Origin of the sequence: Pleionea sp. CnH1-48 (assembly GCF_024124665.1) — a bacterium.
Classification (GTDB): Bacteria; Pseudomonadota; Gammaproteobacteria; order Enterobacterales; family Kangiellaceae; genus JAMXSB01.
This window is the reverse complement of record NZ_JAMXSB010000012.1, coordinates 57,672-173,014: the sequence shown is the minus strand read 5'-3', so window position 1 is coordinate 173,014 and position 115,343 is coordinate 57,672. Positions and strand designations below refer to the sequence as shown.

The following is a 115,343-nucleotide window of genomic DNA, read 5'->3' as shown; positions in this document are numbered from 1 at the left end:
CGCTCAGGCCATCATAATGGAAGAAAGCTGTGTTGATTGCCATAACTCTCATCCGGACAGCCCAAAAAAAGATTGGCAGGTAGGAGATGTTCGAGGGGTGTTAGATATCAGCTTCCCATTGTCAGTTAAAGGGAGTCAGGTTCAAGATATGGCCGAGAAGGCCTATATAATTTTCAGCCTCCTTTCTCTGGTGAGTTTTGCATTGCTGATACTGACCATTGTAAAGATTCGGTCAATACCATTAACAATAGAAAAAGAACTTGAGAGTCGAACGCGAACTCTCAAAAAAGAATCTCGAATGGATTTCCTCACAAAGATCCCCAATCGACGTGCCTTTGATGAATTCCTAAATATTGCCTGGATAGATGAGAGTCATCAAGACAAGGTGCTTTCTCTTATTATTCTAGATATCGATAATTTCAAGGGCGTTAATGACAATCATGGACATGATATCGGTGACGAATGTTTAGTTGAAGTAGCCAGAATTTTGAAGCAGTCAATTCGGTCTTCTGAGGACTACATTGCTCGTTATGGCGGAGAAGAGTTCGCTATTGTATTAAGTCACCTTGGAAAACAAGGGGCTCTTGATATGGCTGAGCGTTTAAGAGTTGCCATAGAACAGCACACTTTCAGTAACATAAACTTGAGCCTTACGGTCAGTCAGGGTGTTGCTTCCTGCGAGTCTTTTGGTGAAATATGCGATATCAAAGAGTTTATCAAAAAGGCTGATGAAGCTCTCTATTCTGCGAAACAGTCAGGAAAGAATAAAGTTGTCTATATGATGGAAAGCTAGTGCTTTTTATAGAATATGAAAATTACTTTTTATAACAATAGCTGTCGAAGACCTTGGTGTAATATGCCGTAATATTTTTCTGATTTCTCCTTTTTTATACTTTTCCTTGCTAGAGAAAACAACACAACTGGAACAAAAGTGTTGCTCAAGCACATCACTAAATCATTCGTTAAAGGAGAAACATTATGGCTTATCAATATTCTGTTACTGTTAATAATCAGGCGAGTACCTCTGCATACTTAATGGTGTATCAGGATGATCCTACAGCATGGGACCCGAATGCACTGTCTCTTGCCTGGTTTTCTAAGTACTCTAATCCCAGCCCTACTTCTAAGGTGAAGTTTACCTGGACCGTTGATTGGGGATTCTCTTGGGCAGAAACCGGTGAGTTGAAACCCGGTATTTCATTTCAGGCTTCAGAAACTTACTCACCGACGCCAGAAAAAAATAAAGTAACACTGGACTACAACAAAGCGTATTTTTTTGATGACTACTCTCAAGGCGTTGATAAAAACCGCTTCTACCTGGAAGAAACCGGAAGAATTCCTGTTAACTCACAAGCTTCTGTCGGTATGACCATGTCGGGTAGTACCGTATATGCAACCCAGGCTAAACCCAATCAAAATCTTACCTTCTCCCCGCGTCCTTCGTATTACCTTGCTTATGGGAACTATGAAGAAGGAGAAGTGATCGATGTGAGTACCATTAATAATCCGCTTAAGCTTGAGTTTCCTGTTGGTGTGTATGCGCTAACAACAACCTTAAATGCTGATAATTCATGGGAGGCTCCTATTACTCTTGCAGAAGCAAATGCTTTGAAGTCGCGTCGAGTGAAAGCGGCCTGATCATTAACTAAAGGAATAGCTGGTAGCTTCGATATTACTTGAGGCTGCCAGATTCTAAGGAGTTTGTTGTGTACTCTGCTCTTATGACTGGAAGTGTTGTTGCATTTGCCGGGCAAACGGACCCCGTATCAAAAGATGCCAACAACATCTGGAAGAACTCATGCTGCACTTCGAAAGACGCAGCGGCTGCTAAGCGTAATGATGAGGTGCCCCTTAATATTTTGGAAGCAGAAGGATGGATGCTTTGTGATGGCAGAGCGTTAAGCCCTCACAGTTACCCCGAGCTATTTGCTGTTCTGGGATACCTCTATGGCCGTAAAGACGATGACTTTCTTATTCCTGATTACCGAGGGTTATTTTTGCGAGGTGTTGATGCTGGCTCTGGCATGGATCCTGACGCGGCAAAACGCATGGCTCCAACTGGAGAAGGTGTGGCAGAGGGGATCGGCTCTTATCAATGTGATGCACTGGAGTCTCATACCCATACCTATAAGTCAGTCACACTATCGGCTACATCAAATTCCGGTAATGCGGCTGGGCAGGCATCATCCGATGAACAAACGGGTATTCCTACTGATCCCGCCAAAAGCAGCAGTGAAACCCGTCCTAGAAATATTGCAGTTAATTACATTATTAAATATCGCTGAATAAGGAGAGGATAATGAAAGTAATACTACGGAGTTCATTGATTAGTTGTTGCCTTGTTTTGCTTGTTGTTACTGGGTGTTCGCACCAAAGTGTAAAGTCGGTTAGCGAGTTAGGCGATCCGGCTTGTTACATTACTGAAGCTTCCTTTAATCACATTCTGCTGCGCCATTGCTCTGTAGGTGGTGGAAGCCAACTATTAGCTGAGTACTGTACTCGTGAGGGTATGCAACGATTATGCGGGATGATTCAACATGCTCCCAATAAAGTCCGAAGTGTTCAATCCGATGGCCGTGTTCGCTACGACGCAAACCTGGGTGTGGCTATCGGCACTCATGGAGAGTTATGTGGTCGGCTAATTATTGAGAGTACTCGAAGTGGCAATGTGATTACGGAGTTTCCCGAAAACACTGGTGCTCCAGGAAGCTGTCGTCGTACGGCTTACAAAACAAAGGTATCAGAGAAGGATTAGCTTCTGTAATAAAAGTATATCTGAAAACGTGATAAAGGAGGCATTACCTGAACAACACTACGAGAGAAGCGTTAAACTGAAGACGAGTGGTAATTCGTATTAACTATACCCAAAGGAGAGGAAACATGAAAATACTATCGATCAAACCCGAAGCAAAGGATCAGGATGGTGAAGAGTTTACTATTGGCATTCCTTGTGCTTTAAGCAAAAACTTCTTATCCGATGTGCCATCGGTTGTTGCGGTCAGTTATTTGTCAGTAACCCCAGAGAAAGAGCAGCCTTGGGTGACAGAGATTTATGACGAAAGTAATAATCGCAACAAAGTGGATGGCACATTAAAGTTGTTTTTCTCAGCGGCTTACCAAGGTACTGAATATCTGGAGAAGCTTCAAAAGGCCGTATTAGTTGTTTCTTTGGATGGCAACAATGATGATGAAGACTGGGTATTCATTGATAAAGGCATCGTATTTACCAACTGGGTTAATCATAATGTTTTTGAAATCACTACAGAGCTGAGTGATTCACGTAAACAACTCACCATTACGGTTTTTCATGTAGGAGATACAGGCTCTACTAAGAAGAAGGCAAATTATGTCGATATAGGTTTTCGTTATGTGGCAGCATGTGAAGATAAGAAGAAAAAAACGACAACCGTTCATGTGTCACAAGACCCAAGTATTGGCGTTAGTCGAGGTAAAGGTGGTTAGCCTTATATTATGCAACGCTGGGCATTGTTGTGTTGTTTCATCAGATCAATAAATAAAGTATCACTGCATAAGTTGTCAAACCAGGTAAGATTAAACCAACGAACACCAATGCCCTTCTCCAAGGCTCGCTCTACCTGAAGCGTTGCCGAAGTATTTTCTTGCAGTACAGACAAAACAAGAGCAGAAGTATAAAACAGCTCTCCATTGTCGGGCGATAATTGGCGCGCTTCATCAAGCGCTTTTACGGCTGCTGTTGGGTTTTTAGTATGCACATAAGCTTGAGCGGTTTCTAAAAGAGACTTAAAGTCAGGGGAATTCTCCCGCAATTTGATCACTTGCTGATAATATTTTCTTGCCTCAGTCGTTTGCCCATTGAGCCAAAGCACATCGGCTAGATTTAATGTCCATGTTGAGTGGTTGGGGTTGAGCTTAACAGCTTGTTGTGCAAACTTAAGAGCTTCAAGAGCCTCTCCATTGATTAGATAAGCCAAACTAAGGTTATTTAAGTCAATACTTTGTGGATTATCTTCAATAAGCTTTTTGTATAGAGGGATCGCTTTTTTTGTATTGCCTTCAAATAGTTCGATAGAAGCAAGAAACTGGTTACTAAAATAATCTTCTGGCGTTAGTTTAAGAATTTTCATCAAGTTGTTTTTTGCTAGAAGAATATCCCCGCTAAACCAGTAAGTCAGAGATAAGTTATAAAGCATTAAAGTGCTGGTTCTTAATTGAAGAGCTTTTTGGTAACTCTCTATGGCTTTGCTATATTGACTTGTACTGAAGTAAAGATAAGACTCAAGCTCACGTGTTCTAAGCTCCGATGCACCTTGCTGCTTAACTCTAGTGATCCAGCGTTCGGCTTGCTTGTATTGATTTCGAGACACTGCTAGCCAAAAATAGTTGGTTGCTCCATGATGACTCAAACGATATGATGAAGGAGAGTTTGTTAAAATGAATTCTAGGTTCTCTAAGTAACTTTCCTCTTGAGTTTGCTCATAAAGATTAAGAGCAAGCTCTCGATATAATGTATAAGCGGGATAAAAGTGAGGCTCTTTATCAATAAGACTTGATAGATGCTTTAATGTTTCTTGATTATAAGATCCATCAATACGAACGGACTGGTAAAGTTGAATGTAACTTTCATAGTTTTTTGGATCATTCATTCCAGTCCTTGCAATAGTATTCGAAATCTCAGGAAATAGAGTTGATATTTTTTGTTGGCTAATAAGGTAAATATCAGAGATATTTTGAAATGGCATCATCCAGTCAATTTGAGAGATAACTTTTCCATTGTTATCGGCTCTTGAAAATACGACGTCACATTGCACACCATGACAGTCTACTCTGGTGGTTAGTATATCGCTGGCCCCTGTCGCTTTGGCGACCGTTGGCAGACCACTTCCTGCGCTATTAGATTCATCATACCCAACTAAATCCAGTTGTAGAGCATTGATGGCATAGTTTCTTAATGCTGAGTCTATTGTTGAACGTACTAGATAGTTCTGTTCGGGGTAGCTATCGTCCGTATTAGTCACATGAGGGGGTAGTATCACCAAGTTGCGACTTGAGTCTTGAGGCTGTAGAAAAAACGAAAAAGTAATAATAAGCGCAGCGAGAGCCACGAGTATGATCGATAATATTTTTATAACTCGATTTTTAATATGACTTTTGTCTGATAAATCGTTTACTGGTTTAGTAAAAGGCTGTGTTTCCTGGCTGAGTATTTCTCGCTGCTGCTCGAGCACTAATAGTTGCTTTAAGCTATCAGAAACTACCTGAGCGCTTTGAGGTCGCTGTTCTTTTTTATGAGAAAGCAACTGAACAATCAGAAGTATAAGAGGCTTAGGCATTTCCTCTGTTAGATGGTTTGGCTCTATTTTTTCATTGTTTAGGATGCGCTCGGACGTTTTTTGAGGAGAGAGGTTGCCAAATGGATGTTGACCGGTAAGAAGTTGAAACGCTATGACTCCAAAAGAAAATAAGTCACTTGCTTTGGTGTGATTATTTTCCATAATCACTTCGGGGGCCATATAAGCCAGGCTCCCGTAGTTTGAGTCGGCTGACTCATCAGCCCGAATAAGCTGGGCAATACCGAAGTCTGCAATTTTAATCTGGTTGTTGTAGTCAACTAAAATATTCGATGGCTTCAAGTCACAGTGAATGACATCTTGGCTATGAGCAGCTGATAAACCAAGGGATAACTGATAAAGCCATTGCAGCTTTTGCTCAAGGCTGATATGACGCTCTTTAATAACTTTGTCTAAAGTAATGCCCTCTACATACTCCATGACAATAGATACATTGCTCTCTTCTTCGAGAATATTATGTACTTGAACAACGTTGGGGTGGTTTATTTTTGCCAACAATCTTGCTTCATGAATGATGTTGCTCGGAGAACACTCTTTATGTAGTTTTTTAAGGGCGACATCACGTTGCAGTTTGTTATCTTTTGCTAAGTAAACTTTCCCCATACCTCCCCGGCCTAGCTCTTTGATAATAGGATAGTCATTTGGTAGCGCGCTGTTAGCTTGATCGGTCATCTGGTATCCATACTATTCATTTGACACTCCAGAGTGCGGCCTTTAAATAACTGAAACTTTGCAGGACCGAAACGTATCTTCCCTCGAGTTCTTTCAATAATATCTTCAGAGCTTTTTATATTACTTAATATTTCTTTAAATTGTTTTCTGGCACGATGGATTTGGATATTTAAATGAGACTGGCTAAGCCCTAAGTCTTTTTCCAATTGTTCCGTATAAATCCAGCCTTGAGTGTCGCTATCAAAACCCTTCAGGGCATCTTTATAACGGCTTCTTACCAGTGTGAGAGTCAGGTAATGATGGGTTCTTACTTCTAAGTCAATATCATCCACAGGTGTTTGTAATTTTAAGTGAGCAACTTCCTCGTCTTGGCTTAAATTAAAAACAAAGTTGATGTCATTAATAGAGTATTGTTGTTCCGAAAGCTGCAAGGTTGGTTGTGTTGTTGTGTCAGTATGGAATTGCCACGGTTTATTTTTAAGTAAAATAACATCACCGTTATCCAGTGGATAAGAGTTGTTGCCGTTGATATCTTCAAGCAACCAAATTCCTTTTTGTGCGTGGTAATACACAACCTTTTCACATTCTTGATTGGATGGCAGAAGGTTGTAGTCTTTGATACTGATCGGAGTCGATGTGTGGTCTAATGGAATAAGGATGTTTTCGGGTTGGCTCAAGTCTTTCACTTGATAGCTTTGTTCTTGGTGCTGAGAAAAAAACAATTGATCGCCAATAGCCAACGAGTAAGCTTGATTAGGAACAAGCTTCTTGTTGTTTAGGTAGGTGCCATTTTTGCTAATATCACGTATAAGCCAGGTATTCCCACTCCATTCAATGACTGCATGAAACTTTGAAATATCGGGCTCTGAAATTAAAGTGTTAACGGAATGCTCCAAACGCCCAAAAGTGTGATGTGAATTAAGATAACACTTCGAATGATCGGTCAGGCATAAAAGATAAGCCATATTTATCTCTCTTTGTAATCCACATATCAAGTCACTGAATAATTATTCTAATGTCAGCTATAAGCTTATTCAAATGGATTCAAAGGCATATCAAACAGAGATGATGGCAGTGTTCTAAGATGCATTATTTAGAACGTTTAATAAGGCAGATTTAAAAGAGAGTGCTGTCCGTGCTTACAAAAGGCAAAGAAAGCAGCAAAGGCTATCGATGGAAAATATGAGGAGCTTTAGCCTTGTCGGATAAGAATAAACAAAGGCCACTTATATTAAGTGGCCTTATGGGATAAATTTAAGACTCAACTTTATCCAGATGAATATCCATTTGAGGGAATGGAATCGAAATATTTTCTGCGTCAAAACGCAGTTTTACTTTTTCGTGTGTATCGAAAAATACGTTCCAGTAGTCTGCAGCATTGACCCAAGGACGAACGACAAAATTCACTGAAGAATCGGCCAGTTCAGAAACAGCTACAACATAAGCTGGATCTTTTAGGATGCGCTCATCTTCTTCCAAGATAGACTCAAGCACTTCTTTAGCCTTTTTAATGTCGTCACCGTATCCAATACCAAAAACCATATCAACACGACGAGTAGGCTTAGCAGAGTAGTTAGTAATGACGTCGCCGTAGATTTTTCCATTCGGTACAATCATTTCTTTGTTGTCGGGAGTTCTCAACTGAGTAGAGAAAATAGTAATTTTTTCTACAATACCAGCAATACCTGCTACCTCAACAAAATCACCAGATGTGAAGGGGCGGAACACAATCAGCATGACGCCAGAAGCAAAGTTTTGTAACGAGCTTTGCAGAGACAAACCAATAGCCAAACCTGCAGCACCGATTAATGCGACCAGAGAGGTTGTATCGACACCCAGCTGACCGATAGCGGCAATAATGACGAACAACATCAATAAGCTGCCGATAATACCCGAGATAAAGTCAATGAGAATGTCATCGGTTTTGGCTTTCTTCATGACCTTAATGAGCACTTTGGTGATGGCTTTAACAACCATTTTTCCTATCACAAAGATAAGAATCGCCATAATGACCTTAATACCATAAGGAATGACGTACATATCGATGAGGCTCTGGAGTTTATCGGGTGACAGGTCAATATCTGCCGGGTTGAGGTTTGCAGTATTAAGCATAGTGGCTCCTTAATATTGTTATTTTTGTTTCCCTGAAGGGAGCAAATATTCTGTTTGGGCTAATTCTACCCTTATGCTCATTGAGCTAAAAGGGCCTTTGTGTGAAATTGTTTAGAAGTATAGGTAATAAACTCGATAATACGCACACAAACCAGCAGAAAGATACACTTATGGCTATTCACGCTAATTTCCTACATAGCAAAGGGCTGATCGCCAATAGATCTTGAGCTTTAACTCGTTAAACTTCTGGTTTTAAAAGGAATTGATACATAATCAGGAATAATGAACTTATCTCACAGTTTTTCACGAGCAGGGGTTGGAATCCATGCTCCCTTAATTACGATAGAAACTCACTTATCAAACGGTTTGCCCTGTTTTGCTATGGTGGGTATGGCCGAGGCGGCGGTGCGAGAGAGTAAAGATCGAGTTCGCAGTGCTTTGATGAATGCTAATCTGGAATTTCCGACGCGTCGTATTACCGTTAATCTCGCACCTGCGGATCTGCCAAAAGAAGGTTGTCGCTTTGACCTACCTATTGCACTGGGTATTTTGGCGGCATCAGGGCAGCTGCCTATGCAGCAGCTTCAGGGCTACGAATTTGTTGGGGAATTGGCGCTATCCGGTGAGTTAAGGCCGATTCGTGGCGTACTGCCTGCCGCACTGGCGGCGAAAAAATCCGACCGAGTACTGGTTGTGCCTGCGGCCAATGCTGAAGAGGCGTCACTGGCTGGAGGAAAGCAATTAGTGGCTCATCATATCCTGGATGTGGTTGCTCACCTTTGTGGCCAGCAGGCATTGCCGCTAAATGAACATCAAAATCGCCAGGTTGTTTCGTCATTACCTCACGACCTAAAGGATGTAAAAGGCCAACATGCGGCCAAAAGAGCATTAGAACTGGCGGCAGGAGGTTCTCATAATCTGTTGTTTATCGGCCCGCCGGGTACTGGCAAGACCATGCTTGCCAGTCGACTGAGTGGGTTGCTGCCCGAGTTGAATGATGAAGAGGCGGTAGAAGTCGCCGCAATTGCGTCGGTGTCAGGTAACGAAGTGGCGGCACGAAACTGGAAAGTAAGGCCGTTTCGTGTACCCCACCATACCGCATCGGCTGTTGCTCTTATTGGCGGTGGCAGCATTCCTCGCCCTGGCGAAGTGTCTTTGTCTCATCGTGGAGTTCTGTTTTTAGATGAACTTCCTGAGTTTGATCGTAAGGTCTTGGAGGTGTTACGTGAGCCGCTGGAGTCAGGATATGTGACCATCTCGCGAGCGGCGAGGCAAGCTGAATACCCTGCTCAATTTCAGCTTATTGCGGCGATGAACCCCTGCCCTTGTGGACACTTTGGCAATGCGCGCGGGCAATGTCGTTGTTCTTCAGAGCAGATCCGTCGTTACCTGCTTAAACTGTCTGGGCCTTTTCTGGATCGAATTGATATGCACATAGAAGTTCCTCTCATTGCTAAAGAGGACTTTATGCGAACTACCGACCAAGATGCAGAGAGTTCTTCAGCTGTTCGTCTGCGCGTTGAGGCTGCTCACCAAATACAATATCAGCGACAGGGAAAATTGAACGCTACTTTATCGGCGGCAGAGCTAGAAAAGCACATTCACATAGAACCAAGAGCCAATCAGTTTGTTCTTGAAGCAATGGAAAAGTTGGGGCTTTCTGCACGAGCGTATCACCGCATTTTGCGAGTATCTCGGACGATTGCTGATCTTCGACAGGAAGAGATGGTCACTATGGAAGCGGTAGCCGAGGCGGCGAATTATCGAAAGATAGAGCGATTACTTGAGCAAGCTTAATTTATTGCGCCCCAAAAGAGCGGATGAATTCTAATAAAGAACACTAAAAGCGTTAAATTTGAAGCAACTTAAGTAAAACGGCGTGTTTGCGCTAATTAACAGGCTTAACTCATTGTAATTGATACTGTTATCTAACTTAAAAAAGTCTCCTCTAATCCACAGATAGCGCTCCGAGTCTGGTTATCAAAAAGTTTTGTTTTGTCTTACTTGAGGATTATTAACTTTAGACCATAATCTAAAAGACTTAATCGAAAACTAAACCGAGATGGCTTGTCATGAAAATGAGCTTTAATCAACGTGTCTGGCTTGGTTTCGGCATCATCATTTTGTTGCTGTCCGTATCCAGTGCTCTATCCCTGTTTAACCTAAGTGATATTGGAAACTCTACAGAACGAGTTAACAGCGAAGCTGTGCCGATTCTTAAGCAAAGTAATCAGGTTCAGATCAGCTTGTTAAAACAGGCAAAACTCAGCGCCTCTGGATATAACGTTAACACTTTGAGTGAAATTAAGAATTATCAAAGCGAATTTGATAGTGCAGAAAAAGTATTTCGCGAGCAATTTTCTGTATTGAGTCAGACCATCAATGTATTACCCTCGATGAAAAAGTATGGAGAAACGGCGAGTACCCACTACGAGGACTACATTAAAGCTGTTTCTACTATGTTTACTGCCAAAATTAAGCTGCTAGAAGCAGAGAACAGTGCCAATGAAGAGTTGAGAGAGTTAAGTAATCTGATTGATGATGCTGGCGCTCTGTTGCTCGATATTTCTTACTATGAGTCCGATGAGCATGCAAAAACTATTGAGCTGGTAGCTGGCGAAGCCGGAAGGATTGATGGTCAACTTATAGGTCTTTATAACTCGCTTAAAGAAATTAATGGTAAAAAAAACAGCGAAGAGTTAGCAACCTCTGGAGAAGATATTCAGTATGCCTTCAGCGATATGCAAACGCGGGTAGATTATATTGGTAATCTGTTAAACGATATTGATACGGGTGGTTTGTGGAAGGATTTTTTGGCCAAGTTGGATGAGCTGAAAAAAAGAACGGCTTCGGAGAATGGTTTAGTTTCCTTCAAATTACTTCAACTTCAAAAAGTGGATGAAGCTCGACAACAGCTTGATGCATCGGAGAAAAGTGTTAAAGGCGTTGTGAGTGACTTTGATGCCCTGTTGGTAGAAGCCGACAATCTTTTCAATGAAAAGCAAAGTGAAGTTCAAGAAGCGGTAAGTCTGGGTACCAAAACCAGTCTTGTTGCCTGGATCGTACTTATTGTTCTCGCATCACAAAACTTCAATTCGATGCGCTTATCCATCAAGAAGAAAATGTCTGACCTAGCGAAATTGAACTCGACGGGAGAGTCTCTGGCGGCAATACAAGAAAAGAACAAAGCGCTCGAAGAAGTGATGGCTGCAATGCACGAGCAAATAGGCGTCGGTCAAGGCTCCGTTTATCTTATGAATGAGCAAGATCACTTAGAGCTTAAAGCTTACTACCCTCCTAAAACAATTGATCCAGATAGTCATCCAAAAGTATTTGAGGTTGGTGAAGGGATTCTTGGTCATGCTGCACAAGACCAGAAGATTATTTTTGCGCCGAGTACTGCAAAAGATGACCGCTTTGTTACTAGAGAAAACAAGGAAGTCGCTGATAGGACACTCTTGTGTGTTCCTCTGGTTGATAAAGACGTCTTGGTAGGCGTAATGAATTTCTCTGGTGATATTGGTCAGGTAAAGTTCGAAGATAGCGATTATGAATATGCCTCTTCTATTGCTCGATTATTGGTGACCAATATCAAAAACATCCGGATGCGCGAAGTCATTGAAGAGCAAAACAGAACACTGGAACAAAAGGTTCAAGAACGCACCAAAGAATTAAGACAAAAGAATGAAGATATCGCCATCATGATGGCTAATCTTCACCAAGGGTTATTTACAATTCAGGACGGAGGGATTATCCATCCTGAGTACTCGGCTTATTTATCTAAGATATTTGAGACTGAAAAAATTGCCAATAGAAACTATCAAGACCTATTGCTAACCAATACGGATCTCGGAGCTGACAGTTTAGATCAAATAGCAACAGCGGTTGATGCTGTCGTAGGCATGGATGAGATGATGTTTGATTGTAACTCTCATTTGCTGGTTAACGAAATGGTGAAAACCATGCCTGATGGAAGAGAAAAAATATTAGAGATGGACTGGGTTCCGATTGTTAATAAAGAAACCGACGAAGTTGAAAAGCTAATGGTTTCGGTAAGAGATGTCACTGAGCTAAAAGCCTTGCAAAAAGAAGCCGAGGCTCAAAAGCAAGAGCTTGAAATCATCGGCCAGGTGCTGTCTCTAGAGCAAGATAAGTTTATTGACTTCCTAAATACTTCATTTGACTTTGTTAAGCAGTGTCGTGAGTTAATTGCCACCAACGAAGAGAAAAACCTCGAGGTCGTTGCTTCTTTGTTTAGAAATATGCACACAGTAAAAGGTAATGCCAGAACATTTGGCTTTAATCAAATCACAGATTCCGTTCATCAGGTAGAACATACTTATGATGAGTTAAGAAAATTTGATGAAAAAACCTGGGAACAAGAAGATCTATTAAAAGAACTGGCTTATGCCGAAGAAGACATCAAACGTTATCAGATGATTGCCGAAACCAAGCTAGGCTTGAATGTTGATGACAGTCAGGGCGCATCGAGCTATGCGATCAGCAAAGATAAGGCGCTTACCCTAATTAAAGAAATCGAAGACATTGAGGTTGTGGATGCTAGCGCTCAGATTAAACGCTGGATAGCTACGGTTTGCGAAGCGCTCATTTCCACTCAGGCGAGACCCATCAGTTACGTTATTGGCGATGTAATTAAATCGGTTGAGTCACTGGCGGATGACCTTAATAAACCCAGACCTGAAATATCGGTAAATGATGGCAGTGTATTTGTGCTGAACGACATCCACAGTACGCTTAATAGTATTTTTATGCATATTTTTAGAAATGCTATGGACCACGGTATCGAGGGCGCAGAAGAGCGTGTTGGGCAAAGTAAAAGCGAGCAAGGACATATCTATTTAAACACTCGAATGCTCGAAGACTTTATTGAGTTCGAAATTTATGATGATGGCCGGGGGTTAGCTTTAGATAAAATTTATCAAAGCGGAGTCGATAAAGGATTATTATCGAAGGATGCACCAAGGCCTTCAGCAGAAGAAATCGCGAGCCTCATCTTTTCATCCGGATTTTCTACCGCAGAAGCGGTGACTAACATCTCAGGCCGGGGTGTCGGAATGGATGCGGTCAAACAGTTCCTGGAGCGAGATGGCGGCAATATTGAGATTCACTTAGATGATGGTGAGGCACAGGCTTCGTTTCGTAATTTTAGAACACTGATTCGTTTAAACAGAAAATATTCGTTGACGCTACCCGACATTAAAGATGCGTAGAGGAGGCTTAAGCCAGAGCATGTAGGTCATTTTAAGCTATTGGATTAATTGATTTTCCTGCTGCTAAAAGTCGCCATGCAAACTTTATGAAATGAGCTATATTCAATACAGCAGGGAGTAGTTTTTGTTGCCTACTCAACCAATGACCCAGCAGTCATTGAACGATAACATTCTGTTTTTGAAAGGATTGGGCTATATGGAGCTTTTTCCTCTTCAATAATGGAGAGAATAAAACGAAGTCTTGAATATTACTACTCATTCGACTTCATATCTAAATCATTGCTAGCGAGTACAAATGAATATCATTGCAATCTTATTGTCGTTGATCGGTGGGATCGTCATTGGAGGCTTGTTTAGCCATTTTCACTATAGAAAGAAAGAAAATGAGCTGACCCAACAGAATAACGAAACCGAAGAAAGAATGCGCTCTATGGTGGATGTCTCTGAGCTGGAAGATGTTAGGAATAACCTTGAGCAGCAAATCAGTGAGTTTCAGGCATCACTCGATGAATCTCATCGTGATCATCAGGCCAGGATTTCTGCATTTGAGACAGAAAAGCAGCAACTTCAAGAAGAGTTACAGTCGCGAATGGCTTCTCTGGAAAACAGCCAGCAAGAGAAGTCCGATGATCTCTACCAAAATTTGTCAAAAGTAAAAGTCCAGCTCGAAGAGTTGGCGCAAGTGATGCTCACTTTTGAGCGCATTCATGAGTCCTTGACTGAACTTATGGATCACAATCAGGCCATGAGCGACCAGAATGGGCAGTTTTTTAACATCGTAAAGCAAATTGTTATTTTGGCGCTGAATGCTGCCATTGAAGCGGCACGAGCAGGAGAATTTGGACGCGGGTTTGCGGTGGTGGCCGATGAAGTGAGAGCACTGGCTTTGCGCTCTCAGGAGTTGAGTAAAAGTTATCGAGAAAACTTGTATAAGAATGACCTGTTAACCACATCGACATTCCAAGATATTCAAGCCAGTGGAAAAATGGTAATCACCGAGCTGGCAACAGTGCAAAGCCAGGTCGACAGCTGTATTAGCCGATTACAAAGTGAGTCTTTCTAATGTTATTGATTGACGCACTGGATGGAATGTTTAAACGCAGTATTGAGTCTTGTCTGGGAGACAGTTTGCCCGATGGGGGCTGGTACATAAGTCCGATACAAAATACGGACGGCGTAGAAGTGAACGAAGCGATTTTTTTGACTATTTGCTCTCATCAGTTTCGAATATTTCTGACCTTACATTTTGATGTCGAAAAGTGCACATCTTTCTATCGTAAGGCATTAAAAATATCAGCAGAAGATGTGAGTGATCAGTCCGTTTATGACTTTTTGTATGAGGTTGGAAACAGCATTTGCGGTGTGCTCAAAAGAGACTTGGGTACTAGTATTCCTGCACTGGGAATGTCGACACCTAATTTACTATCGCAAGGGTGTTTTGATTTTATCAGCGTATTTGATGTTGTTAAAAGTGGCAACTACAGTGTTGAGGTCGATAGTGATTTTGTGCTTTATGCCGGCTACTTTTATTGTCGCAGTGATGATGTCGAAATCGAAGTAGTCGAGCAAAGTGTTGATGATGTAGAAAGCGGTGAGCTTGAGTTTTTCTAAAATGTTTAATTCTTATAGGTAGCTGTGATGGAATCAGAGAACGAAATAAAAAGTAAGATTTTGGTTTTTGAAAGCGATGCAAGTGCCGAGGGTAAAATTAAGAGCTTTTGCGAAGAGCATTCAATTATCACCCTGAAAGCCAGTAAAAAAGATCCTATGAATATACTAAAAACGAACACGGATCTCGGTGGTATTATTGTTTCTGATGAGTTTGAGTCGGACGGTTTGAACGGCAATGAGTTTGCAAAAAAAATTCACGAAAGTCGTCCTGAACTTCCTATTTTTATGCGCCTCAGTGATGTTAGTGCTCCATTGGAAAAGTCAGCAATTGATTTTGACCATCACATTGCCAGTCAATTTAATATCGATCGTCTAGATGCTTTAAAAGACAGTATCGATAATCACTTGTTCACTATTTATTATCCAATGCCACTGGTTCGAGTATTACAAGAACTTTCGTTAGACGCCATTCACGCCAGCGTTAAAGATTGCGAGATTCATTGCGATGCACCTTACCTTGTCAAAGATCAATTGATCTATGGCGAGCTGTTTAGTCTTATCCCACTAGAAAGTAACTGGTATCGTGGCTATATGATGTTACAAACTACCGAAAGTGAGATTTCTAGTTTGATAGAACATGGAAAAACTTCACTGCATGAAGATCAAAATAATTTTCGCTATGTGAGTTCATTATTAAGTGAGGTGACCAACCTTGTTTGGGGGGGATTGAAGAATCGCTTCAAGATGGATACTGATGACTCTCATGTGTTATCACGTACTCAAGTGCCTATATCAGTCAACCATTCACACAAATTTATCAGCTTTGGAACCAACGAGCCCCAGCTATGTATTCATTTTCGGCTGACCGATAAAAATGGGGTTTGTCCAAGTATCGATTTGTACCAGAAGCTGATTTTTAACCTGAGTTATTACCCTGAGAACTTCCTTGATTGTGATACCAAAACCGAGGAGTTGATTGACTCTGGTGAATTAGAATTCTTTTAATATTGTTAGATAAGAAGGTTTGGAGAAAAAAATGGCTCAAATTCTAGTTGTTGATGATTCTGCTACTGTCAGAAACGAAGTCAGTCAGTTTTTACAAAGTAATGGATTTGCTGTGGCGACCGCTGTAGATGGCAAAGATGGATTAGACAAAATGCGCGCTGATCCTGCCGTAAAGCTGGTTATTTCTGATGTTAATATGCCGAATATTGATGGCCTGACGATGGTGGAAAAAATCCGTAATGAACTAGGCAATAAAACGGTTAACATCATTATGCTAACCACAGAGAGTGATCCACGTATGAAAGAACGTGGTAAAGCTGCCGGAGTTAAAGGCTGGATTGTGAAGCCTTTCAAAGGTGAAGCCGTCGTGGGAAGTATCAAGAAACTAGTCGGTTAATGTTATAGAGTGATGGGGTGACTCCCCATTCTCTTATTAAATGGATTTTGTAAGCTGCCGCCTACAATAAACGGTGGTGGCTTAGACGTTTTTTTATGCATGGAGGTTAGACCTCATTAAATGTTTTAGAATTTTCTGGATATCTCTATTTAAGATACTAATATTTAAATTGTAGCTAAAACTCAAATGAATAAATATCTTTGTCGGCTATTTTTACAAAGCTGGCATTCTTGGTGGTTACTTAATACTAACGTATTGATTTATATGTCAATTATTAATATGGCATACATTTTGCTTTTCTGGGTTGTTCGTTATTAAAGCGAGCAGTAAACTAACAAACAGGATAGCTGTATTAAGGAGTTCACTATGTTTCCGGGAAAACCTGGGAAATACAATCTAAAAGTCGCTACATGGCTTCCACGAGTCAAAGTCAGCGTCTTTAAAAGTTCGGTCCAGCAAACCAACGAGTGGCGTGTTCGCTGCGCTGGTGTTGTTCTTGATCCTGGCAAAATTCTGCAACAGGGTCACTGGGAAGGTCCAATTTCATAACCTTTTCAGATAAAGCTCCGCTTTATGAGAAAAAATGTCAATTTTATTTACAATTATCTCTCTCCAGGTTGGAGAGAGATAATTGATACCTAACTTCCTTCATTTCTTTATAATATCCCCTCAAATTTTATCCTTTACTCATATAATGTGGCATTGGAGCAATGCAGTCGGTATTTTCCCAGTTAAGGCAAATATCCATTTATATTTGTTTATCAATTAGTTAGAGATTATTTAGTGGCAACGTATCAGCTTAATGAACGCCAACAACAGGCGGTTACCTCTATATCTTCCCCGATGCTGGTGTTGGCGGGTGCCGGAAGTGGGAAAACCAGTGTAATAACAACCAAGATAGTTCACTTGATTACTGAATGCGGCTATAAAGCGTCTCAAATAGCGGCAGTGACTTTTACCAACAAAGCCGCTCGAGAAATGAAAGAACGAGTTACTCGTTTGCTCGGTGGTGGTCAGGCCCGTGGACTGACGGTTTCGACCTTCCACAATCTAGGGCTCAATATTATTCGCCGCGAATACAAAGCGCTGGGTTTTAAAAGTAACTTTACTATCTTTGATGATCAGGACACCCTGGCTTTATTAAGGGAGCTCTGTAATCGAAGCAGTGAAGCCGACAAAACGGAACTCATGGCGATTCAACAGCGCATTTCTTATTGGAAGAACGAACTGAAGTCGCCTGAGCAAGCCATTGCGGCAGCGACGGATCAAGATGATCTCATGCGAGCTCATGTTTTTGAGCGTTACGATCGCAGCATGCGAGCTTACAACGCGGTCGATTTTGATGACTTGATTCGTTATCCGGTTCTTCTATTTCAAAATAATGAAGAGATACTGCAGCGTTGGCGCAATAAAATTCGTTATTTGTTGGTTGATGAGTATCAAGACACGAATACCTGTCAGTATTCTCTGGTTAAATTAATATGCGGAAAATTTGGCTTATTTACGGTTGTTGGAGACGATGATCAGTCCATTTACTCATGGCGAGGTGCGCAGCCAGAGAATCTGGTGTTACTTAAACAAGATTACCCCGCACTGCAAATCGTTAAGTTAGAACAAAACTATCGTTCGTTTGGTCGCATTTTAAAATCGGCCAATGTGCTGATTGAAAACAACCCTCATGTTTTTGAAAAAACGCTCTGGTCAGAAAAACAATACGGTGAACCGATTCGTGTATTAGTGGCAAAAAATGATACCGAAGAAGCCAGTCGAGTGGTGCATGAAATTTTGGCTCATAAATTAAAACACGCGACTAAATATAAAGATTATGCGGTGTTGTATCGAGGTAACCATCAGGCTCGATTTATAGAAAAAGCATTTATCGATAAACAAGTACCCTACAAAGTCAGTGGCAGTACGTCATTTTTCTCTCGTGCAGAAGTCAAAGACATTATGGCTTACCTAAGGTTGTTGGTTAATGAAGATGACGATAACGCTTTTTTGCGTATTGTGAATGTGCCGCGCCGTGAAATCGGCCCAACAACGTTAGAGAAGCTAGGACGCTATGCTCTGGAACGACAGATTAGTTTGTACGAAGCCTGCTTCGAGTTAGGGCTGGAACAAGAGTTATCGGGCAAGGGCTTACAAGCTGTTCAGCGATTCTCTCTTTTGATCTCTAAAGCCAGCGATAACGCCAAACGTGGTGACGCCATGGCGGTTATTCACGAACTTATCGCACATATTGGCTATCACGGCTGGTTATTTGATAGCTCCAGTAGTCCGAAGGCTGCGGAATATCGCTGGGCCAATGTGCAACAGCTATTAAGCTGGATTGAGATGGGACTGGAAGACAACCACGATGCAGAGGAACCATTGCTCGCAACGGTTAATAAATTGATCTTACGCGAGATGCTTGATCGTAACGAAGAAGAAGAAGATGGCAACGAAGTTCAATTAATGACGTTACACGCATCAAAAGGTCTTGAGTTTCCTCATGTTTATTTAGTGGGTGTTGAAGAAGAGATATTACCCCATAGCACCAGCATTGAAGAAGATAATATCGAAGAAGAACGTCGTCTTGCTTATGTCGGTATTACGCGAGCTCAAGAAACGCTGACCATGACCTACGCGCGTCAACGTAAACGCTATGGCGAAATGCAGCTAACTGAGCCGAGTCGCTTTTTGCTGGAGTTACCTCAGGAAGATTTATGCTGGGAAGAAGATCAGCAGCCAATGAGCGAATCAGAACGGCAGGAGAAAGGACGCAAAAACATAGCCATGCTAAAGAATATGTTGTCCTGATTCTGTGATAAAAAAGCTGCAAGGTTGATTCCTTGCAGCTTTTTCAATTTACTTCTGTTCAAAGAAAAAGGGCTGGCGTTTTGCTGGGTGATTGCCTTCTTGATTCATGGTGTTGGAATCAAATAAGCGACCATTGACCATCACTTTATCCAGCGACTCGGTGTGGCGAATGTTATCCAGTGGATTGTTATTGAGGATAACCAGATCTGCCAGCTTTCCGACTTCGAGCGACCCAATTTCTTTTTCCATTCCCAAATACTTTGCTCCATCTATAGTGGCTGCTTGCAACACTTTATGGGGAGGCATGCCTCCCTGAGCAAACATCCACATTTCCCAATGGGAGCCTAATCCTTCTCGTTGTCCATGAGCTCCCATGTTTACACCAACACCAAGACTTTGTAATTTGGCAGCAACGGCAGCAGCTTTGAAATGATTGTAGTCTTCTTCGGGAGCCATACGTCTACGAACAGAGCGAGGTTGCAAAATAAAGTCAGGAACATATTTGCTGAGTAATGGATGCTTCCATACTTCATCGTGCTGATACCAATAGTGTTCTCCCCATATACCACCATAAGCGACCACGAGAGTGGGGGTATAGGCTACTTGTGTTTGAGACCATAGTTGCTCGATATCATCATAAATTTCGGCGACTGGAATCGCATGCTCAATACCTGTATGTCCATCAATGATCATAGTGAGGTTATGCTGCAGCAAGGAGCCACCTTCGGGAACCACTAGCATATTGTGCTGGCGTGCGGCAGACAGAATCTGCTGGCGCTGATTACGTCGTGGCTGGTTGTAGCTTTTTACCGAAAAGGCACCGACCGACTTAAGGCGTTTTAAGTGGTTTTCGGCATCTTGATAAGAATCAACATGCGCGGTGAAGGATGCATCGGCGCCATACAGTATGGTGCCTGTGCTATAAATTCTAGGCGCAACAATCGCACCGGCTTTGGCGAGTTCACTGGCCGAAAAAATGGTTGAGGTGTCGTTAGATGGATCATGAATCGTCGTCACACCAAAAGCCAGTGTGGCGTAGTTCTGCCAATTTTGTTGTGGCGTAATTTCGCTGATGCCTTGAGCGCCATGCCAATGCACATCCACCAAACCAGGAATAATGGTTTTGCCTGACAGGTTCAGCCGTTGGGCGCCTCCAGGTATATCGAAACTGCCGCTTGGCCCAATAGCTTTGATGCGATTGGCTTCAATGAGCACATCGCCTTTGGTGATGACTTCATCCCCTTTCATGGTAATGATGGTTGCATTTAATAAAGCGATTTGACCGCGCGGTTGAGCCGATGGGGCTGTAAATGCCAATGATGTTACTTTCGGCTCAGCAAATTTTGTCTCACTGGTAAAGTTTGGTGGCAATGTTTGCGTAAACAGTTGAGCGCCTTGCGACCAGTAGAGTTGTTGGCTGTCTTTGGTCCAACTGAGGTTTTCTCCTGCAAAGGTGCTGAGTTTATAGATCGGCAAGCTACTCTTTTTGCGATCGACTTTAATGCTTTGCCCCGATTCCGCATAAGGCATGATGTAAACCTGAAAATACTCAACGAATGCAACCCATTTTCCATCAGGGGATATTCTAAACTCCGTCGCATGAGGTGTATTCAGTCGTTCTTTGGGTTGGCTGCCATTGAGTTTAACTTCAACCAAGGTTTGTAAACTTTTGTCTTTTTCTTGACGTGTTCGTGTCACAAAAATGGTGTCATTTTGATGGCCAAAATGGGGCTTTATGCCTTTCTTGGTAACCAGTTTTACTTCTTTTCCCTTATGAGTCATCTGATAGATTCCAGGGTTAAGAGAATGCTTGGGCGTTGTTAGGTAGCCGCCTTTAATTTTGCGATAAACAATGGTTTTGCCATCCGGAGAAAACTGAGGCTCTAGATACAAGCCGGGTTGTGGTGTCAGCTTCTTACCCTTGCCACCGGAGGCTCTGACCTTGTAAATGTGTCCTTGTTCTTTGTCATTCCAGCTACTGTAAACCAGCCATTTGCCGTCACGAGAAAAAGCTGGGTAAAACTCAAAGTGGTTGTTTTGTCGAGTGATGCGCTTGGGTTTTCCGTTGGGCAGCTTGCGGCTATAAAGATGGCCTAATGCTTGAAAAACCACTTGTTTACCGTTGGGAGAAACGGTAACCCAGCGCAGCATGTTAACAGCAAAGTTATCTTCGAATACCGGGGTGGAGTAACGCGCTGCGGCTCGAATTTCTCGTTGGTCTTTAACGCGGAATGGAATGGTTTTGACGGCTAAGGTTTGTGTGTTTAAACGTTTAATTTTTCCTCCTGCCCAAAACACCAGATCACGACTGTCCGGTGTCCAGGCCAGTGTTGGATACACGCCATGAATGGCCCAGGTTTCTTGCATGTCTCTGTCGAGCTGTTGGTAGACCGGATGTGTTTCACCCGTGGTAAGGTCTTTTAGAAATATGCTGGACTGATTGCGGATACGGCGGATAAAGGCCATTTTCTTTCCATCTGGAGAAGGCGTTGGTCTGACTGCGCCCCCGGCTCCACTGATAAAAGCCTCTATGTCTCCGCTGTTGCGGTCAATAGAAAAAATTTCGTAAATCTGTTGGTTGGAATCCTTGCTGTACTCAAAGATAGGGCCTGGCGTTGAATCACGGCTAAAGTAGAGTGTTTTTCCATCGGCCGAAAAAGCTGGTTCGCCCAAATCTTTCTGCTGATTGGGGCGTTTGTTTAACTGCACGCCTTTGCCACCAGCTATGTGATACATCCAGATTTCTCCTGCACCCAGAGAACGGCGTGCTGTAAAATGCTTCCGTGCAGCAATGTAACGACTGTCTGGTGACCATGCTGGGCTGTTTAACAGGCGAAAAGATTCTTTGGTAAGCTGATGTTTTTGGCTGCCATCGGCTTTCATTAACCAGATGTTGTCACCGCCGCCAGCATCGGATGTGTAAGCTATCCATTGTCCGTCAGGGCTAAAGCGTGGTTGCATATCCCAACTCATGCCACTGGTTATCGAGCGGGCAGTACCGCCAGCAATGGGCATGGTGTAAAGGTCACCGAGTAAGTCGAAAATCAAGGTTTTGCCATCGGGGCTGACATCCAGATTCATCCAGGTACCTTCATCGACATCGATATCAATAAATTCTTTGTTTCCGGGCGGTGTATTGACGTCCCATTTGGATTCTTTGGCTCCTGGCGCAGCTTCTGAAGCAAAGATGATGCCGCTTGAAAACGCTGAAACTACCACTAAGGTTATGATTTTTAGCAGTTTTATCTTCATTTAGATGACTTTTCTTATTATTAAGGGTGGATAATTCTATAGTAAGAGTAAGACGTCAGAAGTTCAAACACGGCGAGAGCCGTCAACAAGACTTTTATAGCTAAAAATTGTACCTAATTTCATATATTTGCTAGGATTTCTTAATAAAACGATTAAAATAAACTGGCTAACTTATCAGCGAAAATGTAAGAGAGACTTTATGAAGTGGCTCGAGTCATTATTTAATAAAGATAATAAACGTATTGGCTTACGACTTGAGAGTGATCACTTCCACTACTGCTATGTGAATAGTGATGCCACCAAGCCTACCATTCAGGATATTGGTCAGGTACCGATTGGCGAAGAGGGCCTTGAAGAATCCCTCAAAAAAGTGGTGGCTGATATTGGGGCTCGTAATGCCAGTGCCTATTGGGTGCTCCCCACGACTCAATACCAGATAATGACGCTCAATCGCCCTGCCGTACCCGATGAAGAAATGAAAGAAGCCTTACGCTGGCAGTTAAAAGAGCAAATTGATTTCCCTATCGAAGAAGCGGTCATTGATTTCTTTGATTATCCCGTGAATACCAGTCAGCCCAAGATATATTCTGTTGTAGCGCATCGTTCGTTGATCGAAAAAATTATCCACCTCAGTGAGGCTGCTGATCTCACCCTAACTGCAATCGATATTGATGAACTATCTTGCAAAAACTTGCTATTACCTCAACTGAGTGAGGGACAAAACACCGCTTTTATTGGTGAACAGTCTCGTGGGGTTAGCCTTAATTGCTTTGTTGGTAATGACTTGGCGTTTTCCCGATTGTTGGCGGGTACTTATTTTCCTCATAAAAGTGAAGAAGAAGATGAGTTGTCATTTGATGTTGATTTAGGCCAGTCGGATGTGTCGGATCGCTTGTTGTTAGAGATACAGCGAACGCTCGACTACTACGAGAGCCAGATAGCAAGACAGCCTGTGACGCGATTACTGATTCCAGATTTAGGCGCAGCAACAGAGGCTATCACTCAATTACTCAATGATAATCTGGATTCTCAGGTAGAAGTGATTCAGCTAGAAAATCTATGTCAGTGGGACGAAAAGATAACCGCTGAAGGTATTTGTCGCAGGCTTTCTCTTTGCGGTAGTGTTTTTCGTAACGAAGGGGTTGATCGTGCAGCAAGTTAATTTATATCAAGCAGAGTTCAGGCCTAAGAAAGTTGTTTTAGGTTTTGGCCAGTTGATAATGGCTATCGCTGCTGTTGTTATTTTGTATGTATTGTTGGGGATGCTATTACAGTCTAACACCAATAAGCTGGCGCAAAGATTAGCAGAGCAAGAGCAAATGCTAGCGCCGCTTCGCCTTCAAATCAAAGAACTTGAATTGGTTGTTGCTAATAAGCCCGACGCTGGTCATGTTGATAAACAAATCAAGTCAATAAAATCCGAAATTCAAAAGAAGTCTTCTGCCATTTCTACATTAAGAACCAGTGACCTGTCAGCGAGCGGTGGTTTCAGTCAGTTGTTAACAGAGTTAGCAGCTCCTAAAAGCAGCAGTATTTGGTTTACAGGGATTCGGGTTAACAACAATATTTTGAATTTGCAAGGGCAAACGGTTGATCCTGAGACCATCACTACCTGGATTGAGTCTCCTGCTTTTAAAGGTTCATTGAGCCGACGTTTTTCGGGGATCAATATCGAGAAAAACGTTAACAATGATCGCGTATTCGACTTTGAATTAATAGATGGGGTTTCAGTTGTCAATGAGTGATGAAGATAAAAAGGGCTTTGCCACTGTTATTGATAAGTACGAAGGTCTTGAGACTCGGCAACGATTTATCGCGTTGGGTCTGGTGGCGGTCGTTCTATTAGTTATCTTTGACCTTTTTTGGTTTGCACCACAAGAAAAGAAAACCAAAAGCTTACAGCGTCAAATTGATGTTCTGGAGAATGAACGCTCAGAGCTGACAGAGAAATCAACTGCACTACAAAATGCATTAGCCGACGATGGAACTGGAACAAAACGACGAGAGCTAGATAACCTCAAAAAGAGCGTATCAGATCTAGATAAGCAGTTATCAAATTATGCTCAGCTTGTGACACCAAGGCAAATGCCAGAAGTACTAAGAAATTTTTTCAATAGCAGTGCCAAGTTGAAATTAATTCGATTAAAGAAGCTCGCTGTAGAAGATGCGTTTGTAAGCAGTGATCCAGAATCTGCCACAAGTAATAGTTTCTTTAAGCATCCATTTGAAGTGGAGCTAAAAGGACAATACTTTGATTTGCTTGATGCGCTTAAGCAATTAGAGAATATGAACATCAAGATATATTGGCAAAACCTGGAGTATCAGGTTGAGCAGCATCCACAGGCGAAGATAAAAATGGTGATTTATACCTATAGTTACGATCGAGATTGGATAGGGGCTTGATGATGAAATGGTTATTGACTCTATTGATGATTGTCGCGATGAGTATCGGTGCGCAGACGCCCGTATCGGACCCCACTCGCCCTCTGGTTTATACCGGACAGCGTGGCCAGGCAAGTCCCGCAGCGAAACAGGTTGTCGAAAAGAGAAATCAGCTGCAAGCCATTATTACCGAAGATAAAAAAATAAAGTATGCCATCATTGATTCAAAAACCGTTAATAGAGGAAGTCTTATTAATGGCTATCGTGTTGACTCAATTAGCCAAAAGAAAGTCGTGCTACGCAGAGGCGATGACGTTAAGGTGTTGCGTATGGTACCTAGTGTGAAATCTATAAATAAAAAAGGTAACAACTCAAATGGATAAACTTAAATGCTTATTCGGAATCGCATGCGTTGTATGCCTCGTGTCTTGTAGTACAACTCAAAGTTCTTCAAGCCAAGAAAAAAATACAACGCATTCATCCATCGTTGATGAAACCTTCGAGCAAAAAGCCAGTGATGCTACTAGCACAAGTGACAATGATTCCTTACCGGCTTCAAACGATATTTTGAATTCGTTGTTACCTCCTATTTCTTTTGATACGCCAGCGGCCAGCGAAACGCGATTTGATGTACAAGCCGATGCGCTACCTCTTAATGCTTTTTTGATGGGGTTGGTAGATGGTACCGATTACAATATGGTCGTTGATCCTTCTCTTGTTGATCCGGTTACGCTGCATTTAAAAAATGTGACTATTTCGGAGGTTCTTAATTTAATTCAGCACACACAAGATATTGATGTACGCAAGCAAGGCAATATCTTTTATGTTGGTACTTCGGAGATTCAAACTGCTGTCTATCCCTTGAACTACTTAAACCTAAAACGTTCGGGTACTTCACGAACCAATGTGAGTTCTGGACAAATTCTTCAAGGAAACTCCTCGAATCAGAATAATCAAAACAGCTCTAATGATAACGGTAACAATAATCAGCAAGGCGGTAGTAGCGGTGATATCGTCACATTAAACTCAACAAGCATCGAAACAGAAACAGAAGCCGATCTTTGGGTTGAGCTACAAAATACCTTAACTGCTATTGTAGAGCAGGAACCAGGCAGCTTTGTTATGGTCAGTCCGCAAACAGGCATTGTTGTAGTAAAAGCTTTACCCAAACTTCAGCGCCAGGTTGCAGAATATCTTGGTGTCGCCCAGTCAAACTTACAGCGGCAAGTCATATTAGAAGCTAAGATATTGGAAGTGACACTCAATGATGGTTTTCAGGCGGGGATTAACTGGCAGCAAATTTACACCAATGGTGCTGGCAATCAATTGACCGTTGGCAACTTAGGTCAGGTATTACAAGTTGCTGACTCTGCAAACCCTCTGAATGGCATTTTCAATTTAGGTTTTCAAACACAAGATGGCGATCCTGATCCTTTTTCGGCAACCATTCAGTTGCTCGAAGAGCAAGGTAATGTACAAGTGCTGTCGAGCCCCAGAGTATCGACAATCAATAATCAAAAGGCTGTGATTAAAGTGGGAACTGACGAGTTTTTTGTTACTGATGTGTCTACAACAACGGTAACAGGACTTAATAATGCAACCACGCCGAATGTGACACTGACACCTTTCTTTTCTGGAATTGCTCTGGATGTGACTCCTCATATCAGTGCGCAAGGTGAGATCATCTTACATGTCCATCCTTCGGTTAGTGACATTCAAGATCAAACTAAGGTGGTTACTGTTGGTGCTGATGAGTTTGCTTTTCCATTGGCATTGAGCAGTGTTCGAGAATCTGACTCTATTGTTAAAACTCGAAGTGGCGATGTGGTCGTTATTGGTGGTTTGATGCAAAATAAAATTGAAGAAGTTGATGCTGGAACACCTGGTTTACGATCAATTCCTATTCTTGGAAATTTGTTTAATCAAAAACGGCAAAGCCACAAAAAGAGCGAGCTGGTTATCTTGTTAAAGGCCACGGTTATCGGTTTGGAAGATTGGTCAAAGCAGGTTAAAGAATACGAAAACCGATTCCGAAGTCTGGGTCAATAGGTGCGTTGTCATCATGTATCTGTATCACTTTGGTTTTCGTAAGCTTCCCTTCTCGTTAACTCCAGATACCGATCTGTTTTGCGCCTTGCCTGTTTATCAGGAAGCTCTCAATACATTAAACTTCGCCTTATCGACAGGCGAAGCCTTTTGCAAAGTGACCGGAGAAGTCGGCTCTGGTAAGACTCTATTGTGTCGCCTTCTGCTGAACAAAATCAGTGAGCAGCGTACTGTTGCTTATATCCCTAATCCTGTCTTAAAACCCAAAGAGCTAAAGTTAGCTCTGGCTCACGAATTAAATATGAGAGTTAAGGGCGATGTTGGAGAAGAGCTGCTAATTCCAAAACTACAGAAGAAGCTCATTGATGAGTTCAAAAAACGAGGCCCTGTTATTTTGGTCATTGATGAAGCTCAAGCCATGCCAGATGAAACACTAGAAACTCTCAGGCTGTTTGCTAACTTGGAGACAGAACAGGCTAAGCTACTGCAAATTGTGCTATTGGGTCAGCCCGAGCTTAATGAGAAACTTGCTCAGGAGCACTTACGGCAACTTCGTCAACGTATTGTTTTTTCATATCACTTGAAACCCTTGAACCGAAAACAGATACGACAATATGTTCAGCATAGAGTTGCTCATGTCACTACAGGTAATGGTGTTGTCTTTTCCCATTTAGCTTTGCGAGCTATCAGTTACTTTAGTCGAGGAGTGCCACGACTGGTCAACATTCTAAGTCATAAATCATTGATGCTTGCTTTTGGTAAAGGCGAGCATCGTATTGGTTTGAAACATATATTAGTGGCAACCAAAGATACCGATGACACTAGCAAGAACTTTGAAAAAGCAAAGCACATTATGTCGCTTTTATTGCTGATGCTATTTAGTAGTACCGCCGTTGCATGGTGGATAGCGCCATGAGTGTTGTTAATCAAATGCTGAAAGATTTGGATAAGCAGCATCCTTCTAACGCGGCTTTAAAAATGGATGCCGTTCCGACAGAAGAGTCTGGTGGATTAAGTAAAAAGACCTTTTTAGTCATTCTTCTTGGATTAGTTGGGGTTGTTCTTCTGGTATTATTTTACCTGGATTTGAATACGAAAGAAATTAAGCCCATAAATACTCAATCAATGGTCACAGCCACCATCGATGAAAATGCTTCTAAACCATTGACTGAAACTAGCGAAAGTAATGACCAAGAAAATATATTGGTTAAAACGGAAGTCAGCCATAAACCTGTGGTTCAGCTTTCTGAGCAAAAAAATCAGCAAAAAAGTAAACAAGAAACTGTCGGCGAAGAGATTGTAAAGGTTAGCAAAGCGACAGTGAGTCTAAGCCAAGAAGCAACAACAACTGAAGAACCCGTTGCATCTATCGCTCAAAAAACAAAGCCCCAATCAGTTTCACCCAATCTGGAAAAAGCAAAGCCTTCAATAAACAACGCCGTTGTTAATGTTAAGAGCCAAGAGTCGCTAAGCTCAGCACCTCTTGCGAAAGAAGTGAAGTCACTGTCTGTGCAAGAACTTAAAAAACAAAAGTTAGATGATATTAAACGCTTGATGCTTATTGACAGCGCCAGAGCAGTAGGTGATATGCAACAGTTGTTAACTTTATATCCCGATTATCATCAAGCTAGAGAAACCTACGCACTCTATTTAATATCACAGTCGCAACAAGATAAGGCGCTGATTGAGCTCGAGACGGGTGTGCGCAAATATCCTGATAATGTTACTTATCGCATGCTACTAGCACGGCTTTATGTCGCGAAGAAACAGTGGTCGCAAGTTCAACAAGTTCTTGCTGAGCCAGCATCTTCTCGTGTACCGGATGATTTTTTGATACTTAAAGCGGTTGCAAGTCAGCAGCTTACTGAACACGAACAAGCGGTTAGTCTTTATAGTCGCTTACTGACACGAGAGCAGCAGCGAGGTGAGTGGTGGATTGGTATTGCTATTTCGTTAGAGGCCTTAAAGCGTCATCAAGAGGCATACAAAGCTTACCATCAGGCATTAAGAGACAGTCGCTTAAGTTCATCTCAGAAACGTTTTGCTCAACAAAAACTGGTTCGTTTAAAGGTTAGCACTAATGCTTAGAAAAAAGATTCGTCTAGGAGATCTGCTGGTTGAAGGCGGTGTTATTACCGAAGAGCAGTTATTGGATGCTCTGAAGCAACAAAAATCAACTGGGCAGCGCTTAGGCTCCATGCTAGTTAACTTGGGCTATGTGGGAGAAGAGCAGCTACTAACCTTTCTTGCTCAACAGTTAGAAATAGAATATTTAGATCTACCTAATTTTAAAATTAATCAGTCAGTAGTTGGACGTTTGTCTGAGATTCAAGCTCGTAGATTTAGAACGCTCGTCGTAGATGAGTTTGGCGATAAGTATCATATCGTCATGGCCGATCCAACAGATTTGAATCGTTATGATCAGATCCAAAATATTTTACAAAAAGAACTCAAAGTATCGGTAGCCAAAGAATCGGATATTCTAAGAAATATTGATTTACTTTACCGCAAAACCAGCGAAATCAGTTCACTGGCCGAAGAGCTTGAAGATGAGTTAGGAACCGAAGAGTTCGAGTTACCTGGACTCGGAGAAACAACCGACACAGACGAAGCTCCTGTTGCTAAGCTATTGCAAAGTATCTTTGAAGAAGCCGTGCAGCTGCAAGCCTCCGATGTGCATATTGAACCCGATGAAAGCGTGTTGCGGATCCGTTTGCGAGTCGATGGCTCTCTGCAAGAACAGGTAATGAAAGAAAAGCGCATCGTACCTGCGCTGGTATTGCGCTTGAAGCTGATGTGCGGGTTAGATATTTCTGAAAAACGCAAACCACAAGATGGTCGTTTTAACATTAAAGTGCGTGGTCATGATGTTGATGTGCGTTTGTCGACAATGCCTGTGCAACATGGTGAGTCGGTGGTCATGCGTTTACTCGATCAAACCAGTGGTATTATGCGTTTGGATGAGCTGGGGATGACCCCCGATATCTTACAACAGTTTCGGCAACTGTTACGCTCGCAACATGGTATGGTTGTAGTGACGGGACCAACAGGCTCAGGTAAAACAACGACCCTTTACTCCGCACTGGCAGAATTAAATACGCCGGAAAAGAAAATCATAACCATTGAAGATCCTGTTGAGTATCAGTTATCGCGAGTCAATCAAGTTCAGGTAAATACCAAAATAGGTTTGAGTTTTTCTGCCGTTCTGCGTTCTGTGTTACGTCAAGATCCCGATATTGTTCTTATTGGTGAGATGCGTGATCAAGAAACGGCAGAAATTGGTTTACGAGCTGCGATGACAGGGCACCTGGTACTCTCTACCTTGCACACCAATGATTCTATATCCAGCGCTTTGCGAATGGTTGATATGGGCGCACAATCTTACCTGGTTGCCAGCGCCTTAAGAGGAGTAGTTGCGCAACGTTTGGTTAAGCGTGTATGTACTTTTTGTTCTGAAGAACATGAAGTCTCTTCTAACGATAAAGTTTGGCTGCAATCGATGGTTAAAGATACTGTGTCTAGTGCGGTATTTAAGCGAGGTGTTGGTTGTGTTCAGTGCAACCAGTCGGGCTATCGTGGTCGTATAGCGATTCACGAAATGCTGATTCTTGATGACAATATGTTAAGTGCACTCCGACGTAATGATCCCGATGACTTCAGTCGTTATGCGAAAAGTTCGAAACACTATCAGTCGTTACAAGAAAGCGTTATTCGTCTGGCAGTTAAAGGCTTGACCTCTCTATCTGAGGTTTATCGCATCGCAGAAACGATTGAAGATAGCGTGTTACCAACACCGGTAGAGGATGAGTAAGTTCGATGCCATTTTTTCAGTACAAAGCAAGAAACGCCAGTGGTGAGGCAGTTACCGGAACCTACGATACGACCAGTAGAGAAGCGTTGGCAGAGCGATTAATATCACAACAATTGATCCCTGTAGAAATCAAAGAAGTGGCAGAAAGAGCTGAGATCTTTGATTTGTCGTTGGCGTTTAAAGCCTTTCGAAATAGAACATTAAAGACCGAAGATCTGGTCATGTTTTCGCGCCAGATGTATAGCCTTATTAAAGCAGGCGTGCCACTGAATCGAGCACTGAATGGTATTATTGAGTCGACTCATAATCCTCTGCTGAAAGAAACGCTTAGAGACATTGTTGACAGTCTTACAGCGGGTAACGATCTGGCGACATCACTGTCCCAGCATCCCAAAATATTTAACTCCTTATATGTGAGCTTGATTCATGTTGGCGAAAACTCAGGCCAGTTAGAAGAAGCCTTTCGGCAGGTTGCTCATTATCTGGAAACAGAAGAAGTCAATCGCAATCGAATTAAGTCGGCTACCCGTTACCCGATTATTGTTGTCATTGTTTTGCTCGTCGCATTTTCCTTTATTACGGTTTATGTCATTCCACAATTGAGTGCACTGTTTAAGCATTTAAAAGGTGATGAGTTGCCTATCTTTACTCGCATCTTGATTGGTACGTCCGATTTTGTTGTGAATTATTGGTTCGTTATTATTCTGGTTGTGGTCGCTATTGCTCTGGGGATCTACTCCTATATTCAAACCGATAATGGTCGCCTGTTCTGGGATGAGAAGAAACTGAAAACCCCGGTGTTTGGCAGCATCATTTATCGATCACTATTGATCCGTTTTTCGCGTAGTTTTGCCATGATGTCTCGTGCTGGTGTTGCTGTGACCAACACCTTGGGAGTGGTCGCTCATGTGGTTGATAATAAGTTTGTTGGTAACCGCATTCTTGATATGAAGAACGGCGTAGAACGTGGCGAAAATATTACAACAACAGCGCGTCGTAGCGAAATGTTTTCGCCTCTGGTGATGCAGATGCTTGCGGTAGGTGAAGATACTGGCCAAGTGGATGATATGTTAGACGAGGTGGCTGATTTCTATGAGCGAGAAGTCGACTATGATTTAAAGAAGCTGTCTGACTATATAGAACCTTTTTTAATTTTATTAGTGGGCGGAATGGTTACTGTGCTTGCATTAGGCGTTTTTATGCCCGTATGGGAGCTCGCTGGTGGCCGTTGATGCATGGCTATGAGAGCACAGATCCCCGCTATTTATAGTTGGTCACTCATATTGGTTGGGTTTAGCGCTGGTATTGTGTTCAGTGTCTTTAAAGGTGATGAAGACGAGCCTAAAGCGATCTACAAAGATATGGTCGCGATGAGTACTCGAGCACTTCAGGAGGGTGTGATCTTTGCGCATCTGAAGTATCACTCTACGGGAAGCCGACAAAAACAGTTAGATGTTTTTTCATTGGATGGCCAGGGGCTCGACTTTAATGATCAGGGGTATCCTGTTGGTTTTGAGCATACACAAGAAAGTATCCATCGGGCGGTGACTAAGCGAGATTGCAGGCAGTTGTGGCAGTATTTACAGGGGCCTTTTCGCCCGACAATCATGCCAGAGTCTGATGCGAGTTTTCGCGCTTTAACAAAAGACGGCCTATGCATTTATCAGTCTTTGGTGGTCGAAAGCCACCAAATTGTCTATAACCCGAGAAAAGGTAACGTTTATCTGAAAGTAGACTATTAGTTTCTCTATTGTGCTTGAATAAGCACAATGGGTTAAATCGAAGTTATTCACGAATGTACAGTGAATGTTCACTAACCAGAAAGCCCTTTAGAAGATAGATTATCGCCAGTTTGTTGAAGTGTTCAGTTGGTAAGAGCTTCATAAATTGTTGATAATAAACATGAATAAAACTTACTAAGACTATGAAATATCAGATTATTTCGTAATTATGTTTGGTTTTTGTTCGTTTTTTTGCTAGCTTCTATAGTGAGGAAAGTTATTTAGGGGGAGTGGACTCCTGTGTGTGAAAGAGTATTTTGTTGTTTGTAATTTAAAAAGTACCGGAGGAGTCATGAAAGCAAAATCTGCAGGTTTTACCCTGATTGAGTTAATCGTAGTTATTACCATTATTGGTATTTTGGCTGCTGTAGCTGCACCTAAGTTTATCGATGTGCAATCTGATGCACGTGAGTCAGTATTACGTGGTGTTGAAGCTTCTATGCGTAGTGCGGCCAGTCTTATTTATGCCAAAGCCCTAATCCAGGGTGTTGAAGGTGCTGCTGGTCAAACGGTCACAGTTGATGGCTCATCTGTCAATGTTGAGTTCGGATACCCAGAAACTGAAGCCATTGTTGGCCAGTTGGATATCTCGAGTAATGACTTAGTTTCAACCGCTGCCTCAGGCATTGTTGGATATAATCTGGATGGTGTGGCTGGCCCAGATGCAAACTGTCGTGTTGCATACACTGAGCCTGCTGCCGCTGGTAATACTCCAACTGTGACTGTGACTGCAACTGCATGCTAATTGCTTGGCAATGATTATTGCCAGAAGATATCAAAGGCCGCCTTCTATGGCGGCCTTTACGTTGATGGAACTGCTGATAGTGATTGTTATCATTGGCATCCTATCCATTGTTGTTGCTCCCCGCTTTTCAAGCTCATCTGAATTTTCAGGGCGAGCTGCCGCCTCCGAGCTAGTTAGCCATCTCCGTTATGCACAGCAGCTGGCTATGAACAATACAGCAAAATCCGTTCGTGTGATTATTGGCAGTCAATCAGTCAGTATTGAACAAAACCTTTCCCCTATCCTTTCTCCGCAAGGTGATAGCTACCCTCACTCTTTTGCTGATCAAGGGGTCACCTTTTCGCCGACGGCAACCTTGACCTTTAATAGCAGTGGTGAAGTGTCTGCTGCTACCACCATTGCTGTGACACCTTCTGCGGGCCAACAGGTCTGTATCGAGAGTACTGGTTATGCCTGGTTGTGTGATGTCTAGTCGACGTTCTTTGGGATTTACCCTGGTCGAAGTAGTGGTTGCCATTGCTGCGTTTGCTGTTGCCTTTTCATTTTTGATTACCGTGTTTTTTCCTGCCAATCGGGCCAGCGTTGATCCTTTGTTAGAAATGCGATCAGCAGAACTGGCGCAATCATACCTTGAAGAAATACTCGGTAAGCGCTTCGATGAAAACAATACACTTGGTTCAACATTACGTTGTGGATCAACAGGAGCTCCTGCTTGTAGCGGCTCGATGGCTCCGGACGCCGGTGAGACTCGAGCGACCTATGATGATGTTGATGATTACAATGATTTTGATGGCTTGCCCGATATTCCTCTTGATGTGTTTGGCAACGTAAGAACTGAGTACTTAAACTATCGAGTATTGGTTACGGTAAATTATGCTGGCGCAGAAATTGGTGTAGCCAATGGCGACGCTAAACGTATTCAGGTAACCGTAATTTCTCCTATCGGAAACACCATTCGGGTGACGGCTTATCGAGGTAATTTTTGATGAGCAGGCAGACTTTATTTAATGGTTTTACTTTGATAGAAATGATCATAGTGATCATCATTGTTGGCATTGTGTCTGTGTCCATTACGCGTTTTTATGTGTCCAGTATGGAAGCTTATATTTCTACTGAAGTACGCAATGATATGACAACCAGCGCGCGTCTCGCATTAGAAAGAATGGGACGAGATGTTCGTGAGGCTATGCCCAATAGTTTGAGAGTGAATACTGGCTCGGGTTCAACCTGCTTGGAGTTTGTGCCGACGGTTGGAGCAACTTATTACATTGATCTGCCTATATCGAGTGCGGCGACATCAATGAGAGCAATCGATGATGTAAGGCCGAGCACTGCAACGGATCTTTACGCCATGGTTATGCCGTTGAATCAGAGCGAAGTGTATAATACGGCGGCGGGCTTCAGTGCTCTTGTTGCTTCTATTGGAAATACTTCTCCCGTGACTGCCAATGTGATGCAGGTAAACTTTGCTGCATCGAGCCAGTTTGTTCGTGAGTCTGCACAGCAACGTTTGTTTTTTGTTCGTCAGCCAGTGAGCTATTGTGTCGTCGGAAATGATCTGATTCGTTATACTAACTATGGATTCCAAATAACTCAGCCGACGTCTTTAACTGGAGGAGCTCGTTTAACTACCGATGTGTTATTAAACGATGGTGGTTCAGCTGTCATTCCTTTTGTTTATTCTCCGGGCACACTGAATCGAGCTGGTTTGCTAGAAATCAATCTACATCTGTCGGGACGAGATGAATCCATATCATTAAAACATGAGGTGCACGTGCGCAATGTACCCTAAATCGTCGCGACTCATTCAACAACAAGGCTTCAGTATGTTAACGGTGCTGTTTATACTGGTATTGTTGGGAGTTTTAGCCGTTGCTATGGTTCGATTAAACCAATCAAGTAATGTGTCTGTCGCGCAAGAAGTGCTATCCATTCGAGCTTTCTTTGCTGCAGAGAGTGGAGCACAGTCAGCAGCGTCGGAGATTTTTCCTATCAGTGGTGCAGGGAGTTGCTCTAATCGTACAATCAATTTTACTACGGCGGGGCTTACTGGATGCCGAGCTCAACTTACTTGTAGCAGTTTTACGGTAGACTCTGAAGTTTACTATCGTATTACCAGTGTCGGTTCTTGTGCTATAGGAACTGAATATGAAGCCAGTCGAACGCTACAGACGCTATTAAAAGAAATTTAAAGATCAGTTAGTTAACTAGAGCAAATCCAGCTTCGCCTTTAGATTACTCAGAGCGTTGTGATCGACATCCGACATATTGATCTCACCGACTCTTGAGCCTAACAATATGGCAAGTTCTGGAATTGAAAGTTTAGACAGCTTTTCTTGAACTTGAAGATCTACAAAAGAAGCTTGCAGTTGTAGTTGACGTTGCTTCTCAGCCTCTTGAGCATTCAGCTCTGCCTCTCTTTCTCGATTTTCCATTTCGACTTTTTCGGCTTCCTTATAGGCGATAGCGCGTTTCTTTTCTTCCATCACTTTTAAGCGAGCTTCTTTAGTTTTTATAACTTCGAGCTTCTGTGTTTTAAGTTCTGCTTCTGCTTTTTCTTTGTCCAAACGCTTCGCTTCCAACTTTGCATCTTGCTGTTTAAGCGTTAATTTGTCGCGCTCAATTTGTTTAAGTTCATTGAGCAACTCTGTTAGCTCTTTGTACATTTTGAAGACCTTTTTGCGCAGAATATCCAAACCGAAGTTATTGCAAAATTCTTCGGCATTGGTAATAAATCTGAGTTCATTAACAAGAGGATTCAGGAGTTTTTTATCAATAGCTTTCTTGGCTTTCATTGCCTTGATGGTATTGATGACTTTGTAGTGAGTACTCGAGAACCATTCTAGTTGACCGACATCATCATCTTTTAACTTAAAGTCAGAAAGAATGTGTGTGACTTGATCCAATGTAAAGTCATCGGCTCGTGTTTTTTCTCGCAGCTCGGCAATGGCCAAACGTAAATCATCTTGCTGCTTATAGGTTTTTAACCACCAGGAGAATCCCTGCTTGGGATCTTCTTTAAGCTGCGAAGACAAATAACTTAGGTGTTTTTTGCCTTGTTTTAGGCCCTGCAAAAAACGTTTTTTGATTGGAGCTTCAGTTTCGCCAGTGTCATTGTCGGACTGTTCTGGTTCTTTAGGCTTGGACGCTTTTTTCTCACTGGTGGAAACTGTTTTCTTGCTCTTTTCTTTCGGCTCGACTTTTGTGCGAGGTTTTATCTCTGAGGCTTCTTGAGAATCTTCCGTATCTGACAATAGGTCATCAACGAAAGGATTGGCCTTGTCTGACTCTTCGGCTTCTTCTTTGGGTTTGAACACCGCAGGTTTGGTTTTGGGCTCTCCTTCATTCGGAGCCTGTTCACTCTTAGGTGCTATAGCTTCTTCTGATTCTTTTGGTGTTGTCGCTTCTGCTGATTCAATGTTTTCAGCTGGTTCTGGCTCCGTTGGCTCGTTGGTCGCGTCAGATTCTGAAACTGGCTCTGGTTCTGCCGAAATCGCAGTTTCTACTGTCTTGGTCTCGGCGTCTTCTTTTGATATTGATTCAGTTGCTTCTTTGGCATCATCTGCTTTTTGCGTTTCCGAGGCAGGCTCGCTGTCTTGCGTTTCTTGAGAAGTTGCTTCGGTGGCTTGTTGCTTATCAGGCTCTGAGACAGGATCTGGCTCCGCCAAGGCCGCAGCTTCTACTGTTTCTGCCTCAGTGTCTTCTGCTGATATCGACTCAGCGGCTTCATTGGTTTCGTCAATCTCTTGCGGCTCTGGTTTAGGTTCGCTGTCTTGTGTTTTCCGCGAGACTTCTTCGGCAGTTTGTTGATCGTCAGACTCTGATATTGACTCTGGTTCAGCCAAGGCAGCCGCTTCTACAGTTTCTGTCTCGGTGTCTTCTGACGATGTCGATTCCGCTGCCTCATCGGCGCTTTGCGAGCCTGATTCAGCTAGCTCGTTGGCTTCGTTAGCATTTTGCGGTTCTGGATCAGGTTCGCTAGCTTGCGTTTCCTGAGAGACCTCTTCGACAGTTTGTTGATCATCAGACTCCGAAAAGGGCTCTAGCTCCGCCGAGGCAGTATCTTCTACCGCCTCTGATTCAGTGTCTTCCGACAATATTGGCTCAGCAGCTTCGTTAGTTTCGTCAGTATCTTGTGGTTCTGGAGCAGGTTCGCTAGCTTGCGTTTCCTGAGAAACTTCTTCGATAGTTTGTTGATCATCAGATTTCGAAACGGGCTCTGGTTCAGTCAAGGCCGCAGCTTCTACTGTCTCAGTCTCGGTGTCTTCTGGCGATGTTGATTCCGCCGCCTCATCGGTCACGTCAGCGCTTTCAGGTTCTGAGTCAGATTCTCTAGCTTGTGTTTCCTGAGAGACCTCTTCGACAGTTTGTTGATCATCAGATTCTGAAACGGGCTCTGGCTCCGCCGAGGCTGCATCTTCAACTGCCTCTGTTTTAGTGTCTTCCGACGATAATGACTCAGATGTCTCGTTGGTTTCGTCAGCACTTTGCGGTTCTAGAGCTGGTTCGCTGTCTTGTGTTTCTTGAGAGGTATCTTCGATAGTTTGTTGATCGTCAGACTCTGAGATTGACTCTGGTTCAGTCAAGGCCGCAGCTTCTACTGTCTCAGTCTCTTCTGACGATGTTGACTCCGCTGTCTCATCGATCACGTCGGTGTTTTGAGGTTCTGATTCAGGTTCGCTGTCTTGCGTTTCCTGAGAGATATTTTCGGCAGTTTGTTGGTCGTCAGACTTTGAAGCTGGCTCTGATTCAGAGAATTCTGCCGTTTCTTCCTCTGAGAAGGCTTCTTCAGTATCAGATTTTGGCTCGCTCTCATCTGCTGAAGCTAATTCTGTGTGCTCAGCTGCGTCATCAGGCTCGACTTCATCATCAGGGTGTTCTGTAGTTGCTGATTCTTGAGCGGTATCTGGTTCCGCTAATGCTGCGGCTTCTTCGATCTCAGGTTCAGGCTCACTTTCTTCAGTTGATGCCGACTCTGTGCTTTCTACAGGGTCATCAGACTCAACGTCTGACTCGCTCATTTCAGTATCGAGCTCAGCTTCATCATTGGTATGTTCTGCGGTTTCTGATTCCTGCGTGGTATCTGCTTCTGCTAGCGCTGCGGCTTCCTCAACTTCAGGCTCACTTTCTTCAGTTGATGCCGATTCTGTGCTTTCTTCAAGGCCATCAGACTCAACGTCTGACTCGCTCACTTCAGTATCGAGTTCAGCTTCATCGGCGTGTTCTGTAGTCGCTGATTCTTGAGTGGTATCTGGTTCTGCTAGCGCTGTGGCTTCCTCGAGCTCAGATCCTGATTCGTTCTCATCTGTTGATGCTGACTCAGTGTCTTCTGCAATGTCATCAGATTCAATATTTGATTCGCTCTCAGTATCGAGCTCAGCTTCATCATTGGCATGTTCTGCGGTTTCTGATTCCTGCGTGGTATCTGCTTCTGATAGCGTTGCGGCTTCTTCGGCCCCAGATTCTGGTTCGCTCTCTTCTGTTGATGCTGATTCTGACTCGGTGCTTTTTTCCGCGACTTGGTTATCTTCTGAGCTTTCGTCTTCTGAATCTTCATCTTCGAGCTCATTGCCGTCGGATGTTATTGAAGATTTTGCTTTCTTTTTATCATCGCTGATTTCGTCTGATTGCATTGCAGCAGAGGATGACTCGTCGCTTGCTTCTTCATCGGCTTCACTAGATACAGAAGGCGGCTCTTCATCGGATGGTGATATGGCTCCCTTTTCTTCACTATGTGAGGATTCTTGGGAGTCTGCAGCTTTATTTTTATCTTTATGATGAGGCTTTGAGGTGTCAGAGTCCTGTTCGCTAGAGTCTACCGACTTTGCGTCATTTGATGCGCTGTTGTCATGCTCATTGTCTAGCGGATGCTCTGACATAAAGTACCGTAAGTTAAGGATCTTTCGTAGTTTGATTCTTATAGTTAGTCGCGATTGTGTCAAGTGCTAGCACGCTAAATATTAGGACCAGTACCATACCAAAAAGGGGTAGATTCACGAGCGCTAAACCCGATAGGCCGCCAATGATTGCACCATAGATCTCGATGGCCGCAAAGTGCCTGCCCATAATGCTCATTAATTGTGATTCAAAGCGCTCGGCAGAGAGCTGAGAAAGTTGTGATTCTATTAAATGAGGTACGTTGAACGCATGGAGGCATTGTTCCAGCCAGGGGGCCAAAGAACGGAAGAATGCTTCGCTTTGGCAATGAGCTTTTAGTGACGAAGACACTTGATCAATACTTGAAATTATTGGTGATGGACTATCAGTAGTTGATGCCGGATCTGCATGTTCTAATAAATGTTGCTCCAGTTGGTTTAGTAGCAGAGGCAGTGATTGCTGCATGACGGATTTCAGCAGTATTTCGAGCTTTTCTGATAGCCATTGGCTGCCTTGAGTGGATTCCATATATTGGGTCATATCGGATATCAATTGTGATAGCGCAGTGGCAATGGACAGGCGAAATTCGTTGCTGGCTAATAGTCGAAACAGCAGCTCTTTGAAGTCTTGTTGATCAATATCTGAACTCCAGTGCAGAAATTTTACAAAGCTGCGTTTAATACCTTGCTGGTTTTCGATGTGCTCTGTTAGCGAGCGATCAATAGCCTGGGCAATTTCTGGTACTTCTTCTGCTACGCGGTTAATGACTTTATCAATCGTGGGATGATGAGGAGAATCGGGTAAGAAGTCGTTCAGCCATTCGTGAATCGTGTTGCCTGGCAGGTTTTGATGGTGACTGAAGTGTTGCAACAGTTTGAGTAATTGCGGACGTAGAACAAGGTCCATTCGTCTTTGGAACTCAGGCTGTGCGATGTAGCCATTGATGGTCGCGAACAGTTGGCGGATCTGTTCTGGATCTTGTAGGCGTTTTTTGCCGCTATCGGCCAAATAATCGATAAGGAGTGGAATGAACTGCTGCTTCTGAATATACCCTAGGAGGTAGTCGCTATTAAAAAAAGTCTGCTGAATTTGCTGGCCCGCTTTTTGAGCTAAGGGCTTTTGATATTTGGGCAGTAATCCCTGATTGCCAAATGCCGTCTTTTCTCGTGGATGAAAGAGCATTTTAATCGCTAGCCAATTAGTGAAAAAGCCAATACTCGCTGTCATCAACACAACAAGAGCTGCGTAAGTCAGTGGATGTGGCTGTGTGTAATAAAGCAAGCCGAAGGTGGCTGTGAACACAGGCAATAGAACCATCAGGGCCGATTTTATCTTATACAAAAAAATGTCCTTTTTAGGGGCAAAATTAAATCTCTGCGAAATTTGCGCCATATTGCTAAGTTATTTAAAATCAATGAGTTATAATCTCTCAGGGTATTGGGTTTTAGTGAATAGATGCAAAATGTGTCGAATTGAACCATTATCTGAGCAAGGTTGAGCACTTCGATGGGGTTATGGGGTGTTAGTCAATATCCTGATACTTCAAGTTATCGTCTAGCAGGTGACTTGTTTTTTATGAGCAGCTTTTGAGCGTTTTAATATGATTGAAAATAAAGAGATTATTCAGTTAGCGGAGAAGTTCTGTAACAGCATTCCGTTTAATTTACACATTGGTTTGCATTTTAGTCGTCTCGATGTGGAAGCCTGCGAAGTCAACTTTGATTTTAAGCCCGAACTGGTTGGTAATTTTGTGCAGGGAATTTTGCATGGCGGGGTTATCTCTTCGGCGATGGATGTGGCTGGTGGAGCCATGGCTGCGATGGGTGTTTTGCAACGTAATCAAAATGCGTCTCTTGAAGAATTACAAGAACGCTTTGCTAAGCTCGGGACCATCGATTTACGCGTCGATTTTTTGCGCCCTGGGCGCGGCAAATCCTTTGTTGCCTCAGCAACTGTTTTGCGTAGTGGCAATAAAGTGTCGGTGACTCGTATGGAGTTACATAACGAAGAAAATGTATTGATCGCGGTGGGAACCGGCACCTATTTGGTTGGATAACTGATTGTGAGTGACGCAAAAAAGAAAGGTTATTGGGCAGCTATTTTTGCCTATCTATGGTGGGGACTCATCCCCATCTATTTTAAATTGCTTACTGAAGTGAATGCGATGGAGATCCTCGCTCATCGTGTTGCCTGGTGTGTGCCGACGGTTCTCGTGATTATGTGGTTGTTGAGACGACCCGTTGCTATCAAAGAGATATGGCAAAATAAAAAGCTGCGTTGGGCTTTAGTTGCCAGTACTTTGCTGGTCTCGAATAACTGGTTTATTTTTACCTGGGCTGTGGTCAATGATCAGGTCTTAGCGACGAGTCTTGGGTATTTTATTAATCCACTGTTTTCTGTCGTATTGGGTGTGGCCTTTCTGGGCGAGAGGATGTCGCGCCTACAATGGATCGCTGTGGCAATCGCAACCTTGGGTGTGTTAAATCAAGTGGTTTATCTTGGTACTTTGCCGTGGATCTCTTTGGCATTGGCCTTCACGTTTGGTCTTTATGGGTTGATTAGAAAACAAACACCAGTGGATGCCCTTAATGGATTACTGGTAGAAACCATGATTGCTATGCCCGTTGCTCTTGGTTTTATTGGGTTTCTTTTCTGGGCTGGACAGGGTGCTTTTATGCAGCAGTCAGCTGCAATTGATTGGACTTTGATTGCTGGCGGATTGGTGACGGCTGTTCCCTTGATATTGTTTGCTTATGGAGCCCGGTTGATACCGCTTTATGCCATTGGCTTTCTTCAGTTTATTGCACCGACAATGACCTTTATTTTGGCCGTTGTAGTGTATCAGGAGCCTTTTGGTTGGCAGCAGGCGATTACTTTTGGATTGATATGGCTGGCGTTGGTTTTATATTTGATCGACAGTGTGATTAAGCGAGCGCAAAAAACGATCATTGAGGATGTGAAGGCGTCAATAAAATCGAGCGAATCGGCGTGATGTGTTCACCGATTCGCTCTGAGCGAGATTAGAAGTTGTAACGTAACCCTAATGTGAAGCTACGTCCTGCTCGTGGTGCCAAATCTTTCAAGAAAGATGAATGATCACGAGCTTCTTCGTCTAGCAGGTTTTGTCCACGGAAAAACACCAGATAGTCGCTGGAGTCATCAACGATTTGATAAGCAACTTCTAGATCGAGCATATCAAAGCCATCGGTAGCTAACTCATTTTGTCCAGTGTGTTCCTGCATTTCATGAGATACCCAACTAAGATCTGCTGTAACAGCATCATAGTCGTAGCTTAAAGAAACGCCGTATTTAAGAGCAGGAATACGTGGTAAGTAAGGACCAGAGTCTAATTCTGCTTCGATAAAGTCGGCCATCAAACCAAGGCTTAAGCCATAACCATTGTTAACCAGTGGGACATCTACCTGAACTTCGACACCGCTGATGCGCGCGTCATCTTGTTGGTAACGAATAACGGGCAGCTCTTCTTCGATGTCTACTACTTGCCCGTTGAAATCGGTCACTTGTCCGGTGTTCTCTTCGACTGCACCGTAGATAAAGTCATCAAACTGATTCCAATATAGGTTTACTTCCCCTGAAATACCGCCGCTGTTAAAGCGGTAGGAAATATCAAAGTTATTGGATGTTTCTTTATCCAGATTAGGGTTTCCGATCTCAAAGGTTTGTGTGGCTGCGTGCTCACCAAATGAATACAGTTCTTCAATGCTAGCCATACGATCTGCAAGAGAGTAGTTAAACGCCAGTTTATCGTCACCCAGATTGATAACAGTACCCGCAGACAGGCCAAGTAATGTTTCGTCGGCACTGGTGAATCCTACTGCATCTGATTCTCGACGCTCTAAGCGTGCACCTAGCTCGATCTTGTATTGATCATAGTATTTTTCTTCAATAATGAAGATAGCTTGAGTTGAGGTATTTGAAGGTGGTACGAACGCTTCTTCACCAATGGCAGAAAAATCACGGTCAGTGATTTGAACTCCAAACAATCCACGCCATCCTGCAATTGAGCCATGATTCATATAAGAGCGAAGTTCATAAGCTTCATTAGAGAACTGGGTTCCGATTTCATCACCCTCTAACTCTTGGTGCTCATAGTCAGTGTAAGAAGCGCCGACAAACCACTCGTCAATGTTGGCAAAGGGAGAAGTTAAACCTAGCTGAAGATCCCAGCGTGTATGCTCCATATCGATGCGAACGCCTGCTTCTTCTTCGTGATCATCATGATCGTCGTCGTGATCATCATCGTGGTCGTCGTCATGATCTTCTTCATGGTGGTGGTGACCAGGTACGCCATAATTCTTATCAATCGCGTTGACTGCAAGACCAAAGTAACCCCAGTTTCTGATCCAGGTAGCGCCGATAGTTGCGCCTTTTGCTTCTGAATCACTGTTTTCCAGAATGCCAGCTACTTCTTCTTCATCACCATGATCGTCGTCGTGATCATCATCATGGTCGTCGTCATCATGATCATCATGCCCTTCTGCTTCGTGCAGTCGACGAGATTCGGCGAATCCTGGGATGCTGACAATTCCGAAATCATTGTAAAAAGCATCTAAGTGCCATGTGAACTGGCTGTCTCCACCGTCCAAGGCAATCACTAAGGAGCGTTCATCTGTAGCAGAGTCACCCAATCGAACTTCCGCACCACCAGTTAGCCCATCGGCACCGTCTGGGTTAATACGATTGTCGACGACGTTCACAACCCCACCGATGGCACCAGAGCCGTACATGAGAGAAGCTGGTCCTTTAATGACTTCAACCTGTGTGGCCAGTAGAGGTTCTACTGAGTCATCGTGGTCGGCACTATTTGTTGAAGCGTCTTGAACATTCATCTGGTTGTTGGCGATCTGCACTCGGCTACCACCCATACCTCGAATAACTGGTCGAGATACAAATGGACCAAAGCTAGACATGCTGATACCTGGCTCGTTTTTAAGGATATCGCCAAGAGTTGTCGAGCGCTTCATAACCAGCTCATCGCCACCAATGACAATGGCAGGTGTGGCCATATCAAGTTTTGTATGCTCCAGTGGGTTTGCACGGATGACTAACTTGTTTGCTTCATTAGAATCTAAAGTAAACACGGTAGCTTTTTGGCTGTTACCAGTCACTTTAATGGATTCATGGAAGTGCCCGGCCAGACCCGCTTCGATATCAAGGATGTAGTTTCCTTCTGGTAGGTCAAGAGTAAAACGACCTTGAGCATCGGTGCTGACTTTAATGTCGGTTCCGCGAACCTTGATTTCTGCTTCAGATATTGGACGCTGATTTGATGTATGAATGATGCCCGAAAAGTTAGCTGAAAATGCAGAGGTTGACAGCAATGTGGCACAAACTAAAACTGATTTTGTTATCTTAAACATGTTCTTTTCTCAATAAATAAAACCATGCAAATGCTCTGGCAATTGCAAAATAAAACTAAAAGTACAGTGGATCGAAAACTCATCGATTTGACACTGTGAAAAAACTATCGCTTTAAAAGTAAACTTTACAAACGGATAGCAACAGACAGGCCCAAGATTGAGCTGCTGATGACTTAAGGATTTTAATTAAGAGAAAGAAGGAGGTGCGCGCGAGCGGAAGTAAAGAGGTTGTAAGGATTCTGGTTGTGAGAAATAACTGGTCTGGACAGATGAGTTCTGCTGACTAACACAGAGCTTAACGTGAGTGATATCGTTGGAACTGTCTTCAGGTTGAAGCAGTTGAGCAATACACCACTCATGCTCACTGGTGTTGTGAGACTCGTCGTACTCGTGCTGAGCAACAGCCACCTGACCAATGACCAAAACGGCCAGAAGCAAGAGTTGTATAGCTATGTTGCGATAGTTAGACCACATAACGAGAGCCAGTTAATGTACCAAGCCCATAATTTTGCCACTGAAATATGATCCCTTCAAGACGTTATAGTTGTGAAATTGTCGACAAAGGTTTCTCTACCTATTTGGCATTTTCGTCCTAGAATTAAATTATGGGTGTTGCAAAAAGGTTGTAAAAAGATGCTCGCTATTCCTGTGGTAGAAATAAAAAGTGGCCAATGCGTCCACTCCATGAACCATCGCTCTAAGTCCCGAGGCGATCACGACCCTATGGAAACCTTCCAGCGGTTTTACGATGACGGGGCCCGCGTGATTCAAATTGTGGATGCCGATGCTTTGCGTAACCGACAGCCTGAGCACCTGGGATTGGTCGAAAAGGCAAAAAAACGTTTTCCGGATCTAAAGTTGCAAATAACCGGTGGCGTGAATACGGCAGAAGACATTCTGGTCTGGCTGGATGCTGGAGCCGACTGGATTACTGTGGGAGGACGCCTGGCTAAGCAACTTGAGCATCTAGAAATGATTCTGGTGGAATTTCAGAGAAAGATCGTGGTGGCACTGGATGTTCGCGAGCACCTGTGGCAACAAGGTTATTGCCCTGCGAGAGAAATGACGGTGCAAGAGTGGATCCAGCTGCTGGAAGAAGAAGACGTCGTTGCTTTAATGTTTACGGAGATCCCTGAGACGGGGCGAGTCAATGGGCATAACTTAATAGCGGCCAGTGAGTTGGCTGCCAAGGTGCAATTGCCCGTCATTGCCCATGGTGGCGTTAATGATAAGCAGGACTTGGCAAACCTGAGCCAGCCGTTGTATCAGAAACTTTATGGAGTGACCCTGGGTAAGCCTATGTATCAAGGGGCTTTTTCTTATTCTGAGGTGAACACGGCGCTTGCGCATTAGGGCCTGTTCATCGTCGCTTTGCTGAACTTTGGCCCTGATTAGTCATGAATGGATGATAATTTCAGTTTGGGATTTACCAGGAGTGCGGTAAGGCTTTGTTAATAACGATCAGCCCATCTTCCATGGATATATAGCTACCCGTTCGTAGATCTTTAAGAATTCTTGCCACCATTTCTCGAGAGGCTCCCACTCGACTGGCAATGTTTTGCTGAGTGAGCTTTTCGCGAATAATCATTCGGCCATTGTCTTCTTCTGCCATATTGAGAAATGTCACAACGATACGGCGATAAACATCCATTAATCCGAGTTTTCTAATGGTTTCTGTTGCTTCTCTAAGGCGAGTGACCAAGTTATGCATCAACTTCATCGAAAACTGAGGGTATTGCTGCATACAGGTGCGAAAGTCCTGATCATTCAAAATACCAACCCGCGTATCTTCCATGGTAAGCACCGATGCGGTTCTGGGGATACCTTCAATCAAACCCAGTTCACCAAAAAATTCTCCCGGACCGTGAATGTTTACAACAATTTCCTTGCCTGAATCATCATCAAGATATACCTTAACTCGACCATCGAGGATAAAGTACATACTATGAGACGCGTCGCCTTCGACGACAACTTGAGTTTTCTTGGGAAATTGGCGGTAGTGTAAGTGCTCACTAATAGCCTTGATTAGTTCATCATCGAAATCTTTAAAGATGGGGAATTCATTTAGTTCCATGTAATATCTACTCAAGTTTTTTATTAGGCTCATTATGTTAACTTTAATCGACTATGCGGGAATATCAATAGGAGACCCTTTGTCCGTCGATTGTGCAAGTGTGAATAGTACCAAACAATATGTAATGGTAATTAATATTATAGATTCATACTTACTAGATAGGGTAGCTTTGTTGCCCTGGTTAATAGACGGAAGCTTGTACACAATTTGTACTGAGGGTTAATGCCGGTAATACATGCGGTATCAATGGTTTTTATTAATAATTTGTCTTTTCATTAATTCGGCGCAGGGAGCGGCTAATAGCTCGAAGCACCGTAGTGGAGGGACATCAATCTATTTCACCGAGCTTGGTCCTTTACGACATAAGGCTGAGGCAGGTGATCCTAATGCTCTTTTTTTATTGGGCAACCTTTACCTGTCGCCTCCAAAAAATACCTCCGTCCGTCAAAACCTAAAGAAAGCCGCTGATTACTACTTTCAGGCCGCGTTACGTGAACATGCGGGCGCTCAGTATAACCTTGCTGTTTTGTATTATCGTGGTAGCGGTATAAAAGAGAGCAAAATGATGGCAACCGTGTGGTTTCGTTTGGCTGCCAATAATGGAAGCCCTGTCGCCAAGAATATTAAGCGTAATGCACTTAAAGCTCTGTCGGATATTGATGGCAAACTGTCATCGCCAGAGTTGGAGGATGTGGCTCTCTGGTTAGGTAAATATCAGACCATGATTGATAAAAAAGATTACCGTATGGCGCGTTTGCCAGACTTATAAAATATTCTAGAGCCTTCCCTTCTCATTAAACTCTTCTTGTTTAGTCTTTGTCTTGATTTCCACTCTATCGCGTTTAATTATCGCTTATGTGAATAATTACTGCTAAGACATTATCGAACAATTAATAACCGCTTGAGGGATTTTGAGAAGAGTGTGGCATTACTTTACGCACACTCGGTAGAAGCACTTTGGGTTTTGCAGCTTTGTTTAAGTCAGGTAGCTCCACTCTGCCTAACCGATTAAAGATGGAGCGAGTAGCGCCTAGTAACCCGTTAACTTATAAACTCTGTGAGTATGGTTAAAGCCTTTAAACTGGTGCTCTTCTTCGTTGGAAAAATCGTAGCTGTCTCTGGCCTGAGCATATACTGGATAGCTGACTTTTATTTCACCTGGTTGGCACAGACCCTGAATACGACTGGTAAGATTCACACCACTGCCTACTGCTCTAAAGACGATCAGTTCGTTGGAACCGAAGTTACCTAAAGTCACATAGGATTGGTGAATACCAATACGCAATGACAGATGTTGTTCCAGTCCTGTTTGTCGCCATTTTTCTGCCAGCTCACCAATGGCTTTGTTCATCTCTGTCGCCAATGAGATGGCTTTAAGTGCCTGAGTCGGTTTGTCGAGGTGCTCAAGTGCACCAAATAAAACCACCAGACCATCACCGAGTACTTCGTTGAGAAGACCATTGTGGTTATCGGTCAACTTGCCCATTTCACCCAAGAACTCATTTAAAATGTCGGTTACGGTTTCGGGCTCGAAGCGATCAGAGAATTCGGTGAAACCCACCAGATCGGCAAAGAGTACCGTGATACAGCGACGCTCTGGCTGGATGCTTTCTTGCTGTTCTGAGGCCATGATTTTTTCCACCAGCTGGCGCGGGAAGTAACGGCCAAGGCGGTTTAAGGTTTGCTCCATGACTTTGAGCTGAGCTCTTTCTTGCTGCGACTCAAAGACTTCTCGCAACATCAGCAAGGTTTTAACTCGGGCGACGAGAATTTTTCGATCAACGGGTTTGCTGATGTAGTCGTTAGCTCCTGCGGAAAAGCCAGTACTGATGTCTTCTGGTTGAGTTTTTGCCGACAGTAACAGGATTGGTAACTCTACCTGAGTGTAGTGCTCACGGATTTTTTCTGTTGCTTCAAACCCAGACATCCGTGGCATCATGACATCCATAATGATCAGATCGAAAGTGTTTCTGCGTAATATTTCTAATGCATCAAGACCGTCAACGGCTTCACTCACCTGGTATTGTTGCATGGATAAGAAGTCGTTAAGCACTTGGCGATTGAGCGGGTCGTCATCGACGATTAATATCTTGGTGTGTTCGCTACCTAGCAGCTGAAGATTTCTTGCTCGTGGCTCCAGATTGAGGGACTGATGTTTAAGCAGTGGGAAGCTTTCGCTTTCGGCATCTGGTGCTTTTTCGCTGGTCGATTCTTCTTGTTCTGCCTTCGGTAGGGTAAAGTAAAATGAAGAGCCTTGAGAGGGTTTGGATTTTAGCCAGATACGCCCATCTTGTAATTCAACCAGCTGTCGTGACACTGCTAACCCTAAACCTGTCCCGCTTTTAAGATGCAGAGAACTGGTTTCTAGCTGCTCAAATGGTTTGAATATGACGCTTTGCTTATCTTTGGGTATGCCTGCGCCGTTATCTTTAACACAGATCTCAACTTCTGTATCAAGAATACGCGCCGTTAGTTCGACGGTGCCGCTGGTTTGCGTGTATTTAATGGCGTTGCCCATCAAATTATAAAGCACCTGACGCAGTCGGTTTTCGTCTGCATATACATGAGGTAAAAAGCGTGGAAGAGAATTAATTAACTCCAGCTTCTTTTCTTCAGCCAGTGGCAACAGTAAGTTGATGACAACTTTCGCAGCGACACGTAAGTCTACCGGGCGACGATTGAGTAATAAGCCTTGGTGGCGTAGCTTTTTAAAATCGAGTATTTCATCGACCTGATGGGCCAGACGCTTACCACTGTCGATGATCAAACTCAGATGGTTAAGAGTTTTATCGTTTAAGGGGCCTGCAATGCCTTCTCGTAATGATTCGGCAACGCCAATGATGCCATTTAGAGGCGTTCGAAGCTCATGAGAGGTATTGGCCAGAAACTCATCTTTTAGCTTATCGATGCGTTTAAGGTGAGCATTAATATCTTGCTGTTCTTTCAGTTTGCGAGAATGACGGAAGACCGCCGCACTGACCAAAGAGACAAATAAGAATAGATACAGCGAGTAAGCCCACCAGGTTGCCCAAACAGGCGGTGTGATGGTTAATTGGAGTCGATACTGATCATCAAACCAGAAGCCGTCGCTATTGGATGAGCGCAGTTCAAAAGTGTAATTGCCGGGCGCCAGATTGCCGTACTGGATCTGGTTTTCTCCCGTCAGGTATTGCCACTGCTTATCTTCTGGTAATAAACGGTAAGAATATTGAATGCGTTGTGGCAGTCGCAAATCCAGTGCGCTGAATTGAAACAGCAGGTTATTTTTGTCGAACTCTAAATCGAGCTGGGTGATCTTTTCCCAGTTTTTATCAAATAGAGGTTCATGATTAATACTGATCTGAGTGATAAACAACGGCGGTTTATATTGGCTAAAAGTAATGCCCGAAGGTTTTATCACAGCGACGCCGGACACGCTGCCAAAATAAAGCAGGCCATTGGTGGATTTTAATATGGCATTGCCATTGAATTCGTCGGCCGGTAGTCCATCGAGGGTGGTAAAGTTTTTAAACTGATTGTTAATGGGATCAAAACGACTGAGGCCACGGTTGGTACTTAACCAGATGTAGCCTGATGCATCGCTAGTGATGGCGTAGATGGTATTGTTGGGGAGTCCATCAGATTCGTAATAGGAACGAAATTCGAAGCGCCCATTTAAACGGTCTTCGTTCTTTAACAGGTTGAGCCCTTTGTAAGTACCTATCCACAGGTTGCCGCTGTCATCCTGAAAAATCGAGCGCACGGTGTTATCACTTAAAGAGCTCTCTTGATCTGGTTGATGAGGAAACGATAGGGACTGGCGGAACTCTGGATCGTAACGTTGAATACCATTGTCTCTGGTGCCAAACCACATAATGCCCTGATCATCTTGTAGCATGGTATGTTTGGCCGATATACCCAGCTCTGTTATCTCAGCGGCAAAACGAAAGTCTTCTAGCATTTCTCCGGTGGTGCTGTCGAGCATGGCCAGCCCTTCTTCCGTAGCCACCCAAATATTATTCATTCTGTCGTGAGTGACTAATAAAATGCGTTCGAGACTGAATGCGCGATTGGAGGAAGTGATCGCCGTTCGTTGAAACAGCTCTACCTCTCCACTGTCGATACTCGGGTCCAGTCGTGCCACCTGCCCTTGCTGATTGCCGAACCAGACTTTGTTATTTGCATCCACTGCCAGTGTGGTAATACGACTACCTACTTCGATCTGATCTTTGTCGTGAAATTGCCGGTAGTGTTTGAATTCGCCAGTTGTTGGATTGTAGCGATCGATGCCATTGAGCGTGGCAAACCAGATAATGCCCTGGTTATCTTGATCGATTCCATTAACGTAGTTATGAGCGAGACTGTTGTCGTCAAAAGGTAAATGTTGCAGTCGTGAGAAGTTCTGGAAGTGAGGTGTGGTTTTATTGATACCGCCCCCTGCTGTACCAATCCAGATCTGTCCGCTTCTATCTTCCAGCAACGACCAGACATCATTGATAGATAAACTATGAATATCGGCGGTATTGTTTTTGAAGTGCAAGAAGGTGCGGCTGGCTTTAGGCTTGAGGTTTAGGCCTCCCCTTTCGGTTCCTACCCAGAGGTTACCCAGGCTATCTCGCAGAATTTTGGTGACATGATTACTGCTCAGGTCGGCGTTGTCTTTATCATAGTGTTCAAAGGTACGGCCATTGGCCAGTAAATGATACAAACCGTTGCGCTGAGTGCCAATCCACAGACTGTTGTCTACATCTAAGTATAGAGACTCGATTCCTGTAGGAGCCGACTCAGATTCAAAGCGAGTAAAAATCAGGTGTTCTATATTAAAGTGACTAAGGGTGTTTTTGGTGGCGACATAAAGATCGGAATCACCGTCACTGGTGATGGCGGTAATGGTGCCTTCTGGGATGGACTGACTATCCAGTGGATTACCATAGTACTGGATGAATGAGTCGGTTTCTGGAATGTATTGGTTCAGGCTATTAAAGGTTCCAACCCAGAGGCGATCAGACTTATCTATGTAGAGGGCGGTAACATTATTGTGGCTGAGTGATTCAAAGTTTTCGATAGAGTTTTCGTAACGTTTGAATTTTCCTGTTTTGGGATTCAGGCGATTTAGGCCGCCACTTTCTGTTCCAATCCAGATCATGCCGTCTTTGTCTTCTACCAAAGCCGTGATGACATTATTGGATAAGGTGGTGGGATCTTTACGTTCGTGAGTAAAACTTATGAAGTCGTAGCCGTCGTATTTGTGCAACCCTTCGTAAGTGCCGATCCAGACAAAGCCATGCTGATCCTGCAATAGGGCGGTAATATTATTTTGCGGCAACCCATCGGCGCTGGTGATTCGGTTAAAGCTGAGTTCTGCTGTTGTTGCAAAAGCCGATGTATTGATCAGTATGAATGCCCCACAGAATAATAATGTGAGATATTTAAGGGCAAAACATTGCAGGCGCTGAGATAAGTCGCGCAATAATAAATTCATTCAAAGGCTTAATTGTAATAACGTTATGCTGATTATAAGTTTAACTCAAGATACCATGAAAACTATTTTTACAGCGATTCTTGGTAATCATACTGATTGTTGATTAACAACACAAAATGAAATGAAACTTCGGTACTCATTTTAGACCATTATTTTTACATTCGGAGTAAGTGGATGTCTCAGCTGCCTCAGGGGCCTAGCCAAATTCGGTCATTAGATGCTGTCCCTAACGCCCCCGCTCGCTATGAGCCGATTGGATTTATTCTGCGTTTGGCAAAAGCGCTGCATACCTACGGCGTTCCTGCTTATGAGTTAGAAAAAACCATGACCGCTTGTGCTCATCAGCTGGGATTTGGGTTGCAATGTCTATCGCTGCCTACCAGCATTACTATGACTCTGATGCAAAAAGGCGGTGAAACACAGACCTATGTTATTCGGGTAGCACCTGGAGAAATTAATCTAGACCGCCTCACTCGAGTCAGCCGGATCGCACATAAAGTGATGCGTGGCGCAATGACACCGCAAAAAGGCGCAACTGCCTTGCAAAAGATCAATGCCAGTCGGCCAGTGTATTCTCGCTGGATGGTGATTATGGGATTCATTCTGGTTTCGGCATCGGTTGCCAGAGTGTTTGGCGGCGGTTGGTTTGAAATTATTGGCGCAGCCAGTTCGGGTCTGGCGCTGGGGATATTGGTGCTTTCCTCTATGTCGGTGAGTTTGTTGGCGCATTTGCTACCCGCAACAGCGGCGCTCACATGCACCTTGGTAGCTTATGCGACTGGATACTTTTTGCCAGGTACTCAAGTGTATATCAGCATTGTGTCAGGGTTGATCATTTTGTTGCCTGGACTGACTCTAACCATTGCCATGACAGAACTGGCGACTCAAAACTTGATGTCTGGAACGGCTCGCCTGTTTGGTGCTGGTACCGTATTTATTTTGATGGCCTTTGGAATGGCTATTGGTAATCAGATTGGTAAGGGCTGGCCTGATACAACAATGGCCATGCCCATTATGAATTTGCCACTATGGACTGAGTGGCTGGCGGTGATTGTTGGATCTATTTCGCTGGTTATTTTGTTTCAGGCGCGAATAAAAGACACTGGCTGGGTCATTTTAGGCGGGCTAGTCGCTTTTGCGACAGTCAAATACGCTAGCGTTCTTGTTAGTAATGCATTGGCTGCTTTTTTAGGTGCGATTGCCGTTGGCGCCTGTGCTAATTTGGTCAGTCGCTTTAAAGGCATTCCCGGTGCGGTAGTCGTGGTTCCTGGGTTTATTATGCTAGTTCCGGGGTCGGTCGGCTTTAAAAGCCTGACAGCATTGCTGGAACATGATGTCGTCGCGGGTCTCAACACCGCCTTCGATATGGTTCTGGTGGGAATTTCTCTGGTGTCTGGGTTATTGATATCGTCGTTGGTTACCTTACCGCAAGCTAGCGAAATGCACGAAATCGAAACTGAGCTTTAGAGCCTGAGAGGATGCTTTCTGAAGCGTAACTCGATCAGTCTGAGTTACGCACCACCTCGGCTGGCTTTGATAACTGAAAGTACAGGTACTCTTTAAAGTCCTCGGCATAAGGCTGCTTAGCGATGGCTTGTTGCATGCACGTGAGCCAGGCGTTTTTCTCTGCATACCCGATCGTGAGGTGTTTATGCACCTGAGGGATGCTGATGGGGCCGTATTTTTCGCGGTACAGCTTTGGCCCTCCCATCCAGCCACAAAGAAAGCGGTACAACTTGTCTCGCGATATCGCATTGTCTTCGGGGTGCATGGCAAATATTTTTTTTGCTTCGGGTAACACCATCATGATGTCATAGAAGTCATCAACCAACTGCTTTACGCCTTGTTCTCCGCCAGCGGCCTGGAATGATGCATCCAATGTCCCATAGGCTGCTCCTGAGGTGTTCAGGTTTTGAATGTTGGGTGAGGAGGTTTTATCAGTCATTAAGCGCTTACCATGATTTTGCATTTGAGGATTATATCGTTAAACAGCATCGATTTATCGATATTCTCCTATAATTTTATAAACGATGAGCGATCGCTGCCCGGTAGTTTGAATCATTCTGGAGAATAGGATTGAAAGCACTGTTAGCTACTCTATTTACTATTGGAATTTTTTTGTGCGTATGTCAGGTATTCAACTTTTATAATGGCCAAAACGTTTATGACTTTTGCATTCAATATTCTTCTGGTAATCCTGTCAGTGAACTTTCAAAAGCCGCCAAAAAAGCCGGCTTTAAAGTCATTCGCTCAAAAAAAAATAAGGGCAAGCTGTTTGTTGTTTATGACCCGCCCTTTTTCCCGCTCAAACAATATCGTTGTGAAGTGTTTCACGAGGATGGAACGATAACTGAGCAAATCTTTTCTGAATCTTATTAGTACCAGCCCCATTTTCGCTCTGCTTTGCAGAAAAATGAGTTTTGGCAGTGACTATCAATGATTAGAGAGATAGTTGCTAAAGTTCATTCTTGTGTTTTTCGGTGTCTGCTTTGATGTTTTTGTAGGCCATGATGCCGAAATAAACGAACATCCCAAGCATAAATATAATCACAGCCAAGCTTAGCAGACCTTCAAAAGTGCCGAACAATTCTTTCCAAACTTCCATCACTTTGACCTCTTTGCGCTACGTTGTGTGACTAGCTTATCTCAAGCTGTTACCGAGGCACTTGATCAAGATCAGTACAATGCCAAATGAGCATGAAAACAGGCTAGAAACCTTGCCGGAGTTGCATCAGTCGTCGTTTGTAGGAGCCTATTCTACTTCAATGAGTTAGTTTCTTGTTTTTTAACCCATTGATTTGTAATAAGTAAAAATGATCTGTCTATTTTTTGTCTCATTCGATATTGCCAAAACTTAAAGATACATATAATATGCATCTTAATTGATGCTTTTTATATGTATCTTTAAGAGGGTAATGTTATGAATACTGATGCAAGAGTCTTATTGAACTGGGCCGATACTTTAATCGTGGTGGGTTTGCTGGGGACTTTGCTGTCAACGATTGCGGCCTATTTTGCCGACCAACATCTAACCTTGGCACAACAGATAGCTGCACATCTTGGCATATTGCTGTTTCCCAGTGTTTTGAAGTTGGCTTACGTCGCTCGTCTTAATGCTATGAAGCACCTTAACTATTGGACTTAATGTTAAATAGAAGCTTTTGAGGATGAAGCAGGATTCTACAGCCTGGTTGCGTCAGGGGTATTGGCTCTAACGGGATTTTGATTTTTGTGCCGATTTTTACTTGGCCAAACTGGATGAAAAAACGGGCTAGCGATGTGGCTCAAGTTCTAGCACCTGATAGAGTGTGGGGTTACTACTTTTGACCAGATCAGCCAGACAATATTGACGCAGCGATTGGATAAACTGATCGGCTGCTTCATTAAGAATTTGTCGGAGGCTACAAGCTGGCGAAATACGACATGGGGGATCACTGCACTCCACGACTTTTAGGTTGTTTTCGAGCAGCAATACAATATCGGCAAGATTAATTTCTTCTGGCTTCTGGTTGAGACGAAACCCCCCGCCCTTGCCTCGTTTGGTAAAAAGAATGTTTGCCTTACCCAGTTGGTGAACAATTTTATTCACATGGTTGCGTGAGATGTTGTAGGTGTTGCTTATCTCATCGATGCTGGCTAGTCGCTCTGGCGGTAATAATGCGAGGTAGGTCAGTAGTCGAAAACCGTAATCTGTGTAGCGGGTTAATTGCATAAAGCTCTCTGTTCACTTGCTGTCCCTTATAAAATACATCCAGTTTGTACGATATGAAAGAGAAATTATTTGATTAGAATAAAACAGCGGCAAAGTTTTCATAAGTAACTTATTGTGCGATATGAGCGCTTAGTGAAGAAGAGAATGCAGTTGCTTCTACCAACTTCATTTTCTTACTCTATTTACGTTAAAAAGAAACTTGCAAGCCTGCGGTAATGTTCGAAATTTCGACATTATCTTTATTATGTAATCGATTATATTCAAAACGGAAAGTGGATTTATCCGATAATCTGGCGCTAATACCTAGCCCTATCGACAGGTCTTTGTATTGTGTGTTTCTGTCTTGTACAAACTCGTGCAAAGTGATTTGGTTATAACCTACCGACACGAAAGGCGATAAAAACTCATGGGGTAAAAAGAGGTAGTTACTATAAATCCCTATGCTTTCTTTCACTTTCCAGAGATCGAAAGATGTGAGGTTAAACACATTGGCCGATTTTACTTGGTCATCCGACGCACTCATACCCAGACGCAATTCGGCTGACCAGTTATCATTAAAATAATGACCAATAGTGGTTTGCAGATAGGTTGGTTTTGCTTGTTCTTTTAAATCCACAAATAAAATATTGCCAACACCGTCGACATAGACGATTTGGTCGTACTTTTTTACATCGGCTTGTGCATAATTAAAATTGATATAGTTTTTAGCATTTGTGTGAGCAGAAAAAAGAGCTGCTGTCCCCAGTAGAGCCATCACTAATGTTGTTTTCATAAATATCCTCAAATTCATTGCTAATTAATAAATTCCTATCATTTCTGCTTTAAAGTTTTGGCAGAGAAAATTATTCCTTGATAGACGTGCTTTTGATTAAACGGTAGCTTCCCTGTCTTGGGGTTGCAGCTTTTCAGGGGCGGTGATTTAAAAGTGTCACTATCGGTGAGATGAGAGTGTTAAAAAGCGTCGGACTTTTGCTCTGTGGTCGATTCGATGACCACAATCAGGATGCTGCTTGCGATTGATTAGCAGCTTGCTTATCATGCCGCCTATAAAGTCAAATCTGCATTTCTTACCCATGATTTCTGTATCATATTGGGTAAATAAAAAGCTCATAGAAAACAAAGAGTTGGATTTTCTTGTAATCGAGTGTTCTGGTTGCAGTTTAAGCCTCTAGTACTCTGTGTGTTTTCTGAACTCAAAAGGAAAGCCATTATGTCGTTAACGAATCCTGTGATTCTGGTTGATGGATCATCGTATTTATTCCGCGCGTTTCATGCCATTCGTGATTTAAGCACCAGTAAAGGGTTTCCAACCAATGCGATCCGTGGCGTGGTCAGCATGATTCGGAGCTTGATTAAAAACTACCCAGAGTCCAAGGTCATTGTTATTTTTGATGCCAAGGGGAAAACTTTTCGTAATGACCTTTACGCTGAATATAAAGCCAACCGCCCTCCCATGCCCGATGACTTACGCGTTCAAATTGAGCCAGTCCACAATATTATTCGAGCGATGGGCTTGCCGTTATTAGTCATTGATGGTGTTGAGGCCGATGATGTCATTGGTACATTAGCGCACCAGGCAACGGAGATTGGGCAAGACACATTGATCTCTACTGGCGACAAAGATATGGCTCAGTTGGTGAATCAGCATGTTGAACTGATTAATACTATGACCAATGTTCAAATGGACGTTGCGACGGTTAACGAGAAGTTTGGTGTAGCGCCTGAGCAGATCATTGATTACCTGGCTTTGATGGGAGACAAGGTAGATAACATTCCTGGGGTTGAAAAATGCGGCCCTAAAACAGCGGTTAAATGGTTAACGGAATATGGTTCGCTAAAAGGTGTGATGGAGAATGCTGACAAAGTGAAAGGTAAAGTCGGTGAGAACCTGAGAAATGCTCTGGAACAGCTGCCTTTATCTTATGAGCTTGCCACCATTAAAACCGATGTTGAGCTAGAGCAGTCGCTGCAGGATATCCAGCACTCTGAAATCGATATCGAAACCCTTCAGGATTTATACAAAGAATATGAATTTAAAACCTGGTTAAAAGAACTTTCTGCAACTGGCGACGAAGAGGCTGACGATGCACCCGCCAAGCTGTCTGGTGAGTACGAAACGATTTTGACCGAAGCTGACTTTACTCGTTGGTTGGATGCATTAAGCAATAGTGAGTTATTTGCTTTTGATACCGAAACCACCAGCCTTGATTATATGGTCGCTGAGTTGGTGGGAATGTCTTTTGCCGTTGAAGCAGGTAAAGCCGCCTATCTGCCTGTTGGCCATGATTATCCGGGAGCACCGGATCAACTTGATCGCGACTGGGTTCTTGAGCAACTTAAGCCTTTGTTGGAGTCTGAGTCAGCCAAAAAAGTCGGGCAGAATTTAAAATACGACGCCAGTGTTCTGGCCCGTTATGGCATTCAGATGAAAGGCATTGCCTATGACACCATGTTGGAGTCTTACACTCATAACAGTGTTGCCAGTCGTCATGATATGGACAGCCTGGCCAGCAAATACCTGGATATGACAACGATTCATTTTGAAGACATTGCTGGTAAGGGTGCTAAACAGCTGACCTTTAACCAGATTGAATTAGAAAAAGCGTCAGATTACGCGGCAGAAGATGCCGATATTACTCTACGCCTGCACCAAGAACTATGGCCCATGTTAGAACAAGAAAGTGGTCCTCGTGGCGTTTTTGAACACATCGAAATGCCTTTGCTGTCGGTGTTATCAAAAATTGAGCGACAAGGTGTGCTGGTTGATGGCCAACAGTTGCGAGAAAAAAGTCAGCAGTTTGCTGTGCGTATTAAAGAGCTTGAAGAACAGGCCCACGAGATTGCAGGTGAGCCGTTCAATCTGGGCTCACCCAAACAATTGCAGCAAATATTGTTCGAAAAGCTCGGCTTGCCAGTCATTAAAAAGACGCCTAAAAAGCAACCATCAACGGCAGAAGAAGTGTTGCAGGAACTGGCACTGGATTACCCGCTCCCTAAAGTGATTTTGGAGTACCGAGGCTTGTCCAAATTAAAGTCTACCTATACCGATAAGCTGCCAGAAATGATCAATCAAAAAACGGGTCGAGTGCATACCTCTTACCATCAGGCGGTCGCGGCGACTGGGCGACTGTCGTCTACTGATCCTAATTTGCAGAATATCCCCATTAAAAGTGAAGAAGGTCGCAGCATTCGTCAGGCGTTTATTGCTCCAGAAGGCTATAAGGTAGTTGCAGCCGACTACTCACAAATTGAATTGCGTATTATGGCGCACTTGTCACAGGACAAAGGCTTGCTTGAGGCTTTTTCTGAAGGCAAAGATATTCATAAAGCCACCGCTGCAGAAGTCTTTGGCGTTAGCGAGTCAGAGGTAACCTCTGAGCAACGACGTCACGCGAAAGCGGTTAACTTTGGATTGATCTATGGTATGTCGGCATTTGGTCTGGCCAAACAGTTACACATTGGCCGGGACGAAGCGCAACATTACATTGATACTTACTTTGCTCGTTACCCCGGGGTTGAGCAATATATGGATACCACACGGGTTACTGCCGCTGAGCAAGGATATGTCGAAACCTTATATGGCCGACGTTTGTACCTGCCCGAAATTAATTCCAGCAATGGCATGCGCAAAAAAGCGGCTGAACGAACGGCTATCAATGCGCCCATGCAGGGGAGTGCAGCGGATATCATCAAGCTGGCGATGTTAAGTATTAATCAGTGGTTGGAAGAGAGTGAGCTGGATTGCCGAGTCGTGATGCAGGTTCACGATGAATTGGTATTTGAAGTAGCAGAGTCGCAATTGGATGAAATCGTACCGCAGATCTGCCAAAAAATGATGGAAGCTGCTGAATTGAGTGTGCCGTTGATCGTAGAAGCAGGAGTCGGTGATAACTGGGATGAGGCTCACTAGAGCCTGCCGCGCTGCCGTGCGTAATACTTTGGGTATATAGAAGGAAGAGGGGAACCATTCGTTAACAATTTTTTACATGTTGGGATGGTAACGATTGAAACCTTTCGCCCCTTGGCACGTCTTAATATATGACACCATGATGGTGTCTCCCGCGACACCCTCCTTCTATCTGCGGGATATTGGGTCTGATAACCCCAAGTCAGACTCTATCGCCTCCAATCGCTAGCGCTTGGAGGCTTTTTCTTTTCTAGTCTGTGGTTTTTTTAGGTTCCGTTTTGGTTGTCGGAAATTGATACCATTCCACCAGCTTGGTTAATAACTGATCGACACCTTGTCGCTTGAGTGAAGAAAATGCCTGAGCAGTAAATTCTGGGTGAATGTCTTTAACCGATTTTTTGACGCTGAGTAGCGTGCTCTTTTTGGCACTCTGTTTCAGCTTATCTGACTTGCTGAGCAAGACATGAGAGGGCAAACCGACTTCTGCTGCCCAGTGCAACATTTCTAAATCCACTTCTTTAAGAGGGTGGCGTATGTCGCTCAGCAACACCAGACCTTTGAGGCAGTCGCGTTCTTGTAGGTATTGAGCCAGTGTGGCTTGCCAGCGATGCTTGATCTCTAACGAAACCTTGGCAAAGCCGTAGCCGGGCAGATCCACCAGTCGTCTTTCATCATCCAGGGTAAATAGATTGATCAACTGCGTGCGGCCAGGGGTTTTACTGGTTCGCGCTAAACTTTTTTGCTCGCACAGTGTATTAAGAGCACTGGATTTTCCCGCGTTGGAGCGGCCCGCAAAAGCGACTTCAAATCCGGCATCTGGAGGGAGCTGTGCCAGCTGTGCTGCACCCATAAGATATTGGGCTTTTCTAAATGGATTAATAATCGTCATGGTAGGTGGTGGCTTTTTAAAAGTGATTTACCTATAATTCATGCACTTTCGAGTTGGCGCAAGTGTAGCATGGTGTATGCTATGTGGAAGTAATTTCTGAGGTTTTGCGCGGAATTAAGGACCAGAGATGAAAAAATTTGCAGTTTTAGCTGTTTTTTTGGGGCTAGTATCCGGCGGGGCCTTTGCCGGTGATGTTGAAAAAGGTCGAGCTAAAGCCGCTGTGTGTGGCAGTTGTCATGGGCAGGACGGTAATACTACGCTTCAGGGTGACTATCCGAAGCTGGCAGGACAGAATGCTAAGTATATTGTGCAGCAGCTTAAAGACTTTAAGTCAAAAGCTCGCGCCAACGATATTATGTATGGTCAGGTGACTGCCTTATCTGATGAAGATATGGAAAACATTGCGGCATACTACGCAAGTCTGGACGTTCAGTACGCTGCGGTTCCTGATGAGTTCATTGAAATGGGTCAGCGTTTGTACCGAGCAGGTGATAAAGCGTCTGGTATCCCAGCGTGTACAGCATGTCATGGCCCACAGGGCAATGGTTTGAATGCTGCTGGATTTGCGGCACTGGGTGGCCAAAATCCTGAGTACACTATCGCTCAGTTAAAAGCTTTCCGTAACGGTTCGCGTGAAAATGATCCTAATCGTATGATGAGAGACATTTCTGCCAAGCTAACTGACGAGCAGATGAAAGCCTTAGCCTATTATTTGGTGGGTTTGCACTAAAAGTTGATAGATTGCTCAAAAAGGCGGCTTCGGTCGCCTTTTTTAATGCTTCAAAATCAGTCACAATGGGCATTACCAATATTTATAAAAATGCACCTTGTTGATGTTAAATCGATTTTTCCTTGTTTTCTGTTTCTTTGCGGTTATTGTGTGTCAGGCTCAAGATGCTGAGTCGTCTGTAACCGAACCCACCGAGTTTATCGAAGGACAAGATTATCTTGTGCTGGAGCCTGTCGCCGAAGAAGTTCCTCCGCTTATATTAGTTTTCTGGTATGGCTCTGAATCCAGTTATCAAGTGTTACATGCGCTTAGCCAATGGCCACAAGCCGAATCCGTTACTTTATGGCCCGCTGTTTTCCGCGAGTCCTGGCGTCCTTTGGCAAGATTAGCCATGGTGGCACAGGAGCTAAAGCTGTCTAACGAGCAACAATTATCGATATTTGAACAAGTTATTTTAAGTCCGCAGGACTGGCAACGGGAACGGCAGACTGAGCTGTTGGTCCAACTACATGGTGAGCAAGAAGCCGTTGAGACGGCGTTAAGAGATTCTGAGTTACCAAAACGGCTAAAAGTCATACAGAAGCAGCTGTTAAAGTACCCAATTTCTCATGTCCCGACTATTATCTTTAAAGGGCGATATATCATCAACGCAAACCAGGCTCAAACTGCGGCCAGACTCCTTCAGATTCTGGAGCATATTAGCCAACAATCGAGCCAATCTGAAAATGAAGTCGGAGAAGCCAGTGCCTCAGAGCAGCACGCACCTGTCGAAACACAGTAATCGGCTACGTGTTCTAAGTTTTAATATTCAAGTCGGGATTGATAGTGGCAATTATTCCGACTACATTCGTAACAGCTGGCGTCATATCCTGCCTTACTCTGGCAGGCAGGTAAATCTGGCTCGCATTGCTGAAATCCTTAAAGATTATGACCTGGTAGCTTTGCAAGAAGTCGATGCTGGCAGTCTGCGCAGCCATAACGTGAATCAGGTCGAATACCTTGCACAACAGGCTGGATTTCCTCATTGCCACTGGCAATGTAATCGTAATCTGGCCCGAGTGGCCGCCCATGCCAATGGTCTGCTGTCAAAAATACCTGCCGAAGTGGTGATTGATCACGCACTGCCCGGCATGATCCCTGGACGAGGAGCACTAGAAGTCTCTTTTGGCTATGGTAAGCAACCTCTAGTCGTTGTTGTTGCTCATTTGTCATTAGGACATCGTACTCGCTGCAATCAGCTGCGTTATATTGCTGATATTTTGTCTGGCTATGAACACTTTGTGTTAATGGGAGACATGAACTGTGAATACGATGCGGTCGTCTCTGAGCTGCGACGTTATGGCGTTAAGGCACAGGCGCAGCATCAGGAGCTGCCCACTTACCCAAGCTGGAAGCCCCGACGTCAACTGGATCAAATTGTCATCAGCGAAAATATCTATCTTGAGAAGGTAGAAGTGTTGGCAGAGCCCATATCCGATCATTTACCCATCGCTATGGATATTTGTATCCCAGGTGATTTGGCCAGTAATATACTTGATAGAAACAGTGTCAGTAACTTTAATCCCTAAGGTTTTGCAATGTCATCAGCTAATAATTCTAAATCTGATGGATTGAGCGACGAAGAGCAGCTCAAACGATTTATTTTGCATGTCAGTCACAGCGGTATGGGAGTTGACGTACAGCTTGATGAACTTTTACGTCAGTTGCGTGCTGGACTAAAAAAGAATGAGTCTATTGAAGAGCTCAAAAGCAAAGTGGATGCGATTACCAGCTACTTGCGAGTGCTGGAAGAAAAAGTAGAAACGCTAAAAGAAGAAAGCGCACCCGATGCCAAACAGTTAATTGAGAACTTTCTGGAATCTTTGCTGCAAGAAGAACTCCAGCGCAATGTGAAATCCAAACTCAATAAATTATTGTCAAAAGCACCTCACATGGATGAGACAGAGCTGATTCAGGCAACATCCAATTTGTTAGGTGAGCATCTGACACCCAAAAAGGGAGGCCGCTGGTCTAATTTATTTGGTGGTGGTAATAACGAAGAGCAAGATGATGATGCCGAAGAAGATAATGCGCCAATCGTGCAAACCATGGCGGTTTCATCATCACTACAAGATTCATTGCGAAGGTTTATCGAACAGCTCAGCGTAATTGAAGCTTACAAAGACGCGACCGAACATATCCGCAAGCAGGTCGAATTGCTGGCGAACTATGATGAGTTGGTGCCGATTATAGAAGACATCGCCTCGGCGTTGTTAGAAGCGGCCAATCAGGAACACATCCAGTTTGAGTCGTTTCTGAAAGTACTCAATAAACGATTACTTCATGTGGCTTCTTATCTTAATCAGGCGGCTGTTGGACATAAGGATTTAACTCAAGATACTGTGCTGCTGGATAAAGAACTGAAGGAGCAAGTGACTTTTATTCAACGAGAAATATCCACGGCAACAGAAATTGGACCCTTGAAACAACGTGTTGCCGCCAGCTTCGAAACGATCTTTGCCAGCATTGAGCGCTTCAGAATGGCTCAGGATACACGGGTAGAAGCTTCTTTGGCTGAACTTGATATTGTGAAAGAACAGCTGCAAGTCACCGAAGACGAAGCGGTGCGACTTAAAGAAAATCTGATCGAGCAACGTTTCCGGGCCCATACGGATCCTCTCACTCAAATGCCTAATCGATATGCTTACAACGAACGCCTGACTCAAGAGTATTCTCGCTGGCGTCGTTATCGCGGGGCCTTGAGCCTGGCGGTTGGTGATCTGGACTTCTTCAAAAAAATTAATGATGTTCACGGACATTCCGCTGGTGATGAAGTGCTGAGAAAAGTCGCTGAAATCATTCGAGAAGGTGTGCGGGAGTCAGATTTTGCGGCTCGGTTTGGTGGCGAAGAATTTATTTTGTTAATGCCAGAGACTGGGCTGGTGGATGCGACCAAAGCGATTAATAAACTGCGTTTGCTGATCAATCGTCAACCTATTGTGGTGGCAGATGGCGAGTCCATCAATGTCAGCATGTCCTTTGGCGTCTCAGAGTTTGAAAACAGTGATACAGCGCAGGATGTTTTTAATCGAGCAGACAAAGCCTTGTATCGAGCAAAAGAAAAAGGACGCAATCAGGTATGTTGTGAGCGTGCTTAGGGCAGTTCCTTCTTTTGATTTATGGAGCTTAAGGCTGCAAGCGAACGAGAATGAAATTCTCGTCGATAGAGTACTGCAATAACCCAAACGCAAGCCAGCATAAATAACAAAGGATGGATAAACCAGGCCAGTATCGTTAAGGCGAAAGAATAAGCGCGAAGACCGAAAGCAAAAGAGTTGCTAGCGGTTGTAAGTAGTTTATCGGCATTAAATATAAAACGTTCTTTTTCTTCGTCATCGGTATCTGGGCTTGGCGCTGCGCCAAACATCATGATCGAGAAGTTATACTTTCTCACGCTCCAGGTGAATTTAAAAAAGGCGTATACGAAAACATAGATAAGCAACATTAGCTTGGTTTCCCAGGCTATTGCGGAGTGTTCGCTGACCAATGGCATATTGCTGATCAATCCGATGGCTTGATCCGTTGCACCTAACACCGTCAGTAAACCAGCCAGAATAAAAATGGTGGTTGAAGCAAAAAAAGTGACGTTGCGTTGAAGAATACCTAAGGATGTTGTGTCGGCAATGCGAACATCTCGTTTGAGCATTTGTCGCATCCAGTCTTTACGTATATCTGATAAGTTAGAAGACAGTGTGGGTATGTGTTTTCCACGTACTTTTGCAAAAGTAGCGTAGCCTACCCAGCACAAAAAGAACCAGAAGAGTGCTATCCAATCATACAGTGATAAATAGAGTAACATTGTTTAAACTTTACCTGACACGAAAAAAATTACTCACCAGCCTAACGGAAGGTTTCTTTAATTAGGTATAGTAGTTTACCATGACCTTTGCCTAACTTATTATGACTTGAAGCTATGTCGAACGAACAAAGATTCCATTGCAACCAGCTTGCTACTAGCCTAAGCCCCTATCTGTCTCTTCATAAAGAACAGCCAGTACATTGGCAACAATGGGAGTCAGAGGTTATTGAGTATGCACGACAGCAAGGAAAACCTATCTTGTTGTCTATCGGATATTCGGCTTGTCACTGGTGCCATCTTATGGCGCAAGACTCTTTTGGTGATCTAACGACCGCAAGCATAATGAATGAGCACTTTATCAATATTAAGATTGATAAAGAAGAACAGCCGGAGTTAGATAAGCTTTATCAACAGTGTCACTGGATTTTAAATGGCCGCAATGGCGGTTGGCCACTCACTGTCTTTTTGCAACCGGACTCACTCGTTCCTTTTTTTGCCGGCACTTATTTTCCGTTAGAGCCCGAAAATGGCATGCCTTCTTTTAAGCAACTGTTAAAGTCTATTGTCGAAATTTTTCAAGAGAAGCCTGATGATGTTGCTATCATGGCAGAAAAAGTCATCCATGAGCTGAAAGACCTCAACGCGGTTAAAACGTTGCAAGCGGTTGCCAGTAAGCCTGACTACGAGCTTTTTATCGAGCAGCTAAAACAGCAACATGATCCGCAGTGGGGCGGTTTAGTGGGTGCTCCCAAGTTTCCACAGCCTGTCTTGTTGTTAGCCTTACTCAGAGTCATCTATCAGATCCGTCCAGACGAGAGTGAGTTTTTGTATCAGATATTACAACGAACTGCTCAAGGTATGGCGCGTGTAGGTTTATATGACCATCTCGGCGGTGGCTTTTTCCACTATTGTACTGATCCCCATTGGGGCATTCCTAACTTTGAAAAAATCCTATCGGACAATGCGTTGTTGTTAGGCTTCTATGCATCGCTCGCGCATTTCTCCAAAGACGGCCACTATGCAAACCTATGTCGAAGTAGCAGCTACTGGATGTTAGATAAAATGCGTCATGAACAAGGAGGATTCTTTTCTTCTCTTGGTGCAGATAGTGAGGAAGGAGAGGGGACTTTTTATCTCTGGTCGAAAGAGGAAGTTCTTGCACTGCTAACCGAAGAAGAGTGGGCTGTTGCCAATGTAGCGTTTGGCTTTGAGCAAGCGCCTAACTTTTTAGATAAATGGCATTTGCACCAATGGTATTCCAATGAGTCTCTGGCACAAAAAACAGGATTGCATGAAAAACAGATTGCCTGGATGCTTGAACCGATTAAAACCAAACTACTGAGTGCTCGAAATATGAGAGCCAAACCTTATCGAGATGAGAAGGTACTCACGGGAGTTAACGGTCTGGCCATATCTGGCTTATTAAAAAGTGCTGTTCTGCTCAATGATAGCCACATTAAAGAAGCCGCTCGGCAGGCGTTGAGTTTTATCTATCTTAATTTGTGGAAGGATGGTCAGCTGTATGCTGTGTATCGAGATGGTGTTGCTTATCAATCGGCTACACTCGACGATTATGCCTATTTATCGATGGCCATCATCGACATGCTTGAAGTCGAGTGGAGTCACCAATGGTTTCATTGGTTATTGGAATTAGTCGACGTAGCCATCGAACAGTTGCAAAGCCACCATGGTGGATTTTATTTTGCGAAAGAGAACAGCATTGATACGGCCCCTCGGCTGTTCGACTTCAGTGATGGTGTTGCCCCAAGCAGCAACAGTGTTTTTAATGATTGTTTATATATATTGGCTTTACTATTAAAAAATGAAACTTACCTCACTTTAGCGGATGAATCCTGCTTAGCCGCATCAGCAAATTTAAGAAAGTCGGTACTGTCTCACACCAGCCTGTTAACGAATAGCATCAATATGAAACATAACTACGATGTGGTGGTTGTTCGCGGGAGCGCGCTAGAGTGCATGCAATGGCATGGTGTATTGAAAAGGGATTATCATCCGGATCGTAGAGTTTTTTCTATCTCAGACAGTGCGTACAAAAACGATGGACCATTGCATCGATTTGAAACACAAGAGGCTGTTTATGCCCAGCTTTGTAATGTTTCTGAACAAGAAAAGAGATTTGATGATCTTCAGGATTTAGAGAGTCATCTAAAGCACAAGCCTTAACGGTTTTTTATGTTAAGGCTTGCTTCTTTGGTTTAGGCCAGTACTTCGTCGCGTAAAAAGACAAACTCTGTTTGGCTGCTGCTTGCGCTATCAAAGTAGTAGCCTGCTAAATCAAATGATTTTAACCCTTCAACATTTTCAACTTTGTTTTGGATGATATAACGACTCATCAATCCTCGTGCTCGTTTAGCAAAGAAGCTGACGATTTTATACTGACCATTTTTAAAGTCTTTAAATACAGGCGTGATGACTTCGTAATTTAAGTGTTTGGGTTTAACGGCTTTAAAATACTCGTTTGAGGCGAGGTTAACTAAACAAGCTTCTTTTCCATCAGCTGCCTGTTGCTCTAGTTGCGCGTTGAGTTCATCGGTTAATCGTTCGCCCCAGAACTGATACAGATCTTTGCCGCGCGAATTAGCAAAGCGAGTACCCATCTCCAGGCGATAAGCCTGAATCAAATCCAGAGGGTTGAGCAAACCGTACAGGCCAGACAGGATCCGTAGATGGTCTTGAGCATAAGCAAAGTCTTGTTCAGAAAAACTATCGGCATCTAACCCCTGATAAACATCACCACGAAAAGCCAATACTGCCTGGCGAGCATTGGCGGGAGTAAAGGGAGTATTAAAAGCTTCAAAACGATGCAAGTTTAACTCTGCCAATTTATCGCTCAGCTTCATTAAGCCTGCAATATCAGCATGAGTCAGATGGCGCAGTTCTTCAATCAGCTGTTCTGAATGTTCCAGAAACGCGGGTTGCGAATGGTGCTCAGTCGCTAAAGGACTGTCGAAGTCGAGACTTTTGGCGGGAGAAATAACGGTTAGCATACACAGCTCTCTTAAAAAATAGCGTTGTGGTCAGTGGATAATCAGCAGATGGTGATCAGTGTGTAGCAAAACGCTTGTTAAGGTAGGCTACGATATCTTTTGATTCATACATCCATTTGACCTGATTGTCCTGGTCGACGATGCGTAGGCAAGGTACTTTAATTCGGCCGCCTTCTTGTTCGAGTTGCTGACGAAAAACGGCATCATTTTTCGCGTCTCGTAGTTCCAGGTTTAGCGAAAGGCGTTTTGCTGCACGGCGTACTTTGACGCAAAACGGGCAGGCTTCAAATTGATAAAGAGACAAAAGCGCTGTTTGTTGATCGATGGCAGCTTGCTGTTCTTTTGTACGTTTAATTCCTCGGGGTGAAAAAACAAAGTTGAGCAAAAGAATAATGCGACCCAGAATCCAACGAATAACAGCCATGAAGATACCTATCTAGAAAATAATGAAAACACAATTAATAGGAGGAGTTTCCTATTGGGCAGGTAGTTTAACATGAGCAAAGGTTTGGGTTGAACACTGAGAGTACAATTGTTTATTTGCACACTTTTTATTCGGCAGGGGTGAGAGAGTGCGAATTCCGCACTCTCTACCGTAGTGAAGGAGCATTACTTAGGTACTAAGCGTCGCTTTCATTTTTATGAATGGTTTTAAAGAACCAGCTCACTAACAGAGCAAAAGCAATAACGCCTGCGATCATGGCAACAAAATCACTTCCAGCCCAGCCTGTGCCCAGGCCATCGGGTTTGCGACTTTGAATAAAGGCCACCGCAGCAATGCCGACACCGAGAAGTCCTTCACCAGCAACAAAACCACTGCCTAATAAAACGCCTTTTTCACGACGAGACTCCAGAGTCTTTTCGTCTTTGGTTTTCTTTTCGAAGTAATGGCGAATCAAACCACCCAACAGGATTGGTGTCATGGCGGATACGGGCAGATACACTCCAACTGCGAAGGGGAGCGATGGGATTTTTACCAGTTCGCACAGCAGCGCGATACCCACACCAATGCCAACCAGTGTCCAGGGTAGGTTCTGATCCAATACGCCATCAATAACCAGCTTCATGAGAGTCGCTTGTGGGGCTGGGAGTTCTTTACTGCCAAAACCAAAAGTCTCTGCCAGTAACAAGACTGCCAGACAAACAAAGGTCGCAGAAGTTAAAACACCAATGAGCTCGGCAGCTTGCTGGTTTCTGGGGGTGGCTCCAAGCAAGTAACCACTCTTGAGATCCTGGGAAGTATCACCAGAAATGGAAGCTGCGATGGCAACCACGCAACCCACTATTAAGGTGGCTGCTTTGCCCGAGGTGTCAGTCCAACCCATGGCGAGAAAGAGAGTGGCCGTTCCTAATAATGCGGCAATGGTCATGCCGCTGGTTGGATTAGAAGTAACACCCACCAAACCAACAATGCGCGAAGCGACGGTAACGAAGAAAAACGCGAACACAGTGACACAGAGGGCTGCCAATAACCGCGTTGCGATGTCGCCAACATTGCCAAAGGCATTGGGCACCAGTGTTAGTACCAAGATAATAGCCAGTACCGCAAAGCCAACAAATTTGAGTGGCAAATCAAGACTGGTGCGTTTGGTCGCCACTGGTGCTGCTTGATTTCCTAGTTGTTTGGCGCCCACCTTAAAGCTTTCTATCATCACTGGAACACTGCGGATCAGTGTTATGATCCCTGCTGCGGCAACGGCTCCTGCACCAATATAACGAACATATCGAGTCCAGATCTGGCCTGCTGACATATCTTTAATCAGGTTCACGGTTTCTGGAAACAGTGGCAGGGTACGAGCGTCGCCCCAATAGGCAATGGCAGGAATAATGATCAGTGACGAAAGCAGGCCGCCGCCTACCATCACCAAGGCAATACGTGATCCCAGAATATAACCTACGCCAAACAAAGCAGCCGATAAATCGATACCCACTTCTGCTTTTTTAATAAATGGGATTTTTAAGGTGGCCAAATCAGGGATGACTTTGAGCCAGGAGGTTAAGGTTTTAAACAGTGCTGCCGCGCCAATGCCCCAAAAAATATATTTAGCTCGATTGCCGCCCACCTCGTTAGCCACTAATACCTCAGCGCAGGCTGTGCCTTCGGGATAAGGCAATTTGCCATGCTCCCGTTCGATTAAGAAACGTCGCAACGGAATCATAAACAAGATGCCGAGCAAACCACCGCACATGGCCAGAATAGTCATCTGTAACAGTTCTGGCTCAACGCCCCACATAAAAAGAGCGGGCAAAGTAAAAATCACCCCACTGGCGACAGAGCTGGATGCAGACCCCGTGGTTTGCGCAATATTCGTTTCTAAAATGGTGCTTTTAACGCCGCCTTTTGCCAGAATTCTGAAAACGGCAACCGCCATTACCGCAACGGGGATGGAAGTACTGATAGTCAATCCGGCACGCAATCCTAGATAAGCATTGGCTGCACCAAAAAGAATGCCGAACACAATGCCCAATCCTAGGGCTTTGAAGGTAAATTCTGCGATGTTTTCTTGCGCTGGAACATAGGGTGGGTATTCCTGACCCTCTGGCAGGCTTGTGTAAGCTTTAGGATCTAATCCTTTTTTGTTACTCAACAGAGACTCCTGATTTTGTTTATTGTTATTGATTGAGTAGAAACCGGATGGCCTCTTGTTTTACAACATGCTGAAGTACGCATTGAATCTTGTCTGCTATGCATAGCGACAAATAAAGGTATGACATCAGGCTAGAAAGTCATTAAGATCTTGCCTGATATCATGTGCGGCAGTGACTAACGACTTCTAATAACCGACAAAACTCGACAGCTATTTTCGGGATCGGCTTCTGTTTTTGCCAGCTCGCTCATCAGTTCCTGCTCTGAACGAAAACACCGCTCAGCCGGAGTTGTCCATCCATCACAAGTATATTTGTACCAGTCATAGTCTTTGGAACCGAGTGCTTCGCATTGATTGCCAATGGTTTCAAGGCGCGTGTTGGTAACTATCTTAAGCGATGAGTAGTCGCGCTGCGTTTCACATCCTGCTATTGCCAGAATGCTGCCGATGGCAGCCAGTCTTATTAAATGGTTCATATTCATTGTTGTTAATCGATCATCTTGACTAGGGTTTGGACCAAACGAGTAATACCCGCCGCCGCTTCTGAAATATTACCCGCCAGCATATAAGCAGGTGTTGAGATGACTTTGTTTTCTTCATCAACAACAAATTCATCCACCGGACATGCTATATGCTCTCCACCCATCTGATTAATAGCGGATGCTGTATCGGCATCGTTGCCAATGGTGAGCTTGCTGTCTTTGCCATAGATCAGTGGGATCATGGCAGGTGCAATACAGATATAACCACAGGGCTTTTTCTGTGCTGCCATTGATTGGCAAAAGGTTAATACCGAAGGCACCACGGAGCAGTCTGCTCCTTTAAAAGCAAAGTCACATAGATTTTTGGCGGCACCAAATCCACCTGGCAACAGCAATGCGTCATAATCATCAGGATTCGCCTGGGCGACATCTTTTATCGCACCGCGAGAAATTCGAGCTGCTTCAACCATGACATTACGTGACTCGGGCATTTCTTCGCCCGTAATGTGGTTGATTACATGAGCTTGTTCCATATCGGGAGCCAGGCATTCGTATTCAACACCTTCTTGTTCCAGCGCCCATAGTGTGAGCACGCTTTCGTGAATTTCGGCACCATCAAAAACGCCACAGCCAGAAAGAATGACAGCAACTTTTTTCATTTTGTCCACTCCATTTGTGATTTGCTGATAATAATAATGCTTCTCAGAAAGAAGGGCTACACTCATCAGAATTGAATTTTACGCACCCAATGGGGTCTGGATTAATAGGCCGCCTTCGGGGCACCGATAATAGGTAGTGATTAAACAAAACTAAACGAGTAGGATTGCAAGCGCTCGATATTAAAGTGATAAATTTACGATAGAGGGGATGCTCATGCGAGTTTATGGTATGTCGTTGTCTGGAAACTGTTATAAATTAAAATTACTCATGGAGCTGACTGGGCAAGCCTATCAGTGGGAAGAAGTTGATATTCTGGCAGGAGAAGCCGCTGTACCAGAGTTTCTTGCCAAAAACGCCAACGGAAAAGTCCCGGTTCTAGAATTGGATAACGGCGAATTTTTACCTGAGTCAAATGCTGGACTATTCTATTTGGCGGCGGGTAGTGATTTTTACCCGAATGATACGCTGACTCAGGCTCGTGTTCTTCAGTGGATGTTTTTTGAACAATATAGCCATGAGCCTGCTATTGCAGTGGCGCGATTTATTAGTAAGTTTTTGCCAGAGGATCATCCGCGACGTGCTGATCTGCCTGCATTGCATGACAAAGGTTACCAAGCTTTTAAAGTGATGGAGCAGCATTTATCAGCTGAGCAATGGTTTGCCGGAGAGCAGGCCAGCATTGCTGACATAGCACTTTATGCCTACAGTCATGTGGCGACTGATGGCGGCTTTGATCTAACCAACTATCCTCATATATTACGTTGGTTTGAAGATATCCAAGGGTTGCCTGGCTATGTACCTATGACTGAGCGTTGATAGGCACAGCACAACAAAAGCGTGTTGTTACTTTTTGACGGTCAATAAAATGGCATTAGCAACCTGATAAACCGCTATTCATGATATGAGATATATGGCAGTTTGGGGGTTTTACGGGCTTAAATTGGTTAAATTTGCGACTTTGCCTTGATGATGTCATAAAAATTCAAGGTTTTGCCCAAAAAACATTCTAAATGGTTTGATCTAACCCCCAAGCGTTTGAGAAAATACGCGCCTTTCAAAATGGGCCAACTCTCAGGAGAGTTTTATGCCATCCCGATTTGAATTAGCTAATGCTATCCGTGCTTTAAGTATGGATGCCGTGCAAAAAGCTAACTCTGGACACCCCGGCGCGCCGTTAGGCATGGCCGACATCGCCGAAGTTCTTTGGAATGATTATCTAAATCACAGCCCAAATAACCCAGAATGGGTTAACCGTGACCGCTTTATTTTGTCTAATGGTCATGGCTCTATGCTTATTTACTCTCTACTTCATTTGAGTGGTTATGCGCTTACCATCGATGATTTAAAGAACTTCCGCCAGTTGCATTCAAAAACTCCTGGCCATCCTGAGTATGGTTATACTCCCGGTGTTGAGACAACTACTGGTCCATTAGGTCAGGGTCTTGCCAACGCTGTAGGTATGGCAATTGCTGAGAAAGCTCTGGCAGCAGAGTTCAATCGTGACGAACACGAAATGATTAACCATTACACCTACACCTTCTTAGGTGATGGTTGTTTGATGGAAGGTATTTCACACGAAGTTTGCTCATTGGCGGGGACACTCGGATTAGGCAAACTGATTGCTTTTTATGATGACAATGGCATCTCTATTGATGGTGAAGTTGAAGGCTGGTTCTCGGACGATACACCGAAACGTTTCCAATCTTATGGCTGGCAGGTGATTCCTGCGGTTGATGGACACGACCCAGAAGCGATCAAAAGTGCAATAGAACAAGCCCGTGCCGAAACGTCTAAGCCGACACTGATTTGCTGCAAAACCACTATTGGTTTTGGTGCGCCCACCAAAGCTGGAAAAGAATCCAGTCATGGTGCTCCTTTAGGTGAAGAAGAGATCGTTGGCACACGTAAAAATTTAAACTGGGAACACGGTAGCTTTGAAGTACCCGAAGATATCTATGCTCAGTGGGATGCGCGTGAAAAAGGTGCTCAGTTAGAAGCTGACTGGAATGGTCGCTTTGTCGCTTATCGTGATGCTCACCCTGAGTTAGCAGCGGAACTAGAGCGCCGTCTTAATGGTTCATTGCCAGCTGAGTTTGCTGCGAAAGCTCAAGAGTTTATTCGCGCGACTCAAGAAGAAGGGGCAAAAATCGCTACCCGTAAAGCCTCGCAAAATGCCATTGAAGCTTATGCTCCTATGTTATCTGAGTTGTTAGGTGGCTCTGCCGATCTGGCTGGCTCTAACTTAACCATGTGGAGTGGTTCAAAAGGCATTAGCGCCGATGATGCATCGGGCAACTACCTGTTCTATGGTGTGCGCGAGTTTGGTATGGCGGCCATTATGAATGGTATTACCTTGCACGGTGGATTTATTCCTTACGGCGGCACCTTCCTTATCTTTATGGAATACGCTCGTAATGCGGTACGTATGGCTGCATTAATGAAACAGCGTGCAATCTATGTCTTTACTCATGACTCCATTGGTTTGGGTGAAGATGGTCCAACACACCAACCTATTGAACAGCTTACCAGCTTACGCAGTACTCCGAATATGTCTGTGTGGCGTCCATGTGATGCGACAGAAACAGCCGTTGCCTGGAAAGCTGCATTAGAGCGTAATGATGGGCCTACATCTTTGATTTTGTCTCGTCAGGGCTTACCTGGTTTGTCACGCAATGATGCTCAGTTGGCTAATATTGAGAAAGGCGGTTACGTCATTCGCGATTGTAACGGAACGCCTGAACTCTTATTGATGGCAACTGGTTCTGAGGTTGATCTGGCGTTGCATGCTGCAGAAGAGTTATCGAAGCAGGGCCACGAAGTTCGTGTTGTTTCCATGCCTTCTACGGATGCTTTTGATGCGCAAGATGCAGAATACAAAGAATCTGTATTACCAGCAGCGGTTACCAAGCGCATTGCTGTTGAAGCTGGCCATGCTGACTTCTGGTACAAATATGTTGGTTTACAAGGCAAGATTTTGGGTATGACGACCTTTGGTGAGTCTGCTCCTGCGTCGGCCTTGTTTGAAGAATTCGGCTTCTCAACTAAGAATCTGGTTGAGATGTCATTATCATTATTGGAAGCATGATTAAAAAAAGCCGTTGCTAAACAGTAACGGCTTTTTTCTGGTAATCATTAAATCGCTTCTCGTGTTATTAGAGTAATAAGTCGGCTCAATGAGCTGAGACAGTGAGGTAATCATGACAGTAAAAGTTGCCATCAATGGCTACGGTCGAATTGGTCGCATGGTATTGCGTGCCATCTACGAATTGAACCGCGAAGACGAAGTGAAAGTTGTTGCTATTAACTCTTCACATCCTATTCCAACCAATGTTCACTTGACCAAGTACGACACTACACACGGACGTTTTAACGCAGAAGTGACTGGTGACGACGAGAACATGTATGTTAACGGCGACAAAATCGCTATGTTAGCTGACCGTAACCCAGAAAACTTAAAGTGGAGCGACTACGACGTAGACGTAGTACTTGAGTGTACGGGTAAGTTTAAAGATCGCGAAGGTGCTTCTAAGCACTTTGTTGGTGGCGCGAAGAAAGTATTGATTTCTGCACCTGGCGGTTCTGACATTGACGGTACAGTTGTATTCGGTGTTAACGACGATATCTTAACAGCGGATCACAACATTGTTTCTAATGCTTCATGTACAACTAACTGTTTAGCGCCTGTTGCTAAAGCGTTGCACGAAGGCTTAGGCATCGAAAACGGTTTGGTTAACACTATCCACGCTTACACTAACGACCAGCGTGTTATCGATAACCAGCATTCTGATTTACGTCGTGCTCGTGCAGCGGCTATGTCTATCATCCCAACTAAAACCGGTGCTGCTAAAGCCGTTGGTTTAGTATTGCCTGAGTTAAATGGCAAATTGGATGGTTTCGCAATGCGTGTACCAACGGTTAACGTTTCTGTTGTTGATTTAACTTTCACCGCAGGTCGTGACACCACAGTAGAAGAAGTTAACGAAATCGTTAAAAAAGCAGCTGACGGCAACGTTTTAACTTATAACGATGAGCCATTAGTTTCTATCGACTTCAACCACTCACCAGCTTCAAGCAACTACGACTCTACTCAGACTCGTGTTCAGGGCGGTCGTTTGGTTAAAGTGGTTACCTGGTACGACAACGAGTGGGGTTTCTCTGTTCGTATGTTAGATACTGCTGTTGCGATGATGAAAGCATAAGCTTTTACGCTACAGAAAAAAGCCGGGTTATCCCGGCTTTTTTCTGCCTGTCATTTATGTGCCGAATGATTTAAACCAAGGGCTATGTCTCAATAGATGCTATTGTCCTGTCTGCATTCTAGACTGATCAAATAGTAATACTTCAATCTCGTTGCTCTCTTCATTGAGATAGGTTGAAACTTCCAAATGGCTTATTGCTGGAGATTCAAGCATATCTACGTAAAGCATCATTATCGCTTTTTTATACTCTTCCACGTTGTCACCAAGTGCAAAGTTAAAGGTGCAAGTTGATAATTTGCACTCAGGCACAGAGGCAAAGCGCTGTGAGAAAAAATCATGCTGGCTCAAAACCTCTGTTAAAGAGGTTTCTTTTTCTGTTGCCCAAACATCATCTCTTATTTCAGATTTATTGAGTTCTTTATATTTTTTGATGGCTTTGAACTCATTAATAGATTGTTGTCTATAGATGTCAGGCAATAAAGTTTGTTTATCTTTTTCAAAACGCTCTGCCTCAGAAGTTTCTTTTTTTCTGGAACTAGGTAAGCTGGCTTCTATCGTTTCTTCTTTTGCTGGTAGAGTATCTGTAAAAGTTTGTGAAGTCGAAGGCTTTAAATTTTGCTGGGGCATCAATGTATTATCCTTATGAGCTTCGGATTGTTGATTGTTGTTCTTGATACTTGATGCATTGAAGTAAAGCGAAATGACAAGAGCTAAGCTCAATAACGCTATCAACAGATTTTTCATTATTTTTAATTACCCTTTATTTAACAAGTATATGGATATCTGATGTATTAATGCATCAGATATCCTGGGTTATTAAAGACTAGGATCAGCCCCCAAATAAATTGTTTTTAGTTTACAATGTTGTCCATCAGCACATATCATACAGACCATCATGGTTCCATTGTTAACAACTACGCAATCAGCTGTAATCGTTATACTATCTTCTTCTGCACATACTAACGTGCTCCCAATAATAAACGCAACAGCCAAGGCTTTTGAAAAAAAAGCTTTCATTTTCATAATTAGTCCTTTTTATTTCTATTTAATATTTTTTTGTGTATTAGGGTTTTTGTGTCCTAATACACTTGAAAGCCTACCACCCATAGCTAATGACAGTCAATTAGTAGGAGCTAAAGCAAAAGTAAGCCGCTTAATATAAGCATTAAAAAGATATAGTTAGAAAAACTAATTACTTTATCGCAATGACTGTTTCCCAAAAATAAGCTATCTACAGATAGATAATTATATTTAGCTCAAATCTTATTTTTTTTGGGGGGGCTATTTTTGTCGGTTTTAGGTTGTCCATTAATAGAGTAAAGCGGTTACTTTTTTTTGCAGTTCAGGAATGACTTCTAGCTCAAACCAGGGATTGTTCCTTAACCATAAACGGTTGCGTGGTGAGGGATGCGGTAAGGGTAGATATTGAGGGAGATATTGCTGCCAGTTTTTGACGGTATTGGTCAGTGTTTGTCCTTTGGTCTGTAAGTAGTAGTGCTGCGCGTATTGCCCTATCAGTAACGTCAACTCGACATTTTCTAATAATGGAAACAACTGAGGATGCCATTGGGGAGCGCATTCTTTTCGTGGCGGTAAGTCGCCAGACTTGCCTTTGCCGGGATAGCAAAAACCCATTGGCATAATGGCAATCTTGTCTTCATCATAAAATGCATCTCGCTCCATATTTAACCAAAGCCGAAGACGATCACCACTGGGATCATTCCAGGGAATGCCAGTTGCATGAACTTTAGTGCCAGGTGCCTGGCCAATGATTAAAAGCTTGGCATTGATGGAACCTCGGATCACGGGGCGAGGCCCTAAAGGAAGATGTTCCTCGCAAAGCCGACATTGACGCACCTCGTCCATCAATGGGATAAGCTCTTGAGTTGTTTTCATAAAAGAATATTGAATTGCTGGCCCTGTTAAAGATGTCAGTTAAGCATTAGAGCCAACAATAATGCAAATTTGTTTGCTGGCGTCGCCAATAGCATTCTTCACATATTATCCGTGACATATTTACAAAACTTATTTTCTTCTCATCTTTCCAATCAGTTAGGTATTTCTACATAGGAAAATGTCTATGAAAAATTTCGTTTTAGCTGTTTCTGGATTATTGTGTTCGGTGACTATAGCGGCGCAAGAACAGTTTTATATTGCTGTCGATCTAGGAAGCAGTCGTTTTGATGTGGGGCAAGAGTTCTTTAATGGTCAGTTCGCTGGTTTTACAGAAGACGAAGCCTTTGAAAATATTGCCTTGGGTTGGGAGTTTCACGAAAGTTGGTCATTGGAGGTTGGTGCTGAGATCGATCATGCTTTTGATTTCTTCGACAATCTTTTTACTGACAGTTCGCTTGAAAAAGAAACCAGCTTTCATGGTTCTTATCTCAAAGTCGCAAAGCGGTTTGATTTAGGTGGTGTTTACTTTACACCTGCATTGGGATTGATGTCTTGGGAGCTGAATGCTGATCCTGGAGAGAATTCTGGTGATGTTATCAAAGATGGAACGGCACCATTCATCGAAATCCTATTTGAGCGCCCAATAACAGAGCGATTTTCTATGGGTTTAAAATTTAGAAGCATGAATGAAGATGAATTTGACGTGAATTCTTACGGTTTGAATTTAAGCTTTCGATTTTAATCTTGATGTTGTGAGGCTACAGTGACATTTTGATAGAAAAGTGGAGGCTAGGTTCCACTTTTTCTGGATGAGCTGTTGATGCCTGATAAATAGCTTCATGCTCGTTATTAAAGCCATTCTTAAGTGCAAAAATAGCTGTGGTTTTTGCGTTTATTCGGTAGCTTATATTAGTGTCTAGTCGCCAATGTGCATCGATAGGAATAGGTTCTGCAAAAATGCCTTGAATGTTTTCAGAGTTATAATGGTCATACCATGTCAGCCGACTATGCCAGTGTAGTCGAGTGCTAAGCGCTAAGCTCTGTGTCCAGCTAACCTTGTATTTAGGAACTGTTGAGTGTGCAACAGAATTAGCATCAGGAGGAATCAATTTCGATAAGCTATCGTAGTAGGTGAAATCTATTTTTGAACGCCAATAATGATTTGAGTGATAATTCCAGGTTGCTTCAAAACCTTGTGTCTCTACATCTACTGAGTTTGCATAAGGGAGGGCCAGAACTGGACCCTCTTGGAGTTCGGCGGCTCTAGGATCAACTCTTATCTGGCCATAAGTTTTCTTAGAGAAATAGGTTAAATCGACAAAGTGATTTTTATTTTTCCATCGAAGGCCGATACCATAATCGTCATTTTTTTCTGCATCTACATCACTCGAGCCTGCTTGCACTATCGGTATAGCATTCGGTAGAGGTGTAAAGCCAACGGATATGCGGCTGGCCAACTGTAGGTATGTGGGAAACTGATAACTCCGTGTATAGTTTCCCCATAATACTAGTGAGTCATTAATACGATAAGATAGTCTGCCTCCCGGCGAAAAAAACGTTGAGCTAATGGTTGAAAATTCTTCGATACGACCACCCACTTCAAATTTTAAAGAAGGGGTTAGCTGACTAATATGATTAACACCTAAAGCGGATAGTTTGAGCAGAGTCTTATTGGGAACATAATTAACAAAGTTTGGTAGAGGTAAGCCTATATCAAAGTCATATAGCCGTTTGTTAACGAATACCTGGCTTTGTTGGGATGGGCTCCAGGTTCTTTGGTAGCGAACTTCAAGATCGGTTTGAGTGGTTCTATAATTTGCTGGCAGTGTGTAAATCTCGTAAAGGTCTTTCTTATAAGAGGGTTGTATTGTGAGGCTGTTTTTATCATCAGGCGAATAGTTTGCCTGTAGCTGTAGTATTCGGCTGGTTGAATCTGCTTCTTCGGTATCGTTGTGAATGTTAGCGGAATGAGAAAAAAACTGTTCTTCAACTCTATCATTGTTTACTAAATAGATATTTGAAGTGAAGTCCCATTCTGATAACGAAAAATCCACTCTCGCTCGTATATATTGACGAGAGTAATCTTCTTGGTTGCTTGCTTCATTGTCAAACCCAGGGTCGCTTTCTGCGCCTGCTGTAAAGTACCCAAAAACATTATTTTTTTGAAACGACTCTCTCCAAAATCCTTCGAATCCACCACGACTCGAACCACTGATTCTAAAGTAGGAACCATCGAACTGCTCTGCTCTACGTGACAAGATATTGATCACACCCGAAGTAGCATTTGCGCCCCAACTACTGCCGCCACTACCTCTTATGATTTCTATCTTTTCAATATCTTCGAGAGGCAATCCTAGTAATTGGAACTCTGGACCTCCGCTTGTTGGGTAGTAAACGGGAATTCCATCAAGAAGCACCAGTGTTGCACTAATAAAGACTTGAGCATCATCTCTGATAGAAATGGAACTGCGATGAGCTTGATGTTGAAAGCTAAACAACCCTGGTACGGTGACAAACAAGTCTGAAAAGGTTTGAGCACCTGAATTTTCTATTTCTTCTCGAGTAATGACTGTAATAGCTGCTGGTATCGTAAAGTAATCAGAGTCAAATTTATGCAGGCTGTAAACTTGTATGTTCAATAACTCTTCTAAAGTCATATCAAACAAGTCTCTATTTTTGTCGCGCGCGGCATGAAGATCAATATGATTACCGAGGCTTATCGATAAAAATAAAGAGAGATAAAGCTTGTTATATAAAGGCGAACTTAAATTTCGCATTTGCAGAAACTCGTAAATTGAATTTGGCTATAGAACAAAGCTTATAGAAAAGTTTAGCAGAAAATATCTCATAACCAATATTTAGAGCGCTACAAAAGCATTGTACAAAATAGCCATCAAACCCTATTTAAGTCGCCTTTATTCCAAAATGTTTTTAAAACAGATTCATATGGAAGCGATGAGGCGTTTAGCTTATTGATAAGTTGCGAATAGTTCTTTGCTGAAAGCCTTCAATGATACTGTTTGAGCATCAGTGAGTTAGCTCTGAGTGATTATGCAGAGATGAATATATATGAGAAATACGTAGCTTGATTATACTCAGTCATCGTTTTTTAACTGGATGATCTGTATGTATTTTGCTCAATGCAGTCCATTGAAGCATCCTGTATATTGAGTGCCAAGTGTGCAGATCGGAAGAATCAAGAAGCTTTATTCTCATCACCACATTGCTATCATTTTCGGTTATAATACGCGCACTTTTACATCCCCTCATTCACTTAGTAAGTAAGAAGGCTCCCAACCATGTCTGTATTGCGAATGGCTGATTTGGATCTCGCAGGTAAGCGAGTGCTGATCCGTGAAGATCTCAATGTCCCTATTAAAGATGGCAAAATTACCTCTGACGTAAGAATTCAAGCGGCGTTGCCGACCATTAAGTTAGCGTTGGAAAAAGGCGCGAAGGTTATGGTGATGTCACATCGTGGTCGTCCCACTGAAGGTGAATTAAAAGCCGAAGACAGCATGCAGCCAATTGCTGATTATTTGAACGATTTATTAGACGTGCCTGTTCGTCTAGCGGCGGATTATCTTGATGGTGTTGAGGTCAACGAAGGCGAAGTTGTATTGTTTGAAAATGTTCGCTGCAATGTTGGCGAAAAGAAAAACAGCGATGATTTGTCTAAGCAATACGCTGCTCTGTGCGATGTGTTTGTGATGGATGCCTTTGGTACTGCCCACCGTGCTCAAGCTTCAACTCATGGCGTGGCCAAGTTTGCCCCGACTGCCTGTGCTGGCCCATTATTGGCGGCAGAGCTTGATGCTTTATCAAAAGCCCTGGATAACCCGGCTCGCCCAATGGTTGCGATTGTGGGTGGTTCTAAAGTATCGACCAAATTGACCGTCCTTGATGCCTTATCAAAAATCGTCGATCAGCTGATTGTTGGTGGTGGTATTGCGAATACTTTCATCGCTGCAAAAGGCAACAATGTTGGTAAGTCTTTGTACGAAAAAGACTTAATTCCAGAAGCTCAACGTTTGCTTAAGCAAGCCGAAGACAACGATGGTTCTATTCCAGTACCTTCAGACGTTGTCGTTGGAAAAGAGTTTGATGAAAACACAGCTGCTACACTTAAGCCTGCTACTGATGTTGCTGATGACGACATGATTTTTGATGTGGGCCCAGACTCATCCGCTGAGCTAAGAAAAATTCTTTCAGAAGCTAAGACCATTGTTTGGAACGGCCCGACCGGTGTTTTTGAATTTGATCAGTTTGCGGCAGGTACCAAAGACCTTTCCTTAGCGATTGCAGAGAGCGATGCGTTTTCTATCGCTGGCGGCGGTGACACTTTGGCAGCCGTTGATAAATTCGACATTAAAGACAAAGTGTCTTATATCTCTACAGGTGGTGGCGCATTCCTGGAATTTCTTGAGGGTAAAAAACTCCCTGCAGTTGAAATTCTGGAGCAGCGTGCGGCAGAATAGCAATATCTACGTGTCACCGGCTAATTCTTGGTGGGTGACATCTAGCGGTCAAATGGCGAATTTGGCCGCAGTAAACCCAATACAATTTTAAAAATCTCAGGAAGATTCAAGAGGATACAATCATGGCATTAATTTCAATGCGCCAAATGCTGGACCATGCAGCTGAACATGGATATGGGATTCCAGCTTTTAATGTTAATAACCTAGAGCAAATGCGTGCCATTATGGAAGCAGCGGATCAAACCGATTCTCCTGTGATTGTTCAGGCATCTGCGGGTGCACGTAAATATGCGGGTGCTCCTTTCTTACGTCATTTGATTCTTGCTGCAATCGAAGAGTTTCCTCATATTCCTGTTGTTATGCACCAGGATCACGGTACCAGCCCTGCGGTATGTCAGCGTTCGATTCAGTTAGGCTTCTCGTCAGTCATGATGGATGGCTCTTTGATGGACGATGGTAAAACACCATCAAGCTACGAATATAATGTTGATGTGACTCGTCGTACTGTTGATATGGCGCACGCTTGCGGTGTGTCTGTTGAAGGTGAGTTAGGCTGCCTGGGTTCTCTTGAGACCGGTGAAGCAGGTGAAGAAGATGGTGTTGGCGCTGAAGGTAAGCTGACTCATGACCAGATGCTGACCGATCCTGATGAAGCGGCAGATTTCGTAAAGAAAACTAAAGTAGACGCGTTAGCAATTGCTATTGGCACTTCGCACGGTGCTTACAAATTTACTCGTCCACCTACAGGTGACATTTTGGCGATTGATCGCATCAAGGCGATTCATCAGCGTATCCCTGGAACTCACCTGGTTATGCACGGTTCTTCTTCTGTTCCTCAGGAGTGGTTAGCGGTAATCAACGAGTTCGGCGGTGAAATTCCAGAAACTTACGGTGTTCCAGTTGAAGAAATCGTTGAAGGCATCAAGCACGGTGTTCGTAAAGTTAACATCGATACTGACCTACGTTTGGCATCAACGGGTGCGGTTCGTCGCTACTTGGCCCACAACAAATCACAATTTGATCCACGTAAGTACCTAGCTGAAACTACTAAAGCAATGAAAGACATCTGTATTGCTCGTTATGAAGCCTTCGGTACTGCGGGTAACGCATCTAAAATGAAAGCGATTTCGTTAGACGATATGTTCGCTCGTTACGAAAGTGGTGAGTTGGATCCTAAAATCGTTTAATTCTAAACGATAGGCCAACAGGTCCAAGTAAAAGGTATGTTTTTGATTTTTCAAGACATACCTTTTTTGTATCTATTGGATACATCAACGGCCTCGACTGAAAGCGTAAATTCAAAGTGATTTTTTTGAATTTACGCAAGCAGGCCAGGCTCAATTCTGATAGATTGACTCCATAATAACTCAAGCTGTAAGTATCCTATTGAATGTTTTTTGAGCATAAAAAGAAAGACTTCTTCCGCCCTTTGACCAGTAAGTACCGGGAGCAAATCACTAACTGTCTGCAAGCGCTTTATGTTCATTTATACACCGCTCAAGCCGACTATGAATCGTCGAATTCTCGAGAAAAACTCGTCGCCTTATTTCAGGAAACCATTACTCGCTCGCCCGTACTTGAGAACGGCAACGAAGACGAGTTCAGCGCACCTGCAAAGAGTGATCGAGAGCAGGCTTCATGGGTACTCAACTCATTGTTGGAGTCTGGCTGGTTAGAAAAACAAGTGGACGAAGCCACATTACAAAGCACTTATGCATTTACTCGTGTCGGTCGTTTATTCACCCAGGCGATTGTTGAATCCAATGGGGCGACCTATCGTACACGCCATCGCAATACCCGTAACGTTCGTAATGCCTTAACCGTATTTGTGGACCAGGGCGATGTTTATGATCTGCTGGATGCTTACGAATATTCCGAACGAATTATCAGTGACTTCAGCGACACTATTGCAGAGCTGGATGAACGTAAACGTCAGCTCGTGCGTGAAGTCGAAGCACAACAGCTGGTAGAAAAAGCCAGTGAAGAATTTTTTGAGTTTATGGAAAAGCGCTTTATGCCTGATCTGTCTATTCGCTTATCGGCAGACAGTGTCGAAAAATGGCGTGACGAAATTCAGGGCTCCATTGTTAAAGCGCGACGTAAGCGTAAAGAATTTAAAGCCGAAGCCGAAAAGCAATTACGTAAGGTAGCGCCAGAACTTATCGAGCAACAGCAGGCTTCTGTTTATCTCACATTGCTCGAAAAAATAGAACAGCGTATTCATCGAGCCAGTGAAATCATGCTGCCCGCTTTACGTCAATCGTTGCATGGCTTTACTCGCCGTGCCGACATCATTATGCGCCAGTTAAGTTTTTCGGCGCAGGGCAGACAAAGTGAAATTGTTGATATTTGTCAAAGCTTATCATCGCTCGATGAAGACGCACTTAATCGCAAACTGGATATGGCGAGTGAACATCTGGCACAGCTTCAAGTAGCCCTGTTTGATCCGGGCCAATTGAAGCTTTATCAAAGAAACAAAAAACGTATTGTTGATACACGAGCAGAAGAAAGTGCCGACATGAATGATGATGCTCGTAAAGAATTATTTATTAAACAATCGGTAGAAAAAGCCTTTGCTATCAGTAATCAAGACTTGGCCGACTATCTTGGTGAGTCTTTAGGCAAAGGCCATCGTATTTTTTCTCATCAGCTTCCTGTTAATAACGCCAAAGATTTGCTTATGCGTGCCCACGCAATTGAAGTGGGCTCAAGTGGTCGTCAGTCGAGTGAATACACATTCAAGGTTGAGCCAACGGGTAAGCGTACCGAAGATAGCTACTTTGAGGCCGATGAGTTTTCTATCGAATTGATACAAGAATCAGATAAAAGTGATGCGTCATGATATTGAGTAATTTAATTGAAGACTCTTTAGAGTCGAAAAACTTATCGCTAAACGACTTTCAAGAGTTAATCATTCGCTTAATGAACTACAGCGTATTATGCCGTTCTGAAAGTGCGACAGAAGAACAACTATATGATCGCTTTGTGCGTATTGAAGAACTCGTTCGTGATTACTTAAGTGTTGCTCATATTCAGCTCCATCATGACAGTCAGTTTCAATACGTTCGACTGTACCCTCCTGCAGCAGAAATTCCTGGTGTTAAAGAACCTGAAGAATCGGCATTCAGTGGCAGTCTGCGCCAGCGCTTAACGCAAAACGAAGTCGCCTTAGTTTTGATTTTGAGAGTGCAGTACGATAAAGCGCTACGAGAAGGCAAGATTGATGACTCTGGCTATGCTTTGGAATCTCTCGAGTCTATCAGCATCGCCATGAAAAACATGCTGCGACGACCGTTGCCAGAAAAATTAACGGACCGCAAAAAAATGTTTCAGCGTTTGCGACAGCTACGATTGATTCAATATCGTCAGGATGAAGAGTTTTCTAATGGAGAAAGCTGGATAAAAATACATCCTATGATCGTTACCTTTATCAATGAAGATGCTCTGGCTGCATTGTCAGAAGATAATGTTGAGCCAACAGATGAAGAAGCAGTTGCCCAAGAAAATGACGAACAAGTATTAGCAGGCGAATAACCGTGTATCTAAAGAAATTAATATTAATCAACTGGGGTAATTTGCCCAATACTGAGTTTGAATTTGGACCACTTAATCTTTTTTCTGGTGGCAATGGTTCTGGAAAAACCACTGCGGCAGATGCCATTCAAACTTTGATGACGGCGGCTCATGAAAATCTGTTTCAGTTTAACCCTGGTCAGGATGAAACCACACAGAAAGGGCGTGGCGGTAAAAAAGTAAGAACTCTGGCGTCCTATATCTTAGGTTGTGATGACGGCAGCTATGCCAGACTTAATCCAACGGATGGCTATATTGTCGGAACTTTTTATCCGACAGAGAACGAAGATGCTACACCCTTTACCGCACTCATAGCTGTGCGTGCCTACATTGAAAAGAATGGCCAACAGTCCTTAGCTCGCCAAGATGCTATCCAGTTTTATATTCTGGGCAACCAGTTTGAAGAAAAGCAGATAAAGCTCTCACACTTGGTATTATCACTTGGTGATAGCAAAAGCATTCTTACTTTAGAAAACTTACATACGTCACTGATTCAATCTTTTGGTAATCCTAATGTAGAAAAGTATGACACCAAGCGTGCCTACTTACGTAGACTTTATGGTGCTCTGCGTGGCAAAAAAGATGCGGTAGCCGAGTCAGAGGCTCTTAATTCGGCTAAAGCTTTCTCGCGCTTTATGGCGTACAAGCCTGTACAAAGCATTGACCGCTTCGTGTCTGAAGAAATTCTGGAAAAGAAAGATCTGGGAGAAGCCATCCGTTCTATATCCGGTCAGTTAAAGACCATTCATGGTATGGAACGAGATGCTAATCGTTTATTGCAGTCTATCGATATCTTAGCGAATGCTGATGAATTAAGTCAGGGCTACATAGAACAATGGATTGAATTGCAGACCCATAACTATACTTTGGCGCAACACCAGTTTCGTAACCGCCAAAAGACCTATATTGCTAATAAACAACAACAGAAAAACTGTGAAGAACAAATCGAAAACCATCAAAATTCAGTCGTTATTACTCGCGAACGTAGAGAACAGTTACACGAGCAACGTGTTGCACTAGAAGCACAGCGATTGGGTATTGGTGCTCTTCAAGAAAAAGACGATTTGTCTCGCCGAGTCAAAGAGCAAGAAAAGCATTTATCTATTCTGGCTCAACAGTTATTACAAGAAGAAAGAAAACTGCAGTCTAACTTTGACCAAACTCAAGTGATTGTTGATGCTATTGCTTCAAAGCCTGTCCAACAGGCGATGTCTGATCTATTGAACAATGGTTCGCTCAAGATGGCCCGTGGTGTTGTTCAAGCTAAAAAAAGCAACGCACTTAATATTCAGGCTCTGTTAGGCAAAGATATGCTCAATGACATTCAGATGTTGGAAAAACAACTGGATGAAGTAAGAGATATTCAACATCAACAGCAGCAGTGGTTGCAGCACTGGAATCATAGCATTGAAGATCAGGACAATCTGAAACAACAGGTGCGGCAAAAACTTAATCGTTTAGAAATGGATTACGAGCGCATTGCCCGTGAACGACAGTCGAAACAAAAAGACATTGAACGTTTAGAAAAACACCAAGTATCCTATCCTGACTATGTACAAAAAGCATTGGATGCCATTAGCATCGCGTTGCCGGACGCTGATCCTCGCGTACTTTGTGATCATATTGAGGTCACCGAGCCTGAGTGGCAAGCGGCTATCGAGGGTTATCTAGGTGGGGCGAGATTTTCTATTATCGTTGAACCCGAGTTTGAAGCCGATGCTATTCGTGTGGTGCGAGGGTTACCCGGTCGCATGAGCAAAGCACGAATCATTCAAGGCGAAAAAGCTTTTAAAGATGCAGAACGTTTATCTTTAGATAAAGATTCCATCATGCACGTGTTGGAATTTACTCACGCTTCTGCGCGACATTATGTTCAAGCCAGCTACGGCGCTGTTGTTCGTGTTGATGATGCTGAACAATTAAGAATGACTCGACGTGGCGTGACGCGTGAGTGTTTGGCTTCAGGTAACTATTCTCTCTGGCGTTGTGACTTACCTGATGCTGATCTGGTTTTTGGCGCAGAAGCACGCAACCGCGCTACTTTGGCACGTCAGCAAGATCTCACTCGACTAACTGAGCAATGGCAGTTAGTTAATGATCGTCTGGTTGGATTGCGCCAGTTAAGCAAAGCAATTGAAGAGTTGAACTCATTAGACATCGCTGATGTATTGAGTCAGATGTTAAGTTGTCATCGTGAACTGCAAAAGCTGGAAAACTTGATTCAACAGATTGATCTGGGTGATCACAGTGAGCTGGAAGACAAACTCAATCAGTTTAAACAGAATGAAGAAGAGTTACGCACACAAGAAGATCAGCTTATTAAACAGATTGGTCAGCAGGAAGAAAAACTCTCCAGTCTCAAAAAAGCCATTAAGCGTTTAGCGGATGAGCAAGATGAGACGCAAGAAAAAGTTGAATCCTGCGAGGTGGCTCTTCAGCAGATCAGTGAAGACTGGCCAGACTTTGATTCGTCTGAGCGCTTAGCTAAAGCCGATGGACAAGCCGAAGGCTTAGATCTACGCATGGCGCTGGATCAAAAAGAGCATATCGAGTCTCAACTTTACAGTATTGAACGTAAGCTCGATGACGCTATAAAAGAACACAACCAATACAGCATGCCTGGTGACGCCATTGCTTACAGTGCATTCCGTGGCGATTATGATCAGACCTTATTCCGTAATGTGTGTCAGCTACAGCGACAAATTGATTCTATCTACAATCGGTTAAAAAACAACATACTGGTTGAAAAGCATCATCAGCTCACCAAGCTTAAAGAAAGCTTTAATAATGCGTTTGTGAGTAACCTCTGTCACTCGATCCATCAGGCGATTAATGATGGTAAGCGTCAGATCGAATTATTGAATCATGAACTTCAATATCATCGTTTTGGTGATGATAGAGAAACTTTCCGCTTCGATTATGATTGGCTCCCGGAGTATAAAGAATACGCTAAGTTCTTTGATGAAATCATTCGTAATCCGCAACTGGGTGACGGACAAACTTTATTTGAAGCAACACTCACCAAGTCATCGCAAAAAGTACGTGACCGTTTGATGTCAATGTTACTGGATGAAGATCAAGACAAAGCATTGCGAGAGCTTGATCGCATATCCGATTATAGAAACTACCATCGTTACGAGATCTTTAAAGAGGTTGAAGGTAAGCCTGCGATTCCATTATCGGAATATGGAACAGGTTCTGGTGGACAGCTCGAAACGCCTGCCTACATTATCAGAGCTGCGGCTATTACCAGCGCCTTTCGCTTTAGTGAAGGCAAGTCTCATTTGCGTATGGTTATGGTGGATGAAGCTTTTTCTAAGATGGATGAAACCCGTAGCCGTGAAGTGATTGAGTATTTGATTAACTCTTTGGGATTGCAGTTGGTCTTTATTATGCCTACCAGCAAGTGTGGACCCTATATGGATCTTATTACTAATGAGTTTGTCTACGCGAAGTGCCCAAGCCCTGTAAAGCGCGGTGAACTTAATACTCGAGTTCTGGTTGATAGAAAAGTGTGCAATCAAGAGCGTATAAAAGAGCTATGGGCTAATCATAGAAATACGATTTACCAACAAGCCGAACTGGACTTTATGCAACAGGTATTTAGCGAATAAGCTTTGGAGCTGTGAAATGAGCCGTCCCCAAATTGGAATCGGGGACGGTAACAATTAACTGCTTGCCTGATTATTGCGACCTAATTTTGACGCTACAAAATGAGTGATGTTGTTCCTGTCTTCTGAAGCGATGAAGCCGTAGAAGATGACCAATAACATCGCTCCAACCATCATCAGATTAATGATAAAGTCAACGACAAAAGATTCTGCTGAGTAGAAGGCATTGGCGACAATTAAGATTGTGCACAAACCTATATAGGCAAACACTTTGAAGAAAGGATATTGAATGTGGTGCTCTTTGTGTTGTAGCCACCATAGCCATAGGCAGTACAAACTCCAGGTGAGTAACGTGGCAATGGCAGCACCTAAAGCACCATAAAAAGGAATCAGTAAGAAACTCAAAAGAATGTTCGCCAAGGCAGCATAAAACGAAACTCGTCCCACATCTTTCGAGCGCTTATTAATAAAGAGCACTTGTTTAAAGAAATCTCCGAGTTCACGGATGGCGTAACCCATCAACAGGAAGGGTACAAACAGGAGTGCTCCGGCAAATTTTTCATCAATGATCCAGCCGAGCAAGTTATCGATAAAAATAGAGATGCCTAAAGCCACACTAAACAGCGCAATGGAGTAATAGAGAAATACTTTAGCAAAGTAGGGCTTCCAGTCTTTTTTCTCGGCATAGTCAAATACGTTAACATCCCACACTCGATTGAAAGGTTCGCCAACTAATACCGACACTAAAAACGCAAACTTATAAGCCAGCGAGTAAAGACCGACTTCTTCCAGGCCATGATAGTAGTTCACCACAAAACGATCTAGGAAGTGAATAACATACATGGAGGCAGAGGCCATAATGAGTGGTGCGCCGAACTTGATCAGTTGTTTGGCAACATCACCAACAAAGGATAAGCGATGGTGATAAATAAAGTCTGCGAGCAAAACCAGTGAGAAAACTACCGATGTGATGATGACGCTGTAGGCAAAGCCCATCAATCCCATTTCTTGATAGCCAATAAAGTAAACATTAAGTCCAATGGAAGCGAATAGTCGAACTAGCGAAAAAACTACAAAGTAGACGGCTTGTCCTTTTAGACGTTTATAAATAAGTAACAGCTCGATCTGAGTCACAAAGACCAGTGACAAAAAGCTCAATTGAACCACAAGCGTGTATTGATCGGATTTTAATAAGTACTCTGATATGCTCTCGGCAAAGACGCACCCCAGTGCCGCTATGACGCCAGTAAACACTGCCGCCAACAACATGGACGTCGAAATAACTTTATAGGGATCTTGTTCTTTCTTTTCGTGAAAGATACGTATTTGAGCACTACCAAGTGCGTGCATACCTAGCAAAATGGCAAATACCATCACCAATAGGTCGATGGTCTCTATGACACCATAATCAGAAACCAAAAGCTTTGAGGTATATAAAGGTAGCATTAAGAAACCCGCGACTTTATTCGCAATGTTTCCTATGGCGTAGAGTACGGAGTGTTTTAATAAAATGTTAGATGACATTAAGGACAATCCTTTGCCCGGTAGTGACACAATATTGGGCCGTTGGTGTCAGCCCAATATTAGATATACCTGTCGCCTTTCAAGACGCAGCGGTGTTGGCTGCACCTTGAAATACTTTGGGTATAGACTGCAATCAAATCAGTAGAGAGTCCGTACTTTTAAAGTGCCATTAATGGCTTTAAGCTCAGAGACTAATTCATCATCGGCTTTTTCAATATCGGTAACCACATAACCCACATCATCGTTGGTTTGTAGGTACTGACCTGAAATGTTGATCTTTCTCGAAGAGAAAATATCGTTGATTGCAGAAAGTACACCGGGTTCGTTTTTGTGAATGTGGCATATTCTATGACGACCGGTATGTTCAGGTAAAGCAACCTCTGGGAAATTTACGCTGGACAGGGTAGAGCCGTTATTGCTGTAGCGAATGAGCTTATCAATTACTTCGGTGCCGATGTTCGCTTGGGCTTCTTGAGTACTGCCACCAATATGAGGTGTCAGTATGACATTATCAAACGCTCTTAACGGAGAGACAAATTCTTCCGTATTCGATTTAGGCTCTTTGGGGAACACATCAATGGCTGCCCCTGCAACCTGCTCACTTTCTAAAGCAGCGGCCAGTGCATCAATATCAACAACGGTACCCCGTGAAGCGTTGATTAGTAATGCCCCCTTTTTAATTTGTGCGAATTGCTCCGGACCCATCATGTTTTGGGTCTGGGCGGTTTCTGGTACATGGAAAGTCACAATATCGGACGTCTTAAGCAAGGTTTCGAAGCTATCAACCTGACGCGCATTGCCCAGTGTCAGTTTATTTTCGATGTCGTGAAATTGCACCGTCATGCCCAGGTTTTCGGCCAAAATACCCAGTTGAGTGCCAATGTGGCCATAGCCAACAATGCCCAGAGTTTTGCCGCGAGTTTCATAAGAGCCTGCTGCCGATTTGATCCATTCTCCACGGTGGGCTGCAGCGTTCTTGGCAGGAACACCACGAAGCAACAGAATCATTTCGGCCAGAACCAGCTCTGCCACTGAACGTGTATTTGCAAAAGGTGCATTGAAAACAGGAATACCAAGAGAGCGAGTGGCGCTCAGATCGACCTGATTGGTCCCAATGCAGAAGCAGCCAATGCCTGCCAATTTGGGGGCATGTTGCAGAACTTCTGGTGTGATCTGCGTTCTTGAACGTATTCCTAAGAAGTGAGTGTTTGCTAACTTAGAGTGGAGTTCGTCACCAGAGAGGGAGGTTTTCAATGCTGTGACATTGGTATAACCATCGACGCGCAGAGCGGCTTCGGCATTAGGGTGGATACCTTCCAACAAAAGGATATTTATTTTATTTTTATCAAGTGATGTTTTGTTTGTCACAGCCTATGCTCCATTAAATTGATGCAATGCAGTAGTAGCAAAAAGAATAATCAATTCAATTATGAACTTCCACTATCTTTTGGCAATACCCGGGTTTTAAATTATTCTTAAAGATATCTCAAACCACCTCGTACTGAGTTGCTATTTTGACAAAAAAACGGCACAATAACTGCTTAATTTCGGCGCTTCTGCTCGATAAGGACATTGACGTATGTTAAGAAAAAATCTGTTTTGTAACGCTCTGTTTTTAGTGACTTTTTTAGCTTTTCTTTCTGGGTGCTCAGGTATCCCATATTTGGAGTCAGCGCGTTTAAAACAACCTTTTACATCATCACCGGATGTTTACGAATACTTAATTGGTCCTGGCGACTCTCTTGATGTGTTCGTTTGGCGCAATCCTGAAGTCTCTGCCAAGGTCGTTGTACGTCCTGATGGTAAAATTACCACGCCTCTCGTTGAAGATCTGAATGCCAGCAATATCACTCCTTCTCAATTAGCGAGAAATATCGAAAAAGTTCTTGCTACTTACATTAAAGATCCCATTGTTACTATTACTGTTCGCGGCTTTTCTGGTCCCTTGTCCGAGCAAATCCGAGTAGTGGGAGAAGCAGCTAAGCCGAGAGTGTTGGCTTATCGTCAACATTTGACATTGCTGGATGTCATGATCGCTGTAGGTGGTTTAACAGAGTTTGCCGATGGCAACGATGCGCGTATCTTTCGAGTTGTTAATGGCGTTCCTAGAGAATACAAAGTGCGTTTAGATGATTTGGTTCGCGGTGGAGATATTCGCGCTAATGTAGAATTGTTGCCTGGGGATGTACTAATCATTCCTGAAGCTTGGTTCTAATAGTGAATCAGCTGATTCAGGTAAGAGATGAACAATGCAAGATTTAATTGATCAGATAATGCACTACGTGCGAGGTATCGCACGTTATCGATGGCAGGCAGTCTTTATTGCCTGGGTTTTATGTTTGGCTGGATGGCCATTCGTGATGAAAATGCCAGATCAGTTTCAGGCATCGACAAAATTTGAAGTAGACACCTTCTCTGTATTGGAGCACGTAATTGGCGGCGCAACCACAGACTCAACAGAAGAGTTAAGGTTGTTGCAAGGTGAAGTGCTGTCGAACACCAATATCGAAAAAATCATTCGAAAAGCTGACCTTGACCTTCAGGTAAAAACAGAATCTGAGCTGGACGCTCTGGTGAAAACCGTAAAAGGTAAGATTTCCTTTAAGAAACAGCGTCTTGATAACGTTTTTACTATTAGCTACATGGACAATGACCCCGTATTGGCGCGTCAGATTGTTCAGTTGATGTTGGATTTATTCCAAGAAAAAGCGCTGGGAGATAAGCGCAAAGACTCGGATCAGGCGCAAAAATTCTTGGACGATCAAATTGATCGCTATCGAGCTAAATTGCAAGATGTTGAATCTCGTTTGGCTGAGTTTAAACAGAATAATCTGGATCGCTTACCTGAGCAGGGCAAAGATTATTATCAACGTTTGCAAGAAGCCAAATCTAAAGTAAGAGAAGCTTCTCTGGAGCTGAAACAATCCCAAAACGAACTGCAAACGTTAAAATCACAGTTAGAAAAAGAGCAAAGATTATTAAACGGCTCCTCTGATGTTGATGTGAGTGAGGTGTCTGTTCCAGAGATTGACCAACGTATTGCAAAAATTAATGCACAACTCGATAGTTTGTTGTTACGTTATACCGAGCAACATCCTGATGTACTCAATGCCAAACGCTTGATTGAGTCTCTAAGAAAGCAGAAAGCTTCGATGATTTCTTCTATGGGCGCTCAAACCAAGAAGAATCCTTCTTTTGAAAATCCTGTTTATCAACAACTTCGTATAGCTATCGGTGAAGTTGAAGCTCGAGTGTCGTCATTAAAAGTAAAAGTGAGTGACTACAGTAAGCGAGAGCAAGAGCTTGAGGCATTGCTTCATGAACTGCCACTGGTTGAAGAAAAGCTGGCCGATCTGACTCGTGAGTACGGCATTATCAAAGAGCATCACGATCGCATGGTGACCAAGCGTGAGCAGGCTCGTATTCAAAAAGAGAAAGAGCAGTCATCGAACAAATTGAAGTTTAAGATCCATGATGCGCCTAAAACACCATCGGATCCTGTTGGGCCTAAACGTCTTATATTCTATACCCTGATTCTTTTTGCCGGATGTGGCGTTGGTTTAGCCGTTGCGTTGCTTATGTCTCAGGTTAATACCACTTTCTATGACTCTAAATCGCTTAATTCGGCAATCAGTTTGCCTGTGATTGGCACTGTTTCTATGGTGCTTAGTAAAGAACAAATTCGCAAACGCTGGTTTAAACGAATTTTGTTTTTAGTTGTATTTGCTATGCTACTTGCTGCTTATGTCGGCTGTGTTGCGATAGAAGTGCTTAAGATTCAGCTCATTTAGGATGCCAACATGGATTTGATCGAAAAAGCCGCACAGAAGTTAGAAAAAAACCTAGATCCCAAGGCTGATGAAGCATCCAGGGAAGAGTCCACTGATGCTCATCAACCCAAAGTTGAGTCTGCGGCAAAGCCTGCACCAATTGTTGAGCCTGCCAAAGAAGCTGAAACAAAACCAAAGGTTGAAACGCCAGCCACCTCTTCTATTGAAAAATCGGTAGCTGAAACCAGCCCCATGCCAGAAACCAATCCTGTGCATGACAGTGTTATTGATAAGTTTGAACAGCAGTTAGAAGAAGTTGAGATAACGGCTGAAGCTGCGCCGAGCCATCCTAAACCTCCCGTTGCAAAAGTGCCGCAAGCACCTGTGAGCGAGCCAACTTCAACTGAAGCGGAAGAAGCAAAAACACCGGAAGATAAACAGCCGGATGCTGCGGAACTGAAAGAAAATGGTCCCCGTAGTAATATGGTCGAAGACGATGATGGCATCATCAAGATGACCTTGGATATGGATTATCTACATGCCATGAGTATGGTGGTTCCTGATGATTCTCGTAGCAAAATTAAAGAAGAATATCGTCTTATCAAACGCCCCTTGTTATTGAATGCGGCAGGAAAAGGCAATCTTAAATCTGACCATGGCAACTTGGTTATGGTGACAAGCAGTAACCCGAATGAAGGTAAAACCTTTACTGCGATTAACTTGGCAATGAGTATTGCCGCCGAGCGTGATAAAACCGTTTTGTTGGTCGACTGTGATGTTATCCGTCCTTCTGTGGCTCGCTTTTTTGGTCTGGATCCTGAAACCAAAGGATTGACAGACTACCTTACTGATAAAGCGACCTTGAACGAAGTGATTGTTAGAACGGATTTTCCTACATTACGTATGATCACTTCTGGTAAGCCTCATCATCTATCCAACGAGTTATTGGCGAGTGGTAAAATGGAGCAGCTCATGCATGAGCTTTCTAAACGCTACTCTGATCGAATCATCATACTTGATTCACCGCCGTTGTTAACAACAACTGAAGCTGGCATTTTGTCGACTCATGTGGGGCAAATTGTCATAGTGGTAGAAGCTGATAATACCAAGCGTGAAGAATTAGAACAGTCAATTGAACGACTGAATTTGAAAGATGAAATCGCCATTGGCTTGGTACTCAATAAAAGTCAGCGACAAATGGACAGTCACTACTATGGCTATGGATATGAATCGGACTAGGCATCGGCTTTATTGCACTGCATTTATTCTCTCCTGTTTACACCAAACCAGCATCGCCGAAGATTATTTTACTCCAGCGATAACGGTTTCGCGTGTACATACTGATAACTTACTATTGGATGAAGAAAATCCCATTAGTGCCATTGTTGATGTCACTGAAGTTCAACTGGACTGGAATAAGCAAGCACCTAACTGGTCGTCACGACTGGATTTTAATATTGAGAATATTAATTATCGCAATTATCCCGTTGAAGATGAGCAGTATGAGCAATATAACTTTAGCTCGTCGATTCACTCTAAAGCAAAAGCAGCAGAGTTCGGTTTTCGCTCGACTCGCGATCAGGTCTATTCCAGCTTTTTGCGGCCTAAAGCGTTAAGCAATATAAACATCTCTGAGAATCGAGCCGACTTTCAATCTGACACCGCTTTTTTGAACTTGGATAAAAAGTTTGGTGCGCTACTAGCTGTTAACCTAAATCTCTCGTTTAGCAAGATTGATTACGATCATCAAATTCAAACATTGAGTTCAGAAACGGCGTTTAATGATAGCGATGTCGGATCGGCACAGCTGAGATTGTCTAATGGTAGTACGCGTCGTAACCAGTGGTACATTAGCTCCAGCGTTACAGAAACAAAGCAAAAGTATACGGATCAAGAAGACAAACGATACGAATCCCACGATGCCAGCTTTTATGTGCCAATTTCTCGCGGCTGGGATTTTGTTGCTCGCGGTGGACACATCAATGATGACATCAGTGCCGTCGATGAAGAGCGCAACGGCACCTACTATTCAAGCGGTATTCGTTTTACCGGGCGTTCTAAGTTTTCTTTTGAAGCGGTCTACGGTGATCGATTTTCTGAAGCATCCCTGCGTTATTTTGTACAAAAGCGCAGCAGCATTACAGCAACCTATACCAAAAGCGATTTAGGGCAGTTGCAGGGCTCCCAGTTTGATATTGAGTGGCGAACACTTGGTAAACGTAGCGAGTTTCGATTACTCAAGCGCCGCAACTTAGAGAATCAATCTTCTGAGTCGATTCTTCAGCTGCCATTGCAAAATAATCTTATTGGTACTGGGTTACCCGATCCTGATGATTTTATTCCGATTGTATCGGATCGGCTTACTTTTACAGACTTTATCCTTGAACGAAGCGAAGCTTATTGGTCGTATCAGACGAATCGTTTTCAGTTTGGAGTAGAGTTGCAAAAAGGCGAGCGCATACCCGTTGGAGAAGATTTTGTTTATCAAAACTTATCCGGTGGAAAAGTAACGATAGCTTATTTGGCGGGAAGAAGAAGTATTTATCAAATGCAGGTCTTGGCTGAAAATACTGAGTTTCCTTTCACTTCGCAAGACTCCAAACTCGATCAAATATTATTTAGCTGGCGCTATACACCAGGAATCAAAACATCTGTTGAGCTGGAAGCATCCAGGCTCAACCAAACCGTTTCTTTGAACGATCTTCAGTTCGATGAAACACGAGTTGAATTAAGTTTTAATAGAACCTTTTAGAGATGAATGCTAAAACCATTACCAATGCAATGACGGTTGACGTAGAAGACTATTTTCAGGTGTCTGCGTTCGAACCCATTGCTCCGCGAGAAAAATGGGGTGAGTTTCAACCTCGAGTTGAACAAAATACTCATAAAGTACTCGATCTATTTGCCGAGAAAAATATCAAGGCAACTTTCTTTACCTTAGGCATCGTGGCACAGCAGAATCCAGGGGTCATAAAACGCATTGTTGATGAAGGCCATGAGCTTGCTTCTCATGGTATGTTTCATCAACGTGTCACTGAGATGACTCCTGAAGAATTTGGCCAAGATATTAAAGACAGCAAAGCACTGCTGGAAGATCTTGGTGGACAAGCCGTACGAGGCTACAGAGCGCCGAGTTATTCGATTTCTAAAGCCAACCTATGGGCACACGAAGTCTTGCAAGAGTCAGGCTATCAATACAGTTCATCGGTCTATCCTGTTAAGCATGATCTTTATGGCATTCCTGATGCGCCGAGATTCGCTTATCGCCCAGATAACGCCCCAGAGTTAGTTGAAATTCCTATTACAACCTTTCCTTTGATGGGCAAGAACCTACCGATCGGTGGTGGTGGATACTTTCGTTTGTTCCCTTACATGCTTTATCGCAGTTTACTAAAACGCTTTAATCAAGGTGAAAATAATTCTGCTCTGTTTTATTTCCATCCTTGGGAAGTGGATCCTGAACAGCCAAGACCAGAAGGCTTATCGGCAAAAAGTCGATTTAGACACTACTTAAACTTGGATAAAACCTATCATCGTCTTGACCGATTAACCAGTGAGTTTAATTGGGGAAGAATGGACACAATTTTCTTGGAGAATCAGGCATGATCCGAATCGCAAGCGATTCCGACAAGGCGCGCTGGAACGAGTTTGTCGATAACCATCCAGCTGGTACTTTCTTCCATCGTTTTGAGTGGAAGGAAGTCATTGATAAAGCCATTAAGCACAAAACCTATTATTTAATTGCCGAAGATGACTCAGGCACCATAACCGGCGTGTTGCCTTTGACTCATGTTAAAAGCATTCTGTTTGGTAGCAATATGGTTTCTAATCCATTTTGTGTCTATGGTGGAGTTATTGCTAATGACCAGAATGTTGAGCTGGAAATTTTAGAGTACGCTAAAAAGCTCACTGTTGAAAATAATGCCGACTCTTTAGAGTTACGCAACTTAGAACCTGTATCGGTAGAAGGTGATTGGCCTACCAAAGAGCTTTATTGCACCTTTATTAAAGAGCTGAGTTCTGATCACGACGAAAACATGAAAGCCATCCCTCGCAAGCAGCGAGCTATGGTAAGAAAAGCCATCAAATTCGAACTTGAATATCAAATTGATGATACCTTAGATAACTTCTTTCTGGCTTATGAAACCAGTGTTCGAAACCTAGGTACGCCAGTATTTTCTCGCAAATATTTTCGTGCATTAAAAGAAACCTTTGGCGACATGTGTGATGTTCTTACAACGACTCACGAAGGTGAGATAGTCACATCGGTGATGAACTTTTACTATAAAGACACGGTTCTGCCTTTTTATGGTGGTGGAACCAGCAAAGCCAGAGCCTTGGCCGGAAATGACTTTATGTACTGGTCTTTGATGCAGCATGCTGTCGAAAAAGGTATGAAGTTTTTTGATTATGGCCGCAGTAAAGTCGATACGGGTGCTTACTTCTTTAAGAAAAACTGGGGCTTTGAACCTAAGCCTCTGCACTACCAGTATTTCTTAAATAAGGCGGATCAGATCCCTGAGGTTAATCCCCTTAATCCAAAGTATCGCATATTCATCGAAGCCTGGAAGCGCCTGCCTCTACCTATCGCGCGGAGAATTGGCCCGGTTATTTCTCGCAACTTAGGATAAGACTTCCATGTCGGCGACATTAATGCTTAAAGAAAACTATGGGATGAAACAAGCAACAAGCATCTTTGCGTTATGCTCTGCTTTGCTTTTGATCGGTAGCTATTCAACCTTGATGGATATGTTTACCATCTGGATGAATTCAGATACTTATAATCATTGTTTTTTGATTTTCCCTATTTCTGCCTACTTGATTTATTCTGAGCGAGAGTCGCTCGTTGGTATTCCTGTAGGTCTTGACCTGCGTGGTGGCTTGCTGTTTATTGCTGCTGCTTTTATCTGGTTGTGCGCTAATTTAGTCGATGTGAAACTATTTGAACAAGGTGCCCTTGTTCTAATGATACAGTCGTTGGTCATTGCATGCTTTGGTATGCAGTTATCAAGGAAGATATGGTTTCCACTATTCTTCTTGTTCTTTGCCGTGCCTTTTGGCTCAGAGCTTGTTCCTGCATTACGAGACATCACCGCTGTTTTTTCTGTAGAAATGTTAAAACTAACGGGCATTCCTGTCTTTCTGGACAGTCGTTATATTTCTATTCCAACAGGCAACTTCTTTGTTGCGGAAGCTTGTAGCGGTATCAACTATCTGATTGCTTCTTTCACTCTGGGCGTTCTTTATGCCTACTATCAATATCAATCGGTTTATCGTCGTGCTCTGTTCGTTGTTTTGTCTTTGATCGTTCCTGTTATTGCTAATGGGATTCGTGCTTACGGCATCATCATGATCGCTCACCTATCGGATCATAAATACGCAACGGGTGTTGACCATATCATCTATGGTTGGATCTGGTTTGGCGTGGTGCTCTTTCTGTTATTTGCTATTGGCCGAACCTTCGCCGAGAAGCCTAATAAGGATTCTGATGATGGGGAACAAAGCGAGACAACAAGTTTAAGTGCCGGAAAAGGCTCGTCGAGCTTTGTCATAGGTACGGTTGTTATTGGATTTTTGATCGTCGCAGCGGTGGTTCCTATTCATTCCAAAATGAATGCGCCTTTGGTTGATGTTAATTGGGAGCAGTTAAATCAAGAGGGGTGGCAACCACAGACTAGTCTGCTAAAGGGTAAGTATACTGGTGCGAGAAAAGAGATTTCGTTTGGTAAGTCGATAGAGTACAAACCTTGGGCGATTGATGTCTATCAGTATGCTGGATTGAATCAAGCCGAGATATTCTCATCGATCAATAGTGAGTTTGATAAAGAAGAGTGGCGTGAATTAGAGCGACGTTCTTCTCCTTATGGTGTCTGGACTCGAGTTCAAAATAACAGAGAGCAGACGGTGTGGCTGTTAACCGTTCAGTATTTAAGAGGCAAACAAGTCGTAGGTCGATTAAATGCTATGACGACGGATTTGTATCAACAATTAACAGCAACAGAGAATAATAGTTTTGTGGTTGTGATAGCTGTCGAAAATTCTGAATTATCACAAGTTGAAGATAAAGCGTACCGCGTTTTAAAACAATTCGAAAAAGATATTTTGTAGATATGTGTGGTTTAACCGGAATTTTAAATATAAGTGGCTACTCTACCGATAGCTGCTTACGTAATATGAATCAGAGTATTCATCACCGTGGCCCCGACGAAGATGGTTATTTTTCTGACGAGTTAGTTATGTTAGGCCATAAACGTCTTGCCATTATTGACGTTGCATCAGGCCAACAGCCAATGAAAACGGATGATGGACGTTTTGTTATTGTTTATAACGGTGAGGTGTATAACTTCAACGAGATTAAACAAGAGTTAATGCAACAAGGCGTTTCTTTTTCTACTCACTGCGATACTGAAGTCATTTTAAAGGCATTCCAGATATGGGGTACAGAGAGTATCAAAAAGCTCCGAGGAATGTTTGCTTTTGCTATTTATGATCGTGAAACCAAAAAAGTTTATTTAGTGCGAGATCGTTTGGGTATTAAGCCCATGTTTTATGGTTGGACTTCTAAGGGAGACTTCATCTTTGGTTCCGAGCTTAAAACCTTCTATGCACATCCTGATTTTGAGAAAAAGCTAAGAGTAGAAAGCCTCGAAGAATATTTGAGTCTTGGTTACATCCCTGAGCCAAACTCTATTTACCATGCTGCAAACAAACTGGAGCCCGGTCATTGGTTAGAGCTGGACTTATCGACTGGCAAGCAGCGTATCGAGCAATACTGGGACGTCACTTTTGATAATAGTTTTAAAGGCAGTGCCGAAGAGGCCGAAGAAGAATTGCTACGCCGTTTTAAAGAAGCTATTGACTTACGTTTGGTAGCTGAAGTTCCACTCGGTGCTTTCCTTTCTGGGGGCGTTGACTCGAGTGCGGTTGTCGCTACTATGTCAGAGCTGATGAATGAGCCAGTCAATACTTGCTCTATTGGTTTTGATGTAAAAGACTATGACGAAAGTGATTATGCTAATCAGGTCGCTGATCGCTATCAAACGAATCATCTATCTAAGATTATTGCAGCTGATGATTTTGAGCTGATTGATCAGCTAGTTGATCTTTATGATGAACCTTATGCTGACAGTTCTGCTCTGCCGACCTATCGAGTGTGTCAGTTGGCAAAAGAAAGAGTAACGGTAGCTTTATCCGGTGATGGTGCTGATGAAATGCTTGCCGGGTATCGACGTTATAAATTCCAGGCCGCAGAAGATAAGTTACGTGGATTTATGCCGGATGGTATGCGTCGTATGTTGTTTGGTCCATTAGCAACGGTCTATCCAAAAATGGATTGGGCACCGCGTTTTGTTCGAGCAAAAAGTACCTTTGAGTCGCTGTCGAGAGACTCGGTTGCAGGTTATTTTCAAAGCGTATCGATTGTTGGTGACTCTGTGCGAAACAAGTTATTTTCTAAAGTTTATCGCCGACAAACTCAAGATTATCATGCAATTGATGTGTTTCGTGATATCGAACGAAAAGCCAATACAGATGATCCGTTAGCATTAACTCAGTATTTAGATATCAAAAGCTATATGCTGGGGGATATTTTAACAAAGGTAGATCGCGCCAGTATGGCACACTCGTTGGAAGTTCGAGTGCCTTTTCTTGATCATAAACTGGTTGAGTGGATGGCAACTTTACCTGTTGAGCTTAAATTGCAACGAGGCATTGGTAAGTATTTGCTCAAGAAATCCATGGAGCCTAAGTTACCTAACGACCTGCTCTATCGTCAAAAAATGGGCTTTAGAATTCCATTGTCTGAGTGGTTCCGAGGACCGCTAAAAGATAAGTTACAGCAGCTCAATAGCGGTTCTATTGCAGAGACTGGCTATTTTGATAATCAATACTTAGGCTGGATGATTGATCAGCACATTTCGGCGAAAAGAGACTTCGCTGCACCGCTGTGGACATTGTTCATGTTAGAAAAATTCTTACAAAAACATAATTATCATGAATAAAAAACAACCCCTTTTATATTTGGTACATCGTCTGCCTTACCCTCCTAATAAGGGAGATAAAATTCGCTCGTTTCATTTATTGAAGCACTTAAGTAAACAATACGATATTTATCTCGCGACTTTTATTGACGATAAGAATGACTGGCAATATGTCGATATCGTGAAAGAGTACTGTCGTGATGTTTGTGTATTATCACTCAATCCTACTTTCGCAAAAGTGAGAGCTTTACCCGCTCTACTGACTGGCCAGGCATTAACAATTCCTTATTACGCTGATAGTAAAATGCGCCAGTGGGTTGATGAAACCATCGCGAAGCATAACATCACCCAGGCGGTTGCTTATTCTTCTTCGATGGCGCAGTACCTAGAAAAACACCAACAGGTGAGCCGTTATATTGACTTTGTCGATGTAGACTCTGACAAGTGGCGTCAATATGCCGAAAGCATGAAAGGTATTTCTCGTTGGGTGTATCAAAGAGAACACCGTTTTCTGGAAACCTACGAAAGAAAAATCGTTGGTGAGTTTGATTACTCCTTTTTAGTGTCAGAAAAAGAAGCCGCGTTGTTGCAAAAAATCAGTAGTGATAATGGTGCTAAAGTGGGTTATTTCAATAATGGTGTGGATCTGGAGTTTTTTGATCCTAATCGTGAGTATGATAATCCTTTGCCTGCCGATAAGGTCAATATTGTATTTACTGGCGCAATGGATTATTGGGCCAATGTTGATGCTGTAAAATGGTTCTGCGAAAAAGCCTTACCGATTATTAAACAGCGTTATGCAAACGCTCATTTTACTATTGTGGGATCAAATCCGACCAAAGATGTGCTAGCTCTGGCCAGTGATGATGTTAGTGTGACCGGAAGAGTCCCTGATGTTCGTTCTTACATCGTTCATGCTGATTTAGCGGTTGCTCCAATGCAAATTGCTCGTGGCATTCAAAATAAGGTTTTAGAAGCACTTGCCTTGAATAAAACAGTCGTTGTTACATCGGCTGCTTATGAAGGGCTTGTCGAAACCGAAGCATTGGATCAGCTTTGTTATAACGAGCCTGATGCATTTGCTCAATGTTGCCTGGAACAACTGGAAAAGAAAACCTCTGGTGATTGGCGTGAGTACGTCACTCGTTTTTATAGCTGGGATTCATGTTTATCCCGTGTCGATGAGCAGCTAGTGCCTTCGACTTAACCTTCGATTGATAATGTTAGTCAATTAACAATATTGTTGGTAAAAAGATGACTGTCAAAAAAATATTACATGTATTGGATCACTCCATTCCACTGCATAGCGGTTATACATTTCGCACACGCTCGATCTTAAAACATCAGCACGAGTTAGGGTACGAGACGATTCATATCACTGGGTCAAAACATTTTCCTTACGAAGAAAGTGAAGAAGAGGTTGAGGGCTTAAAGTTTTATCGAACCCCTAAAGGAAAACTGTCTCGAGTGCCAATTTTAAACCAGTATGATGTGGTCGCTGGATTAACTAAACGACTCGAGAAAGTTGTGAAGGCGGAGAAGCCCGATATCATTCATGCCCACTCACCCGCATTAAATGGCTTGGCGGCTGTAAAGGTAGGGCAGAAATATAATATTCCAGTGGTTTATGAGGTGCGTGCTTTCTGGGAAGACGCCGCGGTAGATCATGGCACAACCACTGAAAATAGCATGCGTTACCGAATCACTCGACACATGGAAACCTATGTTATGGAGCGAGCGAATGCGATCACTTGTATTTGTGAAGGTTTGCGCTCGGATATTATCGCCCGAGGATTCCCTGAAGAAAAAATTACAGTAATCCCTAATGCAGTAAACGTTGAGCAGTTTGAGTTCGATGGTGCAAAAGACGAAGCATTACTTGAAGAACTCAAGTTGACCAATGAGAATGTTATCGGCTTTATTGGTTCCTTTTACTCTTATGAAGGCATTGATCTGCTTGTGCGTGCTTTGCCTAAGATGGAAACACCGGCAAAGTTATTGTTAGTCGGTGGAGGCAACGAAGAACAGAAGGTTAAAGGGCTGGTTTCAGAGCTAGGCATCGAAGATAGAGTCATCTTTACCGGACGAGTTCCTCATTCAGAAGTATCTCGCTATTACGATCTGATCGATGTCTTTGTATACGCACGTAAATCCATGCGATTGACAGAGCTCGTTACCCCTTTGAAACCATTAGAAGCGATGGCCAAAGGCCGTTTAGTGGTTGCTTCAGATGTCGGTGGACATCGTGAATTGATTGATCACGGGCGTACTGGATTTCTGTTTCCTGCAGATGACGTGGCTGCTCTGGCTAAAACTATTGATGAAGTGATTAGCAAAAAAGAGCAATGGTCTGAGTTTAAAAAGCTGGGTAGAGAATACGTAGAGCATGATCGTAACTGGAAAAACTCAGTATCGCGTTATCAGCCTCTCTATGAATCGATCAGCCAATGACTTTAAAAGTTCTTACGGTCACGACATTATTTCCTAATGTTGCGCAGCCTCGACATGGTATTTTTATCGCCAATCGTTTGCATCAACTGCAACAGTATTGCGATGTTGATATCGAGGTGGTTGCGCCCATTGCCTGGTTTCCAGGTAGTCATTTGCTGCCATCTTACCAGCATCTTAAAGAGATCCCTGCCACCACTCGTTGGAAGAGCTTAACGGTTCACCACCCCAGATTCCTCTCCGCTCCGGGGCGAGCTTTTGGCTTTAAACCACATTTCATTGCGCAGGCCTATGCAAAAGCAGCCAGCAATCAATACGACATTATCGATGCACACTATGCTTACCCTGATGGAGCGGCAACTGCACTGTTAGCAAACAAATTAAACCTGCCTTATGTGCTCAGTGTTCGTGGCTCGGATATCAATGTATTACCGGATCAACATCCTGATAATAAAAAGAAAATTAAAACAGCATTAGGCGAGGCGAGTGCTGTTATCGGTGTCAGTCGACCATTAACAGAGAACGTAAAGCAACTGCAACCAGCAGTTAAGAAAGTCGTTACGTTAGAAAATGGTGTCGATAATCAATTGTTTCGATTGCAGCAACCTGAGTTAACTGAAGACAAATTATTGCTTTCTGTTGGCAACTTAATTGATTTAAAAGGGCATCACTTAATTGTTGAGGCCATGCCAGAGTTAACCGACTATCGTCTAGTTATTATTGGCTCAGGATCTAAACAACATGAACTGGAACAAAGAATCCAGGAGCTGGGGCTGGAGTCTCGCGTGACTATTGTGAATAACATCGCTCAAGAAGCTTTAGTGGAATGGTACAATCGTGCGAAATTTACTTTGCTTTGTTCCAGTCATGAAGGTTGTCCCAATGTTGTATTAGAGTCCATGGCTTCGGGTACTCCCGTATTGGCAACACGAGTGGGAGCTTGTGAAGATCTCATCGACGAGAATGTCACTGGACTTTTTGTAGAGCAACGTTCTGCTGAGGGTATTGCCGATGCCGTTCGCAGAGCAGAGCAACAGGGTTTTAATAAAGGGCAGGTTCATCAAATTGCACAAAAATTTGATTGGGAGTCTGTGTGCAAAAAACAATTTGAATTATATCAATCGGTAGTGCAATAGACTGAGGTTAAATAACAAAGGTGAGAGATTTAATACTGCTAGGGTTTATCGTCGTAGGGGCTGCTATGGCATTTCGCCGGCCTATTTATGGCGTGCTCACCTGGGCCTGTCTTAACTTTATGAGTCCTCATCGTTTAAGTTGGGGTTTCTTAAGCAGTTTGCCTGTTGTGGTGGGTGTTTCTGCAATCTCTTTGCTGACCATGTTTATTTCCAAAGATAAAAGCAAGTTCTATTGGAATAACCTATCCATCTTAATGCTCCTCTTTACCTTACATTTTTCGATAACCACTATATTTGCTTGGAATCCCGACGGAGCATTTGCTGAGTGGGATCGTTTTGTAAAGAGTATGGTTTTTATCGTTGTGGTTATCATTTTGGTTAACACTCGAGAAAAGATCGTCATGATGGTGGCCGCCATTGCGATTTCTTTTGGTTTTTATGGTGTTAAAGGAGGGATCTTCGCTGTACTGACCGCAGGTAATCACCGGGTTTGGGGACCCGTCGGTACCTTTATCGAAGACAACAATCACTTGGGACTGGCATTGCTAATGACGGTGCCCCTTATGGTATTTCTTCGTTCTACCCTTACGGTTACATGGCAGCGGCATGCGGTGTTAGGAGCGACAGCGATTACTGTCGTTGCTGTTCTTATGACCTATTCTCGTGGCGCAATGCTCGCTACTGTAGCGATGGGTTTTATTGCACTTATGCGCTCTAAGCAAAGAATTAAAGGCATAGTAGCGATTGCCATTATAGGCTCACTGGCGCTGCCACTTGTTCCGCAACAGTGGTTTGATCGTATGAATACGCTAAAAGCAGCCGATGAAGATGAGTCTGCAATGGGGCGGGTCAACTCTTGGTACTATGCTTTCCATTTAGCTAATGACTATCCATTAACTGGAGGGGGGGCTCGAGTATTTACTCCTTACCTTTTCGCCACCACCAGTTATGCTCCTGAGCCTGATCGATACCATGATGCTCATAGTATTTATTTTGAGATCCTGGGTGAACAAGGATGGGTCGGATTAGCGATATTTTTATCTATTTTTATTGGAGGGGGGTTAAAAGCGCAAAAATTGCGTAAACTCGCCTTGAAGCAAGGTAACAAAGATATGTCGGTTCTCAGCGACTGTCTTTGGTATAGCTTATTTGCCTACGGTACGGCGGGAACTTTCCTTGGATTAGGATATTTTGATTATCCGTATACCATCATCGCATTGTTAATCGTGGTTGAACGGCATTTAAAAGAAGAGCAGGCAGCAAAAGAAAAGCCGAAACTCAAGAGCATGATGTAATGATGAGTCGCGAAAAACTAATTCACAGCCTGGCGGTCTTTGTTGTCATTGCTATGACTAACTGGAAGATTGTTGATCGCTTACAGCAGTTGGATTCCTGGTTTGCATGGAGTGCCTATCTCTTTTTGTTTGTTCTGTCTTATGGCTCGTTATGGCTTATTACAGCGCAAAAAAAGAGTACGACCAAAACTCTGCTTTTTTTAGTTCTGATAGTCAGTGGATTCTTTGGTTTTAGCCACGAAGTTATCAGCGAGCAATTTTTATCCATGCATTTTATTGAAACTTCCATGCAAGAAAATGCACATGGTTTTTCAGTACTGCAAACCTATGGAGCTGAAGTTATTTATTCCTGGGTCATTATTATTGTTGGTATGGTCCTCTTATATTTAACCGGAGAATCAATCCATACGCTTCCACACTGGGCGCGTTCCAACAAAATAGCGTGGCTCGCTCTGATTGTTCCGGTGATTTTGCAGTCGGGGCTTTTGTATGCACGAGGCGGTAAGGGCCTCTCGGGCCAGCCTTATCAAATCAGCTCGCTGTCTTATGTTTCCTTTTATGCTTTTTATCAAATGATTTTTGACGATAAGCTAGAGCGACAAACTTTAACGGATAAACCTATTGCACAACCATTAGTAGAAGATGTTATTTTGGTGGTTGGTGAGAGCGTTCGAGGTGATTGGCTCGATATCAATAAAGACAAAGGTGTTGCGACAAATATTAAACCTTTAACGCCCTATTTGAGTAATTTTGGTGTAGCGGCTTCAGCAACCAATTGCAGCGCAAGCACGAATTTGATTTTACGAACGGCAACGGGGGTTGATGCACCTGTTGTGGCGTCTAAGATCAATCCATTTTTGTGGGAGTATGCAAAAGCGAATGGGTTTAAGACCGTCTACATTGATGCTCAGATGGACTCGCTTAATTTTCAAAATTATATGCAGGAAAGCGAAGTGGCTTTTATTGATATGTGGCTACAATTTCCTGATTTAAAAGAGTTCGAAAAAGATGCTGCAGCAGGCGCAAAGATTGCATCGTTAATGAATAACGGTGTTCGAGAGTTTATCTTTGTACAAAAAATGGGAGCGCATTTTCCGTATTCTAACAAGTATCCTCACGACGAAGATGAGCGTGAGCATGAAGAAACTTTTGTTACGGCAACTAAAGAAAAACTCAAAGGTACTCGTTGGCAGCAAGAATATTTAAAAGCTGTAGGTTGGAGTGTTTCGCAGTTCTTCAAACCCTTGTTGGACGTTGATTTTTCGAGTACATTTTTAATCTATACTTCTGATCACGGCCAGTCTCTACAGTTGACTGATCGCATGAAGTCTACGCACTGCAATGAAGGACGGGTTAGCCCAGATGAAGGCAAAGTACCTTTGTTTATTGTAACCGGACAGCAGCACTGGTTGCAGCTGGCGCAAAAGAATGTGCCAGCGGCCATGAATCAGATGTCTCATTATCAGGTCGGTGAAACCATTAAACAGGTCTTGGGATTTGAATCAAAAGCACCGAGCTTGTTTGAACCTCCACAAAACAAGCCTCGGTTTATTTCTAATTTTAATGTGCGCTATGGCGAAAAAGTGATTTGGAACGATATTAACCAATGAGTTCCAGCGTCATGTTTAGATAGCGCTCTATCATGACGTTTTGATCGAAATGTTGTTGGCAGAATGTTCGGTTGGCTGCTCCCAAACGTTGGCGTAGATCGGCATCACTAAGTATTTCTTCAAGACTGATTTTCAAAGCTTCGCTATCATTGCCATTAACAAACTGGCGGTTTTCTTCGGCCACCAAATTTTTAACATCGCCAACATCAACAGCAGCGACTGGCAAACTGGCGCCAGCTGCTTCAAGGACGCTATAGGGCATTTGCTCTGTATCAGAAGACAAAGCAAAAACATCCAAATGACAGATAAAGTCTGCTGGGTTTTTGATGTTACCTACCAGATGAATACGAGATTGAGCTGAGGATTGTTGAACATAATCCGAAACGCTATCCAACTCTGGGCCATCACCTGCAATATAGAGTTCAATATCGTGGTGTTTTGACAGCCACTCAAATGCATCAATCAATCGAGGAATGTTTTTTTCTTTGCGGATACGCGCCAGGGTTCCTATTCGCAATGCAGAACTTCTGGAAAACAGTGAACGGTAACGCTGTCGCTCTGGGTTATCCAAATGTTTAAGATCCACACCGTTTGGAATAAAGTGCAATTTACGGGATGGCACCTGCCAATAATCTGTCGCGATTTTTGCCAAAGTTTGTGATGGCACAATCACAGAGTCAGCGCCCTTAAGAGCAATTTTTCGGAACCACACTCGTCGAGGAATTTGTTGATTTTGTTCCTCAGGACCAAAACCATCCTCTATGTGTATATGAGGGATCGATAGTCCCCAGCGCGCCAGAGCCCATTCGATGGCTCCCCAGTTATAGGTGACTAACAAGGCGGGCTTATGTTGTTGCAAAAATTGACGCAAGGTTTTTAAACGATGAACCAATCCACCTGTTGGTGCGGGATTATTTTCAACCTCAAATGACAGCTTGTCATTTAAGAGACTGGTGCAGTTGGTGGCTCCATCCATTGCAATAATATGATGGTGAAACTGATCCTCCCAGGCATTCGCCAATTGCGCAAAGCGAACTTGAGGACCACCAATATTGAAAGTCGAAAATACATGCAAAATGGAGGGACGCCCCTCCATTGTTTGTGTCTGACTCATGATGATTATTCTGGACGATAGCAGTGAATGCCACGCTCAATAAAGGCTTGGCGATTCGACTCTGGCTGCCAGTCAAGATCAGACTTTTCTGCATGGCAGTCGAAAGGTGTGACCATGCCACGAGACTTGAAGTCACGCATTGAAGGAGAAGGAACATTGCGGCCAGCGGCTTTCTTTACCAACCATTTGAACCATTCTACACCGTAAAGGCTCGAAACTGCCTGTGAATGGAAATGCAATGGACGACCTAATACTCGGCCCAGCTCTTCTATATATTCACGAGCATTAAGTTGCACGTCGCCAACTAGATTGTAAGATTTGCCCGTAACGCCTTTTTTGATGGCTTGTACGATGGCTGATGCCACATCGTCGACCAACACAAAAGGCAGAGGATTGTTGCCTTGGTTCCAACCAATACAATGTTGAGTATTGTTGAACAGACCAATACCAGAATGGAAAGGAATACCACCTTCACCAACCACTACACCTGGACGCATCAGTACAATCGGTAACTCCTGAGTACGGTGCATATCCAATAGCATCAGATCGGCTTCGGCTTTTGCTCGAGCGTACTCACCACGTTCTTCTTTTTGTGGATCCGGTAAGGTTGTCGCAGTAATTGCTGGGCTTTTGTCACCCAAGTACAACCCTGCAATAGAACCGAGATGAATCAATTGTTTGATGTTATTTTTCAAACACGCTTGAGCGATGCGCTCGGCGCCACCTACCATGGCATTACGTATCGCTTCCCAGCTGCCAGAAGCACCACCATGAGCAAGATTAACAACGTAAGTTGAGCGGGCTATTGCGGCTTCTACATCTTCACTGTTAGTTATGTTGCCTTTGATTAACGAGACGCCGTCTTGATAGAAGCAATCGTCGAGCTGGTTCATATTTCGCGCCATCACACCAACGCTATAGCCTGCTGCTAAAAGCTGCGTCATGGTATGACGACCAATAAATCCTGTGCCACCTAATAGTAAGACGTCGAAGTTGTCGTCGGTTTTGATTTCTCGTTCTTTAATATCGGCTTTTACATCAAAGACTTCGGATGAGATGTCTTCACAAAGCTTAACCAGATGGCCACCAAAGTTTGCGTCAGTCATCGGTGCCGTGTTGCGAGACAGTTGCTCATAAAAATCGGCAACGCTGTGTCTGATACCTTGATAAAAAGAATCCGAACGTTCCTTTAAGCCAGACAAAGCCATCGCGTAGTTCGATATATCCCGTGTGCCTTGCCACAAAGCGCGGGCGCTTTTCTTTACGCCATCAAGCCAGAAGTCCATCGCATCCAAGTAGCGTGTTTTTCCTGATTCTGACAGCTGACCGTTAACTAAGTCGGCTTCAATAACACCATCTTCACAAACGGCTCTAACACGCCAAACTTGATATTCGACACCAACTTCAAAGTGAAACTGAGCTTGTGCTTTATCGGCAAATAAGGTGGCGCTCATTTTAGGATAAAAAGGTTGTCCGTTAGGTAAGGTAACGGTATCACCACGCAAAGCCTTAAATTCTTTGATTTCGCCCACTAAGGCCTGAATTTGAGAGAGAGGATGAACGGCCTGTTCTAACAGGATGTTACCTGGCTCGGCAAACATCCAATGACTGAATTGGCGCGCCTGAAGCTGTCTCAATGGTGCCATAAATACACAATCTACATGTTTTAGTTGGCCATATTTGCCAGATGCCAGCTTGTCACGTAGTTGCTTAAAGACTGGGAACCAGATGGCGTTATGGTTAACACCCAAAATGCGATCTTTATCTTTTGCTAGCTCTGCTAAAGCGTAAGCTTCGGACGAATCAATAGTAACAGGCTTTTCTACTAGTACCTGCATTCCTGCGTTAAGCAATTGTTTGACAACGGGTTCATGCAGTGGAGGTGGTAGTAATACGTGACAGACGTCTGCTACATTGGCCTCGATCATTGCCTCAATAGATGTAAATACATGCTGAGCCGAAAACTTGCTGGCAAGGTTTTTGGCAGCCGATTCATTGATGTCAACAATCGCTGACAGCTCGGTAGAGGCTATTTTGTTGATGGCTTCGGCGTGTACTTCAGAAATGAAGCCTGCACCAATAAGACAGACACGATATTTCGACATAACTTGGGGTTCCCTGTAAGGAGAGGCAATCCATTCATATATAGGCTTATTGAACGCCAGATCACCTGCTAAATTGAGGCACTAACATTATTAGCGCGAAGTATATGCAATTGCCTCAAAGCAGGCAAGATCATCTGAGTTTGGAGATACAACAAAAAGGTGAAAAGATCCCCTATCTCTTGATACAATGCCGCTCTTTGGCGCAATTTTCTGGTTTTGAGGGTGTCTTTGTATGGCTAGTACCGCTTTAGTTGAAACGATAATTCAGTTGGTGGTCGAAATATTATCGCTCGATGACAAGGTGGAATTAAACGAAGATACGCTGCTGTTAGGCAGTATTCCTGAGTTCGACTCTATGTCCATTGTTTCGGTAATTTCGGCAATAGAGGAGACCTGGCAAATAGCCATCCCTGACGATGAATTATCGGCAGAAGTCTTTGAATCTATTGGTAGTTTGGCAAATTTTGTAGAGCAGTTAAAAACATCCGCATGATAGTTCACTAATCCAAGCAGTATGTCCAGGGAGGGTCAATGCAATACATCATCACTTTTACACTTATCATCCTAGCCTTTGCACGTCCTGCCGAGGCAAGTCAGTCCTTCCCTGATATCTTAAAAGCGATTAAGCCATCGATTGTTGCTATCGGTAACTATAAAAAAACCCGTTCACCCGCACGGTTACTGCTAGGTACCGGGTTTGTCGTTGCTGATGGCAATCATGTTGTGACTAATGCACACGTGATTGATTCAGCTCGTAGTGTTCCAGATGCGTTATTGAGTGTGTTTATTGGTCGCGAGCGAAATCTAAAAATATACAGTGCCAAGGTGGTGGCCTATGACCGAGAGCATGATTTGGCAATCGTGCGTTTTGACGGGCCGGCTCAGCCAATACTCGAAATTGGTGATTCTTCGCGCGTTCAGGAGGGAGAAATCTACGCTTTCAGTGGTTTCCCTATCGGTCAGATATTAGGGCAGTATCCTGTGACTCATCGTGGGATGATTGCTGCGATTACGCCTAATATCATCCCAATGGACAATGCCAAGCAATTAAATAGCGCCGATCTAAAGAAATTAAGAGAACCATTTGTTATCTTTCAACTAGACGCAACAGCTTACCCTGGCAACAGTGGCAGTCCGCTGTTCGATATGAAGAATGGTCGGGTGATTGGTGTGATGAATAAGGTATATGTGAAGACCGCAAAAGAGAAGGTGCTCAGCGATCCTTCCGGTATCTCTTACGCCATTCCCTCCAAGTATCTGCTTTCTATGTTGCAACAAGCTGGAATTAAAACAAAAAATCAGCGAGAAATGCGTTAATGCATCAAGTAGCACAAACGGGTTATCTATTATCCGTTGCGGTATCACTTCTATTTTTAGTTCTACTCCTCTCTGCCTGGCGCGGGCGCTTGTCAGGGGTGTTGTTATGGTTGGCTGTCTTCGCACAAATGATTTGGAGTTCCATGGCACTGCTGTGGCATGCGACCGAAGCGCCTTTCTGGTTAGTCAGCTACGCGATTACGGATCCACTCCGCTACCTGGCCTGGTTGGCATTACTGTTTAGCTTACTCAAACCCTTGCAGCAAAATCAGCACGTATTGGTGGGGTGGCTACAGCATCGGGCCTTTTGGTTCGCGCTCCCGGTATTTTTGATTATTACCGTCTTTATTAAAGAACTCGCTATCTGGTGGAAGGTACTGACCGGGGTTAATCTGCACTATGTGGTTATGTTGGCCTTATCGGTCTTTTGTTTGATTCTGACCGAGCAACTGTATCGGTACACACGTAAAGAGCAGCGCTGGGCGATTAAGTTTTTGTGCCTGGGCCTGGGACTGGTCTTTGTTTATGACTTTTATTTGTATTCCGATGCCATGTTATTTAATCAGATCCGCGCCGACATTGAAGCGGCACGGGGCTATATGGCTCTTATCTATTGGCCACTGATTGCCGTAGCGGTTGCACGAAACCCACGCTGGTCTGTGGATCTGTTTGTATCCCGAGCATTAGCCGTTCGTTCGTTGGTTGTGTTGATGGCGGGAATCTATCTGGTTTTAATCTCATTAGCTGGGTACTACTTAAAAAGCACCAATTCAGAGTGGAGCGAGGCCCTGCTGCTGGTTTTTGTTTTTGCTGCGGCTATTTTCTTTATTTTGTTGGTGGTTTCGGGAGGATTCCGTGCCCGAATCAAACTATTAGTCGGCAAACACTTTTTTGCTTCTCAATACGACTATCGTGAAGAATGGCTAGAATTTAGCCGTCGCCTGTCTCAGGCCGATCAAAACGAAGCGCAGCAGTTTTTCCCCCAGATCCTCAAAGCCATTGCCGAGTTGGTAGACAGTCCGGGGGCTATGCTGTGGATCCGCCAACCAAACAACCGCTTCCAGTATCAGGCTCACTGGTGCATGCATCCTCCAGCGCAAGATGTAGATTTGGGGCCATTAGTTGGCTTTTTAGAAGGAAGTGGCTGGATCATTGATATTTCGGAGTACAAAAACAAAGCCGATGTTTATGAATCTTTGACTTTGCCAGAGTGGCTATTACAAATGCCACTGTGTTGGGCGATTGTGCCTCTTAAACTGGGTGATGAGCTGGTAGGAGTGGTCGTGTTGGCGACACCAAGAGCCAGCCGTCCGATTAATTGGGAAGATCGAGATTTGTTAAAAACTGCCGGACAGCAGTTAGCCGGTTACGTTAAGCTTTATTCTACAACAGTTGCTTTGGTCGATGCCCGACAGTTTGAAGCATTCAATCGATTGTCAGCCTTTGTTGTTCACGACCTTAAAAACGTGTGTGCTCAGTTGTCACTGGTGACAACTAACGCACAAAA

Annotated in this window: 95 protein-coding genes (2 of these 95 cut by a window edge); 66 read left to right on the top strand and 29 right to left on the bottom strand. The window is 43.4% G+C overall.

Annotation, left to right across the window (positions count from 1 at the left end; all coding sequences use genetic code 11):
• The 5 genes from NH399_RS18805 to NH399_RS18785 form a co-directional block, all read left to right on the top strand.
• On the top strand, nt 1-793 hold the 3' portion of the coding sequence (locus NH399_RS18805; RefSeq protein WP_253042728.1) for a diguanylate cyclase. It extends 467 nt beyond the left edge of the window; the window shows 793 of its 1,260 coding nt (coding positions 468-1,260); the start codon falls outside the window, past its left edge; its stop codon occupies nt 791-793.
• 185 nt (nt 794-978) lie between these two features.
• A complete protein-coding gene (locus tag NH399_RS18800) occupies nt 979-1,638 on the top strand; it encodes a hypothetical protein (RefSeq protein ID WP_253042727.1) in 660 nt (219 codons plus the stop codon).
• Nucleotides 1,639-1,706: 68 nt separating this feature from the next.
• Complete coding sequence (locus NH399_RS18795) at nt 1,707-2,285, top strand: tail fiber protein (RefSeq protein ID WP_253042726.1); 579 nt, start codon at nt 1,707-1,709, stop codon at nt 2,283-2,285.
• Nucleotides 2,286-2,299: 14 nt separating this feature from the next.
• Nucleotides 2,300-2,755 carry a hypothetical protein gene (locus tag NH399_RS18790; RefSeq protein ID WP_253042725.1) on the top strand — a complete coding sequence of 152 codons (456 nt, stop codon included), beginning with the start codon at nt 2,300-2,302 and terminating at the stop codon, nt 2,753-2,755.
• Between the two features lie 125 nt (nt 2,756-2,880).
• Complete coding sequence (locus NH399_RS18785; RefSeq protein WP_253042724.1) at nt 2,881-3,462, top strand: hypothetical protein; 582 nt, start codon at nt 2,881-2,883, stop codon at nt 3,460-3,462.
• 2 nt (nt 3,463-3,464) lie between these two features.
• Here the strand turns inward: NH399_RS18785 and NH399_RS18780 are convergent, their stop codons facing one another.
• The 3 genes from NH399_RS18780 to NH399_RS18770 form a co-directional block, all read right to left on the bottom strand.
• Nucleotides 3,465-6,002 carry a serine/threonine-protein kinase gene (locus tag NH399_RS18780; RefSeq protein WP_253042723.1) on the bottom strand — a complete coding sequence of 846 codons (2,538 nt, stop codon included), beginning with the start codon at nt 6,000-6,002 and terminating at the stop codon, nt 3,465-3,467.
• Complete coding sequence (locus NH399_RS18775) at nt 5,999-6,967, bottom strand: FHA domain-containing protein (protein WP_253042722.1); 969 nt, start codon at nt 6,965-6,967, stop codon at nt 5,999-6,001. Before NH399_RS18775 ends, NH399_RS18780 begins: the two co-directional genes overlap by 4 nt.
• Before the next feature lie 289 nt (nt 6,968-7,256).
• Nucleotides 7,257-8,042 (bottom strand): mechanosensitive ion channel family protein, encoded by a 786-nt coding sequence (locus tag NH399_RS18770; protein WP_371876100.1) that lies wholly within the window; start codon nt 8,040-8,042, stop codon nt 7,257-7,259.
• A gap of 354 nt (nt 8,043-8,396) precedes the next feature.
• On the opposite strand from NH399_RS18770, the gene NH399_RS18765 reads away from it, so the two are divergent.
• The 8 genes from NH399_RS18765 to rep all read left to right on the top strand — a co-directional run bounded on the left by NH399_RS18765 (nt 8,397) and on the right by rep (nt 19,157).
• Nucleotides 8,397-9,911, top strand: coding sequence for a YifB family Mg chelatase-like AAA ATPase (locus tag NH399_RS18765; RefSeq protein ID WP_253042720.1), 1,515 nt, complete (start codon nt 8,397-8,399; stop codon nt 9,909-9,911).
• A 275-nt stretch (nt 9,912-10,186) separates the two neighbouring features.
• On the top strand, nt 10,187-13,345 hold the full coding sequence (locus tag NH399_RS18760) for a GAF domain-containing protein (protein WP_253042719.1): 3,159 nt from the start codon (nt 10,187-10,189) through the stop codon (nt 13,343-13,345).
• A 295-nt stretch (nt 13,346-13,640) separates the two neighbouring features.
• Complete coding sequence (locus tag NH399_RS26005) at nt 13,641-14,408, top strand: methyl-accepting chemotaxis protein (protein WP_371876099.1); 768 nt, start codon at nt 13,641-13,643, stop codon at nt 14,406-14,408.
• On the top strand, nt 14,408-14,956 hold the full coding sequence (locus NH399_RS18750; protein ID WP_253042718.1) for a hypothetical protein: 549 nt from the start codon (nt 14,408-14,410) through the stop codon (nt 14,954-14,956). The genes NH399_RS26005 and NH399_RS18750 overlap by 1 nt, the downstream gene beginning before the upstream one ends.
• 27 nt (nt 14,957-14,983) lie before the next feature.
• Complete coding sequence (locus NH399_RS18745; RefSeq protein ID WP_253042717.1) at nt 14,984-15,961, top strand: chemotaxis protein CheX; 978 nt, start codon at nt 14,984-14,986, stop codon at nt 15,959-15,961.
• A gap of 31 nt (nt 15,962-15,992) precedes the next feature.
• A complete protein-coding gene (locus NH399_RS18740) occupies nt 15,993-16,358 on the top strand; it encodes a response regulator (RefSeq protein WP_253042716.1) in 366 nt (121 codons plus the stop codon).
• 366 nt (nt 16,359-16,724) lie between these two features.
• Nucleotides 16,725-16,907 carry a hypothetical protein gene (locus NH399_RS18735; RefSeq protein ID WP_253042715.1) on the top strand — a complete coding sequence of 61 codons (183 nt, stop codon included), beginning with the start codon at nt 16,725-16,727 and terminating at the stop codon, nt 16,905-16,907.
• Nucleotides 16,908-17,141: 234 nt separating this feature from the next.
• Entirely contained in the window at nt 17,142-19,157 is a 2,016-nt protein-coding gene (gene rep, locus NH399_RS18730; RefSeq protein ID WP_371876098.1) for a DNA helicase Rep, read from the top strand.
• Nucleotides 19,158-19,205: 48 nt separating this feature from the next.
• Here the strand turns inward: rep and NH399_RS18725 are convergent, their stop codons facing one another.
• Nucleotides 19,206-22,409 carry an amidohydrolase family protein gene (locus tag NH399_RS18725; protein ID WP_253042714.1) on the bottom strand — a complete coding sequence of 1,068 codons (3,204 nt, stop codon included), beginning with the start codon at nt 22,407-22,409 and terminating at the stop codon, nt 19,206-19,208.
• A gap of 199 nt (nt 22,410-22,608) precedes the next feature.
• Here NH399_RS18725 and NH399_RS18720 point away from each other — a divergent pair, with 199 nt between their 5' ends.
• The 15 genes from NH399_RS18720 to NH399_RS18650 all read left to right on the top strand — a co-directional run bounded on the left by NH399_RS18720 (nt 22,609) and on the right by NH399_RS18650 (nt 35,366).
• Entirely contained in the window at nt 22,609-23,571 is a 963-nt protein-coding gene (locus NH399_RS18720; protein ID WP_253042713.1) for a hypothetical protein, read from the top strand.
• The gene (locus NH399_RS18715; protein ID WP_253042712.1) at nt 23,558-24,154 is read left to right on the top strand and encodes a PilN domain-containing protein; all 597 of its coding nucleotides are present in this window, start codon (nt 23,558-23,560) and stop codon (nt 24,152-24,154) included. Before NH399_RS18720 ends, NH399_RS18715 begins: the two co-directional genes overlap by 14 nt.
• Entirely contained in the window at nt 24,147-24,812 is a 666-nt protein-coding gene (locus NH399_RS18710; RefSeq protein WP_253042711.1) for a hypothetical protein, read from the top strand. The genes NH399_RS18715 and NH399_RS18710 overlap by 8 nt, the downstream gene beginning before the upstream one ends.
• Entirely contained in the window at nt 24,812-25,174 is a 363-nt protein-coding gene (locus tag NH399_RS18705; RefSeq protein WP_253042710.1) for a hypothetical protein, read from the top strand. Before NH399_RS18710 ends, NH399_RS18705 begins: the two co-directional genes overlap by 1 nt.
• Nucleotides 25,167-26,840, top strand: a complete 1,674-nt coding sequence (gene mshL, locus NH399_RS18700; RefSeq protein ID WP_253042709.1) for a pilus (MSHA type) biogenesis protein MshL — start codon at nt 25,167-25,169, stop codon at nt 26,838-26,840. Before NH399_RS18705 ends, mshL begins: the two co-directional genes overlap by 8 nt.
• Before the next feature lie 13 nt (nt 26,841-26,853).
• Nucleotides 26,854-27,753 carry an ExeA family protein gene (locus tag NH399_RS18695; protein ID WP_253042708.1) on the top strand — a complete coding sequence of 300 codons (900 nt, stop codon included), beginning with the start codon at nt 26,854-26,856 and terminating at the stop codon, nt 27,751-27,753.
• Complete coding sequence (locus NH399_RS18690) at nt 27,750-28,925, top strand: M48 family metallopeptidase (protein WP_253042707.1); 1,176 nt, start codon at nt 27,750-27,752, stop codon at nt 28,923-28,925. Before NH399_RS18695 ends, NH399_RS18690 begins: the two co-directional genes overlap by 4 nt.
• Nucleotides 28,918-30,648 (top strand): GspE/PulE family protein, encoded by a 1,731-nt coding sequence (locus tag NH399_RS18685; protein ID WP_253042706.1) that lies wholly within the window; start codon nt 28,918-28,920, stop codon nt 30,646-30,648. Before NH399_RS18690 ends, NH399_RS18685 begins: the two co-directional genes overlap by 8 nt.
• 5 nt (nt 30,649-30,653) lie before the next feature.
• On the top strand, nt 30,654-31,880 hold the full coding sequence (locus NH399_RS18680) for a type II secretion system F family protein (protein ID WP_253042705.1): 1,227 nt from the start codon (nt 30,654-30,656) through the stop codon (nt 31,878-31,880).
• 3 nt (nt 31,881-31,883) lie between these two features.
• Complete coding sequence (locus NH399_RS18675; RefSeq protein WP_253042704.1) at nt 31,884-32,390, top strand: hypothetical protein; 507 nt, start codon at nt 31,884-31,886, stop codon at nt 32,388-32,390.
• A gap of 331 nt (nt 32,391-32,721) precedes the next feature.
• Entirely contained in the window at nt 32,722-33,174 is a 453-nt protein-coding gene (locus tag NH399_RS25770) for a type II secretion system protein (RefSeq protein WP_305885104.1), read from the top strand.
• A gap of 46 nt (nt 33,175-33,220) precedes the next feature.
• A complete protein-coding gene (locus NH399_RS18665; RefSeq protein ID WP_253042703.1) occupies nt 33,221-33,646 on the top strand; it encodes a prepilin-type N-terminal cleavage/methylation domain-containing protein in 426 nt (141 codons plus the stop codon).
• Nucleotides 33,639-34,160, top strand: coding sequence for a prepilin-type N-terminal cleavage/methylation domain-containing protein (locus tag NH399_RS18660; protein ID WP_253042702.1), 522 nt, complete (start codon nt 33,639-33,641; stop codon nt 34,158-34,160). The genes NH399_RS18665 and NH399_RS18660 overlap by 8 nt, the downstream gene beginning before the upstream one ends.
• Nucleotides 34,160-34,966 carry a prepilin-type N-terminal cleavage/methylation domain-containing protein gene (locus tag NH399_RS18655; protein ID WP_253042701.1) on the top strand — a complete coding sequence of 269 codons (807 nt, stop codon included), beginning with the start codon at nt 34,160-34,162 and terminating at the stop codon, nt 34,964-34,966. The genes NH399_RS18660 and NH399_RS18655 overlap by 1 nt, the downstream gene beginning before the upstream one ends.
• A complete protein-coding gene (locus NH399_RS18650; protein ID WP_253042700.1) occupies nt 34,956-35,366 on the top strand; it encodes a hypothetical protein in 411 nt (136 codons plus the stop codon). The genes NH399_RS18655 and NH399_RS18650 overlap by 11 nt, the downstream gene beginning before the upstream one ends.
• Before the next feature lie 15 nt (nt 35,367-35,381).
• Here NH399_RS18650 and NH399_RS18645 read toward each other — a convergent pair whose 3' ends face one another.
• Both NH399_RS18645 and NH399_RS18640 read right to left on the bottom strand, forming a co-directional pair.
• Nucleotides 35,382-39,053 (bottom strand): hypothetical protein, encoded by a 3,672-nt coding sequence (locus NH399_RS18645; RefSeq protein WP_253042699.1) that lies wholly within the window; start codon nt 39,051-39,053, stop codon nt 35,382-35,384.
• 13 nt (nt 39,054-39,066) lie between these two features.
• Nucleotides 39,067-40,392, bottom strand: coding sequence for a DUF445 family protein (locus tag NH399_RS18640; protein WP_253042698.1), 1,326 nt, complete (start codon nt 40,390-40,392; stop codon nt 39,067-39,069).
• A gap of 259 nt (nt 40,393-40,651) precedes the next feature.
• On the opposite strand from NH399_RS18640, the gene NH399_RS18635 reads away from it, so the two are divergent.
• Together NH399_RS18635 and rarD are read left to right on the top strand one after the other, a co-directional pair.
• Nucleotides 40,652-41,107, top strand: a complete 456-nt coding sequence (locus NH399_RS18635; RefSeq protein WP_253042697.1) for a thioesterase family protein — start codon at nt 40,652-40,654, stop codon at nt 41,105-41,107.
• A 6-nt stretch (nt 41,108-41,113) separates the two neighbouring features.
• Nucleotides 41,114-42,043, top strand: a complete 930-nt coding sequence (gene rarD, locus NH399_RS18630; protein ID WP_253042696.1) for an EamA family transporter RarD — start codon at nt 41,114-41,116, stop codon at nt 42,041-42,043.
• Nucleotides 42,044-42,071: 28 nt separating this feature from the next.
• Here rarD and NH399_RS18625 read toward each other — a convergent pair whose 3' ends face one another.
• The gene (locus tag NH399_RS18625) at nt 42,072-44,432 is read right to left on the bottom strand and encodes a TonB-dependent receptor domain-containing protein (protein WP_253042695.1); all 2,361 of its coding nucleotides are present in this window, start codon (nt 44,430-44,432) and stop codon (nt 42,072-42,074) included.
• Between the two features lie 186 nt (nt 44,433-44,618).
• Nucleotides 44,619-44,906, bottom strand: coding sequence for a hypothetical protein (locus NH399_RS18620; RefSeq protein ID WP_253042694.1), 288 nt, complete (start codon nt 44,904-44,906; stop codon nt 44,619-44,621).
• A gap of 72 nt (nt 44,907-44,978) precedes the next feature.
• On the opposite strand from NH399_RS18620, the gene NH399_RS18615 reads away from it, so the two are divergent.
• Nucleotides 44,979-45,785, top strand: a complete 807-nt coding sequence (locus tag NH399_RS18615; protein ID WP_253042693.1) for a HisA/HisF-related TIM barrel protein — start codon at nt 44,979-44,981, stop codon at nt 45,783-45,785.
• A 73-nt stretch (nt 45,786-45,858) separates the two neighbouring features.
• Here NH399_RS18615 and NH399_RS18610 read toward each other — a convergent pair whose 3' ends face one another.
• A complete protein-coding gene (locus NH399_RS18610; protein ID WP_253042692.1) occupies nt 45,859-46,506 on the bottom strand; it encodes a Crp/Fnr family transcriptional regulator in 648 nt (215 codons plus the stop codon).
• A gap of 235 nt (nt 46,507-46,741) precedes the next feature.
• Between NH399_RS18610 and NH399_RS18605 the strand changes: the two genes are divergently transcribed.
• The gene (locus NH399_RS18605; RefSeq protein ID WP_253042691.1) at nt 46,742-47,275 is read left to right on the top strand and encodes a tetratricopeptide repeat protein; all 534 of its coding nucleotides are present in this window, start codon (nt 46,742-46,744) and stop codon (nt 47,273-47,275) included.
• 261 nt (nt 47,276-47,536) lie between these two features.
• On the opposite strand, the gene NH399_RS18600 is transcribed toward NH399_RS18605, so the two are convergent.
• Entirely contained in the window at nt 47,537-51,967 is a 4,431-nt protein-coding gene (locus tag NH399_RS18600; protein ID WP_253042690.1) for a two-component regulator propeller domain-containing protein, read from the bottom strand.
• A gap of 174 nt (nt 51,968-52,141) precedes the next feature.
• On the opposite strand from NH399_RS18600, the gene NH399_RS18595 reads away from it, so the two are divergent.
• Nucleotides 52,142-53,434, top strand: coding sequence for a threonine/serine exporter ThrE family protein (locus NH399_RS18595; protein WP_253042689.1), 1,293 nt, complete (start codon nt 52,142-52,144; stop codon nt 53,432-53,434).
• 34 nt (nt 53,435-53,468) lie between these two features.
• Here the strand turns inward: NH399_RS18595 and NH399_RS18590 are convergent, their stop codons facing one another.
• Entirely contained in the window at nt 53,469-53,912 is a 444-nt protein-coding gene (locus NH399_RS18590) for a group II truncated hemoglobin (RefSeq protein WP_253042688.1), read from the bottom strand.
• Between the two features lie 131 nt (nt 53,913-54,043).
• Between NH399_RS18590 and NH399_RS18585 the strand changes: the two genes are divergently transcribed.
• Nucleotides 54,044-54,346: a hypothetical protein gene (locus NH399_RS18585; protein ID WP_253042687.1), complete on the top strand. Its 303-nt coding sequence runs from the start codon at nt 54,044-54,046 to the stop codon at nt 54,344-54,346.
• Between the two features lie 76 nt (nt 54,347-54,422).
• Here the strand turns inward: NH399_RS18585 and NH399_RS18580 are convergent, their stop codons facing one another.
• The gene (locus NH399_RS18580; RefSeq protein WP_253042755.1) at nt 54,423-54,572 is read right to left on the bottom strand and encodes a DUF3149 domain-containing protein; all 150 of its coding nucleotides are present in this window, start codon (nt 54,570-54,572) and stop codon (nt 54,423-54,425) included.
• Between the two features lie 315 nt (nt 54,573-54,887).
• Here NH399_RS18580 and NH399_RS18575 point away from each other — a divergent pair, with 315 nt between their 5' ends.
• Nucleotides 54,888-55,112 carry a hypothetical protein gene (locus tag NH399_RS18575; RefSeq protein ID WP_253042686.1) on the top strand — a complete coding sequence of 75 codons (225 nt, stop codon included), beginning with the start codon at nt 54,888-54,890 and terminating at the stop codon, nt 55,110-55,112.
• A gap of 126 nt (nt 55,113-55,238) precedes the next feature.
• On the opposite strand, the gene NH399_RS18570 is transcribed toward NH399_RS18575, so the two are convergent.
• Together NH399_RS18570 and NH399_RS18565 are read right to left on the bottom strand one after the other, a co-directional pair.
• The gene (locus NH399_RS18570; protein ID WP_253042685.1) at nt 55,239-55,679 is read right to left on the bottom strand and encodes an Rrf2 family transcriptional regulator; all 441 of its coding nucleotides are present in this window, start codon (nt 55,677-55,679) and stop codon (nt 55,239-55,241) included.
• A 187-nt stretch (nt 55,680-55,866) separates the two neighbouring features.
• Nucleotides 55,867-56,451, bottom strand: a complete 585-nt coding sequence (locus NH399_RS18565) for an outer membrane beta-barrel protein (RefSeq protein ID WP_253042684.1) — start codon at nt 56,449-56,451, stop codon at nt 55,867-55,869.
• 438 nt (nt 56,452-56,889) lie between these two features.
• Here NH399_RS18565 and polA point away from each other — a divergent pair, with 438 nt between their 5' ends.
• Complete coding sequence (gene polA, locus NH399_RS18560) at nt 56,890-59,589, top strand: DNA polymerase I (protein WP_253042683.1); 2,700 nt, start codon at nt 56,890-56,892, stop codon at nt 59,587-59,589.
• Between the two features lie 247 nt (nt 59,590-59,836).
• Here the strand turns inward: polA and yihA are convergent, their stop codons facing one another.
• A complete protein-coding gene (gene yihA, locus NH399_RS18555) occupies nt 59,837-60,475 on the bottom strand; it encodes a ribosome biogenesis GTP-binding protein YihA/YsxC (RefSeq protein WP_253042682.1) in 639 nt (212 codons plus the stop codon).
• A gap of 127 nt (nt 60,476-60,602) precedes the next feature.
• Between yihA and NH399_RS18550 the strand changes: the two genes are divergently transcribed.
• The 4 genes from NH399_RS18550 to NH399_RS18535 all read left to right on the top strand — a co-directional run bounded on the left by NH399_RS18550 (nt 60,603) and on the right by NH399_RS18535 (nt 64,342).
• Complete coding sequence (locus NH399_RS18550; RefSeq protein ID WP_253042681.1) at nt 60,603-61,205, top strand: cytochrome c; 603 nt, start codon at nt 60,603-60,605, stop codon at nt 61,203-61,205.
• 103 nt (nt 61,206-61,308) lie between these two features.
• Nucleotides 61,309-61,986, top strand: a complete 678-nt coding sequence (locus NH399_RS18545) for a hypothetical protein (protein ID WP_253042680.1) — start codon at nt 61,309-61,311, stop codon at nt 61,984-61,986.
• Nucleotides 61,949-62,773, top strand: a complete 825-nt coding sequence (locus tag NH399_RS18540) for an endonuclease/exonuclease/phosphatase family protein (protein WP_253042679.1) — start codon at nt 61,949-61,951, stop codon at nt 62,771-62,773. The genes NH399_RS18545 and NH399_RS18540 overlap by 38 nt, the downstream gene beginning before the upstream one ends.
• A gap of 9 nt (nt 62,774-62,782) precedes the next feature.
• Entirely contained in the window at nt 62,783-64,342 is a 1,560-nt protein-coding gene (locus tag NH399_RS18535; RefSeq protein WP_253042678.1) for a GGDEF domain-containing protein, read from the top strand.
• Here the strand turns inward: NH399_RS18535 and NH399_RS18530 are convergent.
• Nucleotides 64,339-65,043 (bottom strand): DUF599 domain-containing protein, encoded by a 705-nt coding sequence (locus tag NH399_RS18530; RefSeq protein WP_253042677.1) that lies wholly within the window; start codon nt 65,041-65,043, stop codon nt 64,339-64,341. The two genes, NH399_RS18535 and NH399_RS18530, sit on opposite strands and share 4 nt — an antisense overlap.
• A 114-nt stretch (nt 65,044-65,157) precedes the next feature.
• On the opposite strand from NH399_RS18530, the gene NH399_RS18525 reads away from it, so the two are divergent.
• Nucleotides 65,158-67,227 carry a thioredoxin domain-containing protein gene (locus NH399_RS18525; protein ID WP_253042676.1) on the top strand — a complete coding sequence of 690 codons (2,070 nt, stop codon included), beginning with the start codon at nt 65,158-65,160 and terminating at the stop codon, nt 67,225-67,227.
• Nucleotides 67,228-67,259: 32 nt separating this feature from the next.
• On the opposite strand, the gene yaaA is transcribed toward NH399_RS18525, so the two are convergent.
• From yaaA to elbB, 5 genes are all read right to left on the bottom strand, one after another.
• Nucleotides 67,260-68,051, bottom strand: a complete 792-nt coding sequence (gene yaaA, locus NH399_RS18520) for a peroxide stress protein YaaA (RefSeq protein WP_253042675.1) — start codon at nt 68,049-68,051, stop codon at nt 67,260-67,262.
• A gap of 55 nt (nt 68,052-68,106) precedes the next feature.
• Complete coding sequence (locus tag NH399_RS18515; protein WP_253042674.1) at nt 68,107-68,475, bottom strand: glutaredoxin domain-containing protein; 369 nt, start codon at nt 68,473-68,475, stop codon at nt 68,107-68,109.
• 196 nt (nt 68,476-68,671) lie between these two features.
• Nucleotides 68,672-70,639: an OPT family oligopeptide transporter gene (locus NH399_RS18510; RefSeq protein WP_253042673.1), complete on the bottom strand. Its 1,968-nt coding sequence runs from the start codon at nt 70,637-70,639 to the stop codon at nt 68,672-68,674.
• A gap of 176 nt (nt 70,640-70,815) precedes the next feature.
• A complete protein-coding gene (locus tag NH399_RS18505; protein WP_253042672.1) occupies nt 70,816-71,121 on the bottom strand; it encodes a hypothetical protein in 306 nt (101 codons plus the stop codon).
• 5 nt (nt 71,122-71,126) lie between these two features.
• Nucleotides 71,127-71,780 carry an isoprenoid biosynthesis glyoxalase ElbB gene (gene elbB, locus NH399_RS18500; protein WP_253042671.1) on the bottom strand — a complete coding sequence of 218 codons (654 nt, stop codon included), beginning with the start codon at nt 71,778-71,780 and terminating at the stop codon, nt 71,127-71,129.
• A gap of 214 nt (nt 71,781-71,994) precedes the next feature.
• On the opposite strand from elbB, the gene NH399_RS18495 reads away from it, so the two are divergent.
• The 3 genes from NH399_RS18495 to gap all read left to right on the top strand — a co-directional run bounded on the left by NH399_RS18495 (nt 71,995) and on the right by gap (nt 75,980).
• Nucleotides 71,995-72,597, top strand: a complete 603-nt coding sequence (locus tag NH399_RS18495) for a glutathione S-transferase family protein (RefSeq protein ID WP_253042670.1) — start codon at nt 71,995-71,997, stop codon at nt 72,595-72,597.
• A gap of 268 nt (nt 72,598-72,865) precedes the next feature.
• Nucleotides 72,866-74,866, top strand: a complete 2,001-nt coding sequence (tkt, locus tag NH399_RS18490; protein ID WP_253042669.1) for a transketolase — start codon at nt 72,866-72,868, stop codon at nt 74,864-74,866.
• 112 nt (nt 74,867-74,978) lie between these two features.
• Nucleotides 74,979-75,980, top strand: coding sequence for a type I glyceraldehyde-3-phosphate dehydrogenase (gene gap / locus NH399_RS18485; protein ID WP_253042668.1), 1,002 nt, complete (start codon nt 74,979-74,981; stop codon nt 75,978-75,980).
• 99 nt (nt 75,981-76,079) lie between these two features.
• On the opposite strand, the gene NH399_RS18480 is transcribed toward gap, so the two are convergent.
• The 3 genes from NH399_RS18480 to NH399_RS18470 all read right to left on the bottom strand — a co-directional run bounded on the left by NH399_RS18480 (nt 76,080) and on the right by NH399_RS18470 (nt 77,876).
• On the bottom strand, nt 76,080-76,724 hold the full coding sequence (locus NH399_RS18480; protein ID WP_253042667.1) for a hypothetical protein: 645 nt from the start codon (nt 76,722-76,724) through the stop codon (nt 76,080-76,082).
• A 72-nt stretch (nt 76,725-76,796) separates the two neighbouring features.
• Entirely contained in the window at nt 76,797-77,003 is a 207-nt protein-coding gene (locus tag NH399_RS18475) for a hypothetical protein (RefSeq protein ID WP_253042666.1), read from the bottom strand.
• A 285-nt stretch (nt 77,004-77,288) separates the two neighbouring features.
• Nucleotides 77,289-77,876: a uracil-DNA glycosylase family protein gene (locus NH399_RS18470; protein ID WP_253042665.1), complete on the bottom strand. Its 588-nt coding sequence runs from the start codon at nt 77,874-77,876 to the stop codon at nt 77,289-77,291.
• Between the two features lie 184 nt (nt 77,877-78,060).
• On the opposite strand from NH399_RS18470, the gene NH399_RS18465 reads away from it, so the two are divergent.
• Entirely contained in the window at nt 78,061-78,618 is a 558-nt protein-coding gene (locus NH399_RS18465) for a hypothetical protein (RefSeq protein WP_253042664.1), read from the top strand.
• Nucleotides 78,619-78,634: 16 nt separating this feature from the next.
• Here NH399_RS18465 and NH399_RS18460 read toward each other — a convergent pair whose 3' ends face one another.
• Nucleotides 78,635-80,653, bottom strand: a complete 2,019-nt coding sequence (locus NH399_RS18460) for a TonB-dependent siderophore receptor (RefSeq protein WP_253042663.1) — start codon at nt 80,651-80,653, stop codon at nt 78,635-78,637.
• 522 nt (nt 80,654-81,175) lie between these two features.
• Between NH399_RS18460 and NH399_RS18455 the strand changes: the two genes are divergently transcribed.
• The 5 genes from NH399_RS18455 to NH399_RS26000 all read left to right on the top strand — a co-directional run bounded on the left by NH399_RS18455 (nt 81,176) and on the right by NH399_RS26000 (nt 89,541).
• Nucleotides 81,176-82,354, top strand: coding sequence for a phosphoglycerate kinase (locus tag NH399_RS18455; protein ID WP_253042662.1), 1,179 nt, complete (start codon nt 81,176-81,178; stop codon nt 82,352-82,354).
• A 122-nt stretch (nt 82,355-82,476) separates the two neighbouring features.
• On the top strand, nt 82,477-83,541 hold the full coding sequence (gene fba / locus NH399_RS18450) for a class II fructose-bisphosphate aldolase (protein WP_253042661.1): 1,065 nt from the start codon (nt 82,477-82,479) through the stop codon (nt 83,539-83,541).
• 203 nt (nt 83,542-83,744) lie between these two features.
• A complete protein-coding gene (locus NH399_RS18445) occupies nt 83,745-85,196 on the top strand; it encodes a Wadjet anti-phage system protein JetA family protein (RefSeq protein ID WP_253042660.1) in 1,452 nt (483 codons plus the stop codon).
• On the top strand, nt 85,193-85,888 hold the full coding sequence (locus tag NH399_RS18440; RefSeq protein ID WP_253042659.1) for a DUF4194 domain-containing protein: 696 nt from the start codon (nt 85,193-85,195) through the stop codon (nt 85,886-85,888). Before NH399_RS18445 ends, NH399_RS18440 begins: the two co-directional genes overlap by 4 nt.
• Nucleotides 85,889-85,890: 2 nt before the next feature.
• The gene (locus NH399_RS26000) at nt 85,891-89,541 is read left to right on the top strand and encodes an SbcC/MukB-like Walker B domain-containing protein (protein WP_253042658.1); all 3,651 of its coding nucleotides are present in this window, start codon (nt 85,891-85,893) and stop codon (nt 89,539-89,541) included.
• Nucleotides 89,542-89,595: 54 nt separating this feature from the next.
• Here the strand turns inward: NH399_RS26000 and NH399_RS18430 are convergent, their stop codons facing one another.
• On the bottom strand, nt 89,596-91,062 hold the full coding sequence (locus NH399_RS18430) for an oligosaccharide flippase family protein (RefSeq protein ID WP_253042657.1): 1,467 nt from the start codon (nt 91,060-91,062) through the stop codon (nt 89,596-89,598).
• A gap of 138 nt (nt 91,063-91,200) precedes the next feature.
• Nucleotides 91,201-92,430: a phosphoglycerate dehydrogenase gene (serA, locus tag NH399_RS18425; protein WP_253042656.1), complete on the bottom strand. Its 1,230-nt coding sequence runs from the start codon at nt 92,428-92,430 to the stop codon at nt 91,201-91,203.
• A gap of 211 nt (nt 92,431-92,641) precedes the next feature.
• On the opposite strand from serA, the gene NH399_RS18420 reads away from it, so the two are divergent.
• Genes NH399_RS18420 through NH399_RS18360 form a run of 13 tightly spaced genes read left to right on the top strand, consistent with a single transcriptional unit; the run spans nt 92,642 to nt 109,300 of the window.
• Nucleotides 92,642-93,277, top strand: a complete 636-nt coding sequence (locus NH399_RS18420) for an XrtA/PEP-CTERM system exopolysaccharide export protein (protein ID WP_253042655.1) — start codon at nt 92,642-92,644, stop codon at nt 93,275-93,277.
• 34 nt (nt 93,278-93,311) lie between these two features.
• A complete protein-coding gene (locus NH399_RS18415) occupies nt 93,312-94,853 on the top strand; it encodes an XrtA system polysaccharide chain length determinant (RefSeq protein WP_253042654.1) in 1,542 nt (513 codons plus the stop codon).
• Between the two features lie 9 nt (nt 94,854-94,862).
• On the top strand, nt 94,863-96,071 hold the full coding sequence (locus NH399_RS18410; protein WP_253042653.1) for an XrtA-associated tyrosine autokinase: 1,209 nt from the start codon (nt 94,863-94,865) through the stop codon (nt 96,069-96,071).
• Nucleotides 96,058-97,584, top strand: coding sequence for a hypothetical protein (locus NH399_RS18405; protein ID WP_253042652.1), 1,527 nt, complete (start codon nt 96,058-96,060; stop codon nt 97,582-97,584). Before NH399_RS18410 ends, NH399_RS18405 begins: the two co-directional genes overlap by 14 nt.
• A 2-nt stretch (nt 97,585-97,586) precedes the next feature.
• Entirely contained in the window at nt 97,587-98,438 is an 852-nt protein-coding gene (locus NH399_RS18400; RefSeq protein WP_253042651.1) for an XrtA system polysaccharide deacetylase, read from the top strand.
• Entirely contained in the window at nt 98,435-99,463 is a 1,029-nt protein-coding gene (locus tag NH399_RS18395; protein WP_253042650.1) for a FemAB family XrtA/PEP-CTERM system-associated protein, read from the top strand. The genes NH399_RS18400 and NH399_RS18395 overlap by 4 nt, the downstream gene beginning before the upstream one ends.
• A gap of 7 nt (nt 99,464-99,470) precedes the next feature.
• A complete protein-coding gene (gene xrtA, locus NH399_RS18390; RefSeq protein WP_253042649.1) occupies nt 99,471-100,940 on the top strand; it encodes an exosortase A in 1,470 nt (489 codons plus the stop codon).
• 2 nt (nt 100,941-100,942) lie between these two features.
• The gene (locus tag NH399_RS18385) at nt 100,943-102,832 is read left to right on the top strand and encodes an XrtA/PEP-CTERM system amidotransferase (protein ID WP_253042648.1); all 1,890 of its coding nucleotides are present in this window, start codon (nt 100,943-100,945) and stop codon (nt 102,830-102,832) included.
• Nucleotides 102,825-104,018, top strand: coding sequence for a TIGR03087 family PEP-CTERM/XrtA system glycosyltransferase (locus tag NH399_RS18380; RefSeq protein WP_253042647.1), 1,194 nt, complete (start codon nt 102,825-102,827; stop codon nt 104,016-104,018). The genes NH399_RS18385 and NH399_RS18380 overlap by 8 nt, the downstream gene beginning before the upstream one ends.
• 47 nt (nt 104,019-104,065) lie before the next feature.
• Nucleotides 104,066-105,262, top strand: a complete 1,197-nt coding sequence (locus NH399_RS18375) for a TIGR04063 family PEP-CTERM/XrtA system glycosyltransferase (protein WP_253042646.1) — start codon at nt 104,066-104,068, stop codon at nt 105,260-105,262.
• Nucleotides 105,259-106,395 (top strand): glycosyltransferase, encoded by a 1,137-nt coding sequence (locus tag NH399_RS18370; RefSeq protein WP_253042645.1) that lies wholly within the window; start codon nt 105,259-105,261, stop codon nt 106,393-106,395. The genes NH399_RS18375 and NH399_RS18370 overlap by 4 nt, the downstream gene beginning before the upstream one ends.
• A gap of 20 nt (nt 106,396-106,415) precedes the next feature.
• Nucleotides 106,416-107,690, top strand: a complete 1,275-nt coding sequence (locus NH399_RS18365) for a putative O-glycosylation ligase, exosortase A system-associated (protein ID WP_371876097.1) — start codon at nt 106,416-106,418, stop codon at nt 107,688-107,690.
• Nucleotides 107,690-109,300, top strand: coding sequence for a sulfatase-like hydrolase/transferase (locus NH399_RS18360; RefSeq protein WP_253042643.1), 1,611 nt, complete (start codon nt 107,690-107,692; stop codon nt 109,298-109,300). The genes NH399_RS18365 and NH399_RS18360 overlap by 1 nt, the downstream gene beginning before the upstream one ends.
• Here the strand turns inward: NH399_RS18360 and NH399_RS18355 are convergent.
• Together NH399_RS18355 and NH399_RS18350 are read right to left on the bottom strand one after the other, a co-directional pair.
• Nucleotides 109,290-110,414, bottom strand: a complete 1,125-nt coding sequence (locus NH399_RS18355; RefSeq protein WP_253042642.1) for a glycosyltransferase family 4 protein — start codon at nt 110,412-110,414, stop codon at nt 109,290-109,292. The two genes, NH399_RS18360 and NH399_RS18355, sit on opposite strands and share 11 nt — an antisense overlap.
• Before the next feature lie 5 nt (nt 110,415-110,419).
• A complete protein-coding gene (locus NH399_RS18350) occupies nt 110,420-112,519 on the bottom strand; it encodes an NAD-dependent epimerase/dehydratase family protein (protein WP_253042641.1) in 2,100 nt (699 codons plus the stop codon).
• 232 nt (nt 112,520-112,751) lie between these two features.
• On the opposite strand from NH399_RS18350, the gene NH399_RS18345 reads away from it, so the two are divergent.
• The 3 genes in view from NH399_RS18345 to prsK are tightly spaced (at most 38 nt apart) and all read left to right on the top strand, a layout consistent with a single transcriptional unit that may run on beyond the window.
• Nucleotides 112,752-113,012 (top strand): acyl carrier protein, encoded by a 261-nt coding sequence (locus NH399_RS18345; protein WP_253042640.1) that lies wholly within the window; start codon nt 112,752-112,754, stop codon nt 113,010-113,012.
• A 38-nt stretch (nt 113,013-113,050) separates the two neighbouring features.
• Nucleotides 113,051-113,836, top strand: a complete 786-nt coding sequence (locus tag NH399_RS18340) for a serine protease (protein ID WP_253042639.1) — start codon at nt 113,051-113,053, stop codon at nt 113,834-113,836.
• A protein-coding gene (gene prsK, locus NH399_RS18335; RefSeq protein WP_253042638.1) for an XrtA/PEP-CTERM system histidine kinase PrsK crosses the window boundary here: on the top strand, nt 113,836-115,343 show its 5' portion. 583 nt of this gene lie beyond the right edge of the window; 1,508 of the gene's 2,091 nt are visible here — the first part of the coding sequence; the start codon lies at nt 113,836-113,838; its stop codon lies off the right edge, out of view. The genes NH399_RS18340 and prsK overlap by 1 nt, the downstream gene beginning before the upstream one ends.

Excerpts from the sequence above, each read along its gene's own strand:
- NH399_RS18800 (WP_253042727.1), top strand. The coding sequence starts at position 979 with ATGGCTTATCAATATTCTGTTACTGTTAATAATCAGGCGAGTACCTCT.
- NH399_RS18790 (WP_253042725.1), top strand. The coding sequence starts at position 2,300 with ATGAAAGTAATACTACGGAGTTCATTGATTAGTTGTTGCCTTGTTTTG.
- NH399_RS18785 (WP_253042724.1), top strand. The coding sequence starts at position 2,881 with ATGAAAATACTATCGATCAAACCCGAAGCAAAGGATCAGGATGGTGAA.
- NH399_RS18780 (WP_253042723.1), bottom strand. The coding sequence starts at position 6,002 with ATGACCGATCAAGCTAACAGCGCGCTACCAAATGACTATCCTATTATC.
- NH399_RS18775 (WP_253042722.1), bottom strand. The coding sequence starts at position 6,967 with ATGGCTTATCTTTTATGCCTGACCGATCATTCGAAGTGTTATCTTAAT.
- NH399_RS18770 (WP_371876100.1), bottom strand. The coding sequence starts at position 8,042 with ATGTACGTCATTCCTTATGGTATTAAGGTCATTATGGCGATTCTTATC.
- NH399_RS18765 (WP_253042720.1), top strand. The coding sequence starts at position 8,397 with ATGAACTTATCTCACAGTTTTTCACGAGCAGGGGTTGGAATCCATGCT.
- NH399_RS18760 (WP_253042719.1), top strand. The coding sequence starts at position 10,187 with ATGAAAATGAGCTTTAATCAACGTGTCTGGCTTGGTTTCGGCATCATC.
- NH399_RS26005 (WP_371876099.1), top strand. The coding sequence starts at position 13,641 with ATGAATATCATTGCAATCTTATTGTCGTTGATCGGTGGGATCGTCATT.
- NH399_RS18750 (WP_253042718.1), top strand. The coding sequence starts at position 14,408 with ATGTTATTGATTGACGCACTGGATGGAATGTTTAAACGCAGTATTGAG.
- NH399_RS18745 (WP_253042717.1), top strand. The coding sequence starts at position 14,984 with ATGGAATCAGAGAACGAAATAAAAAGTAAGATTTTGGTTTTTGAAAGC.
- NH399_RS18740 (WP_253042716.1), top strand. The coding sequence starts at position 15,993 with ATGGCTCAAATTCTAGTTGTTGATGATTCTGCTACTGTCAGAAACGAA.
- NH399_RS18735 (WP_253042715.1), top strand. The coding sequence starts at position 16,725 with ATGTTTCCGGGAAAACCTGGGAAATACAATCTAAAAGTCGCTACATGG.
- NH399_RS18725 (WP_253042714.1), bottom strand. The coding sequence starts at position 22,409 with ATGAAGATAAAACTGCTAAAAATCATAACCTTAGTGGTAGTTTCAGCG.
- NH399_RS18720 (WP_253042713.1), top strand. The coding sequence starts at position 22,609 with ATGAAGTGGCTCGAGTCATTATTTAATAAAGATAATAAACGTATTGGC.
- NH399_RS18710 (WP_253042711.1), top strand. The coding sequence starts at position 24,147 with ATGAGTGATGAAGATAAAAAGGGCTTTGCCACTGTTATTGATAAGTAC.
- NH399_RS18705 (WP_253042710.1), top strand. The coding sequence starts at position 24,812 with ATGATGAAATGGTTATTGACTCTATTGATGATTGTCGCGATGAGTATC.
- mshL (WP_253042709.1), top strand. The coding sequence starts at position 25,167 with ATGGATAAACTTAAATGCTTATTCGGAATCGCATGCGTTGTATGCCTC.
- NH399_RS18695 (WP_253042708.1), top strand. The coding sequence starts at position 26,854 with ATGTATCTGTATCACTTTGGTTTTCGTAAGCTTCCCTTCTCGTTAACT.
- NH399_RS18690 (WP_253042707.1), top strand. The coding sequence starts at position 27,750 with ATGAGTGTTGTTAATCAAATGCTGAAAGATTTGGATAAGCAGCATCCT.
- NH399_RS18685 (WP_253042706.1), top strand. The coding sequence starts at position 28,918 with ATGCTTAGAAAAAAGATTCGTCTAGGAGATCTGCTGGTTGAAGGCGGT.
- NH399_RS18680 (WP_253042705.1), top strand. The coding sequence starts at position 30,654 with ATGCCATTTTTTCAGTACAAAGCAAGAAACGCCAGTGGTGAGGCAGTT.
- NH399_RS18675 (WP_253042704.1), top strand. The coding sequence starts at position 31,884 with ATGGCTATGAGAGCACAGATCCCCGCTATTTATAGTTGGTCACTCATA.
- NH399_RS25770 (WP_305885104.1), top strand. The coding sequence starts at position 32,722 with ATGAAAGCAAAATCTGCAGGTTTTACCCTGATTGAGTTAATCGTAGTT.
- NH399_RS18665 (WP_253042703.1), top strand. The coding sequence starts at position 33,221 with ATGGCGGCCTTTACGTTGATGGAACTGCTGATAGTGATTGTTATCATT.
- NH399_RS18660 (WP_253042702.1), top strand. The coding sequence starts at position 33,639 with ATGTCTAGTCGACGTTCTTTGGGATTTACCCTGGTCGAAGTAGTGGTT.
- NH399_RS18655 (WP_253042701.1), top strand. The coding sequence starts at position 34,160 with ATGAGCAGGCAGACTTTATTTAATGGTTTTACTTTGATAGAAATGATC.
- NH399_RS18650 (WP_253042700.1), top strand. The coding sequence starts at position 34,956 with ATGTACCCTAAATCGTCGCGACTCATTCAACAACAAGGCTTCAGTATG.
- NH399_RS18645 (WP_253042699.1), bottom strand. The coding sequence starts at position 39,053 with ATGTCAGAGCATCCGCTAGACAATGAGCATGACAACAGCGCATCAAAT.
- NH399_RS18635 (WP_253042697.1), top strand. The coding sequence starts at position 40,652 with ATGATTGAAAATAAAGAGATTATTCAGTTAGCGGAGAAGTTCTGTAAC.
- NH399_RS18625 (WP_253042695.1), bottom strand. The coding sequence starts at position 44,432 with ATGTTTAAGATAACAAAATCAGTTTTAGTTTGTGCCACATTGCTGTCA.
- NH399_RS18620 (WP_253042694.1), bottom strand. The coding sequence starts at position 44,906 with ATGTGGTCTAACTATCGCAACATAGCTATACAACTCTTGCTTCTGGCC.
- NH399_RS18610 (WP_253042692.1), bottom strand. The coding sequence starts at position 46,506 with ATGGAACTAAATGAATTCCCCATCTTTAAAGATTTCGATGATGAACTA.
- NH399_RS18605 (WP_253042691.1), top strand. The coding sequence starts at position 46,742 with ATGCGGTATCAATGGTTTTTATTAATAATTTGTCTTTTCATTAATTCG.
- NH399_RS18600 (WP_253042690.1), bottom strand. The coding sequence starts at position 51,967 with ATGAATTTATTATTGCGCGACTTATCTCAGCGCCTGCAATGTTTTGCC.
- NH399_RS18595 (WP_253042689.1), top strand. The coding sequence starts at position 52,142 with ATGTCTCAGCTGCCTCAGGGGCCTAGCCAAATTCGGTCATTAGATGCT.
- NH399_RS18590 (WP_253042688.1), bottom strand. The coding sequence starts at position 53,912 with ATGACTGATAAAACCTCCTCACCCAACATTCAAAACCTGAACACCTCA.
- NH399_RS18580 (WP_253042755.1), bottom strand. The coding sequence starts at position 54,572 with ATGGAAGTTTGGAAAGAATTGTTCGGCACTTTTGAAGGTCTGCTAAGC.
- NH399_RS18575 (WP_253042686.1), top strand. The coding sequence starts at position 54,888 with ATGAATACTGATGCAAGAGTCTTATTGAACTGGGCCGATACTTTAATC.
- NH399_RS18570 (WP_253042685.1), bottom strand. The coding sequence starts at position 55,679 with ATGCAATTAACCCGCTACACAGATTACGGTTTTCGACTACTGACCTAC.
- NH399_RS18565 (WP_253042684.1), bottom strand. The coding sequence starts at position 56,451 with ATGAAAACAACATTAGTGATGGCTCTACTGGGGACAGCAGCTCTTTTT.
- polA (WP_253042683.1), top strand. The coding sequence starts at position 56,890 with ATGTCGTTAACGAATCCTGTGATTCTGGTTGATGGATCATCGTATTTA.
- yihA (WP_253042682.1), bottom strand. The coding sequence starts at position 60,475 with ATGACGATTATTAATCCATTTAGAAAAGCCCAATATCTTATGGGTGCA.
- NH399_RS18550 (WP_253042681.1), top strand. The coding sequence starts at position 60,603 with ATGAAAAAATTTGCAGTTTTAGCTGTTTTTTTGGGGCTAGTATCCGGC.
- NH399_RS18545 (WP_253042680.1), top strand. The coding sequence starts at position 61,309 with ATGTTAAATCGATTTTTCCTTGTTTTCTGTTTCTTTGCGGTTATTGTG.
- NH399_RS18535 (WP_253042678.1), top strand. The coding sequence starts at position 62,783 with ATGTCATCAGCTAATAATTCTAAATCTGATGGATTGAGCGACGAAGAG.
- NH399_RS18530 (WP_253042677.1), bottom strand. The coding sequence starts at position 65,043 with ATGTTACTCTATTTATCACTGTATGATTGGATAGCACTCTTCTGGTTC.
- NH399_RS18525 (WP_253042676.1), top strand. The coding sequence starts at position 65,158 with ATGTCGAACGAACAAAGATTCCATTGCAACCAGCTTGCTACTAGCCTA.
- yaaA (WP_253042675.1), bottom strand. The coding sequence starts at position 68,051 with ATGCTAACCGTTATTTCTCCCGCCAAAAGTCTCGACTTCGACAGTCCT.
- NH399_RS18515 (WP_253042674.1), bottom strand. The coding sequence starts at position 68,475 with ATGGCTGTTATTCGTTGGATTCTGGGTCGCATTATTCTTTTGCTCAAC.
- NH399_RS18505 (WP_253042672.1), bottom strand. The coding sequence starts at position 71,121 with ATGAATATGAACCATTTAATAAGACTGGCTGCCATCGGCAGCATTCTG.
- elbB (WP_253042671.1), bottom strand. The coding sequence starts at position 71,780 with ATGAAAAAAGTTGCTGTCATTCTTTCTGGCTGTGGCGTTTTTGATGGT.
- NH399_RS18495 (WP_253042670.1), top strand. The coding sequence starts at position 71,995 with ATGCGAGTTTATGGTATGTCGTTGTCTGGAAACTGTTATAAATTAAAA.
- tkt (WP_253042669.1), top strand. The coding sequence starts at position 72,866 with ATGCCATCCCGATTTGAATTAGCTAATGCTATCCGTGCTTTAAGTATG.
- gap (WP_253042668.1), top strand. The coding sequence starts at position 74,979 with ATGACAGTAAAAGTTGCCATCAATGGCTACGGTCGAATTGGTCGCATG.
- NH399_RS18480 (WP_253042667.1), bottom strand. The coding sequence starts at position 76,724 with ATGAAAAATCTGTTGATAGCGTTATTGAGCTTAGCTCTTGTCATTTCG.
- NH399_RS18475 (WP_253042666.1), bottom strand. The coding sequence starts at position 77,003 with ATGAAAATGAAAGCTTTTTTTTCAAAAGCCTTGGCTGTTGCGTTTATT.
- NH399_RS18470 (WP_253042665.1), bottom strand. The coding sequence starts at position 77,876 with ATGAAAACAACTCAAGAGCTTATCCCATTGATGGACGAGGTGCGTCAA.
- NH399_RS18465 (WP_253042664.1), top strand. The coding sequence starts at position 78,061 with ATGAAAAATTTCGTTTTAGCTGTTTCTGGATTATTGTGTTCGGTGACT.
- NH399_RS18460 (WP_253042663.1), bottom strand. The coding sequence starts at position 80,653 with ATGCGAAATTTAAGTTCGCCTTTATATAACAAGCTTTATCTCTCTTTA.
- NH399_RS18455 (WP_253042662.1), top strand. The coding sequence starts at position 81,176 with ATGTCTGTATTGCGAATGGCTGATTTGGATCTCGCAGGTAAGCGAGTG.
- fba (WP_253042661.1), top strand. The coding sequence starts at position 82,477 with ATGGCATTAATTTCAATGCGCCAAATGCTGGACCATGCAGCTGAACAT.
- NH399_RS18445 (WP_253042660.1), top strand. The coding sequence starts at position 83,745 with ATGTTTTTTGAGCATAAAAAGAAAGACTTCTTCCGCCCTTTGACCAGT.
- NH399_RS18440 (WP_253042659.1), top strand. The coding sequence starts at position 85,193 with ATGATATTGAGTAATTTAATTGAAGACTCTTTAGAGTCGAAAAACTTA.
- NH399_RS18430 (WP_253042657.1), bottom strand. The coding sequence starts at position 91,062 with ATGTCATCTAACATTTTATTAAAACACTCCGTACTCTACGCCATAGGA.
- NH399_RS18420 (WP_253042655.1), top strand. The coding sequence starts at position 92,642 with ATGTTAAGAAAAAATCTGTTTTGTAACGCTCTGTTTTTAGTGACTTTT.
- NH399_RS18415 (WP_253042654.1), top strand. The coding sequence starts at position 93,312 with ATGCAAGATTTAATTGATCAGATAATGCACTACGTGCGAGGTATCGCA.
- NH399_RS18410 (WP_253042653.1), top strand. The coding sequence starts at position 94,863 with ATGGATTTGATCGAAAAAGCCGCACAGAAGTTAGAAAAAAACCTAGAT.
- NH399_RS18405 (WP_253042652.1), top strand. The coding sequence starts at position 96,058 with ATGAATCGGACTAGGCATCGGCTTTATTGCACTGCATTTATTCTCTCC.
- NH399_RS18400 (WP_253042651.1), top strand. The coding sequence starts at position 97,587 with ATGAATGCTAAAACCATTACCAATGCAATGACGGTTGACGTAGAAGAC.
- NH399_RS18395 (WP_253042650.1), top strand. The coding sequence starts at position 98,435 with ATGATCCGAATCGCAAGCGATTCCGACAAGGCGCGCTGGAACGAGTTT.
- xrtA (WP_253042649.1), top strand. The coding sequence starts at position 99,471 with ATGTCGGCGACATTAATGCTTAAAGAAAACTATGGGATGAAACAAGCA.
- NH399_RS18385 (WP_253042648.1), top strand. The coding sequence starts at position 100,943 with ATGTGTGGTTTAACCGGAATTTTAAATATAAGTGGCTACTCTACCGAT.
- NH399_RS18380 (WP_253042647.1), top strand. The coding sequence starts at position 102,825 with ATGAATAAAAAACAACCCCTTTTATATTTGGTACATCGTCTGCCTTAC.
- NH399_RS18375 (WP_253042646.1), top strand. The coding sequence starts at position 104,066 with ATGACTGTCAAAAAAATATTACATGTATTGGATCACTCCATTCCACTG.
- NH399_RS18370 (WP_253042645.1), top strand. The coding sequence starts at position 105,259 with ATGACTTTAAAAGTTCTTACGGTCACGACATTATTTCCTAATGTTGCG.
- NH399_RS18360 (WP_253042643.1), top strand. The coding sequence starts at position 107,690 with ATGATGAGTCGCGAAAAACTAATTCACAGCCTGGCGGTCTTTGTTGTC.
- NH399_RS18355 (WP_253042642.1), bottom strand. The coding sequence starts at position 110,414 with ATGAGTCAGACACAAACAATGGAGGGGCGTCCCTCCATTTTGCATGTA.
- NH399_RS18350 (WP_253042641.1), bottom strand. The coding sequence starts at position 112,519 with ATGTCGAAATATCGTGTCTGTCTTATTGGTGCAGGCTTCATTTCTGAA.
- NH399_RS18345 (WP_253042640.1), top strand. The coding sequence starts at position 112,752 with ATGGCTAGTACCGCTTTAGTTGAAACGATAATTCAGTTGGTGGTCGAA.
- NH399_RS18340 (WP_253042639.1), top strand. The coding sequence starts at position 113,051 with ATGCAATACATCATCACTTTTACACTTATCATCCTAGCCTTTGCACGT.